We start from the raw sequence: 113,729 nt of genomic DNA on the forward strand, positions 1-113,729 counted from the left end.
GATCGGCGCGGAGGTCGAGAGCTGGCCGGCGCTTGTCGCCGCGCCCGACGCCTGCCTGCACCTTTATGGCAAGGCGGAAAGCCGGCCGGGCCGCAAAATGGGCCATGTCAACCGACTGCGCCCCTTGCGCGCCTGATCGGCACGCATCCCGCTCTTCCGACAACAAGCTCACCCCGCGCCCATCGGCGCGGGGCCCGATCCGTCACACCAGGCCCAGACGCTCGCGCCAGGCAAAGCGCCACATCAGCGCCACCGACACGCTGGCAAGGCCCGCCGCCAGGCCCCACCAGATTCCGACGCCGCCGAAACCGCCGGGAAAGGCGAGGCCATAGGCAAGGCCCATGCCGACGCCCCAGTAGCCGAGGATCGCCAGCACCATCGGCACCTTGGTATCCGACAGCCCGCGCAGAACGCAGCCGCCCACCACCTGCACCCCGTCGAACAGCTGGAACACTGCCGCGACCAGCAGGAAGGTAATGCCAATGGCCATCACCTCGTCGGCCTGCGGATTGTCCAGATCGAGAAAAAGCCGCACCAGCATTTCCGGGAAGGACCAGAAGACCAGGGCACCGCAGAACATGAACAGCATCGCGCCGAACAGCGCGACCCAGCCGGCGCGCCCGACCGCCGCCCGATCGCGGTGGCCTGCGGCCAGACCGACGCGAATCATGCCGGCCTGACCAAGCCCGAGCGGCACCATGAAGGTGATCGAGGCGAGTTGCGCGGCGATACCATGCGCCGCCAGCGGCAAGGTGCCGATCCAGCCCATCATCACCGAGGCGCCGGAAAACAGGGCGACCTCCACAAGCAGCGTCACCGCGACCGGCCACCCGAGCCGCAGGATTTCCAGCATCTTCGGCCAGTCGCTGCGCCAGATCCGGCCGAGAATCGCATAACGCCGCAGCTGCCTCTGTCGCAGGGTATAGATCACCAGCACCACCACGGTCAGCGACGCAGTGGCGACCGAGGCAATGCCGGCGCCGACCAGCTCCAGCCGGGGAAAGCCGAAATGACCGAAGATCAGCAAATAGTCGATCCCGGCATTCATCAGCGCCGCCGCCACTGTCGCCCACAGCACCACCTGCGCCTTTTCCATCACGGTGATGAAGTTGCGCAGCGCCATGGTCAGGAGCGAGGGCAGGATCGAGAACATCATCACTTGCATGTAGTCGCCCGCCAGCGCCGAGACTTCCCGATCCTGACCCAACACCAGCATGATATCCTCGGTGAACCACAACACGCACCAGCTTGGGATGGTGTAGAGGATCGCGAACCAGATCCCCATCCGCACGGCCCGTCGCACATCGCGCGGCCGGCGGTCGCCGCGCGCGGTCGCCGCAAGCGGGATCACCGCCTGAAGCACGCCCATGCCAAACAGCCAGATCAGGATAAACAGGTTGAACGCCAGCACGGCGGCCGCCAGCTCCGTCGCCCCGAGCCAGCCGATCATCAGGACGTCGGTGGTGTTGATGGCCATCTGCGCCACCTGGGCACCGGCAATCGGCAGACCAAGCATCAGGGTCGGACGAATATCGCTCCGCCACAAATCGGAAAGACTCAGCCCTCCGGGCGACGCGGGTGTCGACCAGGACATCTTCAAGCTCCAGAGATTGAGTTCGGCTTTGCCGTAAGAATGCGGAGCCGCAACCTGGCCCGGCACCGGATCGTCTCACCACAGGTAGTTGCTTCGAAGAAGCCTGTCCAGCCTGTTCCACGCGCCCCGCAATAGTCTCGGCGGACCGGTTTTCTTGGCTCGGCCTTGCGTTTTCCGGCGAAGGACGGTGGACAACAACGCCTGTGTCTGCTACCAACCAGCCCTACCGAGCGACGTGAAAGCGGCGAACCGTTCTTTTTGTTTGAGCGGATGCCATATGCGGATTGCGCTTCCTCGTGGAGTGCGACCCGGTTTCGCTTCCGAGTCAGTTAAGAATTTGGTCCTGCGCCGAGGGTGGCAACGCTCCGGCGCGAGAACGATGGGAAAAAACGCGTGCAGGTTCTGGTTCGCGACAACAATGTCGATCAGGCGCTGAAGGCGCTCAAGAAGAAAATGCAGCGCGAAGGCATCTTTCGCGAGATGAAGCTTCGCGGCCATTACGAAAAGCCGTCCGAGAAAAAGGCGCGCGAGAAGGCTGAGGCCGTTCGTCGTGCCCGCAAGCTGGCCCGCAAGCGCGCCCAGCGCGAAGGTCTGCTGCCGAGCAAGGCGCCGCGCCGCTAATTTGACGCCTGTCTTCGCGTCGGCAAGCCGATGCGACGCACGGACGCGAACAGCTCTGCCGGACGGCCATGCGTTTGACGTCTTTCGTCAAGACCGCCTTCAGACCCGACACGTGCCACTTCGGCGCTCGTGTCGCTGGAGCGTACCTGCGTGGCTTTCTCATCAGTGACGCCGTGGGTTAACGGGCCAGCCGGAAAACGGTCTGGTCCGTTTGCATTTGGCGCGCGATGCTGACACGGTTACGCTGATGCGGGCGGTTGCCTCCAGACGCGATGGCGACCTGATTTCATTCCGGTTTTCGCCACGGCCGGCGAAGACCACGTCATTCGTCTCGAAACGGATGACATGGGCGGGCCAGGTCCATCCGGCACCTCCCGCAAGGCAGGAACCGATGCTGGTTTGTCGACACCGACAGGCCGCCGGGAACAGGCTGGAAGGAGCACCGATGCGCGAGGCCAGATTGCGCTTTTCCGCCATGGCGGGTCCCCTCACCGCCGTCGCACTGCTGCTTGCCGGCTGTCAGAGCTCAGGGGTCTCCGGCGTCAAGATCGACCGCTCCGCCGGCTCGGCCGCCAATATCGAATCGCTCAATGCGGTGATCGACGCCAACCCGCGAGACGCAGCGGCCTACAACACCCGGGGCATCGCCTATGGCCGCGCTGGGCGCCTCGAAAAAGCCCTTTCCGATTTCGACACGGCACTGAAACTCTCGCCGGACTCCTATCAGTCCTATGCGAATCGGGCGCTGGTCTATCGCCGAATGGGCGATCTCAACAGGGCCATCGCCGACTACTCCGCCGCCCTGCGCATCAAGCCCGACTACGCCACCGCGCTGGTTGGCCGTGGCAATGCCTATCGACAGCAGAAACGCGACACGCTGGCACTGGCGGATTTTGACGCGGCGATTCGCGTCGATTCCGGCAATGCCCGGGCGTTTCACAATCGCGGCCTGATCTATCAGGCACAGGGACGGCACACCCAGGCGATCGAGGACTTCGCAACAGCAATCGGCCTCGACCCGAATGCAGCCGAGCCCTATATCGCCCGCGGCGTTTCCTATCTTGCGGTCAACGATCCGAAGGCCGCCTTCTCCGACCTGTCCGATGCGGTGAACCGCGACAAGCGCTCGGCCATGGCCTGGGCCAATCGCGGCGTCGCCCTCGAAGCGCTCGGCAAGCCCAATGACGCACGCCGCTCCTACAATCGCGCCCTCGGGATCGATCCTTCCAACGAGATCGCCCGCACCGGTATCGGCCGCTTGAACACGGGCACACCGCTCGGTGCCGCCGCCCGATAAGGTCGCGCATCTGACACACAGAACAATGCCGCGAGGCCGGTCGGGATCTCCAGAACCAGCTCTTCCGGCACGACCAACGAAAAACGCCGCGCCCCAGCCCGGGACGCGACGTTTTTTGTGTTACTCGCCGTCGCGGTGAACGGCAGCGCTTACTGGACGGTCAGCACCGGCAACAACACCACCGCAGGCCCTTCGAAGCGGTCCGCCTTCGGCGTCGCGGCAATGCGCGTGCCGAAGCGGTTGGCGAAGATCCGCCCACCTGGCGCCAGAAGCAGGCCGAGGCGCCGCTGGTTGGGGTGGGACAGCGCGGCGAAGGCACGGGTGCGGGTTGTCACCTCAGCGGACATCAGATGAGGCATCTCCCGATCCGGCAGCGCGGCGAATTTCGCCAGCGGGTCCTTGATCACCGGAGCCGGAACGCGGCCGGACAAGGATGCAGGGCGTGCGCCCGTTGCCGCGTCCATCGACGCCGCACGACGCGGCGGCACGGCGACCTTGCTGTCGGCAGGAGCCACAGCGCCTGCGGACGCTGCATAGGCAAGGGTGGCACCGGCAAGCCCGCTTTCCGGCTTGCGCGCCGGCGCGGTGGACCCGGTGACCGCGGCGATGGCGGAAACGCCATCCTGCGGCGGCGCCGGACGGGGAAGAGCGCCCGGGAAGGCCGACGCCATCTGGGCAGCAGCCGGCGCCGCTTCAGCCGAAGCGACCACCAGAGGACGGGCAGTCGGCGCAGGCAGTGCCGTATCGCCCCGCGCCAGCCGCTGTACCTGGGCTTCGAGCGTTCCCGGCTTCACCGTGCCATCGGTGGCGGCGGCAACGATGGCGGCAAATCCGTTTGGTTTGCTGGGCGGCACGACCTTGGCGACAATCACCGGATCGACCTCCGGCCGCGCTGCAGGTTCGGCCTTGGCCGGCGGAACCGCATCAGGTGCGGCAGCGCTGCGCACGCCCGGAGGTGCCTCGGAGGGCACCGGCGGCGGCGTGGCCGCCTCGGTGCGCGCAACCCGGGCAGCCGGACGCGGCGTCGCCGTATCCTTGGCGTCATCGCCGCCACCAAACAGGCGGGCGATCAGGCTCGGGCCACCGGAGCCGGACGCAGCAACCGGGGCCGGCCGCGAAATCGATCCGTTGCCGGAGGTGATATCCTGACCGGTGGTACGGATCCGCGCGCGAGTTCCGCTGGCGCTGGCAAGCACGGTCTTGCGCCGAGCGCCTCCGCCCTTGTGCCGGGCGAGCGCCTCCGCATAGCGCGGCATCTTCTTGCCATCGGTCGGAATGTGGATGGTATCGCCGCGCGGGAACACCTTGGCGAGCTGCCTGCGGGTCATGCGCGGCCAGTGGCGCACCGAACCGGTGTCCATATGCACAAACGGCGTGCGCGAGGTCGGATAATAGCCAACGCCGCCCACTTCCTTGCGCAGACCGATGGCCCTGAGCTTGGAGACATTGATCCCGGGAATGAAGAAATCCATGGCCCGGCCACGGGTATGCTGGCTCTTCTTGGCCACCCCGCGCGAACGGCGACGAAGCATGTTGTTGGTCGCCGGCGAGCGATACCCGGACACCACATGGATCGGCTTGCTGGTGCCGGCCTTCTGGTAGACCTCCCACACCAGGTCGAACAGCTTGGGGTCCATCTTGGTGATTTCATTCCGCCGCCAGTCGCGCAGGAAGCGGTTAAGCTCACGCAGACCGGAGGACACGTAGCGCCCGTTCTTCTTGAAGGTGATGGACACCCGTTCCTTGGTGTGGGTGTTGAACAGCTTCAGGGTTCGCGTTTCCGCCAACGCCTCGGACGGCGACAGGGAAACCAGCGCGCTGCTCGCAATCAAGCCAAGCATGGCGAACGCACATGCACTCGTTCGCACCCAGGAGAACCATGCCTCGAGCAATGTTCAGTCTCGCTTGTTTGCCGGCGGATACGCCGAACATCCGCCCCCCAATTGGACTGATGTAAGGCACCGAAGTTAAGAAGCCTTTACCGTATTCGGAAATGAGCGCAAATCGTGGCAATTACGCATCACAGCCACAAAAAAATGAATCTTCCACCTTTTCGCACTGATTTTTGTCGCCTTTTCCTGAGGCTGAACAGGGCGTTCCGGCACCGAAAGCACACGCCGGCCATGGTGCCACGCGGCATCGCACACGCCGGGCGCGCAGCTGGCTGCCCGGCTGCTGGAGACGGGGGAGAGACGACAAGAGACGGGCCACGGGGCAGACGTCAAAGGCGTCTCCGCCAGCGCCGCCGGGGCGGAGCCCAATTCCCCGGGACGCGGTTCCCGAAGCCCGCGTCAGCGATACATATCGTTGGAGCGGCGCTGGCGCAGCCGCTGCAATTCGGCCCGGCGGGTCCGCACATCCTTGTGCTCCACCTTCTTCGCCGCCGCCTTGGCCGGCGCGGCGCGGCGGGGGCTGCGCACCACAGGCGTAGCCACGGCAAAGCGCTGCCACTCCTGCCAGCCGTCGATCTTCAGTGCCTTGGTCAGCCGCGCATTGTGACCGTAGATGTCCGGCCGACGCTGCAGCCGCCCTTCCTCATCGACGAAAGCGGTGAAATAGGCCAGATGCACCGGCACCGCATGGGTGAGGTCGACCCGCCGTTCCTGACCGCCGACCATCTTCTTCAGCCGTGCCGCCGACCAGTTTTTATCCAGCTGCAGCAGAGCATCGGCGAAATCGAACGGATCCTTGACCCGCACGCAGCCATGCGAGAATGCCCGGCTCGAGCGCCCGAACAGGCGCTTGGACGGCGTATCGTGCAGGTAGACCGAATGCTTGTTCGGGAACATGAACTTGATCTGGCCGAGGGCATTGCCCCGGCCCGGCCGCTGACGAATGCGCACCGAGCGCAGATTGCCGCCGGCCCAGTCGACCGAGGCCGGGTTCACCACCCGCCCGCCGGCGAGCACCTCATAGTTCCGACCGCCCAGGTAGCCGTTCGGATTGGCCTGAATCGACGGCAACATCTCCTGCGAGACGATGGAAAAGGGCACGTTCCAGTACGGGTTGACGATGACATGATCCATCACGTCGGAAAACACCGGCGTCTGGTTGGACGGCTTGCCGACGACGATCCGCGTCTCGTAGACCTTGTTGCCGTCACGGTAGAGCCGCGCCTGAAACTCCGGAATGTTCACGAAGATGTGGAAGGCGCCGAGGTCGCGCGGCATCCAGCGCCACCGCTCCATATTGGCGATTACATCGGACACGGCCATGCCGTCATCGGCGACCGCGTTGAGCGCCAGCAGCGTGCGCGAGCCGACAATCCCGTCAGCATGCAAGCCATTGTCCCGCTGGAAGGTGAGCACCGCCTCCTTGAGCGCCTCGTCAAACAGCTCAGCCTCGCCCCCCTCGGCCACCGCAACGCCAAGCCGCTGGCGGAGCGCGGCAACGCGCGGGCCCGAGGCGCCCGGCTTCAAGGCCTTGCCGGCGGGAACGACAACCGGGCGATCCTCTTCCGCTTTCGGCTGGCGCAACAGTGCCAATTGCTCGCGCAGCGCCTGAAACTGAGGATGCGGCGGGTTGAACCCATCCAGCACGGTCAGCGGATTGCTGGCCTCGGCCAGGCTCTGCAAGGCGGCGACGGGCTCAGGACGTTTCGGGCTCACGGTGATGTAGCGGGACAGATCGTTCGGTTTGACCCGCCCGGCTTGCGCCTCTTCCGCATAGGCCAAGAGCGCCGCCGACAGATGGGTCTCGAACCGGGCAACGGTCTGCGCATCGAGCTTGCCGGCCGTGCGCGCCAGCCCCGCAGGCAGCGCGTAATCGGCTGGCTCCAGACCATCGCGATCGGCCTGCCCAAGCCGGCCAATCAGACGGCGCGCGGCCAGGGAGGGAATGCCATCGGCGCTCCACACCGGCGCGTTCTCCCGCGCCGCGTAGAAATCTGCCACCGCCTGCCAGCGCCGGGCGGTCAGGTACGGCGCTGCGGCGACCGCCTCGGCGCGCGCCGTCTTGTCGCTCAGATAAGCGCCCAGCGCCTCGCCAAGAGGATCGGCGGGTGTGGCGATGGTCTCGTCGTCGGTCTCAGGCGCCGCGACGGCATCTTCCACCGGCAGTTGCGGCCCGATCATCGCCACCGCGCCTTCGCCATAAGCCACCGTCGCGGAAGAAACGCCGACAAGACCGGCAAGCAGGAGCGCGGTGAGCGGGCCGGTGGCAGCAATCGTTCGGGCGGGCATCTGGGCGGTCCTGTTCTCGGGTGCCATGTCGGCGGTCGTGTTCTGAAATTCAGACGTCGGGAAACACATCTGTCGCGCCAGCAAAGACCGACCGGACGCGCGCGAAAAGACGCCGCGAACCGGTGCACCCTGATGGCTGCCGGTAAACAAGCCCGCAGGCTCGCGCCATGGCAAGAGAGGAGAGCGCAGGAAGCGGCCTACTCGGCGGCCTCGGTATCGGGTGTTGCATCAAGGCCATAATCTTTCAACTTTCGGTAGAGAGTTGAACGGCCAATAGACAACCTTCGCGCGACTTCGGTCATCCGCCCGCCATAGTGGTCGATGGCCGTACGGATCATGTCCGCCTCGACCTCCTCCAGTGAGCGGATGTGGCCACTGTCGTTGAGAGAGCGCAAGAAGCCGAAGGGGGGCTGGTGCGGGTCCCCAGCCGACAGCGCTTCTCCGGCGGTTTGCGTCACCTCTACCGCCGCCTCGGGCGCCGTCGCCGAGGAAGAATCCGGCGTGGTGGCGAAGGCGACCGGATCGCCGGGCGCTTCGGATGCTACGGCGTCGGCGACCTGCCCCCGGCTCTCCGTCGCCTGCCCGGCCTCCGCTGGGGCCCGAGCAACTGCGGCCTGGATCTGGGGGAAGTCATCGGCGGTCAGGTGGCCGCCCTCACACAGCACCACCGCCCGGAACACCGCGTTTTCCAATTGCCGAATGTTGCCCGGCCACTGGTAGCGCTGCAGCATGGCAATGGCGTCCGGCGCGACGGCGGAAATCTGCGGACGTCCCTCTTCCGCCGCGAAACGGGCCAGGAAATGACGCACCAGATCGGGGATATCCTCGCGCCGGTCGCGCAGCGGCGGCAGCCACAGCGGAAAGACGTTCAGCCGATAATAAAGGTCCTCGCGGAAGGTGCCGTCCTTGACCAGATCGATCAGCCGGCGATTGGTGGCAGAGATCAGCCGGAAATCGACCTTGACCGGGCGACGCGCGCCGATCGGGTCGATTTCCCCTTCCTGCAAAGCCCGCAGCAGCTTGACCTGGATTTCCAGCGGCAGCTCGCCCACCTCATCGAGGAACAGGGTGCCGCCATGGGCCTCCTGAAACTTGCCGACGTGCTTTTCGACGGCGCCGGTGAAGGCGCCCTTTTCGTGGCCGAACAGGATCGATTCCACCAGATGTTCCGGGATCGCTCCGCAATTGACGGTGACGAAGGGCCGGGCCTTGCGCTCGCTCGACCCCTGAATGGCGCGAGCAATCAGCTCCTTGCCGACGCCCGATTCGCCCTCGATCAAGACCGGGATCTGCGAACCGGCGGCGCGGCGTCCAACCCGGATCACCCGCTCCATCGCCTCCGACCGGGTGATGATGTCATCGAAGCTGAAGGTGCCGCTGGACTGTTTGTGGATGCGGGTGATCTCGCCTTCCAGCGCCGACATCTTCAGGAAGGTCTGGATCGACACATTGAGCCGTTCCGGCGCCACCGGCTTGACGACGAAATCCTGCGCGCCGGCGCGGATCGCGTTGACCGCCGCATCGATGCCCGCATGCGCCGTCTGCACGATGATCGGGATTGCCGATTTCATCTCCCGCAGCCGGGCGATCACCCCCATGCCGTCCAGTTCCGGCATGACAAGATCCAAGACGAGAAGGTCGATATCCGCCCCTTCCGGACCGGTCAGGATCGCCAGCGCCTCGGCCCCGTTTTCCGCCAGCCGCACGCGAAAGCCGAACTTCTTCAGCGTCGCTTCCAGCAAGCGCCGCTGAACCGGATCGTCATCGGCAACGAGTATCCGTCCGCTGATCGGGGTCATGCGCGCCCTGCGCCTCCATGTCGGCCCGTTTGCCGGGTCTTCCACTTGGGGAATGTACCAATTCGGGGCAGATTACCCCGGGCGCGGTAAACAAAACGTCCACCGCGCGTCCGGCGCGGCGGATTGCCCATTGCCGAAGGACGACCTACGACAATATGCAAGAAGGGATGCGCCGACGCGCCGCCCGGCCTGAGACGACCGCAACGGAGACGAGATGACCCCGACGAGCCTTTCCGCCGCCATGACCGGACACCGCGCCCCTGTGGCTGACGCCGCGACGGCGAGCGACGAAACCCTCGGCCCGCTGCCGGTCTGGAACCTCGGCGACCTCTATCCCGCCCATGACGCACCGGAGGTCACCGCCGATCTGGAAAAGGCGGAACGTGAGGCCGCCGCCTTCGCCGCCCGCTATCAGGGCAAGCTGGCGAAGATTGCAGGCCGTTCCGGCGGAGAACTGGCTGCCGCGATCCGTGAGATGGAAGCCCTTGACGATCTGATGGGCCGCCTCGCCTCCTTCGCCGGCCTGTTCTACGCCGGCGACACCACCGATCCGGTGCGGCAGAAGTTCTATGGCGACATTCAGGACAAGCTGACCACCGCCAGCACCCATGTGCTGTTCTTCACCCTGGAGCTGAACCGCATCGACGATGCGGTGCTCGACGCAGCCCTTGCCGACCCTGACCTTGCCCATTATCGCCCCTGGCTGTCGGACATCCGCAAGGAGCGACCGCACCAACTGGAAGACCGGGTGGAACAGCTCTTCCACGAGAAGGCCGGCACCGGCGCGGGCGCCTGGAACCGGCTGTTCGACGAGACCATGGCCGGGCTCCGCTTCACCGTCGACGACAAGGAACTGCCGCTCGAACCGACCCTCAACCTGATGCAGGACCCGGACAGCGCCACCCGCGAGAAGGCGGCCAAGGCCCTTGGCAAGACCTTCCGCGCCAACCTGCCGGTGTTCACCCTGATCACCAACACGCTGGCCAAGGACAAGGAGATTTCCGACCGCTGGCGCGGCTTCGAGGACATCGCCGATGCCCGACATCTGGCCAACCGGGTGGAACGGGATGTGGTCGATGCGCTGGTCGCCGCCGTGCAGGAGGCCTATCCGCGCCTCTCCCACCGCTACTACGCCATGAAGGCGCGCTGGTTCGGCAAGGACGTGATCGACTATTGGGACCGCAACGCCCCGCTGCCGGATGCGGACACCCGGCGCATCCCCTGGGACGAGGCACGCAGCACCGTGCTCGGCGCCTACCGGCGGTTCTCGCCGCAGATGGCCGAGATCGCCGGCCGGTTCTTCGACGAAGGCTGGATCGACGCACCGGCGCGCGCCGGCAAGGCGCCCGGCGCCTTCGCCCATCCGACCGTGCCGAGCGCCCATCCTTACGTGCTGCTCAACTATCAGGGGCGCACCCGCGACGTGATGACCCTCGCCCATGAGCTGGGCCACGGGGTGCATCAGGTGCTGGCGGCGCCGAACGGCGCGCTGATGGCGCCGACCCCGCTCACCCTGGCCGAGACCGCCAGCGTCTTCGGCGAAATGCTGACCTTCAAGGACCTGCTCGCCGCCAGCGACGATACCAAGCGCCGGCGCATCCTGCTGGCCGGCAAGGTCGAGGACATGCTGAACACCGTTGTGCGGCAGATCGCCTTTTATGCGTTTGAGCGCAAGGTGCACACGGCGCGCCGCCGGGGCGAGCTGACCGGCGAGGAAATCTGCGAGCTGTGGATGTCGGTGCAGGCGGAGAGCCTTGGCCCGGCCATTCGCTTCGGCGAAGGCTACGAGACCTTCTGGACCTACATCCCGCATTTCATCCATTCGCCGTTCTACGTCTATGCCTATGCCTTCGGCGATTGCCTGGTGAATTCGCTCTACGCGGTCTACGAGGAGGCGGAAAGCGGGTTCCAGGACAAGTATTTCGCCCTGTTGTCCGCCGGCGGCACCAAGCACCATTCGGAGCTGCTCGCCCCCTTCGGGCTCGATGCCACCGACCCGGCGTTCTGGCGCAAGGGCCTGGCGGTGATCGAAGGCTTCATCGATGAACTGGAGGCCGCGCAAGCATGATTGATGCGCCCATGAGGGTGGCCCCACCCTTTGCGCATACCCCCTACGACGGATCGGCCCGGCCCTTCAGTGTCGGGCTGCTTCCGCTTGATCTGGCCGACTGGATCGAGCCGGACACGGACCTTGCCGCCCATCTGGCGGAAAAGGAGCGGCTGCTTCAGGGCGGCGCCGAGGCGCCTGTCCTGGTGGCCGAGGCGGACACACTCAAGGCCCGGCGGGAGGTTCTGAGCCTCCTGCTGGACCACCTGCCGGCAACCTTCCCGGAGCTTTATTGGCGTACTGGCGAGACGATCCGCATCCTGCCGATGGCGCGGGACTACCGGCTGGCGGACTGGCAGGACCGACCGCTGGAACTGGCCGCCCGGCTGGTGCAGGAGGATCTGGCGCTGATGCGGCGGAGCCCGCGCGGCTACCGCCTCGTCGCCGCAGCCCTGTGCTTCCCTTCTTCCTGGTCGCTGGCGGAGAAATTCGGCGGCACCATGCGCCAGATCCATGAGACGGTGCCCGGCTTCAACGACGGGCGGATGGGGCCGATGGTCGCCCGCATCTTCGACAATCTCGCCGTGGACCGCCCCTCCTGGCGGCTCAACTGGTCGCTCTACACCGGCCCGGCCCTGCACCGCCCCGTCGCCCGACGGCTTGACGATGCAGCGCTCGATGTCGCCCCGTCCAAGAGCGAAGGCATGGACACGGGCCTTCATGTACGGGTCGAGCGGCAGACCCTGCGCCGCCTGCCGGAAAGCGGCGACATTCTCTTCACCATCAAGGTCCATCACGACCCCGTCGCCGCCTTCGCCGCCCATCCGGACGGGGCACGGCTTGTCGCCGGCCTGCGCGCGCAATTGCTGGCGCTCGACACCGCGCAACTGGCCTACAAGGGCCTGGCGGAGCAGCGGGATCGCATCGCCGAACGGCTCGCCGCTCTCGGCCAGACAGGGACAGGACACCGCAGTGAACGACCGTGAACGCAACCGGATGACCGCCCGGGTCGGCCGCTACGCCCGGGTCGGCGCCAACATGGGCGGGATCGCCGCCCGCCTCGCCGGGGCGAAGGTCTTCGGCTACGACATCGACGACCGCAAGCAGGCCGCCGAACTGGCCGCCGCGCTCGGCGGGCTGAAGGGGCCGTTGATGAAGGTCGCCCAGTTGCTGTCAACCATCCCCGACGCGATCCCGCCCGAATACGCCACCGAGCTCGCCCAGCTTCAGGCCGATGCCCCGCCCATGGGCTGGGCCTTCGTCAAGCGGCGGATGATGGCCGAACTCGGCCCCGGCTGGCAGCAGCGTTTCGCCGCCTTCGAAAGGGCACCAGCGGCCGCCGCCTCCCTCGGCCAGGTGCACCGGGCCAACGCCCTGGATGGCGCACCGCTTGCCTGCAAGCTGCAGTATCCGGACATGGCCTCGGCGGTGGAGGCGGACCTGTCACAGCTCGCCGTGCTGTTTTCCGTCCACCGCCGAATGCAGCCGGCCATCGACACAAGGCAGATCGCCGAGGAGATCGGCGCCCGGGTACGCGAGGAACTGGACTACCGGCGCGAGGCCTGCCACATCGCCGCCTACCGCGAGATCCTCAAGGACGAGCCGCGCATCCGCGTGCCCCGGGTCGAACCGGACCTGTCCACCGGACGCCTGCTGACCATGTCCTGGCTGGAAGGCAGGCCGCTGCTCGATTTTCGCGACCATCCGCTGGCCGACCGCAACCGGCTGGCGGAGGTGATGTTCCACGCCTGGTGGCACCCGTTCAGCCATTTCGGCGTGATCCACGGCGATCCGCATCTGGGCAACTACACGGTGTTTGAGGAAGACGGCGCGCCGCAGGGCATCAACCTGCTCGACTACGGCTGCATCCGTATCTTCCCGCCAACCTTCGTCGCCGGCGTGATCGAGCTTTATCGCGGGCTTCTGGAGGAAGACGAGGCACGCACGGTCGCCGCCTACGAGAGCTGGGGCTTTCGCGGGCTGACCCGCGAGTTGATCGACACGCTCAACATCTGGGCAAGGTTCATCTATGGCCCGCTTCTGACCGACCGGGTCCGCTCCATCGCCGAAGGGGTCAGCCCGGCGCAGTATGGCCGCAAGGAAGCCTTCCGGGTGCACCAGGCGCTGAAGCGTCTCGGGCCGGTCACCGTGCCGCGCGAATTCGTCTTCATGGACCGGGCGGCCATCGGCCTTGGCGGGGTGTTCCTGCATCTGCGCGCGGAGTTGAACTTCTTCCGTCTGTTCAACGAGCAGATCGACAATTTCGACATGGCCACCGTTCAAAGCCGGCAACAAAACGTGCTGCGCACGGCCGGCATCGCCGATTGACGCTGCCGTCGCGGTTGCACTGCGGAATCAATTGTGCCTTGCTCGTGGTTGCAGTGCGAAGAGCGCGTTGCCGATAGTCTTCTGTCTGCTATAAAGGCACGAAACAATGATGACGAGCCACCAAGAGGAACACATGTCAGATCAGACCGCCCAGACGATGGACTATGCCGAACACGAGCGCACCTATGCCGGTTTCATCAATTTTTCGAAGGTCGGCACCATTGCCCTTCTGAATATTATGGTGTGCCTGGTGCTTTTCACCTTCGGTGGCACCGCCGGCAGCATTTTCGGAACCATCTTCGTGCTGGCCACCCTGGCCGCCGCAGCCGTTGGCCTTGCCATGGGCGATCGCGGCTGGATCCCCTCCGCCGGCGTTTTCGTTCTGACCGGCCTGATGGCCATCATTACAGCGAGCTGACGGGCTCCCCCACCTGTCAGCCAGACTTCCTACCCAGGCCAGACTTCCATCCCGGCCGGACTTCCATTCAGGCCAGACTTCCATATAGGGAGGACAGTATTGATGAAACTCGCAGTGCCCCGCGAGAGCGAGGCAGGAGAAACGCGCGTCGCCGCCACGCCCGACACCGTGAAACGGTTCGTCGCGCTTGGCTTTGATGTCGTCGTCGAAAAGGACGCCGGCACCCTGTCGCGCATTCCCGATGAGGAGTTCGTCGCGGCGGGCGCCTCGATCGCCGACACCGCCGAAGCTGCGCTGTCCAGCGCCGACGTGGTGCTGAAGGTCCGTCGCCCGAGCGAGACCGAGCTGGCCGCGATGAAGGCCGGCGCACTGGTTATCGCCAGCATGGACCCTTACGGCCATGAGGACGCGGTCGCGGCCATGGGCAAGGCCGGCGTTGCCGCCTTCGCCATGGAGTTCATGCCGCGCATCACCCGCGCCCAGGTAATGGACGTCCTGTCCTCCCAGGCGAACCTTGCCGGCTATCAGGCGGTGATCGACGGTGCGGCCGAATACGACCGCGCCCTGCCGATGATGATGACCGCCGCCGGCACCGTGCCCGCCGCGCGGGTGTTCGTCATGGGCGCCGGCGTCGCCGGTCTGCAGGCGATTGCCACCGCCCGCCGCCTCGGCGCCATCGTCACCGCCACCGACGTGCGGCCCGCCGCCAAGGAGCAGGTGGAATCGCTCGGCGCCAAGTTCATCGCGGTCGAGGATGACGAATTCCGTCAGGCCGAGACCGCCGGTGGCTACGCCAAGGAAATGTCCGACGCCTACAAGCAGAAGCAGGCCGAACTGGTGGCCGCGCATATCGCCAAGCAGGACATGGTCATCACCACGGCGCTGATTCCCGGACGTCCGGCCCCGCGCCTGATCTCCAAAGAGATGGTCGCCAGCATGCGCCCCGGCTCGGTGATCGTCGATCTGGCGGTGGAACGCGGCGGCAACGTGGAAGGCGCCGAACCCGGCAAGGTCGTCAAGCTCGGCGATGTGAAGATCGTCGGCCATCTCAACATGCCCGGCCGCATCGCCGCCTCCGCCTCCACGCTCTATGCGAAGAACCTTGCCACCTTCCTTGAGACCATGGTGGACAAGGAGACGAAGGCAATCGCGGTCGACTGGGAAGACGAGTTGGTCAAGGCCACCGTCCTCACCCGGGACGGCGCCGTGGTGCACCCGGCCTTCGCGCCGGCTGCGGAATAGGGGGGCCCCATGTCAGAACTCAGCGTCAATGAAGCGCTAGACCGCGCCCGCGCGGCCGCCGATGCTGCCGCCGATGCGGCGGCGAATGCGCAGGCCGCCGCCGATGCGGCACAAGGCTACGCCGACCAGCTTGCCGGCAACGCCGGCACATCGCTCGCCCATGCCGCCTCTGCGGCCACCGGCGGCGCGGTCGATCCGTTCGTCTTCCAGTTCACCATCTTCGTGCTGGCGATTTTCGTCGGTTATTACGTGGTGTGGTCGGTGACCCCGGCCCTGCACACGCCGCTGATGTCGGTCACCAACGCGATTTCCAGCGTGATCGTCGTCGGCGCGCTGCTCGCCGTCGGTGTCGATCTGGTCGCCGATGGCGCCAGCTTCGCGCGCGGCTTCGGCTTCCTTGCCCTGATCATGGCGAGCGTCAACATCTTTGGCGGCTTCCTGGTCACGCAACGAATGCTCGCCATGTACAAGAAAAAGCAGCGATAGGAGGCCGGACACATGCTTTCAGCCAATGTCACGGCCATCCTTTATGTGGTGTCGGCCGTTCTCTTCATCCTTGCCTTGCGCGGGCTCTCCAGCCCGGAAACCTCGCGCCAGGGCAACCTGTTCGGCATGATCGGCATGGCCATCGCCATCGTCACGACGCTGCTGGTGGCCGCACCCGGCGTCAGCGGTCTCCTGATGATCGTCGTCGGTCTGGCCATCGGTGGCAGCATCGGCGCGGTCACCGCCCGCCGGGTGCCGATGACCGCCATGCCGCAGCTGGTCGCCGCCTTCCACTCGCTGGTCGGCATGGCCGCCGTGATGGTCGCCGCCGGCGCTCTCTACGCGCCCCAGGCCTTCGGCATCGGCGCGGTCGGTGAGATCCACGGCGCCAGCCTGGTCGAGATGTCGCTTGGCGTGGCCATCGGCGCCATCACCTTCACCGGCTCGGTCATCGCCTTCGCCAAGCTCGACGGGCGCATGTCCGGCGCGCCGATCATGCTGCCGATGCGGCATGTCATCAACGGTGGCCTCGCCGCGCTGATCGTGCTGCTGATCGCCATTTTCGTGCAGACCGAAAGCCACACCGTCTTCTGGATGATCGTGGTGCTGTCGCTGGTGTTCGGCGGGCTGATCATCATCCCGATCGGCGGCGCCGACATGCCCGTCGTCGTCTCCATGCTCAACTCCTACTCGGGTTGGGCGGCGGCCGGCATCGGCTTCACCCTCGGCAACATGGCGCTGATCGTCGTCGGCGCGCTGGTCGGCTCCTCCGGTGCGATCCTGTCCTACATCATGTGCAAGGGCATGAACCGCTCCTTCATCTCGGTGATTCTCGGCGGCTTCGGCGGCGAGACGGCCAGCGCCGGCGGTGCCGGTGGCGGCGAGGAACGTCCGGTCAAGCAGGGTTCGGCCGAGGATGCGGCCTTCATCATGAAGAACGCCGGCAAGGTGATCATCGTTCCCGGCTATGGCATGGCGGTGGCTCAGGCCCAGCATGCGCTGCGCGAGTTGGGCGACATCCTCAAGGAAGAGGGTGTGGAGGTAAAATACGCCATCCATCCGGTCGCCGGCCGCATGCCCGGGCACATGAACGTACTCCTGGCCGAAGCCAACGTGCCCTACGACGAGGTGTTCGAACTGGAGGATATCAACTCCGAGTTCGCCCAGGCCGACGTCGTCTACGTCATCGGCGCCAACGACGTCACCAACCCGGCGGCGCGCGACGATCCGCAATCGCCGATCTACGGCATGCCGATCCTTGATGTCGACAAGGCCGGCACGGTGCTGTTCGTCAAGCGCGGCATGGGCTCCGGCTATGCCGGCATTCAGAACGAGCTGTTCTTCCTCGACAGGACGATGATGCTGTTCGGCGATGCCAAGAAGATGACCGAGGGCATCGTCAAGGCGATGTAACACCGGCTCCGGTCGAAGCCCGCGCGGCTTCGATCGTTTCACGACAAAAGGAAAACGCGGCGCGCCTTTCGGTACGCCGCGTTTTTCTTTTCATCGCTCCGCCGGCCCGCCCGCGCGAAGGCGCAAAGGGCCGCCGGGAGATTGATCAGGCGTCGTTGGCCGGTCCGGCCATGCCAAGCGCATGCATGTAAAGATCGAGGATCGCATCCTCTTCCTCACGCTCATGCGGCTGCTTCTTGCGCAGGGAAATCACCTTGCGCAGGATCTTGACGTCGAAGCCGTTGCCCTTGGCTTCGGCGTAGACGTCCTTGATGTCGTCGGCGATGACCTTCTTTTCTTCCTCAAGGCGCTCGATACGCTCCACAAAGGCGCGAAGCTGATCGCCGGCGACACCACCAGGTTCAGACATGCGGTTTCGTCTCCTTAGGGGTTAGTGACAGGTTGGGTATTCGGGTGCGCCTCAATGCGCGCAAATCATGCCGGTTTCAAGAGCCCGGCACGAATTTCCATGACTGACAGAGCCAGGATCGGCGAGGGGCTCACTCGTGCGTGTGGCTGGTCTTGAACGCAGCCACCTGCTCCGGTGTCGCCTCGGTCTGGTACCGCGCCTTCCATTCGGCATAGGGCATGCCATAGACGATTTCGCGGGCAGCCTCCTTGTCGAGCGCAACGCCCTTTTCCTGCGCCGCGTCAAGATACCAGTTCGACAGGCAATTGCGGCAGAAGCCGGCCAGATTCATCATGTCGATGTTCTGCACGTCGGTCCGCTGCCGCAGATGCGCGACCAGCCGTCGAAAGGCCGCAGCCTCCAGTTCCGTGCGCGTTGCCGCATCCATGGACGTCTCCTCAGACTTCGTCATTTCGTCTCTCCCGTATCAAGGCCCGGCCTATCAAGTCAGGCAAGGCCCGACCTGTGGGCACGCATCGCCCCTTTGCCAGAGTGCGCCATCAGGCGGCACAGCGCGAACCGTACTGGCGGATCTGAAACAGCTCCGGCTGCTCCGCCAGCATCTGCTTGAGATGCGGCACCAGCCGGGCGCTCCAGTCGGCCACCCCCTCGGCGTCACCGATCAGGTCCTGGCGCACTTCCAACAGCGCATGGGCAAGACCGCGCGCCGTGCCATGCCGATAAAGGCAATCGTTGCGCAAGGCCCCGTCATAGGGCTCGTTGTCGCCCACCACCAGACCGGCCTCCGCGCGCAAGGTTTCCAGCAGCGGCACCGCGAAACGCGGATCGCTGTCCCAAAGGATGCCCGCGTGCCAGGGGCGCGGGTTCCCGCGCCACACCGGCGTGTAGCTGTGGATCGAGAGAATCGCCGGCGGATGGCCTGCGGCGATGCTCGCGTCGATCCGCGCCGCGACCGTCTCGTGATACGGCCGGTGATAGGCGCTGATTCGCGCCGCCCGCTCGGCGGCGTCATGATCGGCATTGCCCGGCACCACCGCCCCGTCGGACAGGCGCATCACCAGCGTGGGGTCGTCCTCGCCCCGATTGGGATCGATCAGCAGCCGGGAATAGGTGGTCAGCACTGCCGGCGCGCCAAGGGCCGCCGCAAGCTGCAGGGTCAGATCGCGCACGCCGATGTCATAGGCGATATGCCGCTGAAGCTGCTCCGGCGGCAGGCCGAGGGTGCCATAGGCGGACGGCAGGGCATTGCTGGCATGATCGCACAAGAGCAACAGACCGCAGGCCGGATCCCCGTCGATGATCTCGAAGGGCGACTGGTCGGGATGCGGTGCGGCGGAACGGACAGGAAACATCGTCAAGGGGCCACGCAGGAGAGAAAACGGGAGGAGCCGGCCCCATGGATCAAGGCAGGCCGGCGCGGCGCACCATATCCGCCCCCGACGGCTCGCCGCAACCGCCATCGCCGCCGGCCTGGCAGAGCGGACCGCCTTTGCATTTTGCCACGCGCCATGGCACAACCTGGACCCTATTGTATGATTTTTACTTTCTCGCGCCAGGCAACCCAATGTTCTCCACCACTCCCGTCGCCTCGGGTCCCGACCGCCGCCTTCTGGTTGCCCTGGCCGCGCTGCTCGGCGGCGCGATCGCCATGGGCATTTCGCCGGTGTTCGTGCGCCATGCCGAGGTCGGCCCCTTCACCAGCGCCTTCTGGCGGGTGGCGCTGGCCCTGCCGCTGCTCGGCCTGTGGGCGCGGCTGGAAGCCCCGCGCGGCGGCAAATCGCCGCCCTGGAACCGGGCCACCGTGATCGCCGGCGCCGTGTTCGCCGGAGACCTCGTCTTCTGGCACCTGTCGATCATGAACACGACGATTGCCAACGCGACCTTCTTCGCGACCCTCGCCCCGGTGTGGGTCATGCTCGCCTCCCGCACCCTGATCAACGAGCCGGTCACCCGCGCCATGCTGGGTGGCCTTTGTTGCTGCCTGGTCGGCGCGGGGCTGCTGCTCGGCACAAGCCTCGCTCACGCGCCGCAGCGCCTCGACGGCGATCTCTACGGGCTGCTCGCTTCCCTGTTCTTCGGCGCCTACTTCCTTGCCATCCGCTTTGCCCGGCGCGGGGAGGCCGGGCTCGGCGCCGGCCTCCTCGTCTTCCGCAGCTCGCTGGTCACTTGCGCGGCGCTGTTCGTTGTCGCGGTGTTGCTGGAAGACATGCTTCTGCCCTTCACCTGGACGGGCGTTGCCGCCCTGCTGGCGATTTCCCTGTTCAGCCATGTTTGTGGCCAGGGCCTGCTCGCCTTCGCCCTCGGCGCCCTGCCCGCCGGCTTTTCCGCCCTCGTCATCTTTCTGGAGGCCGTGACCGCCGCCATCGCCGGCTATCTGCTCCTGGGCGAGGCGCTGACGCCGATGCAGCTTGCCGGCGGCGCGGTGATCCTCGCCGGGATCTATATCGCCCGCCCCCGCCGCCAGGACGGGTAGCCTTTGAGCGACATCAACAAGGACTGAACATGACAGCAACCGGAAGCCCAGACGCAACCATCCGCGCCCATCTCGCCGCCCTGTTTCAGGCGGCGGTCGATGCCGCACGCGCCGAAACAGCCCTGCCGGAGCACCTGCCGGCACCGGCGCCAGGCGGGCGCATCCTCCTGCTCGGCGCCGGCAAGGCCGCCGGGGCGATGGCTGAGGTGGCGGAGCGGGTCTACCGGGAGCGCGACGGGCTCGGCCCGGACCGGCTCCTTGGGCTTTGCGTCACCCGCCATGGCTATGGCCGCCCGACCCGCTGGATCGAAACCATCGAGGCCGGCCATCCGGTGCCCGATCAGGCGGGCGTTGAGGCCAGTGCCCGCACGCTGGACCTTGCCGCAACCGCCGGCCCGCGCGACCATATCGTCGTGCTGTTGTCCGGCGGCGGATCGGCCAATTGGGCCGCACCTGTCGCCGGGGTCACCCTCGCCGACAAGCAGGCGCTGACCCGAGCGCTGCTGTCCTCCGGCGCCACCATCGACGAGATCAACACCGTGCGGCGCCATCTGTCGCGCATCAAGGGCGGGCGCCTTGCCGCTGCCCGCGGAGCAGGCGCCGCGCTCACCACCCTGGCGATTTCCGACGTGCCGCGTGACGATCCCGCCGCGATTGCCTCCGGTCCGACCGTCGCCGATCCGACAACGCTGGAGGATGGCCGGGCCATCGTCGCCCGCCATGCGCCGGACGCACCGGACAGCATTCGCCGCGCCCTTGCAAACCCGGCGAACGAGACGCCCAAGCCCGGCGACCCGGTGTTCGATGGCACCGACTACCAGATCATCGCCCGGCCCGCGCTCTCGCTGGCCGCGGCCGCCGAGACCGCCCGGTCCCTGGGCTACGCGCCGATCATGCTGGGTGACAGTCTTGAGGGCGAAGCACGGGACGTGGCCGCCGAGCATGCCCGCCAGGCGCTGCAACTTGCGCGCGACGGCACCCGCGCCGTCCTGTTGTCCGGCGGTGAGTTGACCGTGACCCTTCGCGGCGACGGGCGCGGCGGCCCCAACCAGGAATATGCGCTCGCTCTGGCACTGGCGCTTGAGGGCCACCCAGCGATCTCCGCCGTTGCCGGCGACACGGACGGAACCGATGGCGGATCCGGCGCGGCCAGCGACCCGGCCGGTGCCTTCATCGACCCGACCACACTTGGCCGCGCTGCAAGACTGGGTCATGATGCCGCCGTATTTCTGGCCAGAAACGATAGTACCGGTTTTTTCAACGCACTGGGCGACCTCCTTCGCCCCGGTCCAACCCATACCAACGTCAACGACTTCAGGGCTGTCATCATTGACAAGGCCGAGAGGTCTCAGCCATAAGGTGGCACTCTAGGTCGTGGCACGAGTAATCGAATGAACGCACTAGCCGAGAGCCAAAGGCACTCCACGACAGTCAGGTCCGCAGTCCGGACCTGGGCCCCCTCCATGTCGGCTCTACTGCTGGCTGTTGCCGCAACGACCTTCACCGCACAACCTGCCCGGGCCGAGCTGCGCCTGTGCAACAAGACGGAAAGCCAGGTTGGCGTCGCCATCGGCTACCGCGAAGACACCGAGTGGGTGACGGAGGGCTGGTGGAACCTGCCCGCCAACTCCTGTGAGACGCTGGTCACCGGCGCGCTCGTGTCACGCTACTATTACATCTACGCCGTCGACTACGATCAGTTCGGCGAGTGGGGCGGACGTGCCTTCATGTGCACCCGCGAAAAGGAATTCACCATCAACGGGATCGAGGATTGTGTCGCGCGCGGCTTCGAACGCACCGGCTTTTTCGAGATCGACACTGGCGAACAGAGCAGCTGGACGGTCCAGCTGACGGAGCCGGTACAAGGGGGAACGGGCGGACGATGAAGCGTGACAGACGGGTCAAGATTGTAGCAACGCTAGGCCCCTCCTCCTCGGACCCCGAGACCATCAGAAAACTCTTTCAGGCCGGCGCGGATGTCTTCCGCATCAACATGAGCCACGCGGACCATGCCCGGCTGAACACGCTGGTCGACACCATCCGCACGGTGGAGGCCGGCGCCAACCGGCCAATCGCGATTCTCGCCGATCTGCAGGGGCCGAAGCTGCGTGTCGGCACCTTCGAGAGCGAAGCGGTCGTTCTGGAAAACGACGCGACCTTCATCCTCGACAGCGATCCCACCCCGGGCAACGTCAACCGCGTGAACCTGCCGCACCGGGAAATCCTTGAAGCGCTGGAGCCCGGCCACCGGCTACTGCTGGACGATGGCAAGATCCGCCTGCGGGTGGTCGAGTGCATTGCCACCCGCGCGACCACCGTGGTGGAGGTTGGCGGCCGTCTGTCCAACCGCAAGGGCGTCAGCGTCCCTGACACAGAAATCCCGGTGGGCGCCCTGACGCCCAAGGATCACAAGGATCTGGAAGCGGCGCTGGAGGCCAAGGTCGACTGGATCGCCCTGTCCTTCATTCAGCGCCCGGACGATCTGGCCGAGGTGCGCAAGGTCACGCGCGGCCGCGCCGGGATTCTCGCCAAGATCGAAAAGCCGCAGGCGATCGAGCGCCTCGGCGAGATCATCGACCTGTCCGACGCGCTGATGGTCGCCCGTGGCGATCTCGGCGTGGAAATGCCGCTGGAACAGGTGCCGGGCCTGCAAAAGCAGATCGTGCGCGCCTGCCGCCGGGCCGGCAAGCCGGTGGTGGTCGCCACCCAGATGCTGGAATCGATGATTACCTCGCCGGTGCCGACCCGCGCGGAAGTCTCCGATGTGGCGACGGCGGTGTTCGAGGGCGCCGATGCGGTGATGCTCTCGGCCGAATCGGCCGCTGGCGAGTTTCCGCTTGAGGCAGTCAGCACCATGGACCGCATCGCCCGCCAGGTCGAGCGTGACCCCAACTACCGCTCAATTATCCACGGCCAGCGGCAGGAGCCGGAGGCGACCGGCGCCGACGCGATTTCCGCCGCCGCGCGGCAGATCGCCGAAACCCTGAATCTGGCCGCCGTGGTCTGTTACACCACCTCCGGCGCAACGGGCCTGCGCGCCTCGCGTGAGCGCCCGACCGTGCCGGTCATCGTCATCTCGCCGGTGACCGCCACCGCTCGCCGTCTGTCTCTGGCCTGGGGACTGCATTGCGTCGTCAGCGACGACGCCCGAGACGAAAGCGACATGGTGGACCGCGCCTGCCGTATTTCCTTCCAGGAAGGCATTGCCAAACCCGGCCAGCGCATCATCACCACCGCGGGCGTGCCCTTCGGCACTCCGGGGTCGACCAACATGCTGCGCATTTCGTTTGTCGGCAGCGACGGGCGCGGCGGTCTCTGAACCGCCTCGCCGCTCCCCTTGCCCGACCATTCGCAAAACACAGGCAGACGCCCGCGCCTTACGTCTCGGTACCGGCGGTTCGCGCCCCGAGCTCCTTGACCGCCTTGCGCGCGTTCTCGCTCGCCGGATGGATTCGCAAGACCTCTTCGAAGGCCGCCAGCGCGTCCCGCTCCCGCCCGATACGGCGCAAGATGATACCGAGCCCCGACATCGCCCCCCAGTGGCGCGGTTCAAGCGCCAGAACGCGCTCGATATCCACCAGGGACCGGCCGAAGTCCTCACGCAGGTAAAGCACAGTCGCCCGGCGGTTCCAGCCCTCGGCAAACTCCGGCGCCAACCGCACCACCATGTCCATCAGATCAAGGGCGAGAGCATAGTCCCGAGCCTTCATGGCAGCCCCGGCTCGCGCCATCAGCAGATCGACGGTGGCGCTGCCCGAGTGCAGCCACAGGATCTGGATGCGGGCGATCACCGGCTTGGCCTTCTCGGCCGTGCCGGCATCCGCCAGGCGCGCGAACAGCGCCGTCAGTTCATCGGCTGTATCGAGAGGCGTGGGGATCGCCGGCCCAGGCTCGTCGGGCGGCTCTGCATCGGTGGTCGGCACGTCAAGGTCGTCCACCGAGGGCGGCACCACATCATCGGGCAGGGCCTCGGGCGGCAGAACGCCGGGCGTGTCCGCTTGCGCCTGCGCTGGCCACGCTTCCACAGCCAAGGCCTTGCTGCCCGCCGGCGCAAGAGAGCCGGCCAGTGCGAGAGCGCAGGGAATGAGAAACGCAAAAAACGACCGCATACCGGCAATATGGCTTGCCGTACACGGTCGTCAATAGCAATGGCGCGGAAGAAGATCCGGGAAGCTCAGCCCTGACGGGCTTTGAACCGCGGAGCCTTCTTGTTGATGATGTAGACACGGCCCTTGCGACGAACCATGCGGTTGTCACGATGACGGCCCATCAGCGCCTTGAGCGAATTCTTGATCTTCATGTCTTTCGTCTCCGACACCGGAGCCACGACGACGGCGGCATCCTGGAAAAAACAAACGGGCGCCAGAGGCGCCCAGACCAACCTGCCTGGAACCTTAGAAGGGTCCCATGCAGAAACGTCGATCCGATCCGATTATCCGAAGCCGCCGGCCACGCCTGACAAAAGCGTATGGCTGCTCCCGATCCGCTGGCCCAACATCCTCGCGCTTGCGCTGCGTCGCCATCCTTGGATGACGGGGTTGGTCCTGCGGTCTGCCGCCCTGCCCCGAAGAGCAGATCTGGCGAAAGATGGTGGGCGTGACAGGGATTGAACCTGTGACCCCTACGATGTCAACGTAGTGCTCTCCCGCTGAGCTACACGCCCGAATTTCACTGGTAGCGACGCGATCAGCGCCGTGAAGTCCGGTTACCGCGCCGCCAGAAGCACCGCAGTGGCAAGCGATATAGCGGGCTTCGATTGACCGTGCAAGCCCCCTTGCAAAACTTCTTCACAGCCCGCGCAAACAGTGGAAAACATATTGCCGGATCAGGGGCGATCCGGCGGGTGCGTTTCAGGCGGCGAGCATCCGCTCCACCTCGTGCACCAGATCCTTCAGGTGGAAGGGCTTGGACAGGACCTTGGCATCCTTCGGCGCCTGCGAATCCGGATTGAGCGCAACCGCGGCGAATCCGGTGATGAACATCACCTTCAGGTCCGGATCGAGCTGCGTTGCCCGGCGGGCCAGTTCGATTCCATCCATTTCCGGCATGACGATATCCGTCAGGAGCAGTGAGAACGGCTCCTCGCGCAGCCGCTCATAGGCGCTCTTGCCGTTGTCGAAGGAAACGACATCGTATCCCGCCTTCTGTAGCGCCTTCGCCAGAAAGCGCCGCATGTCATTGTCATCTTCCGCCAGTAGGATCCGTGTCATCCGTCTTGTCCGTCTCGCTGTCGGCGCCCGGAGCGGAGCCGGCTGGCGGACCGCCGCCGCCTCACCGCCCGTCCCGTTTTGGCACATTGCGTCCCCGTTATAAGGTCGCGCGCCGGTAAATATCCAGTGAAAGGCACCCCGATCGCCGCCATTCGTCCCCGGCCACCGGGCGTCTTTGTGGACATTAGGGCCCAGACTCATAAATGAGCTCGAAATGGTTTGAGGCGGATTGCTTCTGATCAAGGAGCGGAAGCACCGGAAATGCTGTTCATTTTCAAGCCTTTCGCGACGCATGAGCAGGCGCAATCCGGTCAAATCCTTCAGGACATGGAGATGGCTTCACCCTGCATCGTCAGTGCGTTTGACCGGGCAACAAGCCCGCTCCGCACGCCCTTCCTCGCGAGGCTTTGCCATTTCCCATGCCATGTCAGCCTCATTTATGGGTCTGGACCCTAACCGCGATTCGGGCGCAAATATAACCATACGAGAAGCGCAGGCTTCGAAGAGAACGAGGAATACGCGCATGCAGGTGGTCACGGGTTTCAGCAATACCGATGCCTTCGACCTGCTCAGGCCTGCCCAACAGTGCGTTCCCTTTGTCTTCAACTCCCCTCATTCGGGCCGCGACTACCCGGACGCCTTCCTGCGCGCCTCGCGCCTCGACACCCGCGCCATTCGCCGGTCGGAGGATGCGTTTGTCGATGAATTGTTTGAACCGGTTCTCTCATTGGGCGCACCGCTCCTGCGCGCCCGCTTCCCTCGCGCCTATCTCGACGTCAACCGGGAGCCCTACGAGCTTGACCCCAAGATGTACGAGGATCGGCTGCCGTCCTACGCCAACTGCCGCTCGATCCGTGTCGCCGGCGGTCTCGGCACCATTGCCCGGGTCGTTGGCGAGGCGCAGGAAATCTACCGCGAACGCCTCACCGTGCAGGAAGCGCTCCTGCGTATCGAAACGCTCTACAAGCCCTACCATCGCACCTTGCGGCGGATCCTGGCCCAGACCCATGTGGATTTCGGCTACGCCATTCTGGTCGACTGCCACTCCATGCCCTCGGCGGTGCGCAGTTCCGACGGCGGCGCACGTCCCGACTTCATCCTCGGGGATCGGTATGGCACCAGCTGCGCGCCCTTGCTGATCGAGGCGGCAACCCGGATCCTGCGCGACATGGGCTACAGCGTCAGCCGCAACAAGCCCTATGCCGGCGGCTTCATCACCGAGCATTACGGCCGGCCAGCCAAGGGGCTGCACGCCCTGCAGATCGAGATCAACCGGGCGCTCTACATGGATGAGACCAGAACGGAGCGCAACGCGGGCTTTGCCGAACTGGCCAGCAATCTCGGGCAGTTCGCCAGCGAGCTTGTCGCCATTTCCGACGGCGCCCTCGCCGCCGAAGCGCTTGCGGCCGAATAGCCCGACAGGCGCCTTCGCCCTCCCCCTCCTCAGAAATCGTGGCGACGCCAAGAAAAAAGGGCCGCGCTCTTGCGAGGCGGCCCGAGTCTAGGGAGGAAACGCCCAAGAAGGGCGGCGCGATCTGGCATCGCCATATCGCACTGCAATATATTTCTCGTGCAGCGCACAAAAGTCAAGACCCAACGACCGAAACCAAGAAAGAATCGCGCCATCGCCGCAAATTTCATCAATACTGTCAACGATATGCCTCTTTTGACGGCACCTTCACATGTGCTTCTGCACCACATTGCGGCGCAGCAAGACCAGGATGCATGCGGGAAAGGCACATCGGCCGCGTGACAGGCGCCCGCCAACCCCCTAAACAGCAGGTCCGAACCGCTTCCACCGGCCCCTACCGGGCCGGCGACCCCGAACCGGGAGTAGATTGTCCAATGTCGAGCACCGAAGAGCTGGCCAGCTTCGCGGATCGCCTGTGCGAGGCCTCCGCCCGGGCCATTCTCCCCCATTTCCGTGCCGAGCTTGCCGTCGAAAACAAGCTGTCGCAGGGCTTTGATCCGGTGACCGTCGCCGACCGGGCCGGCGAAAGCGCCATTCGCGCACTGATCGAGGAGCGTTTTCCCGATCACGGCATTCTTGGCGAAGAGCATGGCAATGTCCGTCTCGGTGCCGATCAGGTCTGGGTGCTCGACCCCATCGACGGCACCCGTGCCTTCATCTGCGGCCTGCCGACCTGGGGCACCCTGATCGGCCTGAAGCAGGGCGGGCGGCCGAGCTTTGGCGTGATGGACCAGCCGTTCGTGCGCGAACGCTTCTACGGCGACGGCACCACCGCCTGGCGCGTCTCCCATGGCGAGCGCCATCCGCTGAAATGCCGGCCCTGCGCCCGGCTGGACGACGCCATCATGTGCACCACCCATCCGGGCCTGTTCAGCGACAGCGAGGCGAGCGTCGTCAATGCAATCGAGGACCGGGTACGCACCACCCGTTTTGGCACCGATTGCTACGGCTATGGCATGGTGGCTGCCGGTCAGGTCGATCTGGTGATCGAAACCGGCCTGCAAGCCTATGACATCGTTGCCCTTGCGCCGATCGTCGAAGGCGCCGGCGGCGTCGTCACCACCTGGACTGGCGGATCGCCTGCGGATGGCGGACAGATCGTCGCCAGCGGCGACAAGCGGCTGCACGACGAGGTTCTCGGGCTGCTGGCGCGGGTCGCTGCCTGACCGGTTCCGCTCACACCTCGTCGTCAACGAAGGCCGAGAAGGCCGCGAGAAACTGGTCGCGATACAGATCGGCTTCCATCAGGAGCTCGTGCCGGGCGCCCGGGACCTCAAGATACTGCACCGAACGCGCCTGCCGGGCGAACCGCTCGGCCGCGGGGGTCGACACGATACGATCCTGTCCGGCGGAGACGATCAGCACCGGCAGGGCCATGCCCGGCGCAAAGCCGGGCGCAAAAAACCGCTTCATGGCGCGGCAGGCGGCTGCCAGCCAGTCGATGGTCGGCGCTCCGATTTCCAGATCCGGCGCCGCAGCGAGCACAGCTTCGTTGCGCTCGAACCGCCGCCGGTCGGATGTCAGCGGATTGGTCTCGAACCGCATGTTCAGCTTCGGCCCGCCGCCTGGAACATAGGCCGCACCAAAGCCGACCGACGACAGGAAGGCCGCCAGCGGACAGGCAAGCCCCTGTGGCAGCCCGACCTTGCCGAGCCCGATCAGCGGCGCGCTGAGCACCGCCCGCTCGAACCGGGTGCGCAGCCGCCGCGCGCCGTAAAGAAGCACCGCCCCGCCGGTGGAGTGGGCCAGCGCATAATGCGGCCCGGGCATCGAGGCGAGCGTGACCTTGGTCAGCACCGCATCCAGATCGAGCAGGAAGTCGGAGAAGTCATCCACGTGGCCGCGCCGGGGATTGCGCAAGACCCGCGCCGAACCGCCCTGGCCACGCCAGTCGAAGGCAACCACGGCGAAACCGCGCGCGCGGAGATCCCGCACCGTCTCAAAGTATTTTTCGATGAATTCGGCCCGCCCCTGCAGCAGGGTCACAGTGCCCCTCAGCGGACCGTTCGTGGGCATCCAGCGCGCATGGCGCAGGAGCAGACCGTCGCTTGTCTCGCAAGCGCCGCACTGGCCCCCTTCAGGGATTGGATTGTCCGGAAGGTCGACGAGCTTCATGGAAAAGCGGCACCGGTCCGTTGCAAATGCCGTGCGAAACCGGCCTGCCTTCCCTCATACAGGACGCACCGGCAGCGCTCAAGTGCGCGGCAGGCCGGACGCCCCCGGGGATCGGTGCCGGGACCGGACGCAGCGCGCCCGGCCAATCCGTCCACCCGGTGGCGCTCACCGGTGGCGATCACCAGCGGCGGCGCGCCCGGCTCCGATCCAGCACCCGCCCGGAATAGGCATCGACCACCAGCCGCACCGGCTTTCCGCGCCAGCCCCGGGCCCGCACCACATAGACATCGCCGCGCGGACGGATGCGGCGAATACCATAGTACCCCTTGCGGTTGAGACGACGGGCGATCTGGCGCGGGCGGAGCCGTTCCAGACGATAGCCGCGGTGCCACCCGCGTCCACGCCACCCGGCCAGTTGCACCGTGGCCTCGGCGGCAACAGGCGCCGGTGCCTTGGCGCGAATATCGAGTGCCTGAGCGGAAGGGGCGGCGACCAGCAGGCTGAAGGTCGCGGCGGTGAGAAGTGCTTTCATCATGATCCGGTCTCCCGTGTTGGGGCGCTGTCGCCCGATCGACTGAGGCCAGATTGCCAGCCACGGCGTGAACCGGATCGGAAGGCACCGTTCAGCGGGCGTTCATGTTTCGCCGCACCTGCCAGCGCCCCGAAAAGCAGCCTTCACCTCCCCCTCTTGATTCCGTTTTCATCGCTCCCCATCTCTTGGTCACGGGCGCCACTATCGGGTCCGTGGAGACGTTTTCCGCACGTTCTGCCAGACCGGAGGACACGCGGGAACGAGAGCATCAACCGTCGCTCACTGAAAGAGGACAATGTCATGCGTCATCTTGATTTCACCCCGCTTTACCGTTCCACCGTCGGCTTCGACCGGCTGTTCTCGTTGCTGGATGCCAATACCCAGGACGCCCCGAGCTATCCGCCGTACAACATCGAGCGGACCGGGGAAAACACCTACCGCATCACCATGGCGGTCGCCGGCTTCGGCGAGGCCGATCTGTCGATCGAGGCGAAGGAACATGTGCTGACCGTCAAGGGTGAGCGCGCCGCCGATACCGAGACCGGCGAGGTGCTGTATCGCGGCATCGCCGCACGTGCCTTCGAGCGCCGCTTCCAGTTGGCCGACTTCGTCGAGGTTCGCGGTGCCAGCATGGAAAACGGCCTGCTGCACATCGACCTTGCCCGCGAAATCCCCGAAGCGATGAAGCCGCGCAAGATCGACATCCGTACCGGCGCGGACAGCGCGCCGCAGATCGAAAGCTCGGTCAACTGACCGCAAGGCGCCTCAGCGCTATCTCTCATCCAGGCATGATGAAGCCGGCCGGGTTCTCCCGGCCGGTTTTCCTTTTCCGGCAGACCCGCCAACAGCGAACGCGCCCGCGCACCATCCCGGATGGCACGGGCAAGACCGCTATCACCGCAACGAAAAAACATTCCAGTCTGTCGGGTCACGCCTGCGGGCCGGACCGCAGGGACCGGCCCGATAGGCTCACAGATGGGACAGGAAGCTGTCCACCTCTGCATCGCCAGTGCGGAAGCAGGTCACCAGCCGCACCATGGCCTCGTCCGGCCCGCAGCCGTCCTTCGACCATTCATAGAACCGGCCGCCCGCCGCCTGCAGGCGCGCGATCTGCTCCTTGGAGAGAATGGCGAACACCTCATTCGCCTCCGGCTCCCAGGCCAGACGGGCGGAACCACTGGCGGCGATCCCCTTGGCAAGACGCGCCGCAGCCCCGTTGGCATGGCGGGCAAGATCGAGCCAGTGACCGTCGGCCAGATAGCCATCGAATTGCGCGGCCACGAACCGCGACTTGGAAAAGACATGGCCGGCGCGCGCCCGGTGCTCCACCAGATCCCGGAGCTTTTCCGGCCGGAACACGACCAGCGCTTCGGCGCACCAGCAACCGTTCTTGGTCCCGCCGAAGGACAAGACGTCGATGCCGGCCTTCCAGGTCATTTCCGCCGGCGTCACCCCCAGATGGACCAGCGCATTGGCAAAACGCGCCCCATCCATATGGCACAGCATGTCCCGCTGCCGGGCGGTGGCGGTCAAGGCGGCGATGTCCTCGGGTCGGTACACCGTGCCGCATTCGCTGGCCTGGGTCAGGCTGAGCGCCACCGTGCGCCCGAGCCGGCTGCCTTCCGGACACGCCGCCAGCTTCGCGCCGAGGTCCTGCGCCGTGATCTTGCCCTGCCGCGCGGCCACCGGCATCAGCTTCATGCCATGGCTGTAGAACTCCGCCGCGCCCCATTCGTCGCAATGAAGATGCGCCACATCACTGCAGAACACCAGCCCTCCGGGCCGGCTGCAGGCGGCCATGGCCAGCGCATTGGCCGCCGTGCCCGTTGCCGTGAACAGCACCTCCACATCGATCTCGAAGACCTCGCGAAACCGCGCCGTTACCGCCTCGGTCACCGCATCCGCGCCATAGGCGGGTGCCATTCCCTCATTGTGTCGGGAAAGCGCATCCATCACCGGCTGCGAGGCTCCCGCCCAGTTATCGCTTGAGAACTCCATGTCTCCGTCTACGCCAGCGTTTCCGACCTTGGCAAGCCCCCGGACAGAATGTTGCAAAAGCCCCCTCCGAAGTGTCCGATTGTGACAATCCACCGTCGTTGCACGCAAGAAATAGTGCAACGGGACGCGGAAACGCTCTTGCCCCCCGCCTGGAAATCTGGCATGGTTCGCCCGCCAAATTAGGACAGGAATACTGCCCTATCTGGCCGGGAGTCATTTAATGATGATTCCACATCGACGCCGCACCGGAGTATCTTGCGCTCACCCGGGCGCAGAGAACCAACCTCCGGCGCATTGAAGCGACAAGCTTCAGCCGCTCCTGGCCGATCCAGGATCGCGGCAGGGAACCGCCGACGGGAGCAACGGCGGCGCGGCGGATATCAGGATCGGCCGCTCTCAGGACGAGAGCAACAGGACGAGCCTTCGGCGGGACACATCCCGCCGCGAGCAGGCGGACCGGCTGAGCAGGACCGCACCATATATGTCAGCGTCAGGGCCGCGGCCCGTTCGCCGGACGAGCCGCGCCTTTCGAGAAAAGGCCCGACCCGAACGGGAGAGGACCCGCCGGACGCCAGGGGTGAGAAAGAGGGCAGACATGACCAAGACCGATGCGATGACCGGGGCCCACGGCCTCGTGGCCCCACAGATTGCGGCCACTGCCCGCACCTCGAAACCGACCACGACAACAGCCACGTCGGCCGGCCGGGCACGCGCCGCTGCGGAAGGCCTATACCAGCCAGGCCGCGAGCATGACGCCTGCGGCGTCGGCTTCATTGCCCATCTGAAAGGCAAGGCATCGCATCAGATCGTCGCCGACGGTCTGCAGATCCTGGAGAACCTCACCCACCGGGGCGCGGTCGGCGCCGATCCGCTGATGGGCGACGGTGCCGGCATGCTGGTGCAGATCCCGCACGCCTTCTTCGCCGAGGAAGCGAAGGGGCTTGGGTTCGAGCTTCCCGAAGCCGGAGGCTACGGTGTCGGCTTCCTGTTCCTGCCGCAGGATCCGGCCTTGCGCGCCACCTGCGAGGAGATCATCGAGCGAGTGATCGCCGCCGAGGGTCAGGACTGTCTCGGCTGGCGCGATGTGCCGGTCGACAACTCCTCCCTGTCCAAGGCGCCGGACATCGTCGCCACCGAGCCCTACTCCCGCCAGGTGTTCATCGGCTGCCGCGGCTGCGAAACCCAGGACGAGTTCGAGCGTCGCCTGTTCGTGCTGCGCAAGGTGATCTCCAACACCGTGCGCGCCGAGACCAACGCGGTCGACAACGGCTTTTACATCGTCTCCCTGTCGAGCCGGACGCTGGTTTACAAGGGCATGTTCCTCGCCAACCAGCTCGGCGCCTATTACGCCGACCTGAAGGACGAACGCTTCGCCTCGGCGCTGGCGCTGGTACACCAGCGGTTCTCCACCAACACCTTCCCGTCCTGGGATCTGGCACATCCCTACCGGATGGTCGCCCATAACGGCGAGATCAACACCCTGCGCGGCAACGTCAACTGGATGGCCGCCCGCCAGGCGTCGGTCTCCTCGCCGCTGTTCGGCGACGATATTTCCAAGCTCTGGCCGATCTCCTACGAGGGCCAGTCGGACACCGCCTGTTTCGACAACGCGCTCGAATTCCTGGTCGAGGGCGGCTACTCGCTCGCCCATGCGGCGATGATGCTGATCCCGGAAGCCTGGGCCGGCAATCCGCTGATGGATGAGAACCTGCGCGCCTTCTACGAATACCATGCGGCCCTGATGGAGCCGTGGGACGGACCGGCGGCTGTCGCCTTCACCGATGGCCGGCAGATCGGCGCGACGCTCGACCGCAACGGCCTGCGCCCGGCCCGCTACATCGTCACCGACGACGACATGGTGATCATGGCCTCCGAGGTCGGCGTCCTGCCGGTGCCGGAGGAAAAGATCGTCCGCAAATGGCGTCTGCAGCCGGGCAAGATGCTGCTGATCGACCTGGAAAAGGGCTGCATCATCTCCGACGAGGAGATCAAGCGGATGCTGTCCACCGCCAATCCCTACAAGGACTGGCTGCACCGCTCGCAGATCGTTCTGGAAGAGATGCCGCAGGTGCGCGGACGTGCGCCGGTGGCCGCCGAAACCCTGCTCGACCGCCAGCAGGCCTTCGGCTACACCCAGGAGGACATCAAGCTGCTGATGCAGCCGATGGCAACCATCGGCCAGGAAGCCATCGGCTCGATGGGCACCGATACGCCCATCTCCGCGCTCTCCGACAAGCCGAAGCTGCTCTACACCTACTTCAAGCAGAACTTCGCCCAGGTCACCAACCCGCCGATCGACCCGATCCGCGAGGAACTGGTGATGAGCCTGGTGTCCTTCATCGGACCGCGGCCGAACCTCTTCGATCTCAAGGGACTGTCCACCTCGCGCCGGCTGGAGGTGCGCCAGCCGATCCTGACCAACGACGATCTGGAGAAGATCCGCGCCATCGGCGACATCGCCGACAACCAGTTCTCGGCCAAGACGCTGGACATCACCTATGATGCGGTGCATGGCGCGGACGGGATGCGCGAGGCGCTCGACAACCTGTGCGCCAGCGCGGAACGGGCGGTCACCAACGGCTACAACATCATCATCCTGTCCGACCGGCTGGTCAGCCGCGGCCGGATTCCGATCCCGGCCCTGCTGGCCACCGCCGCCGTCCACCGTCACCTGATCCGCAAGGGCCTTCGCACCTCGGTCGGCCTGGTGGTGGAGACCGGCGAGGCGCGCGAGGTGCATCATTTCTGCGTGCTGGCCGGCTATGGCGCGGAGGCGATCAACCCGTATCTCGCCTTCGAAACCCTGCTGGCGCTGCATGCCGATCTCGACTTCCCCGAGGAGGTCGATGCGGACGAGGTGGTGCATCGCTACATCAAGTCGATCGACAAGGGCATTCTCAAGGTCATGTCCAAGATGGGCATCTCGACCTACCAGTCCTACTGCGGCGCGCAGATCTTCGACGCGGTCGGCCTGTCGAGCGACTTCGTCAACGAGTATTTCTTCGGCACGGCGACGACCATCGAGGGCATTGGCCTCGCCGAGGTCGCCAACGAGACCACCAGCCGTCATGGCACCGCCTTCGCCGATGTGCCGGTGCTGCGCCGGTCCCTGGAGGTTGGCGGCGAGTACAACTACCGGGTTCGCGGCGAAAGCCACCTGTGGACCCCGGACAATGTCGCCTCGCTGCAACACGCGGTGCGCGGCAACCTGCCGGACAAGTACCGTGAGTTCGCCCGCGAGACCAATGAGGTCAACGGCCGCTTCACCATTCGCGGCCAGTTCCGCATCAAATCCGCCGAGGAAGCCGGCCTGACGCCGATCCCGCTGGAGGAGGTCGAAAGCGCGGTGGAGATCGTCAAGCGCTTCTCCACCGGCGCCATGTCCTTCGGCTCGATTTCCCGCGAGGCGCATTCCACCCTCGCGATCGCCATGAACCAGATCGGAGGCAAGTCGAACACCGGCGAGGGCGGCGAGGAACCGGAACGCTACAAGCCGCTGCCCGACGGTTCCGGCAACCCGATGCGCTCGGCCATCAAGCAGGTCGCCTCGGGCCGCTTCGGCGTGACCACCGAGTATCTGGTCAATGCCGACATGATCCAGATCAAGGTCGCGCAAGGGGCCAAGCCCGGCGAGGGCGGCCAGCTGCCCGGCCACAAGGTCGACGCGGTCATCGCCAAGGTGCGTCACTCGACGCAAGGGGTTGGCCTGATCTCCCCGCCGCCGCACCACGATATCTATTCGATCGAGGATCTGGCCCAGCTCATCTACGATCTGAAGAACGTCAATCCGGTGGCCGACATCTCGGTCAAGCTGGTGTCCGAGGTCGGTGTCGGCACGGTTGCCGCCGGCGTTGCCAAGGCCCGCGCCGATCACATCACCGTCTCCGGCTACGATGGCGGCACAGGCGCTTCGCCGCTCACCTCGATCAAGCACGCCGGCAGCCCCTGGGAAATGGGCCTTGCCGAAACCCAACAGACCCTGGTGCTGAACGGCCTGCGCTCGCGCGTCGCCCTGCAGGTCGACGGCGGTCTGAAGACCGGCCGCGATGTCATCGTCGGCGCCCTGCTCGGCGCCGATGAGTTCGGCTTCTCCACCGCGCCGCTGATCGCCGCCGGCTGTATCATGATGCGCAAGTGCCACCTCAACACCTGTCCGGTCGGCATCGCCACCCAGGATCCGGTGCTGCGCAAGCGCTTCAAGGGCGCGCCGGAGCATGTGGTCAACTACTTCTTCTTCGTCGCCGAGGAAGTGCGCGAGATGATGGCGGCCATGGGCATCGCCCGGTTCGACGATCTGGTCGGTCGTACCGACCTGCTCGACCGCGGCCAGATGATCGACCACTGGAAGGCGCGCGGGCTCGACTTCTCCCGCATCTTCCACATGCCCGAGGCGGCGCCGGAGGCGCGCCGCTGGACCGAGCTTCAGCAGCATCCGATCGATGACATTCTCGACCGTCGCCTGATTGCCGCCGCCGCGCCCGCGCTGGAGCGCAAGGAGAAGGTGATCATCAAGGAGACGATCATGAACGTCGACCGTTCGGCCGGCGCCATGCTCTCCGGCGAGGTCGCCAAGCGCTACGGTCACAAGGGCCTGAAGCCGGGCACCATCGCCATCAACCTGACCGGCACCGCCGGACAGGCCTTCGGCGCCTTCCTGACCCGTGGTATCACCGTGACGCTCCAGGGCGACGCCAACGACTATGTCGGCAAGGGTCTGGCCGGCGGTCAGCTGATCATCCGGCCCGACCCGGCCTGTGCCGCCGATCCCGATCATTCGATCATCGCCGGCAACACCGTGCTCTACGGCGCCACCGAGGGCGAATGCTACATTCGCGGTATCGCCGGCGAACGCTTCGCGGTGCGCAACTCCGGCGCCATCGCGGTGGTCGAGGGCGTCGGCGACCATGGCTGCGAATACATGACCGGCGGCGTTGTCGTCGTGCTTGGCTGGACCGGCCGCAACTTCGCCGCCGGCATGTCGGGCGGTGTCGCCTATGTGCTCGATGAGGACGGCTCGTTCCGCAGCCGCTGCAATCTGGCCATGGTCGACATCGAACCGGTTCCGGAAGAGGACGATCTTCTGGAGAAGCTCCACCATCACGGCGGCGACATCGAGCACAAGGGCCGCGTCGACCTGACCGCCGACATGACCCGCCATGATGACGAACGCCTGCGCCAGCTCATCACCAACCATGCCGCGCACACGGATTCGGCCTGGGCCCGCGAGATCCTCGACAACTGGGATACGTTCCGGCCGAAATTCGTCAAGGTGATGCCGGTGGAATACCGCCGGGCGCTGAAGGAAATGGAAGAAAAGCGCCTCGGTCTGGTGGCGGCCGAGTAAGGGGGACGAGAGCAATGGGAAAAGTCACCGGATTCCTGGAAATCGACCGGCAGGAACAGAAGTACCAGCCGGCCTCCGACCGGATTCGCCACTTCAAGGAGTTCACGCTCCCGCTGGAGGACAAGGAAGTCGAGCGCCAGGCGGCCCGCTGCATGGATTGCGGCATTCCGTATTGCCATGGACCGGTCGGCTGCCCGGTCAACAACCAGATCCCCGACTGGAACGATCTGGTCTACAACGGCGACTGGGAAGAGGCCGCACGCAACCTGCATTCGACCAACAACTTCCCCGAGTTCACCGGCCGCATCTGCCCCGCCCCGTGCGAGGAGGCCTGCACGCTCAACCTTGAGGATGTGCCGGTCGCCATCAAGACGGTGGAACAGGCGATTGCCGACAAGGCCTTCGCCGAGGGCTGGATCAAGCCGGAACCGGCGCTGACCAAGACTGGCAAGACCGTCGCCATCGTCGGCGCGGGTCCGGCCGGACTGGCCGCCGCCCAGCAACTCGCCCGTGCCGGCCATACGGTGCATGTCTATGAGCGCGAGCCCAAGGCCGGCGGCCTGCTGCGCTACGGCATTCCCGATTTCAAGATGGAAAAGCACTACATCGACCGCCGGGTCGCGCAGATGGAGGCCGAGGGCGTTTCGTTCCACTACGGAGCGGATGTGGGCGTCTCGATCACCGTCGACGAGCTCAAGGAACGCCACGACGCGGTGCTGCTCACCTGCGGCGCCGAGCGGCCGCGCGATCCGGAACTGCCAGGCATGGACCTGGCCGGCTGCATGTACGCCATGCCGTTCCTGATCCAGCAGAACCGCCGGATCGGCGGCGAGGATGTGTCCGCCGAGGCCCCCTACTGGGCCGGCGGCAAGCATGTGGTGGTGATCGGCGGCGGCGATACCGCGTCCGACTGCGTCGGCACCTCGTTCCGGCAAGGCGCCCTGTCGGTAACCCAGCTCGACATCCGCCAGCGTCCGCCGGAGCGCGAGGACAAGCTCAACGTCTGGCCCTATTGGCCGACCAAGATGCGCACCTCCTCCAGCCAGGCGGAAGGCGCGGAGCGCGAGTTTGCCGCCGCGACCCTCGGCATCATCGGCGAGGACGGCCATGTGACCGGCGTCAAATGCGCCCGGGTGGACGAAAAGCGCGTGCCGATTCCGGGAACGGAATTCGTCCTGCGCGCCGAACTGGTGCTGATCGCCATCGGCTTCGCCGGACCGCTGGAAGGCACCTACCTGCAGGAGCTTGGCGACAGCCTCGCCCGCGATGCCCGCACCAATGTGCGCGCCAACACCGAGGACTACCAGACGAGCATCGAGGGCGTGTTTGCCGCCGGCGACGTGCGCCGGGGACAGTCTCTGGTGGTCTGGGCAATCCGCGAAGGCCGTCAGGCGGCACGCGCCATCGATATCAGCCTGACGGGCTCGTCCAACCTGCCCCGCTGACCCGCAGCGCTGCAGACGGTCAGGACCAGACAAACGAAAACGGGCGCCGGCGACAATCGCCGGCGCCCGTTTTCGTTCCTGAGCGTCTTTTGCCCTGGCAGAGCCAACGAGGCGGGAAGCGGCGTCAGGCTGCCGCCTGCTCCTCGCAGCTATCGCGAATGCTTGAGAGAAAACCACCGACCTGATCGTGCAGGGCCGATGACAGGTCCGCCAGCTCATTGGTCGCGCTGCGAATCTGGTCGGTCGCGGAACGGGTGCCCGCGCTGGCCGTGCCGAGTGCGTCCATGCTGGCGGCGACACTGTTGGTGTTCTGGGTCGCAAAATCGACGCTTTGCGAAATCTCGCCGGTGGCCGCCATCTGTTTCTGCACGGCGGTGAGAATGGTCTCGGAAATCGCGCTGATCCGCTCCACGGTTCCGGCGATTGAGCGGATGGCCCCGACCGCCTGCTCGGAGACCTGCTGCACTGCCTCCACCTGCCGGGTGATGTCCCCGGTGGCCTTCGACGTCTGGCTGGCAAGCTCCTTGACCTCATTGGCGACGACCGCGAAGCCCCGCCCCATCTCGCCCGCCCGGGCCGCCTCGATGGTGGCATTGAGCGCCAGAAGGTTGGTCTGGTCGGCGATCTGCGCGATCAGCTCGACCACCTCGCCAATCGCCCGGCCGCTGTCGGCCAGCCGGCCGACGATGGCATCGGTCGTGCGGCTTTCCTCGACGGCCGTGCGGGCCATCTGCGCCGCATCTTCCATTTCCCGGCCGATCGACAGGATGGATTGCGACATCTCTTCCGCCGCCTCGACCGCGGTGGCCACCGAACTGCTGGCCTGCTGTGAGGATTCGGACGCATCGCCAACCGCCTGGACCGCCTCGCCAACGACGCCATCCAGATCCTGGGAGAACCCACCGATCCGTCCAGCGGCCTCGCCCAGGCGCCCGACCACTCCAACCACGGAGCGTTCGAAGTCATCGGCCACCCGGCGCAGGGTTTCCGCCCGCTCCCGGGCCATCCGGTCCTGCTGCTCCATCGCCTGATGCGCATCATGTTCGGCCTTTGCCGCGAGCGCCACCCGGACATCGAGCACCGAGCGGGCGATCTCGCCGATCTCGTCGCCGCGCTTCGCCCCGGCGATCTCCACGTTGAAATCTCCTTCGGACAGGGACTTCAACCCGTCCTGCAAGGCGCCGAGCGGTCGCTTGACCCCAAGAGCCAGCACGAAAGCCATGGCAAGAAAGCCAAGGCCAACCGGCATACAGACCAGCGCAATTTCCACCATCTGCCCGAGAATGAGCGTGTCGAGCTTGTCACTCGCCTCGGGGCCGAGGAAATGGGCGGCCTGCGCCGGATCGCTCAGCGCTTCGTTCAGCGATCGGCGGAACACATAAAGGGCATAGCCGGTTCCCGACAGCATGATGAGAGCGGCGGTGCCGACCATCAGCAGGAAACGTCCCAGGATCGTCAGGGACCAGGGCGCGCGGCGCATTGTCTGCATGAAATCAACCTCGGATTTGACACACCGAGACTATGGAAAGAAAAAAATGAAAAAAGCTGAAATACTCTCGCTAGGGAAAGCCCTAACGTCAATTTTCACAGCCCTCCGACCGCCGGGACCGGCATGGCGTGCCGCAGCGTGTAGCCTATGGCACCATCCGGAAATCATCGACCCGCCCCGCAGGCCCTGAGAGCGGCACCCCTTGTACGATCAGTTGGTATTGCGGCGTGTCGACGACCGGCGCGTTGCCCTCATCCCCACCGGCAAGGTCGGTTTCCGGAGCGGTCGTACGCCCGGTGAGAACGATGAAGTTCGGATCGTCCTCCACACCGTCGAAGGCGAACGCTCCGGACGAGCCGAGGATCCGGGCGATTTCCTTTTCCGCGAAGAACGCCACCTTCTGCTTGCCGGGCCAGGTAAAGCCGACCCCATCGGCGGAGCGGAGCCGACGGCGTTTGCCGGCCACATCCGGACCGAAGGAGGTGAAGCCGCCGTTTTCGTCCAGAAACACGTCCCAGATATCCGCATAGATGCCATTGGCGGCATCGACGCTGGCTTTCGCCACATCGTTGATATGCCCAAAATCGGCCCGTTTCGCCTGCCCCTTGGGCGGCGGCAGGCCGATCCAGACCATCGGCGTGCGCCGGTCGCGCGCTGCGCGCAACAGCTTGTCGACACGCCGCGCGTAAAGCGCGTCCCAAGCGGCGGTGCGAAAGGCGGCAACCCCGTTGGCGGTCTCGATGTCCCGGCGATCGAGCGAACCGATCAGCACGACCACCACCGCGATCTCCCGGCCCTGAACAACGGCACGCAGCCGGTCGGCAAGCGCGTCCGCCCCCTCCCCGGCAAGGCCCGCCCGCTTGATCACCAGCTTGTCGACACGCACCGACGGGGTTTCCGCGTAGGTCGCCACCAGCCCTTCGGCCAGTTCCCCCGCCAAGGCATCGCCCATCACCAGAACCGTGCGGGCATCCTGCTCCTTCGGCACCTCGACGATGACTGGCCGCACCGGTTCCGTCCGCCGGGGCCGTAGCCGCTGTTGCGGCGGCTGTTCGCGAAGAACGGGGCGGCGTGGCCGCTCCCGCTCCAACCCGAAGAGACGAAACAGCGGCTTGAGCGGATGAAACCCGCGCACCGTCTTGCCGCCGACCACCGGCCCCTTGCTCTGGGCCAGCACGTCGCCGTTGCTGCCCGCAATGCCGCCGGCGGCCAGAAGCACCACCAGCAGCATCATGGTCACCAGACGCATCACGGACACGGCCCGACGGGCCGGGACGTTCCTGATCCGCAAGCAGGAGGGCACAAGAGGTTTCAACATGCGCCGATCATACAGCCGCCGCCCGCCGGCGTCCAAGCCTTCAGCCGCCAGCGCGCACCCGCTCCAGCAGACGGACGGACGGATAGCCATCGGGAACGAGCCCGGCCGAACGCTGGAAGGCGCGAATTCCCTTCCGCGTGGCCGGACCGACCCGGCCATCGGCCTTGCCTACATTGAACCCGCGCCGATTGAGCTGCGCCTGCAACTCCTTGGTCTGCGGCCGCGACAGCGGCAGGGCATCGCGCGGCCAGGTCTGGATGAACGGATCGCCGCCGCGAATACGGTCCGCCAGGTGGCCCACGGCCAGCGCATAAGCGGTCGCGTTATTGTAGCGCTTGATGACATAGAAGTTGCGCAGCATCAGGAAGGCCGGTCCGCCGGCCCCTGCCGGCAACACCAGAACCGCGTCGTCGGAGGGTCGCGGGAATGCTCGCCCGCCCGGACGCTGCACGCCCGCCCGGCTCCAGGCCGCCAGCGTCTTCTCCGCATCGACATTGCCATAGTCGAAGCCGCGCGGCAGCACCACCTCATAGCCCCAGGTGTAGCCGCTGCGCCAACCGTGCCGCTTCAGGTAATTGGCCGTCGAGGCTAGGGCATCGGGGATGTTCGACCAGATATCGTTGCGCCCGTCCCGGTCGTAATCGACTGCATATTGTTTCCAGCTCGACGGCATGAACTGGGTATGCCCCATCGCACCGGCCCAGGACCCTTCCATGCGCGAGGGATCCACATGGCCATCGTCCAGGATCTTCAGGGCGGTAATCAGCTCCTTGCTCCAGAACCGCTGACGCCTTGGCGCCGCATAGGCCAGCGTTGCCAGGGCGCGCACCACGTAATGCTTGCCCATGAACGAGCCATAATTGGTCTCCATGCCCCAGATCGCTACCACCGCCTCGCGGTCGACGCCGTAGCGGCGCTCGATCTCGTCGAGCTCGCGCGAATAGGTGCGCAGCATCTCGCGCCCCTTCTCCACCCGCGTCTCCGACACCGCGCTGTCAAGGTAGTCCCAGATCGGTTTGACGAATTCCGACTGCTTGTTCATCAGACGGATCGTATCCGGATCCGGCGTCACCCCTTCGAAAGCCCGCCGATAGGTGGTCCGGCCGATCCCGGCGGCCCGGGCCTGCGGCCAGAAATTCTCCACCCAGCGGTTGAACGCCGTATCGGCCATCGCCGGAGCGCTGCCCTGCGACACCAGCCCCAGGCACAGGCCGGCAACCGCGACCCAGCCGCCGGCCCTCCGCCGCAGGGGCGCACGGGTCGAAGCACACGAACGCCGCGCGGGCGTGACGGAAAAAGACGAGAAACCCATTCCCACTCCCCAAACTCAGGATGAAACCGGAACCGTTTGACGGCTCCGAGCGGTGGCCAGTTGGCGATCCGCGTCTAGCAGATGGCGTTCAATGACGAAAACGCAATCCGGCCTCGATGGCATTTGAACTGTATCCGGACCCTGGCGTGGTCGAGATGAAGCGGCGGAACGTGTAGCGCGCCTGCAGCGCCACCTTGGAGGTAAAGGCCCAGGTGAGCGCCGTGGTCGCCCGCGCCTCCTTCTCCTTCAGCATGATCCCCGTATAGTCGCGCAGCGAATACCCCACGCCCACCTCGCCGCTGAGCGCGTCGGAGAAGCCGTGGGCGATCCGCAGATCCGTCGAATAGATGACCGACCCCGGTGTGCCGCTGATGGTTGAAGGCGCAAAATTCGTCCCCAGCAAGGCGGTCACCGTGGTCAATCGCGTCGGCGACCAGATCAGGGATCCATCAACGGTCAGCCCCTGCAGCACCTTCAGCCGCGGATCGTCAAGATGCTCCGCCCGCCAGCCGGCGCTGAGATCACCGCTCCACTTCGACCCGCCATTGAAGGTGAAGCCCGCGCGCAGACCATAGCCAACCGAGTTCCGGTCGGCGCATTGGGTCGGATCGGAGCATTGCTCGAAATACCGGCGCTTGAAGCCACTCCCCTCGACAAAGGGCTGGAAGCGCGCGCCGGTCTGCCCGTCGATACGCAAGGCGGCGGTAAACAGCGCATTGTCCCGGTTACCCTCCGAGGCGCTGCCGTCCCGGCCGGTGTAGTGGGTGGAATCCACCCGCCCGCTGAGCACGGCCCCGATCAGCCCGAGCGAGCGCCTCAAGGCGACACCCGTACCGAACTCATGCACGTCCTGACCGGTACCGCTCGATTCCGCGCTCCCCCGGTCTTCCAGCGACAGCCCGTAGCGGGCGTCGAGATCGACCTGGGTGCGCTCGCTGAGGTCGAGCTGCAGAAGTGCATCCGTGGTGATGTTCGGGTCGTCATCCACCGCATCATCGCCGTAGCCGATGTAACTGCCGCGAAAGTTGACCCCGAGACTGTGCCGCGACCAGTTGGATTCCAGCCGCAAGGTGGGCGCGACGATATAGGAAGGGCCGGGCGTGCCGTTTGCGTCATTGGCCCGGTTGTCGGTCCAGCCGATGCCGACCGCCAGCTCCGGGTAAAGCAGGAACGAGCCCAGGCGAATGCCGCTCGGCTGATCGCGCAAGGTATCGCCGGCATAGACCGTATCGTCGAGAACCGCCCGGTTCCCCGCCGGCGTGCGCCGCTGCACCGCCCGGACCCGCTCGGCGAAGGGCTGGATCGGACGCTGCCTGTCCACGGTGGCCAGTGCCTCGACCTCTTCGCCCGCATCCACACCGCGCAAGCCGCCCACGGCAAGACCGGCCGTCTCGCCGGCGCCATCGACCGCGTCCACGCCCTCCTCCGGTTCCGCTCCGGGGGCCGGCAGAACCACACCAAAGCCACCACGCAGATCCGCCTCCTGCGCACGCACAGGCATCAGCATGGCGAGACAGGCAAATGAGGAAATGACGAGAGTGCCGTAGCGGAGCATCACCGAACCATGTGCATCGGCCGGCGACACCGACCCAATTTGCAAATGATCATCGGCTGTTAAGGTTAACGGTTCGTTGCTTGAAGACAGTGCGCCCCGCACCGATCCACCGCATGGCCCGGGGCATGGCCACTTGCCTGCGCGACAAGTTCTCCCTTGCCGCGTTGTTTCCACCCGGTTAAGCAGTCCCCATCAAGGACCCAAGGACGAAACCATGACGGCAACAGCGAAGATCGACCGGCCGGAAGCGCAGGATGACGCCCGCCCGCTCGCATCTGCCCTGCGGACCATCCGGACCGAAATCGACGGCCTGGAAGCCTTGCATGAAGCGCTTGGAAACGGATTGGGAACGCCCTTCGCCACTGCGGTGCGCACCATTGCCGGCGCCAAGGGGCGGGTGATCGTCACCGGCGTTGGCAAGAGCGGCCATGTTGGCGCCAAGATCGCCGCGACCCTCGCCTCGACCGGAACGCCGGCCTCCTTCGTCCACGCCACCGAGGCCGCGCATGGCGATCTGGGCATGATCACCGATGCGGATGTGGTGCTGGCCCTGTCGTGGTCCGGCGAGACACAGGAACTGGCGAGTATCATCGGCTACACACGCCGCTTCTCCGTGCCCCTCGTTGCCATCACCTCCCGCGCCGACAGCGCCCTTGGCAGCGCCGCCGACATTCTGCTGCAACTGCCCAAGGTGGAAGAAGCCTGCCCGCATGGGCTTGCGCCCACCTCCTCCACGATCCTGCAGATGGCGACCGGAGATGCCCTGGCGATTGCCCTTCTGGAGGGCCGCGGCTTCACCGCTCAGGATTTCCGCGTCTACCACCCCGGCGGCCGTCTTGGCGCCAGCCTGCAGCATGCCCGCGACATCATGCACGGGCAGGATGCCTTGCCGCTGACCACCCCGGAAACCTCCATGGGCGAGGCCATCGTCCTGATTACCCAGAAGGGGTTCGGCGTGCTTGGCGTCGTCGATGCGGACGGACGGCTGATCGGCATCATCACCGATGGCGACCTGCGCCGCCATCTCAGCCCGGACTTCCTCGACAAGACCGTCGGCGATGTGATGACCCGCTCACCGAAATCCGTTGCGCCCAACATGCTGCTCGCCTCGACGATGGAGTTCCTCAACAGCCAATCGATCACCTCGGTCTTCGTGGTTGAGGACGGGATGCCGGTCGGCATCCTGCATCTGCACGACCTGCTCCGCCATGGCGTCGCCTGACTCCGCTGATCGGCCAGACCGGTATTTAACCGCGCATTTACCCTGAGAAACGTATTCCAGAACCACGTTCATCGTGAACGGCGGCTTAGGGAAAGATTAGCCATGTGCGGCCTATGATCCTTCCCGGAAGTCATGCGGGCTACCAGCTCCGGAGCGTGGTGGGAAATGGATCTCAGTTCAATCATCGGCATTGTCGCCGCCTTTGCAGTGGTTACCATCGCCATCCTGCTCGGCGGAAATATCGCCCAGTTCATTGATCTGCCCTCAATCCTGATCGTCCTCGGCGGCGGCTTCGCGGCAACGCTGGTTCGGTTCCCCCTTGCCGGCATCGGCAGCGCATTCATTGTCGGCAGCAAGGCCGCCTTCACCCACAAGAAGGTCAATCCCCGCGACCTGATCGAAGACATCACCAGCCTTGCCGACACCGTGCGCAAGTCCGGTCCGCTCGGGCTGGAAAATGTCGAGGTCTCCGACGCCAGTCTTGCCAAGGGCATTCAGTATATTGCCGATGGCTATGAGGGCGCCTTCATCAAGGACGCGATGGAGCGGGAACGGGATCTTTATCTGGAGCGCCTTCAGGAAGGAAAGAAGGTGTTCAAGGCCCTGGGCGAGTCCGCGCCCGCCTTCGGCATGATCGGAACCCTTGTCGGCCTGGTGCAGATGCTGGCGACCATGGACGACCCATCCACCATCGGTCCGTCCATGGCCATCGCCCTCTTGACCACGCTCTATGGCGCGCTCGTCGCCAACGTCATTTGCCTGCCGATCGTCGACAAGCTCGATTCCAAGTTCGACATCGAGGAGGTGAACCAGACACTGGTGATCGACGGGGTGATGCAAATTCGTGAGAACAAGAGCCCGGCGCTGATCCGCGACATGCTGATCGCCTATGTCCCGGAGAAGGCCCGCGCCGAATTCGCGGAAGCGGCATGAGTTCCAACGCCGGCGCGGAGGCCTGACCCATGGCACGGAAAAAAGCAGAAGGCGGTGGCGCCCCGGCCTGGCTGGTCACCTTTGCCGACCTGATGTCCCTGCTCGTCTGCTTCTTCGTGCTGATCATTTCCTTTTCGATCCAGGACAAGCAGAAGCTGCAGGTTGTCGCCGGTTCCATGCGCGACGCCTTTGGCGTCAAGGAAGTCTCCAAGCGCACCGGCATTATCGAAGTCGAAGGCATCCCGATCCGCGACTACATGAAGGACATTACCCAGGTTCCGGAAGAGCTCGATTCGGATTTCGCCAAGGACCGTCATGAGAACCGGCGCAAGCAGGGACCGGAGGCGAACACCCATGACGTCAAGGAGGCCGATATCGAGCATCCGCGTCAGTTCGCAACCGCTGCCGCCTCCCTGCGCCAGGCCTGGCAGGAATTGCCCGACATCACCGAGATCTCGTCAAACATCCTGCTTGAAGAAACCGAGGAAGGGCTGAACATCACCCTGGTCGACCAGGATGGCCGGTCAATGTTCCCCGAAGGCTCCAAATATCCCTACGAAATCACCCGGCGGCTGCTGGCCAAGATGGCGCCGGTGGTTGCCCGGATGCCCAACCGCATCCAGATCACCGGACACACCACGTCTGGCCGGACCAGCGTCAATCCCGGCTACACGGCGTGGGAGCTCTCCGCCGACCGCGCCAATGCGGCGCGGCAGATCCTTGCCGAATACGGCATTCCGAGCGATCGCTTCTTCGGCGTGGTCGGCAAGGCGGACACCGAACCGCTGTTTCCGAACGATCCGTTCCTGGCCGCCAACCGGCGGATCGGCATCCTGCTGATGGCGGAAGATCCGCCGCTGCCGCTCGGCCACAATCCCTGACCGCCATCCGCAAGCACATCATCTGACCAGGGCGCTACGCCCGAGATCGCCCGTGCGAGAGGCTGGCCGCCCAGCCCCACGCCGCTCCGGTCTGGTCCGGCTGACGCCGTCCGGAGCTATTTTCCGTCAACCGGGCGAACGATCAACTGCGCCCCCTCAACCCTGACGACGTGCACCCGGGTTCCCTCAGAACAATCCGGCCCGGCGACACGCCAGAACCCGTCATCCACCTGAATTCGTCCGTTTCCGTCCACAATCGGCTCGTGCAGAATGAATTCGCGCCCGACCAGCCGGTCGCCGCGTCGGTTGAGGTGAGGCTCATCCGTGTCGGCCTCGGACCGACGCATCAACGCCCGCCCGGCAAACAGGCACACCAGCGACACCACCACGAACAGCACCAGCGACACCTGCCAGGCCATATCGATGAACAGCGCAAGCGTGCCGACGATCAACGCCGCCAGCCCGAACCAGAGAAAGAAGGTTCCCGGCGCCAGCACCTCGAGCGCGAGCAGGATCAATCCGAGGATCCACCAGGACCAGGGTCCAAGCTCGAAGACGATCCGTTCAACGATGCTCACGCGTTGTTGCCTCCCTCGCGCCCGCCAGTCGCCGGGACCGAACCGCCGCGCGACCGGCCACGGCCATCCTCGGCAAACGCATCTTTCGCAATCTCCGCGATGCCGGCCAGCGATCCGAGAACGGAAGTGGTCTCGGTCGGCAGGATCATAAGCTTCTGGTTCGGCGATTTGGCGAAAGCGCCCAAAGCCTCGACATATTTGTTGGCCACGAAATAGTTGATCGCCTGCATGTCGCCGGCGGCAATCGCCTCGCTGACCATTTGTGTGGCCCTGGCTTCGGCCTCCGCCGCGCGTTCGCGCGCCTCAGCGTCGCGGAAGGCCGCTTCCTTCCGCCCTTCCGCCTCCAGGATCAGCGACTGCTTCTCGCCTTCCGCCTGCAGAATCTCAGATTGGCGCTTGCCTTCCGCCTCAAGGATCGAGGCGCGCTTCTCGCGTTCCGCCTTCATCTGGCGTCCCATGGCATCGACCAGGTCGCGCGGCGGATTGATGTCCTTGATCTCGATCCGCGTCATCTTCAGGCCCCAGGGCGAGGCGGCCGCATCCACCACCTGCAACAGCCGGGCGTTGATCTCGTCCCGGTTGGACAGAAGCTCATCGAGATCCATCGACCCCATCACCGACCGAATGTTGGTCATGGTCAGGTTGAGGATGGCGTTTTCCAGACCGGACACTTCATAGGCGGCGCGGGCCGCGTCGAGCACCTGATAGAAGGTGACGCCATCGGCGGTCACGGTGGCGTTGTCCTTGGTGATCACCTCCTGGGAGGGAACGTCGAGGACCTGTTCCATCATGTTGATCTTGTGACCGATGCGGTCGACGAAGGGCACGATGAAGTTCAGCCCCGGCGTCAGCGTCTTGCGATAGCGCCCGAACCGCTCGACCGTGTGATTGTAGCCTTGGGGCACCGTCTTGACGCCCGCAAGGACGACAAGAACCGCCAGCACGAACAGACCGATGACAAAAAGGTCAAACCCGACAATGCCCTCAAGCATGAGCGCCAATCCTTTTCTCGCATGCCTTGTGGCGCGCCGGCCCGTTCATCACAGGCTCGGGTCGGGAGCACAGACCCCTCAGGGTTCCGACCGTCCGGGCGCCATCCTTGCAAGGAGTTGTAACCGCTTCGCCGCGTTCCGCAAGCGTTGAGGATGCCGCCGGGGCCGCATCCTCCCCAATGTCAGACCCAGCCGGACAGTTCGCGCTCGACAATGGTGCGCAGCACCCGCATTCCCTCCTCGCTGTCGTTCAGACAGGGAATATGGGCGAATTTCTCGCCGCCGTTTTCGTGAAAGATTTCCCCCGCTTCCCCGGCGATTTCCTCCAGCGTCTCCAGGCAATCGGCCACGAAGCCCGGATTGAGGACGGCAATCCGCTTCATCCCCTCCCTGGCGAGGCTCTCCACGGTCTTGTCCGTGTAAGGTTGCAGCCATTCCTCCGGACCGAACCGGGACTGAAAGGTGATCCGCAGCTTGTCCGGCGACCAGCCGAGCCGCTCGCGCAGGAGCCGCGTCGTCTTCTGGCAATGGCAATGATACGGGTCGCCCTTGCGGAAATAGGACTGCGGAATGCCGTGGAACGAAGCCAGCACCGTTTCCGGCTCGAAGTCGAGCCCGGCAAGCTCGGTCTCGATCGAGGTGGCCAGCGCGTCGATATAAACCGGATCGTCATGGTAGGGCGGAACCGTGCGCAGCGCCGGTTGCCAGCGCAGCTTGGTCAGTTCCTTGAACACCACGTCATTGACGGTCGCCGTCGTCGAGGCGGAATATTGCGGATAGAGCGGAAACACCAGCAGGCGCTCGCATCCTTGCGCCCGCAGGTGGTCAAGCCGGGAGGGGATCGACGGGTTGCCATAGCGCATCGCCCAGTCGACGATGATGCGCTCATCCGCGTCGGCCAGATCGGCGGCCAGTTTGTCCGACTGGCTGCGGGTGATCGTGCGAAGCGGAGATTCGTCGCGCTCTGTGTTCCAGATTTCCTCATACGCCTTGCCGGATTTCTTCGGCCGGGTGTTGAGGACGATGCCATAGAGGATCGGATACCACAGCGCCTTCGGCCATTCGATGACCCGCTTGTCGGTCAGGAACTCGCGCAAGTACCGGCGCATCGACCAGAAGTCCGTGCCGTCCGGCGTGCCAAGGTTGACCAGCAATACGCCGATCCGACCCGCCTTCACCGGCGGATGGTCGCCCGGCAGCCGTATCTGGCGCATCTCGTGAGCCCGCTCTTTTTCCTGCGCCTGTTCTGCGATGACCGTCATGCTGTCCCTTCGGCTCCCGATTCTGCGTCCGTCTCATGTGGCTGTGACATAAGGCATTGGCCGCACCGAACAACCTGCATCATGCCGGAAACACCACCATGCGGCAAAATCGCCGGTCTCGGTGGTTCACCTGCGCGATCGGTCAGATCCGGCACCCAGCCCCATGGCCTGTCCGCCTCAGGGCTTTACGCGATAGGTCCCGTTTCGGATCGTCGCCCGAGGCAACACCGCCGCAAGTTATCGTCTTTAGGAAACGTGCAAGGACGCAGGATCAGTCCGTACTGTAGCGCTCGGCGACCTTGAACCAGAACTCGACAATGGTGTTGAGCACCGTGCTCATACCGACAAGGCTGTCGGCCTTGGTCACCACCGCGTTCGCCCCGGCCGCATAGGCCCGGCGAATGGTGATTGCATCATCGGCGGTGGTGAAAACGCACACAGGGATGGCATTCAGGGTCGGGTGGGCGCGAAGCTTGGTGAGAAACTCGGTACCACTCATGATCGGCAGGTTGAGGTCGAGCAGGATGAGATCCGGGGCGGGCTCGCCGGCCAGCGCGGCCTTGTCGAGCAACTCCAGCGCTTCCACCCCGTTTTCCACGGTCGAGATCGTCACCGGAACCGTTGAGGATTCAAGCGCTTTCTCAATGATGCGCACATCATCCGGGTCGTCCTCGACCAGAAGGATCGCCGCACCGCTCATCGCGTTTTCAGTCCCGTGCATCCGCCGGATCCATATCCGTGAAGTCGTGGTTACCGAACTATGAATAGGACGAGAGCCAACGCGGGCGCAACACGAACGCCCGCGTTTTTATCCATCGTCGGAAATAACATTACCCCTTTATGAACAATCTATCATGAATCGTAATTGCGCTCGTCTGAAATAATCTTGCCATCATTGGGCAAACTGCCCGGTGCCACCAGCTCGACCGCGCCGCCCAGTTTGGTGATCTCGCGCAGGCTTGTGGACAAGGCCGCTCCCAGGTCCGCCGGCACGTCGCCAGCCACCTCATAGGCAAGCCGCATCACATCCCGATCCTGCTCCCGCTCCACGATCAGCCGTGCCCGCGCCACCTCCGGGTGCCGGGCGAGAACCGCGGCCACCTGCTTCGGATCGACGAACATGCCCTTGACCTTGGTGCGCTGATCGGCGCGCCCCATCCAGCCTTTCAGGCGCATGTTGGTGCGCCCGCACGAAGAGCGACCGGAGACCACCGCCGAAAGGTCCCCGGTGCCAAACCGGATCAACGGATAGGACCGGCTGAAACAGGTCACCACCAGTTCGCCCACCTCCCCTTCGGGCACGGGGCAATCCGTTCCCGGACGCACGATCTCGGCGATCATGTTCTCGCTGACGATCAATCCCTCATCGGCCATGCTCTCATAGGCAATGACGCCAAGATCGGCCGTCGCATAGGCCTGCAAAACCGAAACGCCCCGGCTCTCGTACTCCGCCCTGAGGCTGGGAAACAGCGCCCCACCCGAGACCAGCGCCTTGCGGATCGAAGACGCATCCCGGCCGGTCTCCGCCGCCTTGTCGAGCAGCACCTTGAGAAAGTCCGGGGTGCCGGTGTAGCCAACGGGACGCAAGGCCTCCAGCGCATCGAGCTGGGCCTCGGTGTTGCCGGCACCGGCCGGAAACACCGTGCAGCCGAGCGCCCGGGCACCAAGGTCGAGGATAAAGCCGCCCGGCGTCAACTGATAGGACAGGGCGTTGTGGACCACATCCCCGGGCCGGAACCCGGCCGCGAACAGTGCACGAGCGCAGCTCCAGGGATCCGTTCCCTCTCCTTGCGGCTCCCAGACCGGCCCCGGTGACATGAAGATGCGGCCGAACGCGGATGGGTCACCGGCAGCAAACCCACCGAACGGCGGATTTTGCACCTGCGCAGCCATCAATTCCGGTTTGCGCAGCACCGGCAGGGCCGCCAGCGCTTCCCGGCTGGACACCGCCTCCGCGTCGATCCCCGCCAGATGCGCCGCCCACCCGGGTGCGTTGTCCTTGGCGTAAGCAATCTGCGCGGGCAAACGGGCAAACAGATCCGCTTCCCGCGCATCGGGATCCTGGATTTCGAGCTGATCGAAGTGCTCTGCGCTCATGGCTTACCCCTCGCCCGGCCGGGCGTTGCGCCGCCTTTCGGCAACGTCAGTGTCATTCCTGTCGAATCCTTGTCGGAGCGTGTCGCGGCGGACAGCGCACCGTGCCTGGCGGCTCAGGCCAGCCAGCGTTTCCGTCGCTTGTAGTGCTTGACGTTTCGGAAGGATTTGCGCCCTTCGCCGCCGACACCCAGATAGAATTCCTTAACGTCCTCGTTCTCGCGCAGCGCCTTGGCGGCACCGTCGAGCACGATGCGCCCCGACTCCATGATGTAGCCATACGTGGCGTAGCGCAGGGCGACATTGGTGTTCTGCTCCGCAAGCAGGAAGGAAACGCCCTCCTTCTCGTTGAGCTCCTTGACGATCTCGAAGATCTCCTCGACGAGCTGAGGAGCAAGACCCATGGAGGGTTCGTCCAAGAGGATCATGCTCGGTCGGCTCATCAGCGCCCGGCCGATGGCGCACATCTGCTGCTCGCCGCCGGAAGTGTAGCCCGCCTGGCTGCCGCGCCGCTCGCGCAGCCGCGGGAAGTAATCGTAGACCATCTCCAAATCGGCCTTGACCGCCGCCCCGCCATCCTTGCGGGTATAGGCGCCAGTCAGAAGGTTTTCCTCGATGGTCAAATGGCCGAAGCAATGCCGGCCCTCCATCACCTGGATGCAGCCGCGCCGCACCAGGTCGTTCGGCGACAAGGCCTCGACCCGCTCATCCTTGAAGACGATCGTGCCCTTGGTAACATCGCCGCGCTCGGCCTGCAGAAGGTTCGACACGGCCTTCAAGGTCGTGGTCTTGCCGGCGCCGTTGGCGCCCAAAAGGGCAACGATGCCGCCTTCCGGCACGGTCAGCGAAACGCCCTTCAGCACCAGAATTACGTGGTTGTAGATCACCTCGATGTTGTTCACAGCGAGGATGGTCGAAGCGGACGTCTCGGTCTGCCGTGCATTGGCGTCCATGTCAGTCTTCCGGCGCTAGCGTTGGGCGGGCCGGCCCGGGCGGATACGGCGCGGGCCGGCGGAGCTAGGACCGGTCCGCAGTCTGTCCGCGGACCGGGGTCTTTTCGTGCGATGCCGGCTCAGTTGGCCGGGCAGGCATCGTCACGCGTCGGCCACGGGGCATTCGACGTCGCGTAGTCCTTGGAGGCCTGCATCAGGATCGGCGTGACCTCTTCGGTCAGCGGCGAGAACCAGTCGGTCGCCGAGGTCCACTTCTCGCCGTCCCATTCCTGAATGAACAGCGGGTGGTGACCGGAGTGATTGGAGCAGGTGATCTCGATCGGCGCGATCATGCCCTTCAGGCCGATGGCCTCCAGACGTGCCTCGTCGATCTTGAGGTTCTCCAGACCAAGGCGCATGTCCTCGGCGTTGATCACCTTCTTGCCCGTCATCTCCTGGGCGGTGCGGATCGCTTCGACCATGTAGAGGGCATTCACGACGCCCCGGTTGTAGAGATTCTCGCCGATCGTATCTGCCGGGGTGTGCGAGTTGCCCGCATCCACAACCAGCTTCTTGATGTCCTGCAGGGCCGGATAGTCGGCACCGACATTGTTGAAGCTGACGGACTTGTAGCCCTTGGCGCCCGCGCCACCGGCCCGTGCGTCCTCGTCGCCACCGGCCCACCACACGCCGATGAACTTCGACATGTCGAAACGGTTCTTCACCGCTTCCTTGATGGCGGTCGGGTTCATGGCCCCCCAGCCCCACATCACGACATAGTCGGGACGGTCGCGGCGGATGGACAGCCACTGCGAGGACTGGTTCTGCATCTCCTTGCCCGCAACCGGGTACTGCAGCACCTCGAAGCCGTACTTCTGGGCGAGGTTGTCAAGCAGCGGAATCGGCTCGCGGCCGTAGCCAGCGTCAAGGAAGATGTAGCCGATCTTCTTGCCCTTGAGGCCTTCCATGCCCCCTTCCTGTTCGCCGATATACTTGATGATCGCCGACAGGCCGTCCCAATACGTGTCCGGCGGATTGAATACCCAGGGGAAGGTGTTGCCGTCGGCCGCCGCGGACAGGCCATAGGCCATCGACAGGACCGGGATCTTGTCGACCGACGATTTCGGGATCACCTGCAGGGTGATGCCGGTCGACCACGGATTGAAGACCAGCGTGTTCTTCGCCTTGGCCTGCTCGTAGCACTCCACGCCCTTCTGCGTGTCGTAGCCGGTCTCGCACTCGTCGAAGTCGATCTTGACTCCGTTCACGCCGCCGTCGCGCGCGTTGATCATCGCCAGGTAGTCGGACATGCCGTTGGCGATGTGGATGCCCGACCCGGCATACGGGCCGGTCCGGTAGGTCGGCAGCTGGATGTAGACGGAATCCTCGGCGATGGCCGGAGCGACGAAGGACGCCGCCAAGCCCATCAGGACCGATCCCGCCAGGAGAGTTTTCATTCGCATGTTTTTCTTTCCTCCCGTTCGTGCCCCTTGCGGAGCCTTCCTCCCATTCGTGCCCCTTGTGGGGGCCTTGCCAACGGAGTCTCGCCAGTTGGACCGGGTCCGGCTTGCACCCCGGTGGCATCTGAGGGTCGCCCCTCCCTGCGGATCCTCCCTGATCACGCGTAAGGGAACGGCCAGACCCTGAGTTTCTCCTTGCCGATCGCCCACAGCCGGGCCAGCCCGTGCGGTTCGACGATCAGGAAGAAGATGATGAGCGCGCCGATGACCATCTGCGCGACCTGGAACACGGTCTCGGCGGCGATATCGACACCAAGAGCCGGCAGGCCGACGCGCATCAGGATCGGCAGGATCCAGATGAACGCCGCGCCGAAGAACGATCCCACCAGCGAGCCGAGGCCGCCGATGATCGCCATGAACAACACCTGGAACGACAGGGTGATCGAGAACACCGCGGGCTCCGCGGCGCCAAGATAGAAGAACACGAACATCGCGCCGGCGACGCCGCATACATAGGACGACACCGCAAAAGCCGAGAGTTTGGCCACCAGCGGGCGCACGCCCATCAGTTCGGCGGCGATGTCCATGTCACGGATCATCATCCACTGCCGGCCGATGCGGCCACGGATCAGGTTCTTGATGAGCAGGGTCATCACCACGACGATGGCCAGCACCACGTAGTAGCGGGAGATGCCGCCGGCCGCCGGGCCGGTGACCAGCGTGCCGAAGAACTCTCGCCCCGGCACCTCGATCGCGCCGGAAGCATTGTAGTTGTAAAGCCACGAGATGCGGATGAAGCACCACTCGAGGAAGAACTGCGCGGCGAGCGTCGTCACCGCAAGGTACAGACCCTTGATGCGCAGCGACGGCAGGCCGAAGACCACGCCCGCCGCCGCAGCGAAGACCCCCGACAGCAGGATGTGGACGATGACGTTCACCTCCGGGAAGATCGTCACCAGCTTGTAGCAGCTGTAGGCGCCCACCCCCATGAAGGCGCCGGTGCCGAGCGAAAGCTGGCCGGCATAGCCCGTCAGGATGTTGAGGCCGATCGTGGCGAGCGCCAGGATCAGAAAGGGAATGGCGATGGCCGAGAGCATGAACTCGCTCGCCACCAGCGGCAGCAGGAGGGCGAGGACGAGGATGACCCCGATCCCGATGCGATCCTGGCGGATCGGGAAGATCTGCTGGTCGGCAGCATAGGTGGTCTTGTACTGGCCGGCTTCACGATAGAACATGGCTGGCTCCTCAAATCCGCTCGATGATCTTTTCGCCGAACAAGCCCTGCGGACGGAACAGCAGGAAGACCAGCGCGATGACATAGGCAAGCCAGCTTTCGATGCCGCCTCCCACGAGGCCACCCCAGTAGATCTCGCCGACCTTCTCGCCGATGCCGATGATCAACCCGCCGATGATGGCGCCGGGGATGGAGGTGAACCCGCCAAGGATCAGCACCGGCAGCGCCTTCAGCGCCACGATCTCCAGGGCGAACGACACGTCCGACCGCGCGCCCCACATGATGCCAGTGGCCAGCGCGACGATGCCGGCGGCGAACCAGACAATCGCCCAGATCTGATTGAGCGAGATGCCCACCGACAGGGCCGCGGTGTGGTCGTCGGCCACCGCGCGCAGGGCGCGGCCAATACGGGTGCGGTTGAAGAAGACCGCGAGGCCGCCGACCATCAGCAGCGCGATGACCGCAGCGGCGATATCGATATGCTGGAGGATCACCAGTCCGCGCTCGCCCATTTCGAAGGCCGTCGAGCCGGTCGGCAGGCCGAGCTCGGATGTGATCATCTGCTTCGGCTCGCCGCCGAAGATCACTTCGCCGAGGCCGATCAGGAAATAGGTCATGCCGATGGTGGCCATCAGCAGGATGATGTCCGGCTGGCCGACCAGCGGCCGCATCACGAACTTTTCGATGCACACGGCGAGGATCGCCATGATGCCGATCGCCAGGATCAGCGCCAGCCAGGCCGGCACCCCCTTCTGGTGCAGGCCCACCAGCGACAGGCCAGCGAACACGACCATGATGCCTTGCGCGAAATTGAAGACGCCCGAGGCCTTGTAGATCAGCACGAAACCGAGGGCGATCAGGGCGTAGAGCACGCCGGCGACGAAGCCTTCCCAGACCACCTGGATCAGGAAGTCCGGTGCATCGACCATCTGCACGAAGGGGTCGATGAGGATGTTGTAGAGCATGTCCATTAGTGCGAGACCCCGAGATACGCGTCGATCACATCCTGGTTCGCCTGCACCTCCTCCGGAGGTCCGTCGGCGATCTTGCGCCCGTAGTCGAGCACCACCACCCTGTCGGACAGATCCATCACCACGCCCATGTCATGTTCGATCAGCGCGATGGTGGTGCCGAACTGCTGGTTGACGTCGAGGATGAAGCGGCTCATGTCCTCCTTCTCCTCAAGGTTCATGCCCGCCATCGGCTCGTCGAGCAAAAGCAGCTCCGGCTCCATCGCCAGCGCCCGGGCCAGCTCCACCCGCTTTTGCAGGCCATAGGGCAACCGCCCGACCGGCGTCTTGCGGATCGCCTGGATCTCCAGGAAATCGATGATCTCCTCGACCTTGCGGCGATGTTCGATTTCCTCGCGCAGCGCCGGTCCGACGCGCAGGCATTGCCACAGGAAACCGGAATGCATCTTCAGCCCGCGCCCGGTCATGATGTTGTCCAGCGTCGTCATCCCCTTGAACAGGGCGACATTCTGGAAGGTGCGGGCAATGCCGTGGCTCGCCGCCTCATAGGGCTTCATCTTGCGCCGCACCTTGCCGCGCCAGGTGATCGTCCCTTCCTGCGGGTGATAGAAGCCGTTGATCACGTTGAGCATCGACGTCTTGCCGGCACCGTTCGGGCCAATAATCGCCCGCACTTCTCCCTTGATGATGTCGAAGGAGATGTTGGTGATCGCCCTTACGCCGCCAAAGGACAGCGAAACGCTGTCGATGCGCAGCAGCACCTCTCCCGGCGCCGTCTCCCCGTCGGGCTGCATTCCCGCCGGTTTTACCAGAACGTTCATTCCGCCGCCTCCTGCAAGCCACCACCGGACGTCGGATGGATCGTCATGTCGCGAATCTCCACATCCGCCTCGATCGCGCCCTTACGGCCGTCCTCGAAGGTGACTTCGGTCCGCACATGCTTGCGGGCGGAGCCGTCGTAGAGCGCCTCGATCAACGGGGCATAGCGCTCGGCGATAAAGGAGCGGCGGACCTTCTGGGTGCGCGTCAGCTCGCCGTCATCCGCATCCAGCTCCTTGTGCAGGATCAGGAAACGCTTGATCTGCGCCCCGGCCATCATCGGCTCGGAAGCAAGGTCCCGGTTCACCTGATCCACATGGTCCTGGATCATGTTGTAGACGTCCGGATGGGCGGCCAGTTCCTGATAGGAGGCATAATTGACGTTGTTGCGCTCGGCCCAGGAGCCCACCGCCGTGAGGTCGATGTTGACGAACACGCCGCAGAAGTCGCGCCCGTCGCCAAAGGCCACCGCCTCCTTGACGTTGGGAAAGAACTTCAGCTTGTTCTCGATGTATTTCGGCGCGAACAGCGCCCCATCGGTCAGCTTTCCCACATCCTTGGCGCGGTCGATGATCTTCAGATGGCCATTTTCGGCGATGTAGCCGGCATCGCCGGTCAACACCCAACCATCCTCGGTCTTGGTGGCGCGCGTCGCCTCATCGTTCTTGTAGTAGCCGACGAACACGCCCGGCGAGCGATAGAGCACCTCGCCATTGTCGGCGATCTTCAGCTCCACATCCGGCGCCGGCGTGCCCACCGTGTCGCCGAAGATCTGGCCGTCCGGCTGCATGGTGATGTAGACGCTGGCCTCGGTCTGACCGTAGAGCTGCTTGAGATTGAGCCCGAGCGAGCGATAGAAGCGGAAGATCTCCGGACCAATCGCCTCGCCGGCGGTATAGCCGACCTTCAGCCGGGTGAAGCCCATCTGGTTCTTCAGCGGCCCGTAGACCATGATCTCGCCGAGCGCGTAGGCCAGCCGGTCGCGGAAGCCGACGGCCTCACCGTTGAGTATGCGCTCGCCCACCCGGCGCGCCAGCGCCATGAAGCTGTCGAACATCTTCTTCTTGAGGGTGCCCGCATCTTCCATCCGCACCATGATGTGCGTCAGCATTCCCTCAAACACCCGCGGCGGCGCGAAGAAATAGGTCGGCGCGATCTCCTGCCGGTCGGATAGAACGGTCTCCAGGCTTTCCGGACAATTGACGCAATAGCCGGCGATGTAGGACTGGGCGATCGAAAAGACATAGTCGCCGATCCAGGCCAACGGCAGATAGGCCAGCGTCTCTTCATGCTCGTCGAGCCCGTCGAACGCATTGCCGTTGCGCGCGGAAATCACCAGGTTGTCGAAGGAGAGCATCACCCCCTTCGGCCGTCCGGTGGTCCCGGAGGTGTAGAGGATCATCGCAAGGTCGCTGCCCTTGGCCGCCTGGATGCCCTCGCGCCAGGCCGCCTCAAGCGACGCGTCCGCCGCCATCGCCGCCCGCCCTGCCTCTTGCAGCGCTTCGAAACTGTGCAGCCGCGTGTGGTCGTAGTCTCTCAGACCGCGCGGGTCGTCATAGACGACCTGCTCCAGCTTTGGCAGCGCGTCGGCCGTGGACAGGATCTTGTCGACCTGCTCCTGATCCTCGACGCAGGCGAAACGCACCTCCGCGTGTTCCAGCACATAGGCCATCTCCTCGGCGACCGAGTCCGCGTAGAGCGGAACCGGCATGCCGCCGAGCGACTGCGCGGCAACCATGGACCAGTACATGCGCGGACGATTGCCACCGATGATCGCGATCTTGTCACCGGCGGAAAACCCGATGCCGCGAAGACCGAGAGCAAAGGCACGGATTTCCTCAAGGGCCTCCGCCCATGTCCATGCCTGCCAGATTCCGAGATCCTTCTCGCGAATGGCCGGGCGGTCCGCGAAGACCCTGGCATTGCGCAAAAGGAATTTCGGAAAGGTGTCCTCGTCGAGGCGCTCGACGACGGGCGACCCTGCCATAGCGTTTCTTCCCTTCTGGACGCCCCGGTTGTCCGGGGTCGCGTTTTCAAGCGTGCCGATATTATCACATCCTGAACCGTCCAACCTCTTCTCTCTTCTTGGAGACTTACCCGAGACTGACGCAGGTGCGCGCTCAACTGCAACGCTATTCGCCGCACGTTGCGCCAGTATGTGCCAATTGCAACGAATTGTGTCAGCCTCCCTGTCCTGGTAGGTCAGCGGCCACGCATCGCCCTCCGCCGGCCCGCCCTTTCGCTTTTTCTTCGACACGGGCGCTTCTTTGCCTAAACTCAGTTCATGCTGACCGGAGATCTTTACCGCGACCGCCTCGACCTGTTGCAGGCCGCGCTCGACCATATCAACCAGGGGTTTTCCGTCTTCGACGCGGACCTGCGCCTGGTGGCCTGGAACAGACGCCTGTTCGAGCTGCTGGAGTTCCCCTGGCATCTGGCCAAGCGCGGCACTCATCTGGCCGAGTTCCTGCGCGTCAATGCCGCGCGCGGCGAATATGGCGACAGCGACGTGGAGGTGCTGGTCGCCCGAAGGGTGGAGCGGGCGCGGCTGTTCGAGCCGCACACCTTCGAGCGCAAGCGGCCCGACGGGCAGGTGGTGCTGGTCACCGGCGCGCCGCTGCCGGCCGGCGGCTTCGTCACCACCTACACCGATGTCACCCGCGACCGGCAACAGCAGGCGACGCTGGAACGCACCGTCGCCGAGCGCACCCGGCAGCTGCGCCAAAGCGAGGACTGGCTACGGCTGGTCACCGACAGCGTTCCGGCGCTGATCGCCTATATCGGCCCGGGGCCGGTCTATCGCTTCGCCAACCGGCGCTATGCCAAATGGTTCGATCACACGGTGGAATCGATTGTCGGACGACCCGCCGAGGAGGTTATCGGCCCCGAGCTCTACCCGCAGATCGTCCCGCATATCGACCGGGCCTTCGAAGGCGAGGCCGTGTCCTACGAGTATTCACGCACCCGCAAGGACGGCCGGCTGGTGCACATGCGCTCCACGCTTATTCCGGACCGGACCCTCGACGGGCGCACGCTCGGCTGTTTCGTCCTGTCCCTTGACGCCACCGACCAGAAACGCAGCGAGGTCGCCCTTGCCGAGGCCCGGCGCATGGAAGCGGTCGGACAGCTGACCGGCGGCGTTGCCCACGATTTCAACAATCTCCTGACCATCATCATCGGCAACGTTCTGAGCCTCAAGCGCAAGGTGGAAGCGCCGGCCATGCCGGACCTTGCCGCCCATCTCGACCCGATCCTGCAGGCGGCCCAGCGCGGCACCGACCTGACCCGGCGCCTCCTGGCCTTCGCCCGCGGCGACACCCCCGATGCCAAACCCGTTCATCTGGCCGCCCTGCTGAGCAACATCGAACGGCTGGTCGCCGGCTCCCTGCCGGCCTCCATCGCCCTCACCATCACCAGCCAGGCGCCGGCGCTGATCGCCCGGATCGATCCATCGGAAGCGGAAAACGCCCTCGTCAACCTGATCTTCAACGCCCGGGATGCCATGCCGCACGGCGGCAGTCTGACCGTCACCCTCGACGAGGCCTGCCTGGAGACCGCCGAGGCCGAAGCCATCGGCATCGCGCCGGGCACTTATGCGCGGATCCTGGTTGCCGATACCGGTCACGGCATGAGCGAGGAGGTGCGCCGGCAGGCCTTCGATCCGTTCTTTTCCACCAAGACCTTCGGCACCGGCAGCGGCCTCGGCCTTCCCACCGTCTATTGCTTCGCCCGCCGGGCCAGCGGCGGCATCACCATCGACAGTCAGCCGGACAAGGGCGCGCGCATCTGCCTGTGGCTGCCCGTCCATCACGCCATTCCCGCCGATGATGCGGATACGGGCGACATGCCCATGCCCGCCGGCCAGGGTGAACTGATCCTTCTGGTCGATGACGATACCGATGTCGCCAATGTGGTGCGCGATCAGCTTTGCGCCCTCGGCTACACCGTGCTCGTCACCAATGAGGCGAAAGACGCAGTTGACCTGATTGCCTCCGTCCCCGACATTCGAGCGGTCCTGAGCGATGTCGTCATGCCGGGTCAGATGAACGGAATGGATCTCGTTGCCGCGATCCGCCGTGCCCGCCCCGACCTGCCGACCGCGCTCATGACCGGCTACCGACGCGGGCCGGGGCAGGAGGGTGTGCCAACGGACTGCGCGGCTGGGGACTGTCCGGTTCTGGCCAAGCCCTTCACCATCTGCGCCCTTGCACAGACCATGAGCGAGATCCTTGCCTCATGACCCATCCCGACCCGATCCGCGACAGGGAGGCCGTGGCGCCCGAGGACGCCCTGATCCATATCGTCGAGGATGAAGCCGCCATTCGCGACCTGCTGACGCAAACGCTGGCGACCTACCGGTTCAACACCGAGGAATTCGCCACCGCAGATGCCTTTCTTCTGGCGTTGGAAGACCGTGCCCCCGCCGCCGTGATCCTCGACCTCGGCCTGCCCGACATGGATGGCATGGAGGTGATCAACCGCATCCGCGCCCATGCGCCGGTGCCGATTCTTGTCCTGTCGGCCCGGGCCCATGCCTCCGACCGGATCATGGGGCTGGAATTTGGCGCGGATGATTATGTGGTCAAGCCGTTCGATCCGCGCGAGATCGTTGCCCGGATCCGCTCCCTGCTGCGCCGGGCAGCGCCCGAGCCCGCCCCCAGCGCACCGAGCTGCGAAATCGCCCGGTTTTCCGGCTGGAGCTTCGAGCCGGGATCACATCGGCTGGTGGGCCCTGACGGAACCGAGACCTTCCTGTCCACCAGCGAGACGACCCTTCTGACCGCCCTGCTGCGCGCGCCCAAACGGGTGCTCAGCCGCGACTATCTGCTGGAGCATGGCGGACGCGACGACGCGCTCGACCGGGCCATCGACGTGCGCATTTCCCGCATTCGCAAGAAGCTGACCCGGCCCGGCGGCCAGTCGCTGATCCGCACCGTCTACGGCTCCGGCTACATGCTGACGACCCAGGTAGACTGGGGCGGCTGACCGCCGTCAGCCGCCGCCCGCGCGCTATTCCGCCGCCTGCTGCGATGCCTCGGTCCCGGCCCGCCAGGCTGCCAGCAACTCCGGGAGCCGCGCCTCCGCCCGTTCCGCCGCCTCCGCCCGCACCGGTCCGAAGCCGCGGATGGTCTCCGGCCAGGCCAGCAGCGCGGTGGCCGCACCGATCCGCTCCGCATCGAGCGTTGCCGCCACATCGTCGACAATCGCCTCGAACCGATCGCGCAACCGCCGTTCCATCCGCCGCTCTTCCGTTCGGCCGAACGGATCGAACACCCCACCGCGCAGACGCTTCATCCGCGCCAGAAGACCGAACACCGGCATGACCCAAGGACCGAACCGGCGCTTGGCCGGACGCCCCGTGCGCGGATCGGTGCCGCTGAGAAGCGGCGGCGCCAGGTGGAACTCCAGCCGGCCATGGCTTTCGAAGGTATCCTCCAGTTGCCGGCGGAAGGCACTGCCGGAATAAAGCCGGGCCACCTCGTATTCATCCTTGATCGCCATCAGCCGGAACAATTCGCGGGCGCCGGTGCGCACCAACACCTCCCCGTCTGTGCCGAACGGTTCCGCCCGCGCTTTCAGCGCCGCGATCCGCCGCGCGAAGCGATCCGCATAGGCCTTGTCCTGATACTCGGCGAGAAACCGGCTGCGCCGGGCGATCATTTCATCAAGGCTTTCCGACAGGCGGTGATGCTCAGGCACCGCCTCACCGGTCCGCACCGCCTGAGCGAGCGCCTCGCGATCGACGGCGGCCACCCGCCCCCAGGCGAAGGCGGCAAGGTTCATCTCCACCGAAACCCGGTTGAGCCGAATGGCATCCTCGATCGCTTCACGGGTGAGCGGGATCGCTCCCATCTGCCAGCCGTAGCCAAGCAGGAACATGTTGGCGGCGATCGCATCGCCGAACAGTTTGGTCGCCTGTTCGGTCGCGTCGATGAAGCGGCTGCGGCCGGCGCCCGTTGCCTGCTCGATGGCCGCGACCAACTGCCGGCCCGGCAGGCTGAAATCCGGATTGCGGGTAAAATCGCCTGGCAGGGTCTCATGGGTGTTGACGACGGCTGTGGTCGCCCCTTCGCGCATCGCCGTCAGCACCTTGGCCGAGCCGGCGACAACGATGTCGCAGGCCAGCACCAGATCGGCCCCGCCGGTGCCGACCCGGATCGCCGAGATATCCTCCGGGCGTGGCGCCAGCTTCAGGTGACTGGTCACCGCCCCGCCCTTTTGCGCCAAACCGGCCATGTCGATGATGCCGCAGCCGAGCCCGTCGAGATGCGCCGCCATGCCGAGCACCGCGCCGACGGTGACAACACCAGTGCCGCCAACGCCGGTGATCAGGATCGAATGCACCCGGTCAAGCGGCGCGATTTCCGGCTCCGGCACGGCGGGCGCCGCCGGCGCGCTGACCGCCCGGCCCTTCAGCACCCCGCCGCGCACGCTGACGAAGGAGGGGCAGAACCCCTTCACGCAGGAAAAGTCCTTGTTGCAGGAAGACTGGTCGATGGTCCGCTTGCGGCCCCATTCGGTTTCCACCGGCTGCACCGCGACGCAGTTTGACTGGACGCCGCAATCGCCGCAGCCCTCGCACACCAGGTCGTTGATCAGGATCCGCTCATCGGGATCGGGGAAGAGCCCGCGCTTGCGCCGCCGGCGCTTTTCCGCCGCACAGGTCTGATCATAGATCAACACGGTCAACCCCGGCTCGCGCGCCAGCTCCCGCTCCACCTCCAGCAACTCGTCGCGATGATGGATCGACATGGCCGCCGGCCAATTGGTCGCGGGCGGATACTTGCCCGGTTCATCGGTGACGAGAACCACGCGCCGCGCGCCCTCCGCCGCCACCTGCCGGGCGATCTGGTCGACCGTCAGCCCGCCATCATGGGCCTGGCCGCCGGTCATCGCCACCGCGTCGTTGTAAAGGATCTTGTAGGTGATATTGACGCCGGCGGCCTTAGCCGCGCGGATCGCCAGCGCGCCGGAATGGTTGTAGGTGCCATCGCCAAGGTTCTGGAACACATGGCCGGTGCGGGAAAACGGCGCCTCGCCGATCCAGTTGCCCCCTTCGCCGCCCATCTGGGTGTAGCCCTCGGTCCGCCGGTCCATCCACTGCACCATGTAGTGGCAGCCGATCCCCGCATAGGCGCGGCTTCCCTCCGGAACATGGGTGGAGGAATTGTGCGGACAGCCGGCACAGAAATACGGGCTGCGCACGGCAACATCTCCGGTCCGCCGCAGCCGCTCGCTGCGCGCCTCCAGATCGGCGATCCGGGCGGCGAGCCGTTCCTGCGGCCGGCGGGCCTGCAGCCGCCGGCCGATCTCCAACGCGATCTGCATCGGCTCCAGCGCGCCCGGCGCGCGAAACAGGATCGCCCCGGTCTCGTCGGTCTTGCCCAGCACCTGCGGCGCATCCGCCGTGCGATAGAGGAGTTCCTTGATCTGCGGTTCGATCAGGGCCCGTTTTTCCTCCACCACGATCAGGAGTTCCAGCCCCCCGGCGAAGGCCCGCAGCCGATCCGCATCGAGCGGCCAGGGACAGCCCACCTTGTAGAACGCCAGCCCGAGGTCCGCCGCCGTCACCTCGTCGATACCCAGAAGATCCAGCGCCTCGACCACATCGAGATAGCTCTTGCCGGTGGAAACGATGCCGATCCTGGGCGTCCGTCCGCCCGACAGCACCACCCGGTCGAGCGCATTGGCGGCGATGAAGGCGCGCGCCGCCGGCAGCTTGACTTCGTGCAGCCGGGCCTCCTGCGCCAGCGGATGATCGCTCGGGCGCACATGCACCCCGCCCGGCGGAAACGGAAACTCCGGCAGGATCGGCCGCACCCGGTCCAGACGCCCGTCGATCGAGGCGGTGGATTCCACATTGTCCTTGACCAGTTTCAGCCCGGCCCAGAGCCCGGCATAGCGCGACAAGGCCCAGCCATAGAGGCCGAAATCGAGGATCTCCTGCGCACCCGCCGGATTGAGGATCGGCATCATCGCATCGACAAGGGCGAATTCGGACTGATGCGCCGTGGTCGAGCTTTCGCAGGTGTGATCATCGCCCATCAGCGCCAGCACACCGCCATGGCGCGACGTACCGGCCAGATTGGCATGTCGGAACGCATCGCCCGACCGGTCGACGCCCGGCCCCTTGCCGTACCAGATGCCGAACACCCCGTCGAAGCGCCCCTCGCCGCGCATCTCCGCCTGCTGGGTTCCCCACACCGCCGTCGCCGCCAGATCCTCGTTGATCGCCGGCGAGAACACCACATCGGCCGGCGCCAGCACCTTGGCCGCCCGCTGGAACTGCTGGTCGAGCGCACCGAGCGGCGACCCGCGATAGCCGGTCACATAGCCGGCGGTGTTGAGCCCGGCCGCGCGGTCGCGCGCCTTTTGCATCAGGACCAGGCGGATCAGCGCCTGGGTGCCGGACAGGAAGATCCGATCCTTGCCAAGATCGTATTTGTCATCGAGCGAAACCCGATTGCGCATGGTCAACTGTCTCCTCCCGGCGGAACGCGACCCGGAGACGGGCAAGGACCTTCCCCCTGCCCGCGCCATCGAAAGCGCCGCTTCCGCCACTATCGGCCTTGCCGTGATTCCTTCGCAGTATATCCGGATCGGTGCTCGTTGCATCGCGCAGCTTCCAGAGACAAAAAACCGTATTTTCTCGCTAAAATTGCGGAGTTTTCGCTCTGCCTTGCTTTTGCAGAAGCCGCAAAGCTGCTAATCAGACAGCGCCCGGCGACGGGCGGACGGGAGAAACGGCGACACAGCCGGCCCCGTTTTTTACGGGAGGGAAAGAGGGCCGATCATGACATATCCACATGCACCGCGCGCCGCGCGCGGCAGGGGCTAAAGCGATGCGTGCGCTCGCCGCCATCGTCCGGATCATCAGCGGTCTCAACACCCTGATCGGCAACATCTTCTCATGGCTGTCGCTGGCCATTGTCGCCGTGTGTTTCACGGTGGTGGTCCAGCGTTACGTCTTTTCCAGCAGTTTCGTCTGGATGCAGGATCTCTACATCTGGCTGAATGGTGCCATGTTCACCGCGGTCGCCGGCTTCGCCCTGCTGCGCAACGATCATGTGCGGGTCGATATTTTCTACCGGCCCGCAAGCGTGCGGCGAAAGGCGGTGGTCGACCTGATCGGCGTCGTCCTGTTCCTGCTGCCCTTCACCTGGATCGTCTTCTACTACGCCTGGAGCTTCGTCAGCCGGTCGTGGCGGCTGACCGAGGCCTCCGCCAATGTGGGCGGAATGCCCGGGCTTTTCATTCTCAAGACCTTCATTCTCGGCTTTGCGGTGCTGGTCGCGCTGCAGGGTATCGCGATGGCGCTGCGCTCGATCCTGGTGCTGACCGGCAATGAGACCCTGTTGCCCGAGGCCCTGCGCTACGACGCGAAAACGGCTGTCAAACCGGAGGCAAGCGCCTGATGGATCCTGTCCTTGTCGGCGAGCTCCTGTCGGGGCTCATGTTTTTCGGTATCATCGGCTTCCTCCTTCTTGGCTTTCCTGTTGCCTTCACCCTGGCCGGCGTCTCGCTGATGTTCGGGCTGGTCGGCATGTGGTTCGGGGTGTTCGATCCGTCGAATTTTGGCTCTCTCGCCAACCGCTACATCGGCTACATGACCAACGAGGTGCTGGTCGCCGTGCCGCTGTTCATCTTCATGGGCGTGATGCTGGAACGCTCGAAGATCGCCGAGCAGCTGCTGCTGACCATGGGCAAGCTGTTCGGCAACATGCGTGGTGGCCTGGGCATGTCGGTGATCATCGTCGGCGCGCTGCTGGCCGCCTCCACCGGCGTTGTCGGTGCCACGGTGGTGACCATGGGCCTGATCTCGCTGCCGGCGATGCTGCGGGCCAACTATGACCCGAGGCTCGCCTCCGGCGTCATCTGCGCCTCCGGCACCCTTGGCCAGATCATTCCGCCCTCGACCGTGCTGATCTTCATGGGCGACATGCTGTCGGGCATCAATTCCCAGGTGCAGATGGCCAAGGGCAACTTCGCCCCGGTGCCGGTCTCGGTCGGTGACCTGTTCGCCGGCGCCCTGCTGCCCGGGTTGCTGCTGGTCGGCCTTTATCTCGGCTGGACCGCGCTCAAGGCGATCTTCGAGCCGGCCTCCTGCCCGGCAACCCCGGTTCCGCCGGAGGAAAAGAAGGACCTCCTGCGCGAGGTTGCCGTGGCGCTGGTGCCACCGCTGATGCTCATTCTGGCGGTGCTGGGCTCGATCCTCGGCGGCATTGCCACGCCGACCGAGGCGGCCTCCGTCGGCGCGGTCGGCGCCATGGTGCTGGCCGGCCTGCGCTGGCGCCTGTCCTTTTCGGTGCTGCGCGAGACCGCCATCGCCTCGGCCTCCATCACCTGCATGGTGTTCATCATCCTGTTCGGCGCCTCGGTGTTCTCCATCGTCTTCCGGCTGATGGGCGGCGACAATCTGGTGCATGAGTTCCTGTCCAACCTGCCGGGCGGCACGCTCGCCGCCGTGGCGGTGGTGATGTTCATCATGTTCCTGCTGGGGTTCATTCTCGACACGTTCGAGATCATCTTCATCGTCATCCCGATCACCGCGCCGATCCTGCTGGCACTGGATGTGGACCCCGTCTGGCTCGGCATTCTGGTCGGCGTGAACCTGCAGACCAGCTTCCTGACCCCGCCCTTCGGCTTCGCCCTGTTCTACCTGCGCGGGGTGGCGCCCAACAGCGTGTCGACGGCGATGATCTACAAGGGCGTTCTGCCCTTCGTGCTGCTGCAGATGCTGGCCATCGCCATCATGTTCATGTTCCCGCAGATCGCCACCTGGCTGCCGAAGGCGCTCTACAACTGACGGGCACCGGACAAGGTCGGCAAACGCCGGCCCGCCTCATGCAACATCCCGTCGTTCAGACAACAAAAAACCCCGGCCTTTCGGCCGGGGCTTTCCGTTTCCAGCGTGGGTCGCGCCGGATCAGATCTTGAAGTACTTCTTGCGCGCCTCGATGAAGGCGCCGTCGGTTCCTTCGGTGCGGGTGCGCAGGATGTTCAGCGCCTCGATGAAGCTTTCCGTCGTCTTCTTGGTCAGCGCATCATCGGAATCGCGCAAGCCCCCGAGGATCTCCTCGGCCGCCTTGGCGCCCGCCTCCATGATGTCGGCCGGGAACTCGCGCACGATCACGCCATGCTCGTCGACCAGCGTCTTCAGCGCGCGCGGGTCATTGGCATAGAAGTCCGAAGCGACCTGATCGTATTCCGCCTGGCAGACATCGCGGACGATTGCCTGCAGGTCGGTCGGCAGCGCCTGGTACTTGGCCTTGTCGACCACCAGTTCGGTGGCCAGGCCCGGCTCCACGAAGCTCGGGAAGTAGTAGTTCTTGGCCACCTGGTAGAAGCCCAGCGCCAGATCGTTGTACGGTCCGACGAACTCGGCCGCGTCCAGCGTGCCCGACTGCAGCGCCTGGAAGATCTCGCCAGCGGCCATGTTGGTGACGGTGGCGCCGAGCTTCTCCCACACCCGGCCACCAAGACCCGGGGTCCGGAAGCGCAGGCCCTTGACCGAATCGAGACCGGTCAGCTCCTCGCGGAACCAGCCACCCGCCTGGGTCCCGGTGTCGCCGGACAGGAAGCCCTGCACGCCGAACTGATCGTAGATCTCGTCCCAGACCTGCTGGCCGCCCATGTAGCGCACCCAGGCGGTGAGCTCGCGCGAGGTCATGCCATAGGGAACGCCGGTGAAGAAGGCCAGCGCCGGGCTCTTGTTCTGCCAGTAGTAGGCGGCGCCATGGCTCATCTCGGCGGAACCGTCGATCACCGCGTCGAGCGACTGCAGCGGCGGCACCAGTTCGCCAGCGGAATAGACCTGGATGGTCAGCCGGCCGCCGGAAGCGGCGGTGATGCGGTCGGCCAGACGCTGCGCTCCAACGCCAAGCCCGGGGAAATTCTTCGGCCAGGTCGTGACCATGCGCCAGGTCTGGTTGCCCTGGGCGATGGCCGGCGCGGCAAGCGCGCTCGCTCCGGCACCAGCGCCGACGAGCCCGGCCTTCTTGATAAATGAACGGCGATCCATACGTCCCCTCCCGGAAGTGTTTTCAAACGTTTGCCGGAGCTCTGACGATTGCCCGGCACAACCAAGCGCCATCTTTCGAAACGGCACCTTGACTGTGATATAAAACGCATGTGGATCGCATAGACAAGGGCGACCATGAGGAAGTAGGACAGAATTCAGGATACTATCCGAAAGTTGTATTCCCGATTCCGGCCCGACAGGAGCTCTCATGCGCAAACCGGTCGTTCTCGTCAGTGCGGACGTCAAGCCCATTGAGGGCTTCGACTGGCACGCCGCGATTTCCAGCTATCTCGATGCCCTCGTGCATGGCGCCGATGCCATGCCCGTTCTGTTGCCGGCGCTGGGTCCCGCGCTTGATCTCGACAGCCTGCTCGACCGGGTCGACGGCGTGCTTCTCACCGGCTCACGCTCCAACGTGCATCCGTCGCTTTACGGCGGCGATGCCCATGAGCGCAACGGCCCCTTCGACACGCGGCGCGATGCCACCACCCTGCCGCTGATTCGCCGGGCGCTGGCGCGACACCTGCCGCTGTTCGCCATCTGCCGGGGCTTGCAGGAGCTCAATGTCGCGCTCGGCGGCACCCTGGTATCGGAGGTGCAGGACATCGACGGGCGGCGGGATCACCGCGCGCCAGAAAGCGACAGCATGGACGAACGCTTCGCCCTTGCCCATCACGTCGACATCGTTCCCGGCGGCCGGCTTGCCGCGGTTCTGGGCGATGCCCGGGTGGAGGTGAACTCCCTGCACCGGCAGGCGATCGGCGCATTGGCGCCGGGCCTGACCATTGAAGCGCAGGCAGAAGACAGCACCATCGAGGCGGTTTCCGTCGATGCCCATCCCGGCTTCGCGCTGGCAACCCAATGGCATCCGGAATACTGGGTCGGCAGCGACAGCGCCTCGGCACGGCTGTTCGCTGCCTTCGGCGAGGCGGCCCGGGCGCAGATGACCGCCACGGCGCGCAGCGCGGCCTGAAAACCGCCAGGGAGAGGATGGCGAAACGCGGAGTTTTGCAACATCGGACGTCGCCGATGAATTGATGACCATCGCCTTTTGCCCGCTTCGAGTCGCACGGGAGGTGCGCAGCGGGCAAAAGGGGCGCGCAGTTTTGGGGAGGAAACCATATGGCGCATGATCACGGGCCGGGACAGGACGGCGAGAGCCATGATGGGCATTCGCACGAGGGATCGCATCTCTCCGAAACGGAACTGCGCGTGCGTGCACTGGAATCGATCCTGATCGAAAAAGGCTATGTCGATCCGCAGGCGCTCGACCGGTTCATCGAGACCTATGAAACCAAGGTCGGTCCGCACAATGGCGCGCATGTGGTCGCCAAGGCGTGGCGCGAACCGGAGTTCCGCGACTGGCTGCGCCGGGATGCCACGGCGGCGATCCACGCGCTCGGCTATATCGGTCGGCAGGGCGAACACATGGTCGCGGTCGAGAACACCCCCGAACAGCACAACATGATCGTCTGCACCCTGTGCTCCTGCTACCCGTGGCCGGTGCTCGGCCTGCCGCCGGTCTGGTACAAATCCGCGCCCTACCGGGCCAAGGTGGTGCGCGACCCGCACGGTGTCCTAGCCGATTTCGGGGTCACCCTGCCGGAAAAGACCCGCATCCGGGTCTGGGATTCCACCGCTGAAGTCCGCTACCTGGTGGTGCCGATGCGGCCCGCGGGCACCGAGGGCTGGAGCGAACAGGAGCTGGCCCGGCTGGTCACCCGCGACAGCATGATCGGCACCGGGCTTGCCCTTCCCCCGCAACAGGCTGCGGAGACGGGGCGATGAACGGCGCCCAGGACCTTGGCGGCATGATGGGCTTCGGCCCCATCACACCCGAACCGGTCAAGCCGGTGTTCCACGCGCCGTGGGAAAAGCGTGCCTTCGCCATCACCCTGGCCATGGGTGCGACCGGCGAATGGAACATCGACATGTCGCGCTTCGCACGCGAAAGCATGCCCCCGGCGCGCTACCTCGCCTCCAGCTACTACGAGATCTGGCTCGCCGGACTGGAGACCTTGCTCGCCGAGCGCGATCTGGTCCGGCCGGAGGAAATCGCCGCCGGCCGCAGCCTGCGCCAGAGCCGGCCGGTCAAGCGCGTGCTTGCGGCAGACGAGGTCGACGCAGCCCTTGCCAAGGGCGGGCCGGTCGACCGGCCGGCCACCGCACCGGCCCGGTTCAGCGTTGGCGACAAGGTGCGCGCGAAGATCATGCATCCGGAGGGGCACACCCGCATTCCCCGCTACTGCCGGGGCCAGACCGGCATCATCGAGACGATCCACGGCTGCCACGTCTTTCCCGACGACAGCGCCGCCGGCCGGGGTGAAAACCCGACCTGGCTCTACGGCGTCGCCTTTGACGGGCGCGCCATCTGGGGCGCGGATGCCGCCGAAGACCTCAGCCTGAGAATTGATCTATGGGAGCCTTATCTTGACCCGCTCTGAGACCTCCGCCGCCGAACAGGTTGCCGCGCTCTTCTCCCAGATGCCGAAGAAGGGCACGGAGCCGGTGTTTCGCGAACCCTGGGAGGCGCGCGCCTTCGCCATGGCGCTCGCCCTGCACGAGAAGGGGCTATTCACCTGGTCGCAATGGGCGGAGGTGCTTTCCGCCGAGATCCGCGCCGCCCAGGCCGCCGGCGACCCCGATTGCGGCGACAGCTATTACCGGCACTGGCTGCGGGCCTTGGAGAAGATGGTCACCGGCCACCAGGTCACCTCGGCGAGCGGGATGGAAGCCCGCCGTCTTGCCTGGCAACGGGCAGCGGAGGCGACACCGCATGGCGAACCGATCGAACTGGGGCGCGATGGGGCCCCCGTTCCCCCCGCCTAGCAACCCTCGCCGCCGGCCAGGCGGCGCGGCCTTGTGTTTACGCATAGCTATATGCAACCCAAGCGCTTTTATTCAGAGAAAATACCCTTCATAATTGATTGATGACACATGATCGCCCGCTCGCCGGGATCCTTTTCATGCTCGGGTTCTGCTTCCTGGCACCGCTTGGCGACGGCATCGCCAAGATCCTTGGAGACACGATCCCGCTCGCGCTCCTGCTGCTTGTCCGCTTCGCCATCCAGACCGGGCTGTTGCTGCCGTTCGCCCTGATCAGCGGCAAGCCATTGCCCCTGTCCGGGCGCCTGCTGCAACTGACCTTCCTGCGCACCCTGCTGCAGATCCTCGGCATTGGCGCCATGTTCCTGTCCTTGCGGTACTTGCCGCTGGCCGATGCCATCGCCATTGCCTTCATCATGCCGTTCCTGCTGCTTCTGCTGGGGCGCTTCGTGCTTGGCGAGCAGGTCGGTCCGCACCGGATCGCCGCCTGCCTCATTGGCTTCATCGGCACGCTTCTGGTGATCCAGCCGAATTACGATGCGGTGGGCGCCCCGGCGCTGTTGCCACTGCTGGTGGCCGTGGTGTTCGCTCTTTACATGCTGGTGACCCGCGGCGTGGCCAAGATCGCCGATCCGATCGGCCTGCAGGCGGTCAGTGGTGCGATGGCCACCGTTCTGCTTGCCATCGCCCTTTTGTTCACCCGCGACAGCGAGGTCGCCACGCTGCGGCTGATGCTCCCGGACATGCGCGAGGCGTTGCTGCTTCTCGGCCTCGGCATTCTGGGCACCCTCGCCCATCTGATGATGACGTGGTCGCTGCGCCTGGCACCGGCCGCCACGTTGGCGCCGATGCAGTATCTGGAAATTCCCTTCGCCACGCTGATCGGCTGGGCGATCTTCCGCGACCTGCCCGATGGCACTGCCGCCTTCGGCATCGCCCTGACGATCGCCGCCGGACTTTATGTCATTCACCGGGAGCAGGCCGCCGCACGCGGGATGGTTCCAGAAACCTGAAGCCCCCTTCGTGGGCCGCCGGCGAGACGGGCCTATCCCCAGCCGACCGCCGCGACGAACAGCGTCAGCCCGATGGCGAAGACGAACAGCGCGCCGAAGCCTTCCACCGCCCGATGCAGGATCAGCGCCCGACGACCGTCGGTCAGCCGCATCGCCGCCCCCTTGGCCGTCACCGCCAGAATGGCCAGCACCGAGACGGTCATCCCCGTGCCGATTGCCATGGCAAAGGTCGCCGCCACGCCGGCCAATGCCAACCCTTGGGAAATGGCAAAGACCAGCACCACCAGCGCCCCGGTGCAGGGGCGCAGGCCCACCGCTAGGATCACCGACCAGGCGCGGGCCAGCGACATCTTGCCCTGAAGCAGGGCGGGCGGCGGTGCATGCACATGGCCGCAGCTGGAACAGACCTCGCCGGGCCCATGGTCATGATCGTGATGGGCATGATCCCCATGGTGATGATGGTGATGACCGTCATGACCGTGGTGGGAATGATCGTGATCATGGTGGTCATGGGCGACCACCGCCTGGGCACCGAGCGCGGCGGCGCGGCGCGGGCCGAACATCGGCCGCAGGATCTTGCGCCAGACGAGGAACGCCCCGAGCAGCATCACCGCCAGATAGGAGCCGATTTCAAACCAGCGTGTCGTCTCGGTGATGGCAATCGACGTCATCTTCAGAAGAACCGAGGCCACTCCGATCACCGCCACCGCCGTCACCGCCTGGGCCAGGGCCGAGGCGAAGGACAGCAGCACGCCGCGTTTCAGGGTTTCCTCATTGGCCAACACATAGGAGGAGATGATCGCCTTGCCATGTCCGGGCCCGGCCGCGTGAAAAACGCCATAGGCAAAGGACAGGGCCATCAGCCACCAACCGGCGGTGCCATCGGCCTGCATCTCCTTCAGCGCGCCGGTGAGCGCGGCATAAAACGCGCTCTGCTTCATCGCCACCCAGGCGAAAAACCCGGCGAACGGCCCGGACGGCGTCAGCGTCTGCTCCGGCAGACCAACGCCGAAGGGCGATGGCGCGGCCACGGCGGCGGTGACGCCGACGCAGACCAGAGCGGCTGCCGCCAGGAGGGAGAAGGCCTTGCGCATGGTCATGCTCCTGCTTGCACTCCTACTTGCACCCGACACTTGCCGAGTTGGACAGGGTTTCGGTGACCTGCATCAGATCCGGAGAAAGCTCGCGCTCCGTCGCCGGGATCTGCGACAGCGCCATTGCCGTGCCTTCATCGAGTTTCGGCGGCGGGGTGAAGGTCAGCGTACAGGTCGCCGGCGCATCCACCATCGAGAACGGCGTGTCGGGGGTCATCTCGAAGGCAACGAAATAGGTCGGATCAAAGACGTCAAGGGTCAGAGAGGAGGCATCGGTGATCATCTCCTGCTTGAGCGGCAAGGTGTAGAACAGGGTCAGGCGTCCCCCGTAGAAATCCAGCCAGTATTCCACCGGATCGCCAAAGGCGACCTCATCCTCGCCCTTGTAGAGGAAGGTGAAGAAATCATACTCGGCAAGGGATTCCACATTGATCTGCGCCAGTGGCTGCAGCTCCTCGCGCGACAGTGTGCCGTCCCCGTCCGCATCGAGCCCCTGCACGGCGAACGCGGTGAACGCCTCGTCGAACCGCCAGACATGGCGCACCGCCGAAAGCCGACCCGCCTCGTCGAACACGATCTCCGCGCGGGCCTCCACGAACACATGCGGATGGGCCAGCGCCTGTGTCCCAGGCACCAGGAGCGCCAACAGGGCGACGATCACCCGGGCAAAATCAAACCTCATCGACAGCCAAGCCTCCAATGTGCGAATCCACGCAATCATCCATGGTTCTCGCACCTCCGGTTTGTCCCGGCAATTCACGGCAACAGCATGGCGAAGCGACACGGTATCGCATGCAAAATCATGAATAGGGAAGAATTTCGTCAAATCCATCGCTTTGAGTAGATTTACTCCTACATCTCCAGTGAATCCCGGCAGAAAAGAGCGATATTCCACCATATCGGAGGCATATTACCCTTCATAAAATGCATCGACCGCCCGGCCAGTCGTCTCCACTACGGCCAGGTGGTACGACCGCGCTCTGGAGGAAACAGTCATGAACGCTCCGCTGTCGCGCCGGCCAACGCAAAGCGCGCCGGTTTCCCTGTTCGATCATCCCGACTTCGACAGTCATGAACAGGTGATGCACGGTTTTGACGCGGCCACCGGCCTGCGCACCGTCATCGCCATTCACGACACCCGGCTCGGGCCCGCGCTCGGCGGCTGCCGCATGTGGGCCTATGCCAATGACGCCGAGGCGGAAACCGATGCCCTGCGCCTGTCGCGCGGCATGACCTACAAGAACGCCCTCGCCGGTCTCGATCTGGGCGGCGGCAAGGCGGTGATCATCGGCGACGCGCGCACCCAGAAAACGCCGGAGCTGCTGCGCGCCTTCGGCCGCCATGTCGACCGTCTCGGCGGCCGCTACATCACCGCCGAGGATGTGGGCATGACCTGCGCGGACATGGACATCATCGCCACCCAGACCGCCCATGTGCGTGGCACCTCGGCCAACGGCCTCGGCGACCCCTCGCCCTATACCGCGCTTGGCGTCTTCACCGGCATCAAGGCGGCGCTCGCCCATCGCTTCGGATCCGACGACCTGACGGCACGCACGGTCTGTGTCCAGGGGCTCGGCCATGTGGGCATGATGGTTGCCCGCAACCTGCATGAGGCTGGCGCCAAGCTGCTGGTCGCCGACATCCACACGCCCTCGGTGGAGAAGGCCGTGTCGGAATTTTCCGCCACCGCCGTTGCCGCCGACCGCGCCCATGCCGCTGTCGCCGACGTCTTTGCCCCTTGCGCGCTTGGCGCCGGTCTCAACGACGCCACCATTCCCGAGCTCGGCGCCCCGATCGTCGCCGGCGCCGCCAACAACCAGCTTGCCGAAGCCCGCCATGGCACCATGCTGCGCGAGCGCGGCGTCCTCTACGCCCCCGACTATGCCATCAACGCCGGTGGCGCGATCTCCATTGCCCTCGCCCGCCCCGGCGGTGACGACAGCGCCGCACGCGACAAGACACTCGCCATCGGAACCACCCTTCTGGATATCTTCCAACGCGCGGATGCGCTCGATCTGTCGACCCAGGAGGTGGCCGACCAGATAGCCCGGGAACGTCTGGACGGACGCTGAGGCGCGCCTTCACGAGGCGGCGGGGCGGTTCGGGCCACCGCCTCAGCAGATCTCGCCGCGCTTGCGCTTGGCGGCGAACCAGTCTGAGAGAAAATCGACGAAGGCCCGCACCTTGCCCGACAGATGGCGCCGGTGCGGGTAGACGACATGGATCGCCTGGCCATCGTGCTGGTGGTCATGCAGCACCTCCACGAGATCGCCCGCCACCATGTCCCGGTGCACGAACAGATGCGGTGTGCGCAAGAACCCAAGGCCGCGCAGCGCCGCCGCTCGCGCCGCCTGGGCGCTGTTGACCTCGACCCGGCCGGAGACCGCCACGCTGATCCGGCCCGCCTCTCCCTTGAACTGCCAGTTGTTGCGGAACCGGTAGTTGCTGTCGATGATGCAAGGAAGCTCCGCCAGATCCTGCGGCTGGGAAGGCGTGCCATAGCGTTCGATCACCGCCGGCGTGGCGCAGATCACCCCGCGAAACGGTGCCAGCTTGCGGGCGATCAGGCTGGAATCGGTCAATTCGCTCACCCGGATCGCCACGTCGAAGCCTTCCTCGACCAGATCGACGAACCGGTCCTCCAGCCGCAGATCAACCGAGATATCCGGCTCGGCGACCAGAAAGTCCATCACCGCCTGATTGATGAAATCATCGCCCATGGAGCGCGGCGCACTGATCCTGAGCTTGCCCCGCGCCGCCTGATGGGTGTTCTGGACCGACGCCTTGAGATCGTCGATCCGGGTGAGGATATCGCTCGCCTCCTTGTAGAAGGCATGGCCGACCTCGGTCATCGAGATCTGCCGGGTGGTCCGGTTGAGCAGCCGGGCCCCCAGCTCGTCCTCCAGTTCGCCGACATATTTCGACACCAGCGCCTTGGAGCGACCGAGTTCGCGCGCGGCGGCGGAAAACCCGCCCGCATCGACCACCTTCAGGAAACAGCGCATCCTGCTCAGCGTATCCACGAATGCCTCTCCCCGATCATGGCCCGTCGCCGGCGCGCCCGCCGGCCATTCAGCCGTTCAGCGAGATCAACCCGGCCTCGCCCTCCTCGGTGCCGAACACCAGCCGCGCGCCGACGCTATCCCAAGCGAGGGTGCTGATGCCGCTGCGGCCCGGTCGGCGCAACAAGACCTCCTGCTGATCGGCGAACCGCACCGCCAGCACCATGCCGTCCTGATAACCGATGGCAATCACCTCCTCGCTCGGATGACAGGCGACCTGTGTCACGAGCTGATCGGAACGGGTGCCGAGCTGCAAGGGCTGCTGCCCCATCGGTCCGGTCTTGCCAAAAAACGGCCAGAGGATCGCCGCGTTGGCACCGGAGGTGGCGAGATAGCGTCCGCGTGCCGACCAGTCGACGGATTTCACCTTGCCCGGATAGCCGGTCATGCGCATGTCCTGACCATCCGACAGACGCCAGCCATGCAGGGCGTTTTCCGGCATGGTGGTGACCACGTATTTGCCATCCGGCGAGAACAGGACGCGGGCATGCGCCCCCTTCCAGGCAAGCTCCTGCGCCGGCGCCTGGGTGTTCACCCAATGCAGGGTGACCCCGTCGTAGCGCGCCACCGCCAGTCGCAAGCCCTTCGGTGCGAAGGCCAGCCCGCCAACCGCCCGCGCGGCCGAGAAATCGCGCAACTCGCCCGAGGACAGCCGCACATGGGCGTTTCGCCCGGAGGCGAACCCCACCGCGCCTTGCGGGCCGGCGGCGACGATGTCGATCCACTTGCGCGGCAGTTCGGCCAGGGTTTCGACAGGGCCATCGGTGGCGGTGCGCCGCACCAGGCCATCGTCGCCGCCGGTGATCAGCGCCGCGCCGTCCTGGCTGCGGCAAGCGGCCAGCAAACCGCCCTGATGCACCTCGACGGAGCGCTCCGCTCCGTCCGGGAAGAGACGCACCGTGCCATCGCCAAGGGCAAAGGCCGGCGTTTGCCCGAGAAAACCGGCGGCAACGACGAAGCCGCCGAACTCATAAGGAGCCAGTGTCAACATCCCCGCTCAGGCCTCGCACGCCTTGAAGCCGGTCTCCAGCGCGGCGAAATCGAGATCCCGGCCGATCACCACCAACCGGCTTTCGCGCGCCTCATCCGCCTTCCAGTCGCGCTGATGATCCCCTTCCAGGATCATGTGCACCCCTTGCACCACATAGCGCTGCGGATCGTCGCGGAAGGCCATGATGCCCTTCAGCCGCAGAATGTTCGGCCCCTGCACCTGGCTGACATTGCCGATCCACTGGAAGAACACCTGCGGGTCGAGTTCGCCGGCGGTGATCGACACGCTCTTCACCGCATGAGGCGCGTCATGCGCATGATCGTGATCGTGATCATGGTCATGATGGTGGTGCCCGTGGTCATGATCGTGCCCGTGATCGTGATCGCAGTCCGGGCCGCATTCATGCGCGTGTTCGGCCGGCTCCAGGAAATGCGGGTCGAGCGACAGCACCCGGTCCAGATCGAACGCGCCCCGGTTCAGCACCGCGTCAAGCGCGATGGAGCAGCGTTCGGTCCGGTGCAGCCGGGCATAAGGGTTGATCGACTGGATCCGCGCCTCCACCGCCGCAAGCTCGGCGGCGGTGACCAGATCGGTCTTGTTGAGCAGCACCACATCGGCGAAGGCAATCTGGTCCTCCGCCTCCGCCGTGTCGGCAAGGCGCTGCAGCACGTGCCGGCAATCGACCACCGCGACCACCGCATCGAGCTTGGCCTTGTCGCGCACATCGTCATCCATGAAGAACGTCTGCGCCACCGGCGCCGGATCGGCAACGCCGGTGGTTTCCACCACGATGGCGTCAAAGCTGCCCTTGCGCTTCATCAGGTTCTCGACGGTGCGGATCAGGTCGCCGCGCACGGTGCAGCAGATGCAGCCGTTGTTCATCTCGAAGATTTCCTCGTCGGATTCCACGAGGAGATCGTTGTCGATGCCGATTTCGCCGAATTCATTGACGATCACCGCATAGCGGGTGCCGTGATTCTCGCTGAGAATGCGGTTGAGCAAGGTGGTCTTGCCGGCACCGAGATAGCCGGTCAGCACCGTTACGGGGATTTTACCGTCGTTTGCAGTCGTCATCGAACCTGAAGCCTTTTCGGTCAGCCGGGGCCGGCGCCGGTTCAAGACGAACCGCACCGGGAAGATATCTTGTGCCGCACTATAGCGTTTTGCCAGCCCTGGCAAAGGGGCGCGCCGGGCCGGGGATCTACAGCAGGAAGGGATAGCCCCCTTCATGCCGCAGCAGGGCGATCTTGGTGTCCGTCCCGCCGTCACCCGAATAGCCGCCAAGACCATTGGCCGACAACACCCGGTGGCAGGGAATGATGATCGGGATGGGGTTTGCGCCGCAGGCGCGGCCCACCGGCTGTCCGTAGCTGCCAAGCTCCCGGGCGATCTCGCCATAGCTGCGGGTCTCACCATAGGGGATCGCCAGCATGGCCGCGTGCACCTGTTGCTGGAACGCACCGCCCGCCGGCGCCAGCGGCAGGTCGAACTCCCTCAGCGTGCCGGCGAAATAGCGCTCCAGCTGCGATAGCGCCGCCTCCAGCAGCGGCGAGGACCTGCCCTCCCCGGTCCGCTCCCAACCAAGCCGGACGATGGCCCCGTCCCGTGCCTCGACTTCCAGCAAACCGACCGATGTCTCAAGATGGGCAACTGGCATGGCATCCTCGTTCCGCCGCCGGGCGCGGTCAGCATAGGCCCCATCCGGACGGCCTGTCGATTGCCAGGCGCTTTCCTTCCGCTCTTCGGCACCGTAACAAGGGGCAAACAAGCGCACAGCGCGAAAAGCCGCCAAGGGAGGAGAACGGATGCTCACAACCATCGAAGGGTTCGACAGGATTGGCGAGGAAAACGCCTTCGCCGTGCTGGCCCGGGCGACCCGGCTTGCCGATGAGGGCCGCGACATCATCAATCTCGGCATCGGTCAGCCCGATTTCCGCACCCCCGAACACATCGTCGAGGCCGCCATCAAGGCGCTGCGCGACGGCCATCACGGCTATACGCCAGCCACCGGCATCCTGCCGCTGCGCGAGGCGGTGGCCGCCGATATCGCCCGGCGCACCGGCGCCGAGGCATCGCCCGAGAACGTCATGATCGTACCCGGCGGCAAGGTCACCATGTTCATGGCAATCCTGATGTTCGGGGCCCCAGGCGTCGATATCCTCTACCCCGACCCGGGTTTTCCCATCTACCGCTCGATGATCGAGTTCACCGGCGCCCGGCCCGTGCCGGTGCCGATCCGCGAGAGCAACGACTTTACCTTTTCCGCAGAGGAAACCCTTGAACTGCTGACACCGCAAACCCGGCTGCTGATCCTCAATTCGCCGGCCAACCCGACCGGCGGCGTCACCCCGCGCGCCGAGATCGAAAAGCTCGTCGCCGGCCTTGCGGACAGGCCGGACATCGCCATTCTCTCCGATGAGATCTACGGTCAGATGACCTATGACGGGGCGGAACACTGCTCGCTGATGGGCTTTGAGGCCCTGCGCGACCGGCTGATCCTGCTCGATGGCTGGTCCAAGACCTATGCCATGACCGGCTGGCGCCTGGGCTACGCGGTCTGGCCGGAGCAGTTGATCGACAAGGCGCGCAAGCTGGCGGTCAATGCCTGGTCCTGCGTCAACGCCCCGGCGCAATTCGCCGGGCTGGCGGCGCTGACCGGACCGCAGGACGCGGTCCGTGACATGATGCGCGAATTCGATATGCGGCGGAAGCTGGTGGTCGAGGGGCTGAACGCCCTGCCCGGGGTCAGCGCCCGTACACCGATGGGCGCGTTCTACGCCTTCCCGAACATTTCAGCGACCGGCTGGCAGGCAAAGCCCCTGGCCAGCGCCCTTTTGGAGGAAGCCGGCGTGGCGGTGATCGGCGGCCCGGATTTCGGCACGCTCGGCGAGGGGTATATCCGCCTCTCCTACGCCAATTCAGCGGAGAACATCGCCCGGGCGCTCACGCGGATGAAGCTGTTTCTTGAAGAGCCCCAGGGCACTGCGGCCGCCACCGGCCGATAGCTGGCACCAGCCACGAGGAGGAGGCCGGCTCTGGCCGGCCGGCCTGTGACGAACGTCCTGAAGATCCGCGTCAGCGCACGGTCGGGATCAGCGCGGAGACGGCGACGGTGGTCTCCGGGATCAGCGTCAGGAACACGCCCGACGGCTCGACCGAGACAAGCCCCTCGCTTTCACCCACATCGAAGGCCGCGAGCATTGCGCCCGTGTCATCGACAAGGGCAAGGCCGCCCTCGCGCATCGCCGTCCAGCCGGCAACCGCCGCAGCCCCGGAAAACAGCACCCGGCAGTCGTCCGCCCGTGCGGAGAAAACTCCGGCAGGACCGGCTGCGGCCGGCCGTGCGCCCAGAACCAGCGTACAATTGGCGCCGGACACCTCGTCGACCAGTTGCCAGTTGCCGGACACCGTGCGCGCCAGCGGCTCCGCCCCGGTGATACCGGTTCCGAAGAACAACAGCGCGAACAGCGCCCAGGACACCAAGACGCCGATCTGATTGAACTGCTTGCCCATGATCTCGCTCCTTGCTCGGCCGGCGATCTGCCGGCACATGGGAGCCTGGCGGCCCGGCTTCCGGTCGAAGGGCGCGCGGGCTTTCATCGCCGCACGCCACCAGAAGTCATCAGAATTGGCCACCTGCCTGCACGCAGTATGCGAGAAGGGCGTTAACGCATCGTTAAGGATAAAAATTCGTTAAGACGGCCCTGTAACAGTTACAGGCGTCTGCGGTACTGGGGTCTCCGGCACTGGGGTCAGGGGGCGTCCATCCGCGAACCAACTCGTCAGATTGTCGACCACCAGTTGCCCCATCCCGTCGCGGGTGTGTTGCGAGGCCGACCCGACATGCGGCAGCAGCACCACATTCTCCATGCCGATCAGGGCCTCAGGCACCATCGGTTCATGCTCGAACACATCGAGCCCGGCAGCCAGGATCGTCCCTGCCTTCAGCGCCTCGATCAGCGCCGCCTCGTCGATCACCGTGCCCCGGCCGATGTTGATGACAATCCCCTCCGGGCCAAGCGCCTTGAGGATCTTGGCATCGATCAGATGCCGGGTTTCCGCCCCGCCCGGCGCCACCACCATCAACGTGTCGCAGGCGGCCGCCAGCCCCTCCAGCGTCTCGAAATAGGGATAGGCCACATCCTCCTGCCGGCGGCGGCCGTGATACATGACCTTCAGGCCGAAGGCCTCGGCCCGCCGGGCGATCGCCTTGCCGATCCGGCCAAGGCCGAGGATGCCGAGCGTGCGCCCACGCAAGGTGGTCCGGGTCAGCGGATAGGCCCCGTCCCGTGCCCAGCGTCCGGCCCGCAGCCACCGTTCCGAGGCGGACAACTCCCGCGCGGTCATCAAGAGAAGACCCAGTGCGGTATCGGCCACCTCCTCTGTCAACACATCCGGCGTGTTGGTGACGACAATGCCGCGCTCGGCGCAACAGGCAACGTCAACGGAATCGTAGCCGACGCCGAAATTGGCGACGATCTCCAGCGCAGGCAGCCGCTGCAGCAGCTCCGGGCCGACCGGCGCATGGGCCCCGGAGGCGACACCGCGCACCCGCGACAAGGCCTCATCACTGGCATCGGAGCCCGACACCAAGGTGAACCGCTCCCGCAGCTGCCGCTCCACCACCGCCGGCATGCGGCCCACCATCAGGATTTCCACCGCCGACATCACGCCATCTCCCTCACTGTCCATCTTGTCCGCAGTCTCCCATGCCCCTCAGCTCGCCCCTGTCACTCCGGCCCAATCACTCCGGCCTGTCCCCTGTCGTCAGGGGCGGCGGCGAGCTTTCCCGGACCCTCAGTTCCGGCGCGATCAGCAGCCGCGCCGCGCCCACCTTCTCCCCGGCGATCTGCCGCAGGATCAGATCCGCCGCCCGGCGTCCGATCTCGTCCGGGCAGTTCCACACGGAGGTCAGCGCCGGCGTGCGGGTTGCGGCCCCGTCCGTGTCGTCATAGCCGACAATCGCCATGTCCCGTCCCGGCTCGACGCCGGCCCGGCGCAGCGCCGAGAGCATGCCGAGCGCCAACAGGTCGTTGAAGCCGAACACCGCCGTGGGCCGGGGCCGGGCGGCCAGCAGGCGCGGCACCGCATCGCGGCCATCGGACTGGGTCATCAGTTCCGGCAGGTCCAGCTGTGCCGCAGGGTCGATCCCTGCCGCCTCCAGCGCCTGCCGCCAGCCGAGATTGCGGTCGCGACCGGCAGAGCTTTGCCGCCGCCCGCCGACCATGGCGATATGGCGATGGCCACGGGCAATCAGGTGTTCGGTCAGAGCCCGGGCACCGGCCACATCGTCACCGCGCACCACCGGCACCTCGGCACCTTCCACATCGCGGCAGATCAGCGTCACCGGAATGCCGGACCGGGCGATGGCGTTGATTTCCTCCGCCGTGGTTCCGACCGAGGCGCACAGCACCAGCCCGTCGATCCGGTGCTGCAACAGGCTGTCGACGAAATTGCGCTGGCGGGTCGCATCGTCCCGGTGATTGCAGATCAAAACCACCTGATGTTCCCGCTCCAGTTCGTCTTCCAGGGCGCGGAACACCTCGGCGAAATAGGGGTTGAGAATATCGTGGACGGCGATGCCGATCATGTTGGACCGCGCCGTGCGCAGCGCCGCCGCCGACCGGTTGTAGATGTAACCGACCTCGATGGCGTGGCGCTTGATCCGCTTGCGCGTCTCCCCCGCGACCAGCGGCGAATCCCGCAAGGCCAGCGACACGGTCGCGGTCGAGACATCGAGCTCGGCGGCCAGATCGCCAAGGGTCAGCCGACGCGCGCGCCGCTTGCGGTCCGCCTCCCGGGCGGTCCCTTCAGACATCGGCGGTGTCTTCCTGCTCACGCTGCGACCTCTCGCTGACAACACCTGAACGGTCGCGTCGAACAGCGGCTGGAACAGGCGCCGCCCACCATACCGCCCCCGATCTGGACTGGCGACCGTTTCATGTCTCCGTCCGCCCGGCGCTGGCCGCATCCGGATCCGTGCCACCCACCCGGCGTTCGCGATAGAGAATGTAGAGGCCGGAGGCAATCACCACCGAGGCCCCGACCACCGTCCAGGCACCGGGCACATCGGCAAAGATCAGGTAGCCTAGCGCGACCATCCACAGGATCTGGACATACATGAACGGGGCCAGCACCGGCGCCGGCGCCACCACATGCGCGCGGATCAGGGCGAAATGACCGATCCCGCCCCAGGCACCGGTCGACAGCAGCAACAGCCAGGTCGTCAGATCCGGCGGCGCCACCCAGACGTCGACAGCGACTGGCGTGATCGCAAGGCTCGCCACCACGGCGGAGATCAGCAGCATCCCCACCGGCGAATCGGTTTGCGCCAGCATCCGTGTGGTCAGAGCGTAAAGCGCGTAGCAGACCATCGAACAGACCGACAGCAGCGCCGCCCAATGCATCCCGCCAAAGCCGGGGCGGGTCACGATCAGGACGCCAATGAAGCCGACGATGATCGCCAGCCAGCGCCTGAGCCCCGCCCATTCATTGAGCAGCGGCCCGGCCAGCGCCGTGACAACGAAGGGGGCGGCGAACATGATCGAGATGGTTTCCGCCAATTGCAGATAGCGGACGGCGAAAAAGTTGAACACCGTGGTGCCGAGCAGCAAGAGCGAGCGCAGGATCTGCAATCCCCATCGCCGGCTGTGCAGCACCTGTGGTGTGCGCCAGATGCGGAACAACAGCACCGCATAGACCACATGGGTGGCGAACCGGGTCCAGACGATCTGCTCCGCCGGCAAGGTCGCCCCGAGGTACTTGGCCGTCGCGTCGAGCACCGAGAAACAGAAGAAGGCAAAGGAAATCAGCGCAATCCCGAGCAGACGCTCGCGCACTTCCGGCGATCCCGCCGCAGCATCACGGCGAAAGAAACGGGTACTCATGGCAGATCACCATCTTGGCGGGGCTGGGCCGGACGACCCGGGAGGCAGGCTGCCAGTGTCAGACAGCATGTGTCCGGAGCGCGACCGCGCGCGAATATCCCCTCTTACCCTTTTCCGGCGGGAAAGTCGCTTGCCGTCATCAAACTGATCGGCAAAGCCTTTATGGGCGCAAGTTTGAACAGATCCGCGAGAGTGACCATCAGATGACCGGAAGCCCCGAGATGCAACACGCCGGCAAGGCCGAGGCCCTCGGCCCGTTGGCGCGGCGGGCGCTGCGCATCGGTCTTCTGTCTTTCGGCGGCCCCGCCGCGCAGATTGCCCTGTTGCACCGGGAATATGTGGCCGACGGCAAGGCCGTCTCGGAAGAGCGTTTCCTGAACGCGCTCAATGTCTGCATGATCCTGCCCGGTCCCGAAGCGCAGCAGCTCGCCACCTATTGCGGCTGGATCGTCGCCGGCACGCGCGGCGCCATCATCTCCGGCCTGTTGTTCATCCTGCCCGGCGCCCTGGCCATGCTGGCCCTGTCCGCGCTCTACGTCACTCATGGCGAAACCCCGGTGGTGGAGAGCCTGTTTTTCGGCATCAAAGCCGGCGTTCTCGCCATCGTCCTGCAAGCGCTCCTGCGCCTCGCGGGCCGCGCCCTCACCACCGCCAGTGCCTCAGGAATCGCGCTTTGCGCTTTCCTCGCCCTTTACTTCTTCGCCCTGCCGTTTCCGCTGGTGATCGCCGCCGCCGCGCTGGCCGGCACCCTGTTCGGTCGCGGCCGCCGCCGGTCCGCGCCCGCTGCTCCGCAAGAAAGTCCACCGGCGAGCCGGGCGCCCGGCTGGCGACGGACCGCAGCCCGGCTGGCGATCGGTATCGGCCTCTGGAGCGCCCCCGCAGGTCTCGTCCTGATGGCCCTGCCGGAGCATATCCTGCTCGACATCGCCGGCTTCTTCTCGCTGATGGCGGTGGTCAGTTTCGGCGGCGCCTATGCGCTGCTCAGCTACATGGCCCAGGTGGCGGTCGAAACCCATGGCTGGCTCACCGCCGGACAAATGCTCGACGGTCTCGGCCTTGCCGAAACCACGCCGGGTCCGCTGATTCTCGTGACCCAGTTCGTCGGCTTTCTCGGCGGCTATGGTCAGCCGGCGCCGTTCCCGCCGGCCATCGGCGGCCTCCTCGGCGCGATGATGACCACCTGGGTCACCTTCGCCCCCAGCTTTCTGGCGATCCTCGTCGGCGCCCCTTACATGGAACGGCTGCGCAGCATCGCCTGGCTGTCGGATGCCCTGTCCGGCATCACCGCCGCGGTGGTCGGCACCATCCTCAACCTGTCCCTGTGGTTCGCGATCAACGTGCTCTTCACGCAAACCACCCGCATCGACAGCGGATGGCTCGACACATCCCTGCCCGTTCCCGCCAGCCTCGACCCGTTGGCCGCAGTGCTGGCACTGCTCGCCGGAGTGCTCTTGTTCGTGCTGAAACGCGGTGTCGCGGAAGTGGTCATCCTTGCCGCACTGGCCGGCATCGCCGCCCGTGCCGCCGGCCTCGGCTAGATCTTCAGGTAAGTGACAACCGCAAGACAAGGGAAAGAAGGCCCGGCGTCCCCTCCAGGCCCCGTACGTCGCGAACACCCCCGCGTCTCAACTGGCGACGGGGGGCTCTTCCAGATCCTCGATCTCCGGGTCCTCGCCAACGCGCGCGCCCAGATTGCGCTCCACCTGCCGCAAGAGCTTGCGCAGCTTCTTGCGGTCCTTGTCATCGAGCCCGACCAGTGCTTCCCGCTCCAGCCGTTTCCAGGACTTGTCGATGATCTCGACCCGTGCCCGTCCCTCCTCGGTGAGGAACACCCGGGAGAGCCGCCCGTCGGTCTCGGAGGCGGCCCGGCGCAACAACCCTTGCGCCGACAGCCGGGTCACCATCTTGGTCACCGTCGGCGGCTGAACGCAGAGAACCGCCGCGAGCTGGCTCATGGTCTGCCCGTCATTGTCGGACAGAATCTTGAGAACCGCTTCCTGCCCCGGATGCAAGCCGATCCGGGCGAGGTGGGTGCCGGCGCGCGAACGATGGGCCTTGGCGGTTTGCGCCAGACGAAACGTCACGCTTTTCTTGTAATTGAACGCCATGGTGCACTTTCTAATGCCGGCAAATGAACCCTTTGTGACATTGCCACCGGACGACGCGACGTCCGCGAAAGCGCCTGATCGCCGGATGCGACAAGTGTGCCCTGTTCATTCTTGCGAGGCAAAACACTTTCCGGAGATGCCGGCTCATTTTCCCCTACGGCCCGCGCGCCGCTAGAGCTTTTCCAGCTGTCGTTCGACGGCTTTCAAGAAACGAACCCGGCTATCCTGCGTCGAGCTGTCCATGTTGTAGTGCGCCAGATAGCGCGTCTTGCAGCGCGGCGCGCACAGGGCGCGAATACCGCGCAGGATGGTCCTGCGGCCGGGCTGCCCCATCAGCCAGGACACCAGCCACGACGCCCCGCAGGTGGTGACCACCGCGATCTTGCGGATGTGCTGCATGCGCGGCTGCATGCCGCGTGCGGCAGTCGGGATATCGAAGGTGACATGCGGCACCCAGACCCGGTCGAGATACCCTTTCAGCATCGCCGGCAGGCCGAACCACCAGGTCGGATAGACGAACACCAGCGCCTCGGCCCAGAGGATGTCCTCCACATGGCGCGCCACCGGCGTGCGGTTGACCTCCTCGTCGTGATACCGCCGCCATTCCGGCTCCGACATCACCGGGTCGAAGCCCTCGCGGTAGAGGTCTGTGACGCGCAACTCATGCCCGCCGCGCTCCAGCGCCCCCCGCGCCGCCGCGCACAGCGCCGCGCCATAGCTTTCCCCGCATGGATGGCAATGGATCAGCAGAACCCGCATCAAGACGTCCTCGTCGCACCCCGGAGGCCGCCCGGGCGGGCGCCCCTCTCCCGCGCCGGCTGCAGGCCCCCGCTCGCCCCCGGCAAAACGCTCGCCGACCTACCGGGCCAGGCCGGGAAACAGGTACGTCTGGTCGCTGCTGAAATCGAAATCAGGATTTTCCCAGGCAATCATCTTGCCCGGATTGAGCAGCCCCTTCGGATCGGCCTCTTTCTTGAAGGCCAATTGCACCGCATCGGTCTGCTTCATGCCGCCCTCTTCCAGCGTGTAGCAGTGCGGGTTGAACACCGGACAGCCCCGGTCCTCGTGGATGCGGATGATCTCCTCAAGCCTGTCCTCGGAGGAATACCGGATGATCGGCAGGCCGAAACAGGTGTTGCGGCCATCGAAGCGCACGAATTCCAGATGCGCAGGCGCCTCGTCGCCAAGCAGCTCGGCCAGATGCACCGCCTTTTCCACATGGTCGGGGAACGGGTAGAGCACCTGCAGATAGGTGAGGGTCGGGTCGACCCGCAGACCGCGCAAGGTGGTGTGGTTCCACGCCAGCTCATACACCGGCGGCAGCCCCTGTTTGTCCTCATCGCTGGCGAGGTCCGAACGATAGAGGATCTCCACGCCGCCAAACCGGCTGGCGAAGGCTGAAAACGCATCCATCGCGAAAGGCGCCACCATCAGCGCGCAAACCGACTGATCCCGGCGGATGAACTTCTGATGCCGGAGGAAATAGTCATGCGGCACCGGCGCGGCGATCGGCGCGATCTCCTTCAGCAACAGCCCGTCCTGATTGGCAAGCGCGTCAGCGAAACGGGCCGCCTCGGCGAAACTGTCGAAACCGGTCAGCACATCGACCCAGTCATAGGCCGCGGTCAGCGGCATTGTCACCTCGGTGATCACCCCGTTGGTACCATAGGCATGGCTGACCTTGTGCAGATCCGCGCCGGACAGCTCCAGAATGCGCGGCTCCGCCTCCATCGTCACCACCCGCAACCGCAGGATATTGCCGAAATCGCGCAAGCCGCCCCAGTTGATCGAACCGACACCGCCGGACCCGCCGGCGACGAAACCACCGATGGTCGCGGTCCGATAGGTCGAAGGATGCAGACGCAATTCCTGACCGCTCGGCCGGGCCGCATCGTCGATCGTCGACATGATCGCCCCGGCCTCGGCCCGCACCACACCGGTGGAGACCTCCAGCACCTTGTTCATGTCCGCCAGATTGAGCACCACACCGCCGGACAGCGGCATGGCCTGACCGTAGTTGCCGGTGCCGGCCCCACGGGTCGTCACCGGAACATCATGGGCGTAGCAGGCACGCAGCACCCGTATCACCTCCGCCTCGCTCGTCACGGTCACGACGATATCGGCGCACACCTCGTCGAGCTGCCGCTTCAGCACCGGCGAGTACCAAAAGAAATCGCGGCTCTTCTGTCGGACGATCTGCGGATTGTCTTCGATCGCCAGACCTTCAAGGTCCGCCTTCAGCGCGGCAAGATCATTCATCACAAACGCTCCATCAGATCATCGAGTTCACGATAGTCGGGCAAGGCCCGCTCGATGGCCCGCCCGCCGCGCAGCACCGTGCGCGGCCCGCTGGGCCTGGCGACCAGTTCATTCCAGTTGCGCGCCCGGAACACCACAAGATCGGCCCGCCCGCCCGGGTCGAGACGGCCCTGGGAGGCATCGCCGAGCATCCACGCCGGCGCCTGCGTGACCACATCGATCCAGTCCCCCACCGGATGATCGAGATGGAGGATGCGGGTCGCTTGGGAAAACAGTTCCACCATGTCGAGATCGCCATAGGCATAGAACGGATCGCGGGTATTATCGGAGGCAACAGCCACCGGAATGCCCCGCGCCTTCATCTCATGCAGCAGGGTGACACCGCGCCAGCGCGGCGTACGCCCGGCCTTCCGGTCCATAAGATACATATTGCACATCGGCAGGCTGACAACGCCGAGACCGGCGCGCGCAACCAGATCCAGCGTTCTGTCGACCTCATCGGCGTCCTGCCGCGCCAGTGAACAGCAATGACCGCAGACAATGCGTCCCTCGAACCGGTTGCGCAGCGCCGCTTCAGCGATCAGCCGCAGTGACCGCGCGCCCGGATCCCCCGTCTCGTCCACATGGAAATCGAGGTCCAGCCCGCGCTCCGCCGCAGCCTGGAACAGGCTGTCCAGATGCCCCTCCAACCCATCGATCATGTAGGTCACGGCCCCGAGCACACCGCCCGCCTCCGCCACCCGGTCGGCGATGCGCGGCAGGAAGCCAGGCGTGTTCAGAAGATCCACCCCATAAAGCGCCGCCCCCTGCAACTCGATGCGGTCGGCCCAGTCCCGGCGCAGCTCGCGAAACACCGGCCAGGTGATCTCGTCCTGCGGCGACACGCTGTCGATATGGGTGCGGATCATCACCGTGCCATGAGCATGGGCGCAGCGCAGCGCGAACTCCATCCGGCGGCGCAGATCCTCCGCCGACCAATGGGCGGCCCGGTCCGTGGCGACGGCGGCGAGCGCCCCGTCAAAGGTGCCGTCCGGATTGGGCTTGCGCGGCCAGATGTGCCCCTTGTCGAGATGGGTGTGCATGTCGATGAACCCGGGCAGTACGAGTCCGCCGTCGAGTTCGCTTTCCGGCAGCCCCTGGCCGCGCAGGACACCGCAGGGCGACACCGCCGCGATCCCACCATTCTCGATCAGGATATCCGCCCGCCCGAGACCATCGCCCACATGGTCCAGCCCGCCGGCGGTCAAGGCGCCGGGCAGGGTCGCGTTGACGAGCAGGTAGCGTTCCTGCTCAGGCGGAGAAATTGCTTCAGCCATCACGTTTCACCGCACTTTCATGCCAATTGCGCAGCAGGAGATGGGTCACCAGGCTCAACACGGCGAAGATAATGATACCGGTCAGCGAGATCAGCAGGATCGCGGCGAACATGCGCGGAATGTTGAGCCGGTAGCTGGCCTCCAGGATCTTGAAAGCGAGGCCGGAGCCGACCCCGCCGGTGCCGGCGACGAACTCGGCGACGATCGCGCCGATCAGCGACAGGCCGCCGGCGATCCTCAGCCCGCCGAGAAAATAGGGCAGCGCCGCCGGCAGCCGCAGATAGCGCAGGGTCTGCCAGCGGGTCGCGCCGTAGAGCTGGAACAGGTTGCGCAGATTGTGATCGGCGGAATTCAGCCCCAATGTGGTGTTCGACAGGATCGGGAAGAAGGCGACGATCCAGGCGCAGATCAACAGCCCGATGATCTTCGAGGGCACATAGATGAAGATCAGCGGCGCGATGACGATCACCGGTGTCACCTGCAGGATCACCGCATAGGGAAAGAACGACATCTCCACCCATTTCGACTGGGCGAACAGGACCGCGAGGCCAACGCCGCCGATGGTGGCGACCACCAGCGCGCCGAGGGTGATCTGCAACGTGACCAGCAACGCCGGCCAGAGCAGCGGCCAGTCGCGCACCAGCGCATCGACGACCCGGTCCGGACCGGGCAGGATGTAATGCGGCACCTTGTAGGCCACCACGTACCATTGCCACAGGGCGATGGTCGCGGCCATCACCACCACCGGCAACAGCCACCGCGCCCACCGTTCGATCCTTGCGCGGCGGGCCTTGCGGCGTTCGGCGACATCGAGCCCGGGCGCCTGCCCGGACAGGCCTGTCAGATCGGCACTGCTCACTCTGCCCTCTCCTCTTCGTTCAAGGTCGCGTGCAGCGCCTCCGACGCCTGCCGGCAATAGTCGCTGTAAAGATGCGAGGTGCGAAACTCCTCGGTCCGCGGATAGGGCGCGTCGACGGCAAGATCCGCCACCACCCGCCCCGGCCGGGCCGCCATGACGACGATCCGGCTCGACAGGTAGACACTCTCAAACACCGAATGGGTGACGAAGATCACCGTCCAGCCGAGGGTTTCCCAAAGCCGCAGGATGTCGTTGTTGAGCTTGAACCGGGTGATCTCGTCGAGCGCGGCGAAAGGCTCGTCCATCAGCAGCAGCTTGGGCCGGGTCACCCGCGCCCGGGCAATCGACACCCGCATCTTCATACCGCCCGACAATTCGCGCGGATAGCTGTCGGCGAAACCGGCAAGCCCAACCATTTCGAGGGCGTCCATCACCTCGTCGCGCGCGACCGCCACCGAGCGCCCCTTCAGCCGCAGCGGCAGATGCACATTGGCAAAGACGGTGGCCCAGGGCATCAGCGTCGGCTCCTGAAAGACGAAGCCGAGCTCATGATCGCCCTGCCCCGGCGCCTCGCCCGGCCAGACGATCCGCCCGTTGGTCGGGCTCGACAGGCCGGCGATGAGGCGCAGCGCCGTCGACTTGCCGCAGCCCGAGGGACCGAGCAGGCTGACGAACTCTCCCGCGCCGATGTCCAGAGACAGGTTCTTCAGCGCAACCGTTGCGTTGGAGAAACTCTTGGTGATGCCCTGAAGGGAAACGATCGGCTGGGTTTCGGCCGGCGGCCGCGAGGCCATGCCGCGCGGCGCGCCGTCACTGGATGCCACACTCACGCCGGCATCCCCATCTGTTGCTGTGTCATGTCGGATCGATTGCCTGGAGTTGCGGGATCACTTGCCGGTGAGTTTCTTCTTCAGATCGAGCCCGACCCCCTTGTTGACGAATTCCAGCGTGTAGGTCGAGGTAATGTCGAGCCCCTCCTCGATGACCCCGGCCCGCACCATCTTGGCGTAGAAATCGGCATTACGGCCATCGGTCATGGCGCCGATGCCAAGCGTCAGGCTGTCGCCGGAATCGACGATCCCGTATTCCTTCATCCGCTCGACGGAAAAGGCGATCTGCTCCGCCGTCATCTCCGGGTTGGCTTCCTGGATCAGCTTGTTGGCGGCGGAGTTGTCACCGTAAAGGTAAGTGTACCAGCCAAGCGCCGAGCCATCGACGAAGCATTGCACCACGTCCTTCCGGGTCTCCACGGTCGAGGCCATGGTCTCGATGGTCGTGGCATAGGTGCTGAAGCCTTGGTCGGCGATCAGAAAGACATCCGGCATGAACCCGCCCGCCTGCTGGATGGCATAGGGCTCCGCCGTCGCATAGCCCTGCTGGCCGGCGGTCGGATCGGCGAGGAAGGGCGCCGGATTGAACGTGTAGGGCCGGCGCTGCTCCACGGTGAAGCCGAACTCGGAGATCATCCACTGGTAGTAGGAGGCAAAGCCATTGTCGCCGATCAACAGCGGCGCCTTGCCGACCAGCGCCTCCCAGCTCGGATATTTGCCCGGATGGGTGAGGATCACCTGCGGTTCCTTCTGGAACAGCGCGCTGACCACCACCACCGGGATGTCCTCGCGCTTGGCGTAGAACACCTGCAGCATGTTGCCGCCCATATGGAAATCCAGCTTGCCGGCCAAGAGCAGCGCCCGATTGTTGACCTGCGGTCCGCCGGGAACGATCGTGACATCGAGACCGCAGGCCGCATAGGTGCCGTCCGCCACCGCCTGATAGAACCCGCCATGCTCGGCCTGGGCGAGCCAGTTGGTGCCGAAACTGACCTTCTCCAGCGCCTGGGCGCCGCTCGTCCCGCCAAGACCGGCCAAGGCGGCGAACACCGCCGCAACGGTCGCCTTTCGCCCGATTTCCAACATCCTGTGCATGTCGCTGTCCGCCTCCGATTATCCCCGTGCCGCCCGTGATCGTCCTCACGTCGCAGTCTCTTGCCGCTCCCGCGCGCCAATAGGCACGACGGGTCCGTAAGGGAGCCCCCGGCACTTGTTTCACTTTCCGGTATCAGCAAGTCACGTGCCAGTCGCGCGGAAGATCCCATGCCTTCCACGCGCGCCCAAGAGCCTGACCAGACCGTGTATTTTTCCTCCCCCTCGCGCTTTCCTCAAAGGAACCCTACCCCAGCTTTGTCGCACAAAAAAGCGGCAACCACGGCACAAGACGCAGTCAGCGCTTTCCCTCCCCGCCAGGTCTTGCGGACGATGGCGTTTCCCGCTGGAATGGTGCCCTTTGAAAGACCTTCCGCAAATGGAGCTGCCATGACCAAGGCCTTGACGCCCACCAGCATCCGCGCGCCCTTCGCCTGCTACAGCCACGGCATCGAGGTCCCATCCGGAGCCCGGCTCGTGCTGTGCTCCGGACAGCTCGGCATCGCCGCCGACGATCATGTTCCCGCCGATGTGGAAGGTCAGACCCGCCTGTGTTTTGAAAACATCGGCGCGATCCTCAAGGAGGCGGGCCTGGGCTATGACAACATCGTGCGCATCAATGCCTTCGTCACCGGGCGCGAACACCTGCCCGGCTACATGAAGGTCCGTGATGGCTTCATCGGCGCGCCGCCGCCGGCCTCCACGCTGATGATCGTCTCCGGCTTCGCCCGGCCGGAATTCCTGGTCGAGGTCGAGGTCATCGCCGCCGGATGACCGACGTGCGACCGCGCACGCAGCCATTGCGGCGACGGCCGGGCCTCTGCTAGATTTTTCGCGGCGGATCAGCCGGAGGGCAGTTGCCGTTCCAGACCACCGCCGGACCCCACTTCGATTTCCCTGTGCGGAACTCGGGCGGCCAGGTTCCTCACCGAAGGCCGCTATCCAAGCCTGCAGGTCGACCCGACAACAGGAAGGATATCCATGCGCCAATGGATCAAGGACCCGCTCGCCATTCTTGCCCCGGAGGCTGAAGGCGGCGTCGTCATCGAGGACGGCCGCATCGCCGAATGTGTCGCCGCCGGGCAGCAGCCATCGCAGCCGGTCGACAGCACCTTCGATGCCTCCCGCCACGTGGTGATCCCGGGGTTGATCAACACCCATCACCACTTCTTCCAGACCCTGACCCGCGCCCATCCCGCCGCCATCAACAAGGAGCTGTTTCCCTGGCTGACCGCGCTCTACCCGATCTGGGCGCGCAACGTCACGCCGGAGACCTTCCGCATGGGCACGCGGCTCGCCCTGACAGAACTGATGATGTCCGGCTGCACCGCCGCCTCCGACCATCACTATCTGTTTCCCGCCGGCCTTGAGGACGCCATCGACATCCAGGTGGAGGAGGCCACCCGGCTCGGCATCCGCATGACCGTCACCCGCGGCTCGATGAACCTCAGCCAGAAGGACGGCGGTCTGCCGCCCGATACGGTGGTGCAGGACGAGGACACCATCCTCGCCGATTGCGAGCGGGTGCTGGCGCGCTACCATGACCGGTCCGAAGGCGCCCGCATCCAGGTGGCACTCGCCCCTTGCGCACCCTTCACCGTGACCAAGCGGCTGATGCGCGAGAGCGTCGCCCTGGCCGAGCGGTTCGACTGCCGCCTGCACACCCATCTCGGCGAGACCATCGACGAGGACGACTACTGCCTGCACCACTTCCAGTGCCGTCCGGTCGATTATCTGGAGGAATGCGGCTGGCTCAACGACCGGGTCTGGCTCGCCCATGGCATTCATTTCAATGATGACGAGGTGAAACGGCTGGGCCATGCCTGTGTCGGCGTCTGCCACTGCCCGACCTCCAATATGACGCTGGCGTCCGGCCAGTGCCGCACCAAGGAGCTGGAGGCGGCCGGCTGCCCCGTCGGCCTTGGCGTCGACGGCTCGGCCTCCAATGACAATTCCAACCTGATGGAGAGCCTGCGCCACGCCCTGATGCTGAACCGGCTGACCTATGACGCGGCCAGCGTCACCCATCACGACACCTACCGCTGGGCGACGGAGGGCTCCGCCCGCTGCCTCGGACGGGAGGACATCGGCGCCATCAAGCCCGGCCGGCAGGCGGATCTTGCGTTCTATACCCTGGACGAGCTGCGCTTTTCCGGCGCCGGCGATCCGCTCGCCGCCCTTGTCCTGTGCGGTGCGCACACCGCCGACCGGGTGATGATCGGCGGCGACTGGACGGTGAAGGACGGACGTCCGGTGTACATCGATATCGACCGGCTGCGGGCCGAGCATGGGGCGGCCGCGCGCCGGTTCCTGGAGAGCTTCTGACCGAGCCCGGCGCGTCCGGCCCTGCCGGATCTCAGGCCCTGTCGCTGCGCAGCGACGGGGCCAGCACCGACACCATCAAGGCCATCATCGCCAGGAAGACGAACCCGGCGGAGAGCGACAGCCCCTCGGCAATGGCGCCAACCAGCGGCGGGCCGAGCAACAGGCTGCCGTAGCCAAGCGTGGACACACTGGCGAGGCCCGCCCCCGGCGAGATCACCGGATCGCTCGCCGCGCGGGAATAGACCAGCGGTGCCAAGGGCGCCATGCCGGCCCCGGTCAGGGCAAATCCGGCCCAGGCCACCACCACATTCGGCGCCAGCACCACCGTCAGGATGCCGCTCGCGGCCACGGCCCCGCCGACCCGGGCCACATTGCTCGGGCCGAACCGCACCACCAGCCGGTCCCCGGCAAAGCGGAAGGTCACCATGAAGATGGAAAAGAAGGTGAAGCCCAGCGCCGCATAGGCCTCACCGGCCTTCAGCACATCGACCAGGAAGATCGCCCCCCAGTCGGCAATCGCCCCCTCGCCGATCATGGCGCAGAAACCGAGCATGCCGACGAGGATCAGGCTGCCGCGTGGAAGGGCGATCAACGGACTTTTCTGACCGCGCCCGGTGATGCCCTGCCAGGGGATCGCCGACAGCCACAGCGCCGGAATGGCGGTCAACAGCGCAAACAGCGAGAAATGGGTGGCCACGGAAAGGCCGTTGTGAATCGCCAGCGCGCCAACGCCCGCGCCACATCCGGCACCAACGCTCCACATGGCGTGGAACGACACCATGATCGACCGGCCCCGCGCGCGCTCGACCTCCGCGCCGAAGGCGTTCATCGCCACATCCATGCCGCCGTGACAGGCACCGAGGAAGAACAGCAGCGGTGCCAGATGCCAGGGCTCGGAGGCCAGCGCGACCATCGCCAGCGCCGGACCATGAGCAATCGCGACCAGCCGCGAGGTGCGCGCCGCGCCGATCTCATCCGCCAGCCGGCCGGCGAGCGGAAACGACAGGATCGCCCCAAGCGCCATGCACAAGAGGTAAAGCCCCAGCTCGCCCTCTCCCAGATCGAGCGTCGCCCGGACACTCGGCACCCGCGAGGCCCAGGAGCCGAACAGGGCGCCATTGAAAAAGAAAAGCGCCGAAACGGCGACACGCGGTGTTCTGACAAGCATGCTGAAAAATCCGGATGAGCAAAGACGGGCAGGACAAATGCAGCGTCCCCCGAATACCCTGTCCGGCGCGGCGAGGAAATGCATCTGCCGCGAAAATTCAAACGATTTAGTGTGCAAGAGCCGCTTCCCGGCGCTGCGCGTGATGCGGAATGCGCTATGGTTTGCGCCGGCCGGCGCGCACGCTCCGGCCACAGCATGCTCCGACCCGCAACAATGAGGCAGCCATGTCCGATCTCCCCCGCAGGTTCTGGCACGAGATGACGGCATTCGATTTCGCCGAAGCCGACACCTCCGACTGGATCGCGATCCTCCCGGTCGCCGCCATCGAACAGCACGGCCCGCACCTGCCGGTCTTCACCGACACCTGCATCGCCGAAGGCCAGATTTCACGGGTGTTGGAGTTGCTGCCGGACGATCTGCCGGCCACCTTCCTGCCCGTTCAGGCGGTCGGCAAGTCGAACGAACATATTTCCTCGCCCGGCAGCCTGACGCTGTCCTGGGACACCGCCACCCGCGCCTGGACCGAGATCGGCGAAAGCGTCTTTCGCGCCGGCATCCGCAAGATGGTGCTGATCACCTCCCACGGCGGCAATGTGCCGATCAGCGACATCGTCGCCCGGGAATTGCGGGTCAAGCATGACATGCTGGTCACCGCCACCGGCTGGTCCCGCTTCGGGCAGCCCGAGGGGCTGTTTCCGCCGAAGGAATTCACCTACGGCATCCACGGCGGCGACATCGAGACCTCATTGATGCTGTATCTGCGCCCCGACCTCGTCAAGATGGACAAGGCGCGCGACTTTGCCTCGACCCAGCTCGACTTCATCGAGGAGTTCAAGCATCTGCGCGGTCATGGGCCGGCTCAGTTCGGCTGGAAGGCGCAGGACCTCAACCCGGCGGGCGTCGTCGGCAATGCCGCCAATGCCAGCGCCGCGAAGGGACAGGCCTCGCTCGACCATGCCGCGCGCGGCTTCGTCGAGCTGCTGCAGGACATCCACGCCTTCGATCTTGAGCGTCTCTGGCGTCCCTGACGTTCGTCTTCCTGGAACGGCCGCCCCCACTCCCCCTCGAGCGCTGCGGGGGCGGATCGCGTTTTCACGCGCACACAGTCGCCCACTCTTCCCGGTTGAACCCGACCAGCCAGCGCCCGTCCGCATCCAGCACCGGCCGCTTGATCAAAGAGGGGTTCGCCACCAGCACGGCGATTGCCGAGGCCGCATCGGTCACGCCGGCGCGTGTCTCTTCCGGCAGCTTGCGCCAAGTGGTACCGCGCCGGTTGACGAGCGCCTCCCAGCCCAACTCCTGCACGAAACGCGCAAGCAAATCAGCGTCCACACCGGCTTTCCGGTAGTCATGAAACACATGATCGACACCATTTTCTGCTAGGAATGCACGTGCCTTCTTCATGGTATCGCAGTTGGAGATCCCGTAGATCGTGACAGTCATCGTCTCTCTCTGAATGTCGGAACGTTTGTGGCATTTGACCGTGCCCCACCGCTTGCGCACATCATAGGGACGACAACACAAGGCGAATGGCAATGGTCGAAACGCGTGGAACCACAGGTACGGCAAGCTCCGCCGCGTTTCGGCAGCGCCTGCGTCTGGCAAGCGGCCTGACCCTCCTGACCTTCGCCTTCACCCATTTCCTCAATCACATGCTCGGGCTCTGGTCGCTTGAGGCGATGGAGGCCGGGCGCGAGCTGTTCCTGACCGTCTGGCGCAACCCACTGGGCGAGATCCTGCTCCTGACCGCCATTCTCACCCATGTCGCCCTTGCCCTGTGGAAGACCGCGCGGCGGCGCACCTGGCGCATGCCGGTCTGGCAATGGATCCAGTTGCTGCTCGGTCTCGCCATTCCCTATCTGCTGATTCCGCATGTGATCGGCACCGCCGGGCTCGCCGCCCGCTTCGGCTACGCCGACAGCTACCGCAATGTGCTGACGATCCTCTGGCCCGGTTTGCTCATCAACCAGACCACCTTGATGCTGCTGGTCTGGACCCATGGCATGATCGGTCTGCATTTCTGGCTCCGCCTCAGCAAGGTCTACCGGCGCTGGTTCCCTTGGCTCTTGGCCGTGGCGGTGCTGGTGCCGGTGCTCGCCTCCCTCGGCTGGATTGGCGCGGCCCGGCGGCTGGCCCTTGTGGACCAGGTCCCCTTCCCCCTCACCGGGGAGATGATCACCTGGTCCGATCCGCTGATCCTCTTTCTGCAACGGGGATTTTTCGGTCTGCTGGCCTTGGTCGTGGCCGCCATTCTGGTGCGGACCATCCGTCGCCGCTTCGCCGAGACCATCACCATCACATACCCGGGCGGTCGGACCCTCAGGGTCGTTCCGGGGCCGACACTCCTGGAAGTCAGCCGCATGAACGGCATCGCCCATGCCGATGTCTGCGGCGGACGGGCGCGCTGCTCCACCTGCCGCACCCGTATTCTGGCCGGCGGTGACAGCCTGCCGCCGCCCTCCACCCAGGAAGCGCAGGTGCTGGCGCGGATCGGCGCCGATGACACCGTGCGGCTCGCCTGCCAGATTCGGCCCACCGCACCGCTCAAGGTGCAGCCGCTGGTGCCCGCGCGCGGCGCGCCCCGACGCGCCGTCACCTCCGGCGATGCCTACCACTGGGGCGTTGAGCAGCCAGCCGCGATCCTCTTCGTCGATCTGCGCAATTTCACCGGCATGACCGAAAGCCGCCTGTCCTATGACGTGGTGTTCCTGCTCAACCGCTACCTTGGCGAGACCGCCCGGGCCATCGAGGCCTGCGGCGGCTATGTGGACAAGTTCATCGGCGATGGGGTGATGGCGATCTTCGGCATGACCGACGGCATCCAGTCAGGGTGCCGTAATGCTCTCGCCGCCACCAATGCCATCGCCGAAAACCTGGAACATCTGAACGTGGAGCTGGCCAGCCAGCTCGACACGCCCTTGCAAATCGGCATGGGCCTTCATGCCGGGCAGGTGATCCTGGGCCGGATCGGCGCGGCCGATGGCGGCAACCAGGGGGCCGGCACCCGCATCACCGCGCTCGGCGACGTGGTCAATATCGCCAGCCGGCTGGAAGCCGCCACCAAGGAGCTCGGCCAGACGCTGGTTGTCTCGCGGCAGGTCCTGCGAACCGCCGGATATACCTGCGACGCGGCCCAGGAAACGGAAATCGAGGTGCGCGGCCGCAGTCACCCGATGACCGTCTATGCCTTGACCCCGCCCACGCCGCTGCGCGACGCTCTTGCCAGCCCGACGGAACATGCGGCGGAATGAATGAAACCTCGCAGTGGCAGCCAAGCTTGGACCGCCCCCATGAAATGAGCTGCATATGGCGCAGGGTCGGCGATGGGCCGCCAGGAAGGACGCGAAAACGGGCTTTCTGCCCGGTTGTGCCGGGTGACGTAGCAGACCGAACTGGCGCAACTCGCCGCCGATCAACCATTTCTGGAAAATATGATTCGCGCCTCTCTCGCAAATAGACGAAAGCACGCTGGACGCGTGGTTTCAGGCTTGATTAGATGCGAGAAGACGGATTGCAAAAATGGTTAACACCACTCAGGACCGACTGGCGAAAGATCAGCACGACGCAATCCGCATGAAAAAACAAAAGAAAAAATGAGGGGAACATGCGCATCATCGGACAACTGGTCCTTGCCGGGACGATAGCCTCGGCAGCCTGTACGACAGCTTCCGCCGAGACATTGAAATACGCCTTTCAAGGCACCCTGAACCAACTCGATCCCTATACCCTGAACGAAACCTTCACGCTCGGCTCCCATGGCAATGTCTATGAAGGGCTGACCCGCCGGGCACCGGACCTCACCATCGAACCGGCCCTTGCCGAACAGTGGGAGATCATCGAACCGAACCGCTGGCGCTTTTATCTGCGCAAGGGCGTGAAGTTCCACAACGGCAACGATTTCAATGCCGATGACGTGGTATTCTCCGCGGCGCGCGTCCGCTCGGAAGGCTCCGACCTGACCTCGCGCATCGATCCGGATGTGAAGGTGGAGAAGGTCGACGATTACACGGTCGATTTCATCCTGCCCAGTCCGAACCCGATCCTTCACTACTCCTGGGACACCTGGTTCATCATGGACAAGGAGTGGACTGAGGCCAATAACGCGGTCAAGGTCACCTCCGCCTCGGACACCACACCGAACTACGCCTCGCTCCATGCCAACGGCACCGGCCCATTCACGGTCGTCAGCCACGAGGCCGGCGTCAGGACCGTCTACGCGCGCTATGACGACTGGTGGGACACCGCGATCCACAATCTCGATACGGTCGAATTCACGCCGATCGCCTCGGACGCGACCCGCATCGCCGCGCTTCTGTCTGGCGATCTCGACATGGTCTACCCCGTGCCGGTTCAGGACATCAAACGGGTTGAGAGCAACGAAGCCACCCGGGCCCTGACCGGCCCGGAGCTGCGCACCGTCTTTCTCGGCTTCGACCAGCGCCGCGACGAGTTGCTACATTCGACGGTGAAGGGCAAGAACCCGTTCAAGGATGTGCGAGTGCGCAAGGCCTTCTACCAGGCGCTCAATCTCGACGCGATCCGCGACAAGATCATGCGCGGCCTGTCGACACCGTCGGCGCTGATGATCTCGCCTTTCCTGTTCTCCCGGGCGGGGGAATTCGAACGCCTGCCCTATGACCCGAAGGCGGCGAAGGCGCTTCTCGTCGAAGCCGGCTATCCCGATGGCTTCGGCGTCAGCCTCGACTGCCCGAACGACCGCTACGTCAACGATGAGGCGATCTGCCAGGCGGTCGCCGCCTTCCTCGCCCGCATCGGCATCAAGGTCGATCTCAACGCCCAGCCGAAGGCCCAGTATTTCGCCAAGGTGCTGGCCTCGGGCGGCTATGACACCTCGTTCTATCTGCTCGGCTGGACCCCGGCGTCCTTCGACAGCTCGAACGTGCTCGCCGACCTGCATGGCTGCCGCGACGACAAGGGCACCGGCGGGCCGTTCAATCTCGGCGGCTACTGCAATCCGGAGGTCGATGCCCTCACCGCGCGGATCTTCGCCGAGAACGATCCGGAGGCGCGCGATCAGCTGATCGTCGATGCCTATCGCCTCACCCTGGACGATGTGGCCTATATTCCGCTGCACCAGCAGGGGCTGGCCTGGGGCGTTTCCAACCGGGTCGAGCTACGGCAGCGGGCGGACAACCAGTTCCACTTCCGCTGGGTGGTCAAGAAATAGCGGCAACGGGATCTCCGGCGGGCCGCACCCCATCCTCGCGGCCCGCCGGACCTTTTCAGGCTTCCCAATCGTCGAGGCTCCATGCTTGCCTTCACCATCCGCCGTCTGCTTCAGGCCATCGGCGTCATGCTGGTCGTCGCCCTGATCTCCTTCACCCTGTTTCGCTATGTCGGCGATCCGGTCAACCAGATGGTCGGCCTGGACACCTCGCTGGAGCAGCGCGAGGCCCTGCGCGAACAACTGGGACTGAACGACCCGGTTCTGGTCCAGTTCGCCCGCTTCGTCACCCGCGCGGCGCAACTGGACTTCGGCACCTCCTACCAGTTCCGCCAGCCGGTGGTGGACCTGATCGGCCGGCGCCTGCCGGCAACCCTGGAGCTGTCGCTGGTCTCCGCGCTGCTGGCCCTGCTCTGCGGCATTCCCATGGGCGTCTACACCGGGCTCAACCGCGACAGCCTGCTGTCCAAGCTGTTTCTCTCCATTTCGCTGCTCGGCATATCGCTGCCGACCTTCTTCATCGGCATCCTGCTGATCTTCCTGTTCTCCGTGACCCTGCAATGGCTGCCGAGCTTCGGCCGCGGCGAGGTGGTGGATTTCGGCTGGTGGAGCACCGGGCTTCTGACCGTCAGCGGCCTCAAGGCGCTGATCCTGCCCTCGATCACCCTCGGGCTGTTCCAGATGACGCTGATCATGCGGCTGGTGCGCTCGGAAATGCTTGAAGTGATCCGCACCGACTACATCAAGTTCGCCCGCGCCCGGGGCCTCAGCCAGCGCAGCATCCATTTCCGGCACGCCCTGAAGAACACGCTGGTGCCGGTGATCACCATCACCGGCCTGCAACTGGGCTCGATCATCGCCTTCGCGATCATCACCGAGACCGTGTTCCAGTGGCCCGGCATGGGCCTGTTGTTCCTGCAATCGGTGCAGAATGTCGATATCCCGGTGATGGCTGCGTACCTGATGCTGATCGCCTTCCTGTTCGTCGTCATCAACCTGATTGTCGACCTGCTCTATTTCGTCGTCGACCCGCGCTTGCGGGTCGAGCGCGCGTCCCATTGAGGAGCCAGCCGATGTCCCCGATCAGCGACGATCTCGCCATGGAACGCCGCGGCCTCGCCTTCCGCCTGCGCCAGAGCGACATGCTGCATTCCTTCCTGCGGTCGAAGATCGCGATGCTCTCCGCGCTCATCACTCTTGCCGCCATCATCGGCGCGACCTTCGCTCCCTGGCTTGCCCCGCATGATCCGTTCGATCTCGCCAGCCTGTCGATCCTCGATTCGCAACTGCCGCCGCTCGGCATGGAGGGCGCCGATCCGCGCTATCTGCTGGGCACCGACGATCAGGGACGCGATGTCTTCTCCGGCATTCTCTATGGCGCGCGCATCTCCCTTGCGGTCGGGTTCGTCTCGGTGCTGCTGGCGGCGGTGGTCGGCGTCCTGCTCGGCCTTGTCGCCGGCTATGTCGGCGGGCGCACCGATGCCATCATCATGCGCATCGCCGAGGTGCAGCTCACCTTCCCGGCAATCCTGATCGCGCTTCTGATCGACGGTGTCGCCCGCGCCGTCTTCGGCAATCTCGACCGGGAACGGTACGCATTCTGGATCCTGGTGCTCTCCATCGCCCTGTCCTTCTGGGTGCAGTTCGCCCGCACCGTGCGCGGCTCGACGCTGGTGGAGCGCAACAAGGAGTACGTTCAGGCCGCCCGGCTGATCGGCATTCCGCCCTTCCTGATCATGATCCGGCATGTGTTGCCCAACGTCATCGGCCCGGTTCTGGTGATCGCGACCATCAGCCTTGGCCTTGCCATCATCACCGAGGCGACGCTTTCCTTCCTCGGTGTCGGCATCCCGCCGACCCAGCCCTCGCTCGGCACCCTGGTGCGGATCGGCAACGACTTTCTGTTTTCCGGCGAATGGTGGATCGCCATGTTCCCGGGCTTCGCCCTGGCCATCCTGGTGCTTGCGGTCAATTTGCTGGGCGACTGGCTGCGCGATGCGCTGAACCCCAAGCTGCGGTAGGGCCTGCACGATGACACAGATCCCCCTGCTTTCGGTTAAAAACCTCCGGGTCGAATTTCCCACCCGTCACGGGGTACTGACCGCCATCGACGGCATTTCCTTTTCCTTGCGCGAAGGCGAGGTATTGGGCGTGGTCGGCGAATCCGGTGCCGGAAAATCGCTTACCGGCGCGGCGGTGATCGGCCTGCTGGAGCCGCCCGGACGGATCGCCGGCGGCGAGATCCGCCTCAAGGGCGAGCGGATCGACACCCTGTCGCCGGCGGCCCTGCGCCGGGTGCGCGGCAAGCGCATCGGCATGGTGTTTCAGGATCCGCTGACCAGCCTCAATCCGCTGTTCACCATCGGCGACCAGATCATCGAAACGATCATGACCCATCTGCCGGTCTCGGAAGTTGAGGCGCGCAAGCGGGCCATCGCCCTGCTGGAGGAGGTGGGCATTCCCGCCGCCGCCCAGCGCCTGTCCGCCTATCCGCATCAGTTCTCCGGCGGCATGCGCCAGCGTGTGGTGATCGCCCTGGCGCTCTGCGCCGAACCGGAGCTGGTGATCGCCGACGAGCCGACCACCGCGCTCGATGTGTCCGTGCAGGCGCAGATCATTCACCTGTTGCAGCGCATCTGCCGCGATCACCGCACGGCGGTAATGCTGATCACCCACGACATGGGCGTGATCGCCGAGACCGCCGACCGGGTGGCGGTGATGTATTCGGGGCGCATTGCCGAGATCGGCCCGGTGCGGCATGTGATCGCCAAGCCGCGCCATCCCTATACGGTCGGCCTGATGGGGGCGATCCCCACCCTGAGCGGCGACCAGCAGCGCCTGACGCAGATCCCCGGCGCCATGCCCCGTCTCGATGCGATTCCCGACGGCTGCGCCTTCAACCCGCGCTGCGCCCGGGCCTTCGACCGCTGCCGGCAGGAACGGCCCAACCTGATGCCCGCCGGTGAAGGCGAGGCCGCCTGCTGGCTGGTGGATCCGGCCGAAGGAACGACCGGCGAAGGAGAGACCGCATGAGCGCGCCGCAGCCACAGCCGGTGGTCGAGGTGCGCGGCCTCGGGCGTACCTTCGACGTCTCCCGCCCTTGGCTCAACCGGGTGCTGGAACGCCAGCCGAAGGCCTTTCTCAAGGCCGCCCAGGACATCACCTTCGCCATCGACAAGGGGGAAACCTTCGCGCTTGTCGGCGAATCCGGCTCCGGCAAATCGACGGTCGCCAAGCTGGTGGTCGGGCTTCTGGAGGCCAGCGCCGGAGAGGTCCGCATCGACGGCATCGACATGCGCCGGCAAACGCCCTCCAGCGCCGCCATGCGCGATTTGCGCCGGCGTATCCAGATGATCTTTCAGGACCCTTATGCCAGTCTCAATCCGCGCTGGCGGGTGGACCGGATCATCGCCGAACCGATCCGCGCCTTTGGGCTGGAGCACTCGCGGCAGGCCATCGCCGCCCGCGTCGGCGAGTTGCTCGAGCTTGTGCGCCTGCATCCGCGCGATGGGCAGAAATATCCGCACGAGTTTTCCGGCGGCCAGCGCCAGCGCATCTGCATCGCCCGCGCACTGGCCTCCCGGCCGGAGTTTCTCGTCTGCGACGAACCGACCTCGGCGCTGGATGTCTCGGTGCAGGCGCAGATCCTCAACCTGATGCGCGACCTTCAGGACGAGTTCGGCCTCACCTACCTGTTCATCAGCCACGACCTGGCCGTGGTCCGGCACATGGCCCGGCGCATCGGTGTGATGTATCTCGGCCGTCTGGTGGAGATCGCGGCCAGCGGCGATCTGTTCGCCCGCCCGCAGCACCCCTATACGCGGATGCTGATGGAGGCCATTCCCGACCTCACCATGTCCGGCCGGCCACGGCGCGCCGTCGAAGGCGAGATCCCCAATCCGATCAGCCCGCCCTCTGGCTGCACCTTCCATCCGCGCTGCCCGCTGGCCAACGACCGCTGCCGGCGCGAGATGCCGCGGCTCGGCCGCGCGAACGCAGGCAGCAGTACCGTTGCTTGCCATGCGGTCGAGGAGGGGCGTGCCGACGCCGGCCCGTGACCCCATGCCGCTGGCGTTCTGCCGCCCGCGATCACGACAGGGGCTTGACCCTCCAGTGACTGGAATGCCTATACGCAAGGCAACGCATCGCCGTGCCCGCCGCCCGGGCTCCGACCTCCCCGACATTCGGCCGGCGCGAGGAACGGCACTCAAGGAGTTTTCCGATGTCCCAGATGGGTCTTCAGATTAAGCAGGACAGCACCGACCCCGCCCGCGTGGCGGTGCAGCTTGAGGTCACCGGCATGACCTGCGCCGCCTGCGCCGCCCGGATCGAAAAGGTTCTTACCCGCGCCCCCGGCGTCATGCGCGCCGTCGTCAACCTGCCGATGGAAACCGCACTGGTGGAGACCGACGGCAGCGCCGGACCGGACGCCCTGATCCGCCTGGTGGAAGGGGCCGGCTTCGGCGCCGAGGAGCGTGCCAGCGACGCCAGCAGCGAGCGCGCCCGGCAGGAACAGGCGGACGCGGCGGCCCGCGCGGAGGAGCGGCGCACCTTCACCCTTCTGGTCTTCTCCACCCTGTTGACCCTGCCACTGGTCGCCGGAATGGTGACCGCCCCCTTCGGCCTCAACCTGATGCCGCCGGCCATGGTGCAGATGGGACTGGCGACCATCATCCAGATCGTCGTCGGGCGCCGGTTTTACGTGGGCGCGGCGCGCGCGCTTGCCGGCGGCGGCGCCAACATGGATGTACTGGTGGTGCTTGGCACCACCGCTGCCTATCTCTACAGCGCCATCCTGACCCTGCGCGCCTGGCCCGAGAACCCGGGACATCTCTACTTCGAGGCCTCGGCGGTCATCCTGACGCTGATTCTGTTCGGCAAGCTGCTGGAGACCCGGGCCAAGCGCACCACCACCGCCGCCATTCGCGCCCTGACCGAGCTGCGGCCGGACACTGCCCATCGCCTGACCGAGAGCGGCGCCATCGAGACCGTGCCGGTGGATGCGCTCTTTCCCGGCGACCGGGTCCTCGTCAAGCCGGGCGAGCGCATGCCCGTCGATGGCCGGGTGCTGGAAGGGGGCAGCGATCTCGACGAATCGCTGGTCACCGGCGAAAGCCTGCCGGTCGCCAAGACCGTCGGCGATGAGGTGATCGGCGGCACCATCAACGGCTCCGGCGCCCTGACGGTGGAGACCACCGCGCTGGGGGCCGACAGCAAGCTTTCCGCCATCATCCGACTGGTCGAGGCCGCCCAGAGCAGCAAGGCGCCGGTGCAGAAGCTGGTCGACAAGGTGTCCTCGATCTTCGTGCCAATCGTCGTCCTCGTTGCAATCGCCACATTCGCCGGCTGGTGGCTGACCGGCGCGGAGCTGGACGCGGCCATCGGTGCCACCGTCGCCGTGCTGGTCATTGCCTGCCCCTGCGCCCTTGGCCTGGCCACCCCCACCGCCCTCGTCGCCGGAACGGGCGCCGCCGCCCGCGCCGGCATCCTGATCCGCGACATCGAGGCGCTGGAGATCGCCCACAAGGTCGACACCGTGGTGTTCGACAAGACCGGAACGCTCACCGAAGGCCGTCCGGCGGTGACCGACATCCGTGCCTTCGACCGCAACGACGACCGGCTGTTGCGCATTGCCGCCTCGGCCCAGTTGCCGAGCGAGCACCCGCTGGGCCGGGCGATGATCGAGGCGGCCGAGGAACGCGGCCTGCAGCTGTCCCGGCCGAGCGATTTCCGCGCCGTTCCCGGCCAGGGCATCATCGCCGAGATTGCCGGCGAAACCGTGCTGATCGGCAACAGCCGCCTGTTGCAGGCCCATGACGTCGACCGTTTCATGGCCGACCAGATCGCCCGCAGCTTTGCCGCCGAGGCCAAGACCTGCGCCACCGTTGCCATTGCCGGCCATGCGGTTGGGGTGATCGCGCTTGCCGACACGGTGCGCGCGGAAACACCTGCCGGGCTGGCGCGGCTGGCCGAGCTTAATGTCGCCCCGGTGATGCTGACCGGCGACACCGAGGCGGTGGCCCGCACCGTTGCCGAGGAACTGGGCATTGAGAAGGTGATTGCCGGGGTGCCACCGGAGGGCAAGGCGGAAACCGTCACCGGGCTGGTGGAGGAAGGCCGGACCGTCGCCATGGTCGGCGACGGGGTCAATGACGCCCCGGCCCTGGCCGCCGCCAGCGTCGGCATCGCCATGGGCTCCGGCTCGGAAGTGGCGCTGGAGACCGCCGGCATCACCTTGATGCGGCCGCGCCCGGACCTTGTCGCCGATGCCATCGGCGTCTCCCGGGCAACGGTGCGCAAGATCCGGCAGAACCTGTTCTGGGCCTTTGCCTACAACGTGGTCGGCATTCCACTCGCCGCCCTTGGCCTGTTGACCCCGGCGCTTGCCGGGGCGGCCATGGCCCTGTCCTCGGTTTCCGTCGTCACCAACGCCGCCCTGCTGCGGCGCTGGCGGGCAAAGGCGCAATAGCCCGCGCAGGAGCGGGCGCCGGATCGCGAACGACCGGCGCCCGTCGCGGATATCAACTCGGCGCGCTGCCGTAGAGCACCGCCGTCACCTCGCCGTTTTGGTAGTCGTAGACATAGAGTGCCAGATCGCTGCTGGCGGTCGAGCCGGACAAGATCAACGCCGAATAGGCCTGACCGACGGAATAGTCGCGAATGGCCCAGACCGGCGCATTGCGCCGATCGTAGAGCACCAGATTGCCGTCATCCTGCATCACCAGCCGGCCCGGGGCATTGAAGGCGCCGCTCATCGCCCGCCAGAGCTGGTTGCCGGATGCATCCTGAAGGACCGGACCGAGATCGGGATCATTGAGAAGGGTGGCGCTGCCGTCGAAAGCCGAAATCGACTGACCTGGCGCCAGGAAGCCGAGCCCCCGGCAATCGAGCCGGTTGACATCCATCATTTCGCCGGCGATCGGCGTGCGCATCATGTCCTCGATCATCGCCTGCGACCAGCCCCGGCTCTCGTAGTCGCGCAGCGCCAGCAGATAGAGCAGCTTGGCCTGGGTGGCCGGTCCCTGCATGTCGTAATTGCCGATACAGCCGCAATCGGACAGCCAGGAGCCAGAGGCATAGGCTGTGGAGTTGACGATGCCGGCGATCACCTGGGTGCCGGCAACGATCACCATGCCGGCGTCATGCGCGCTCTTCAGCACCTTGTAGACCGCCCCGCTCTCCGGATCGTCCGGGTCGCCGGAGGGGAAATTGCCCTCGCCGTAACCTTGCAGGAACAAGCCTCCCACCTTGCCGTCGCCGGCAAGCGCGCCTTGCAGCATGCTGGCCAGCGCACTGGTGGCAGGCGAGGCGCCGGTGTCGTATTGCGCCGGGAAGGCGAGGAAATTCAGTACATCCGCATCGTCGATATGCGCGGCCACGTAGGACGTCTGATCCTGCAGGCGGGCAAGCGCATCCGGGTCATCGAGCGCCAGCGAGGACTGGAATGGTCCCGGCGGGAACTGGCGATTGTCCAGATAGACCTCGATGCCGGTCAGATCGACGATCGGATGGTTCGGCGAGGTGAAGGCATTGAAATGCGAGGCATTGGTCTTCAGCGTCCGATTGCCCAGCATCAGCCGGTCGTCGAAGAACAGGCCGACAGCCGGCAGCCCGGTACGCATGGCATCGATGGCGCCAAGCACATTGCGCAAGGCATCGGTGTTGTAGAGGATCGACAGCGCATCCTGCGGCGTCGCCCGGTAAAACAGCGGCAATTGCGAGCCGGTGACCACCACCGGCTTGGACAGGATCGCATTGGCATAGCCATCCGCGCCCAGCCCGGTCAGCAGGAAGGACAGCGCCGAGGCGGTCCAGGCCATGGTGTCGGTGCCATGCAGAACCAGGAAGGCATCATGGCCTGAATACAGCGTAGTATCGCCCGGCTCGCCGATCAGCCGTGCGGCGATGGTGCACCAATCCGCCGGTTGCAGGTTGGTGCTGTCCAGCGTCGGATCGAGATAGTCGTAGCTGATCTGCGCATCGGGATATTTCTGCAAGATGGTCGGCCCCACCAGCTGATCGAAGGCCTGGCAGAAATCCGCACCCGACAGGGGTGCAAGCGGACTGTCCACCGAACCGATGGTGCCGCCGGTATAAAGAACACGGATCGCAAAGGACATGCGGGGCCTCCCGTAGGGTCAGATGGCGAGAACAAAACTTTCACGTGCCGCACCGCCAATATACTCGCATATATTGCATTGGCGCCAGTCCATGCTACTCTTGATTGATCCTTCCGCAAGCCATCGAGAGATCACCATGAGCCTGCATCCCAAGTTTTCCGGCATGGTCAACCCGGATGACAAACGTCTGAGTGTCGTCCTGGATCAGACCCATGTGATCGCCCCCCAGAGCGTTCCGGTGGTCGACAAGGCGACGGGGCAAACCCGCTACGTTCAGAAATACGGGGACACGGTCGAGAACACCGGCGCGACCGTCTACGCCCCGCCGACCGACTGCGGCGGCGCTTTCATGTCCGCCCGGTTCCAGCCGAACAACAATTGCTACAATTACAGTTGCGACATCGCCACCAATTCCTTCGCGCAACCCGGGCGGGCCAGCGGCATCTTCCTGGACTTTCCGCCCACCGGCGAGGCGGTCGTCGACGGAGCCAAGGCCGACGGCCTGCAATGGCTCGGCACCGACTACCCGGTCAACTGGCTGAAGGTCGGCAACGGCCACCCGGTCGCCTTGCTGATCTCCCCGGACGACACCAGCCTCGGCTGGCCCGGCGATTACCACTGGGTTCGCTACGACCAGACCGGCGGCGCCTGGTCGCAAAAGGACGGCGGCGATCAGGTCACGAATTTTGACTTCTCGGGCAACCCGATTACCGATCCGGCCACCGCCAACTGGACCGTCAACCAGGGGCCGACCAGCCAGTCGGCCGGCGCCGACGTCATTGTCACCTATGATTTCTACGGCTATCTGATCGTACCGCACAACCGCGTGACGATCCTCTAGGGTCCAGCCGCCGATCTTGCGACCCCGCCCCTCCCATGCCAAGCCTGTGCTGGAAAATCCGAGAAGAGGCGGAAGGGAACTTGACGATTACGTAAGCGTCATGTTTTCTGCCTCTGCAGATCACCGGGCCTGAAGCGCCCGGACAAGGGAGACAAAGACATGACGATTGCCGAACTCACCGACACCGTCCGTGGCAAGGTCGCCGGCGGCGGCATTGACGAGAGCGTGAAATTCGACTGCGGCGACGACGGCGTCATCCTCGTCAAGGGCAGCGAGGTCAGCAACGACGATGCCGATGCCGATTGCACCATCGGCATCTCCAAGGACAACCTGGCCAAGCTGCTGGCCGGCGACCTCAACCCGACCACCGCCTTCATGACCGGCAAGATCAAGGTCAGCGGCGACATGAGCATCGCCATGAAGCTGGGCAGCATCGTCTGACACTACCACTCTGCGGGCGGCCGCGTTTCAGCGCGGGCGCTCGCCCACGTAGCGGGCACGCGGGCGGATCTGCTCCGGTCGCTGATATTGCTCCAGCGCATGGGCGATCCACCCGACCAGCCGCCCAGCGCAGAACATCGACATGCCGGCATATTCCGGCAAGCCCAGCACCCTTCGCAGCGCCGCCAGCGCAAAATCGATATTCGGCGCCTGCCCGAACAGCCGGGTGGCCGTATCGGTCAGCTTCGGCAGCAGCGGCACCAGCGGATGCTCCAACCCGGCGGTGACGATCTTGCGCAAAAGGACGGCGGCACGCGGATCGGGCACCGTGTAGATCGAATGGCCGAACCCGGGCAGGTCCTCGCCGCGATAGAGCCGCTCCTGCATCAGGCTGTCGATATCCGCCTCGCTCTCGATCCGGTCCAGCCACCCTTCCACCCGCTCGCTCGACGCCCCATGCCGGGCACCGGAAAAGGCACCGAGCCCGGCGCCCAGCGCCGCATGCAATGGCGCCCGCGTCGAGGCGGCGCAACGCACAGCAAAGGCCGAGGTGTTGAACTCATGGTCCGCCGACAGCACCAAGGCCGCCCGGATCAACTCCGCCCCCGGCCCCGGCGCCACGCCCCAGCCGCTGGCCAGTTGCAGATGCACCGGCTCGGTTGAAGGCGCGCGATTGAGCAGCGCCGCCACGCCGACCCGGACCAATGCCGCGCCCTTTTGCTCCAGCACCGGGCGCGACACCCCATAGGCGGAGGGATCGACCATCGGCCAGGCCGCCAGCACGGTCATCACCCGCTCCAACGGCCGCAACCCCGCCGGTGGGACCAGCGGCAGATCCGGCGCCGGCCGGGCAAAGGGATCGGTGGCGCAATCCCACAACAGCGTGGCGATCCGCTCCAGCGAAGCGGTTTCCGCCAGAGCCACCGCCGCATGCCCCCGGTAGATCGGCCCGGCCTCGTCGATCAGCGTCAGCGCACTTTCCAGCACCGGCCCGCCGGGCCCGGACCCGCCGCCATCGGCCTCACCGCCCTCACGCCGGTCGCGCAGCAGCCGCACGTCCTCCGCATGGTAGCGGCGTGAGCGCCCCGGCCCGGCAACCGAGCGGATCAACCCCCGACTGACATAGGCGTAGAGCGTCGCCTGGCGAATGCCCAGTTCATTGGCCGCCTCCGGAGCGGAAAGGTAGACAGGTGTATCCATAGATTGATTTTATTTATCAATATTGACGATATCAACCCCCACCCTGAATGATCGCCCCCATGCCATGCAACCAGACAGGAAGGGGATCCCCATGACCATTCAGACGCCAGAGCTCAGGGGTGCCGGTGACCGTTCCGGTCACGGAGGCTCAGCCACTGCCACGCCGGTCACTCTTGCCGCCCCCGGCCTTGAGGGCATTGCCGTCGCCGAAACCGTGTTGAGCCATGTGGACGGAGCAAACGGACGGCTGTTGCTGCGCGGCCATGAGCTGCGCGACATCGCGGGTACCATGTCCTTCGAGGCGGCAATTGCCCTGCTCTGGGCGGACTTCCTGCCGGAGAGCGACCTTGCCCGCCTGACGGACCTGTTCGCCGCCGCGCGCGAGCGCGCCAGCGTCGCCCTCCCGGCCATGTGTGCCGCCCCCACGGGGCTCAGGGTCTATGAGCGCATGCGGCTCGGCCTTGCCGCCCTGCCTCTGGCAAGTGATCTGCATCCGGCCATTGTCATCGCCGGGGCGCAGCCGCTGCTCCTGGCTGCCGCCGCCCGCCTTGCCGCCGGTGACCTGCTCCCCTGAGATGTTCCCGATTTTGGGTTAGCCTGTTCCTCAACGAAGGA

98 protein-coding genes and 1 tRNA gene (1 of these 99 running past the window's edge) are annotated in these 113,729 nt (G+C 65.5%); 47 read left to right on the forward strand and 52 right to left on the reverse strand.

Features of this window, described 5'->3' with window-relative positions; translation table 11 throughout:
• On the forward strand, nt 1-136 hold the end of the coding sequence (locus tag IEV83_RS17640) for a 5-(carboxyamino)imidazole ribonucleotide synthase (protein ID WP_181760522.1). 974 nt of this gene lie to the left of the window's left edge; the window shows 136 of its 1,110 coding nt (coding positions 975-1,110); its start codon lies beyond the left edge, outside the window; it ends in the stop codon at nt 134-136.
• Between the two features lie 66 nt (nt 137-202).
• On the opposite strand, the gene IEV83_RS17645 is transcribed toward IEV83_RS17640, so the two are convergent.
• Nucleotides 203-1,594, reverse strand: coding sequence for an MATE family efflux transporter (locus IEV83_RS17645; protein ID WP_181760523.1), 1,392 nt, complete (start codon nt 1,592-1,594; stop codon nt 203-205).
• Between the two features lie 393 nt (nt 1,595-1,987).
• On the opposite strand from IEV83_RS17645, the gene rpsU reads away from it, so the two are divergent.
• Nucleotides 1,988-2,215, forward strand: coding sequence for a 30S ribosomal protein S21 (gene rpsU / locus IEV83_RS17650; RefSeq protein WP_029059436.1), 228 nt, complete (start codon nt 1,988-1,990; stop codon nt 2,213-2,215).
• A 445-nt stretch (nt 2,216-2,660) separates the two neighbouring features.
• On the forward strand, nt 2,661-3,512 hold the full coding sequence (locus IEV83_RS17655; protein WP_181760524.1) for a tetratricopeptide repeat protein: 852 nt from the start codon (nt 2,661-2,663) through the stop codon (nt 3,510-3,512).
• Between the two features lie 149 nt (nt 3,513-3,661).
• Here IEV83_RS17655 and mepK read toward each other — a convergent pair whose 3' ends face one another.
• From mepK to IEV83_RS17670, 3 genes are all read right to left on the reverse strand, one after another.
• Nucleotides 3,662-5,353 carry a peptidoglycan L,D-endopeptidase MepK gene (gene mepK / locus IEV83_RS20380; protein ID WP_181760525.1) on the reverse strand — a complete coding sequence of 564 codons (1,692 nt, stop codon included), beginning with the start codon at nt 5,351-5,353 and terminating at the stop codon, nt 3,662-3,664.
• Between the two features lie 450 nt (nt 5,354-5,803).
• Complete coding sequence (locus tag IEV83_RS17665; protein ID WP_181760526.1) at nt 5,804-7,693, reverse strand: L,D-transpeptidase family protein; 1,890 nt, start codon at nt 7,691-7,693, stop codon at nt 5,804-5,806.
• A 197-nt stretch (nt 7,694-7,890) separates the two neighbouring features.
• Nucleotides 7,891-9,492, reverse strand: a complete 1,602-nt coding sequence (locus IEV83_RS17670) for a sigma-54-dependent transcriptional regulator (RefSeq protein ID WP_181760527.1) — start codon at nt 9,490-9,492, stop codon at nt 7,891-7,893.
• Between the two features lie 241 nt (nt 9,493-9,733).
• On the opposite strand from IEV83_RS17670, the gene IEV83_RS17675 reads away from it, so the two are divergent.
• The 7 genes from IEV83_RS17675 to IEV83_RS17700 all read left to right on the forward strand — a co-directional run bounded on the left by IEV83_RS17675 (nt 9,734) and on the right by IEV83_RS17700 (nt 17,426).
• A complete protein-coding gene (locus IEV83_RS17675) occupies nt 9,734-11,560 on the forward strand; it encodes a M3 family oligoendopeptidase (RefSeq protein ID WP_181760610.1) in 1,827 nt (608 codons plus the stop codon).
• Between the two features lie 11 nt (nt 11,561-11,571).
• Complete coding sequence (locus IEV83_RS20295; RefSeq protein WP_244628232.1) at nt 11,572-12,525, forward strand: heme-dependent oxidative N-demethylase family protein; 954 nt, start codon at nt 11,572-11,574, stop codon at nt 12,523-12,525.
• Nucleotides 12,526-12,535: 10 nt separating this feature from the next.
• Nucleotides 12,536-13,867 carry an ABC1 kinase family protein gene (locus tag IEV83_RS17680; RefSeq protein WP_244628237.1) on the forward strand — a complete coding sequence of 444 codons (1,332 nt, stop codon included), beginning with the start codon at nt 12,536-12,538 and terminating at the stop codon, nt 13,865-13,867.
• Nucleotides 13,868-14,000: 133 nt separating this feature from the next.
• Entirely contained in the window at nt 14,001-14,285 is a 285-nt protein-coding gene (locus IEV83_RS17685) for an aa3-type cytochrome c oxidase subunit IV (protein ID WP_181760529.1), read from the forward strand.
• Nucleotides 14,286-14,387: 102 nt separating this feature from the next.
• Nucleotides 14,388-15,527: a Re/Si-specific NAD(P)(+) transhydrogenase subunit alpha gene (locus IEV83_RS17690; RefSeq protein ID WP_181760530.1), complete on the forward strand. Its 1,140-nt coding sequence runs from the start codon at nt 14,388-14,390 to the stop codon at nt 15,525-15,527.
• A 9-nt stretch (nt 15,528-15,536) separates the two neighbouring features.
• Nucleotides 15,537-16,013, forward strand: a complete 477-nt coding sequence (locus IEV83_RS17695; RefSeq protein WP_181760531.1) for a proton-translocating transhydrogenase family protein — start codon at nt 15,537-15,539, stop codon at nt 16,011-16,013.
• 12 nt (nt 16,014-16,025) lie between these two features.
• Complete coding sequence (locus IEV83_RS17700; protein ID WP_181760532.1) at nt 16,026-17,426, forward strand: NAD(P)(+) transhydrogenase (Re/Si-specific) subunit beta; 1,401 nt, start codon at nt 16,026-16,028, stop codon at nt 17,424-17,426.
• A gap of 145 nt (nt 17,427-17,571) precedes the next feature.
• Here IEV83_RS17700 and IEV83_RS17705 read toward each other — a convergent pair whose 3' ends face one another.
• From IEV83_RS17705 to IEV83_RS17715, 3 genes are all read right to left on the reverse strand, one after another.
• Nucleotides 17,572-17,835 carry a DUF2312 domain-containing protein gene (locus IEV83_RS17705; RefSeq protein ID WP_181760533.1) on the reverse strand — a complete coding sequence of 88 codons (264 nt, stop codon included), beginning with the start codon at nt 17,833-17,835 and terminating at the stop codon, nt 17,572-17,574.
• Between the two features lie 130 nt (nt 17,836-17,965).
• On the reverse strand, nt 17,966-18,262 hold the full coding sequence (locus tag IEV83_RS17710; protein WP_181760611.1) for a DUF1244 domain-containing protein: 297 nt from the start codon (nt 18,260-18,262) through the stop codon (nt 17,966-17,968).
• A 112-nt stretch (nt 18,263-18,374) separates the two neighbouring features.
• Nucleotides 18,375-19,187, reverse strand: a complete 813-nt coding sequence (locus IEV83_RS17715) for an N-formylglutamate amidohydrolase (protein WP_181760534.1) — start codon at nt 19,185-19,187, stop codon at nt 18,375-18,377.
• A 212-nt stretch (nt 19,188-19,399) separates the two neighbouring features.
• On the opposite strand from IEV83_RS17715, the gene IEV83_RS17720 reads away from it, so the two are divergent.
• From IEV83_RS17720 to pyk, 4 genes are all read left to right on the forward strand, one after another.
• Nucleotides 19,400-20,308, forward strand: a complete 909-nt coding sequence (locus IEV83_RS17720; protein WP_181760535.1) for a DMT family transporter — start codon at nt 19,400-19,402, stop codon at nt 20,306-20,308.
• A gap of 29 nt (nt 20,309-20,337) precedes the next feature.
• A complete protein-coding gene (locus IEV83_RS17725) occupies nt 20,338-21,666 on the forward strand; it encodes a glycerate kinase type-2 family protein (protein WP_181760536.1) in 1,329 nt (442 codons plus the stop codon).
• Nucleotides 21,667-21,771: 105 nt separating this feature from the next.
• On the forward strand, nt 21,772-22,194 hold the full coding sequence (locus IEV83_RS17730; RefSeq protein ID WP_181760537.1) for a DUF1036 domain-containing protein: 423 nt from the start codon (nt 21,772-21,774) through the stop codon (nt 22,192-22,194).
• Nucleotides 22,191-23,627: a pyruvate kinase gene (gene pyk, locus IEV83_RS17735; protein ID WP_181760538.1), complete on the forward strand. Its 1,437-nt coding sequence runs from the start codon at nt 22,191-22,193 to the stop codon at nt 23,625-23,627. Before IEV83_RS17730 ends, pyk begins: the two co-directional genes overlap by 4 nt.
• Nucleotides 23,628-23,685: 58 nt before the next feature.
• Here the strand turns inward: pyk and IEV83_RS17740 are convergent, their stop codons facing one another.
• From IEV83_RS17740 to cpdR, 4 genes are all read right to left on the reverse strand, one after another.
• Nucleotides 23,686-24,333 (reverse strand): tetratricopeptide repeat protein, encoded by a 648-nt coding sequence (locus tag IEV83_RS17740; protein ID WP_244628238.1) that lies wholly within the window; start codon nt 24,331-24,333, stop codon nt 23,686-23,688.
• Nucleotides 24,334-24,482: 149 nt separating this feature from the next.
• Nucleotides 24,483-24,608: a type B 50S ribosomal protein L36 gene (gene ykgO / locus IEV83_RS17745; RefSeq protein ID WP_029059454.1), complete on the reverse strand. Its 126-nt coding sequence runs from the start codon at nt 24,606-24,608 to the stop codon at nt 24,483-24,485.
• 288 nt (nt 24,609-24,896) lie between these two features.
• Nucleotides 24,897-24,971, reverse strand: a tRNA-Val gene (locus tag IEV83_RS17750).
• A 187-nt stretch (nt 24,972-25,158) separates the two neighbouring features.
• The gene (gene cpdR / locus IEV83_RS17755; RefSeq protein ID WP_181760540.1) at nt 25,159-25,518 is read right to left on the reverse strand and encodes a cell cycle two-component system response regulator CpdR; all 360 of its coding nucleotides are present in this window, start codon (nt 25,516-25,518) and stop codon (nt 25,159-25,161) included.
• A 523-nt stretch (nt 25,519-26,041) separates the two neighbouring features.
• On the opposite strand from cpdR, the gene IEV83_RS17760 reads away from it, so the two are divergent.
• On the forward strand, nt 26,042-26,932 hold the full coding sequence (locus IEV83_RS17760; RefSeq protein ID WP_181760541.1) for an N-formylglutamate amidohydrolase: 891 nt from the start codon (nt 26,042-26,044) through the stop codon (nt 26,930-26,932).
• Between the two features lie 431 nt (nt 26,933-27,363).
• Complete coding sequence (hisN, locus tag IEV83_RS17765) at nt 27,364-28,155, forward strand: histidinol-phosphatase (protein WP_181760542.1); 792 nt, start codon at nt 27,364-27,366, stop codon at nt 28,153-28,155.
• 10 nt (nt 28,156-28,165) lie between these two features.
• Here the strand turns inward: hisN and IEV83_RS17770 are convergent, their stop codons facing one another.
• Nucleotides 28,166-28,975, reverse strand: a complete 810-nt coding sequence (locus IEV83_RS17770; protein ID WP_308683744.1) for an alpha/beta fold hydrolase — start codon at nt 28,973-28,975, stop codon at nt 28,166-28,168.
• Nucleotides 28,976-29,282: 307 nt separating this feature from the next.
• A complete protein-coding gene (locus tag IEV83_RS17775; RefSeq protein ID WP_181760544.1) occupies nt 29,283-29,639 on the reverse strand; it encodes a hypothetical protein in 357 nt (118 codons plus the stop codon).
• 297 nt (nt 29,640-29,936) lie between these two features.
• Here IEV83_RS17775 and IEV83_RS17780 point away from each other — a divergent pair, with 297 nt between their 5' ends.
• On the forward strand, nt 29,937-30,389 hold the full coding sequence (locus IEV83_RS17780) for an Hsp20 family protein (protein WP_181760545.1): 453 nt from the start codon (nt 29,937-29,939) through the stop codon (nt 30,387-30,389).
• Nucleotides 30,390-30,605: 216 nt separating this feature from the next.
• Here IEV83_RS17780 and IEV83_RS17785 read toward each other — a convergent pair whose 3' ends face one another.
• The gene (locus tag IEV83_RS17785) at nt 30,606-31,634 is read right to left on the reverse strand and encodes a threonine aldolase family protein (RefSeq protein ID WP_181760546.1); all 1,029 of its coding nucleotides are present in this window, start codon (nt 31,632-31,634) and stop codon (nt 30,606-30,608) included.
• A gap of 595 nt (nt 31,635-32,229) precedes the next feature.
• Between IEV83_RS17785 and gltB the strand changes: the two genes are divergently transcribed.
• Complete coding sequence (gene gltB / locus IEV83_RS17790; protein ID WP_181760547.1) at nt 32,230-36,978, forward strand: glutamate synthase large subunit; 4,749 nt, start codon at nt 32,230-32,232, stop codon at nt 36,976-36,978.
• Nucleotides 36,979-36,992: 14 nt separating this feature from the next.
• Nucleotides 36,993-38,423 carry a glutamate synthase subunit beta gene (locus IEV83_RS17795; protein WP_181760548.1) on the forward strand — a complete coding sequence of 477 codons (1,431 nt, stop codon included), beginning with the start codon at nt 36,993-36,995 and terminating at the stop codon, nt 38,421-38,423.
• A 124-nt stretch (nt 38,424-38,547) separates the two neighbouring features.
• Here the strand turns inward: IEV83_RS17795 and IEV83_RS17800 are convergent, their stop codons facing one another.
• From IEV83_RS17800 to IEV83_RS17815, 4 genes are all read right to left on the reverse strand, one after another.
• On the reverse strand, nt 38,548-39,912 hold the full coding sequence (locus IEV83_RS17800; protein WP_209003231.1) for a methyl-accepting chemotaxis protein: 1,365 nt from the start codon (nt 39,910-39,912) through the stop codon (nt 38,548-38,550).
• Between the two features lie 145 nt (nt 39,913-40,057).
• Nucleotides 40,058-41,161 carry an SGNH/GDSL hydrolase family protein gene (locus IEV83_RS17805; RefSeq protein ID WP_443096378.1) on the reverse strand — a complete coding sequence of 368 codons (1,104 nt, stop codon included), beginning with the start codon at nt 41,159-41,161 and terminating at the stop codon, nt 40,058-40,060.
• Nucleotides 41,162-41,270: 109 nt separating this feature from the next.
• The gene (locus IEV83_RS17810; protein ID WP_181760550.1) at nt 41,271-42,542 is read right to left on the reverse strand and encodes a lytic murein transglycosylase; all 1,272 of its coding nucleotides are present in this window, start codon (nt 42,540-42,542) and stop codon (nt 41,271-41,273) included.
• A gap of 88 nt (nt 42,543-42,630) precedes the next feature.
• Nucleotides 42,631-44,127, reverse strand: coding sequence for an outer membrane beta-barrel protein (locus IEV83_RS17815; RefSeq protein WP_181760551.1), 1,497 nt, complete (start codon nt 44,125-44,127; stop codon nt 42,631-42,633).
• Nucleotides 44,128-44,311: 184 nt separating this feature from the next.
• Here IEV83_RS17815 and IEV83_RS17820 point away from each other — a divergent pair, with 184 nt between their 5' ends.
• From IEV83_RS17820 to IEV83_RS17830, 3 genes are all read left to right on the forward strand, one after another.
• Complete coding sequence (locus IEV83_RS17820) at nt 44,312-45,319, forward strand: KpsF/GutQ family sugar-phosphate isomerase (RefSeq protein ID WP_181760552.1); 1,008 nt, start codon at nt 44,312-44,314, stop codon at nt 45,317-45,319.
• Between the two features lie 165 nt (nt 45,320-45,484).
• Nucleotides 45,485-46,252, forward strand: coding sequence for a motility protein A (locus IEV83_RS17825; protein ID WP_181760553.1), 768 nt, complete (start codon nt 45,485-45,487; stop codon nt 46,250-46,252).
• 29 nt (nt 46,253-46,281) lie between these two features.
• On the forward strand, nt 46,282-47,133 hold the full coding sequence (locus tag IEV83_RS17830; RefSeq protein WP_181760554.1) for a flagellar motor protein MotB: 852 nt from the start codon (nt 46,282-46,284) through the stop codon (nt 47,131-47,133).
• 116 nt (nt 47,134-47,249) lie between these two features.
• Here IEV83_RS17830 and IEV83_RS17835 read toward each other — a convergent pair whose 3' ends face one another.
• From IEV83_RS17835 to IEV83_RS17885, 11 genes are all read right to left on the reverse strand, one after another.
• Entirely contained in the window at nt 47,250-47,711 is a 462-nt protein-coding gene (locus IEV83_RS17835; RefSeq protein ID WP_371873492.1) for an NfeD family protein, read from the reverse strand.
• Nucleotides 47,708-48,703, reverse strand: coding sequence for an SPFH domain-containing protein (locus IEV83_RS17840; RefSeq protein WP_181760555.1), 996 nt, complete (start codon nt 48,701-48,703; stop codon nt 47,708-47,710). Before IEV83_RS17840 ends, IEV83_RS17835 begins: the two co-directional genes overlap by 4 nt.
• A gap of 182 nt (nt 48,704-48,885) precedes the next feature.
• Nucleotides 48,886-49,917 carry a ferrochelatase gene (gene hemH, locus IEV83_RS17845; RefSeq protein WP_209003240.1) on the reverse strand — a complete coding sequence of 344 codons (1,032 nt, stop codon included), beginning with the start codon at nt 49,915-49,917 and terminating at the stop codon, nt 48,886-48,888.
• Between the two features lie 319 nt (nt 49,918-50,236).
• Complete coding sequence (locus IEV83_RS17850) at nt 50,237-50,686, reverse strand: response regulator (RefSeq protein WP_181760557.1); 450 nt, start codon at nt 50,684-50,686, stop codon at nt 50,237-50,239.
• Nucleotides 50,687-50,817: 131 nt separating this feature from the next.
• Nucleotides 50,818-52,062: a phenylacetate--CoA ligase family protein gene (locus IEV83_RS17855; RefSeq protein ID WP_181760558.1), complete on the reverse strand. Its 1,245-nt coding sequence runs from the start codon at nt 52,060-52,062 to the stop codon at nt 50,818-50,820.
• A 113-nt stretch (nt 52,063-52,175) separates the two neighbouring features.
• Complete coding sequence (locus IEV83_RS17860) at nt 52,176-53,012, reverse strand: ABC transporter ATP-binding protein (protein ID WP_181760559.1); 837 nt, start codon at nt 53,010-53,012, stop codon at nt 52,176-52,178.
• A gap of 119 nt (nt 53,013-53,131) precedes the next feature.
• Nucleotides 53,132-54,454: an ABC transporter substrate-binding protein gene (locus tag IEV83_RS17865; protein WP_181760560.1), complete on the reverse strand. Its 1,323-nt coding sequence runs from the start codon at nt 54,452-54,454 to the stop codon at nt 53,132-53,134.
• A gap of 155 nt (nt 54,455-54,609) precedes the next feature.
• Nucleotides 54,610-55,686, reverse strand: coding sequence for a branched-chain amino acid ABC transporter permease (locus tag IEV83_RS17870; RefSeq protein WP_181760561.1), 1,077 nt, complete (start codon nt 55,684-55,686; stop codon nt 54,610-54,612).
• A gap of 10 nt (nt 55,687-55,696) precedes the next feature.
• A complete protein-coding gene (locus IEV83_RS17875; RefSeq protein WP_181760614.1) occupies nt 55,697-56,650 on the reverse strand; it encodes a branched-chain amino acid ABC transporter permease in 954 nt (317 codons plus the stop codon).
• Nucleotides 56,651-56,655: 5 nt separating this feature from the next.
• Complete coding sequence (locus IEV83_RS17880; RefSeq protein WP_181760562.1) at nt 56,656-57,477, reverse strand: ABC transporter ATP-binding protein; 822 nt, start codon at nt 57,475-57,477, stop codon at nt 56,656-56,658.
• A complete protein-coding gene (locus tag IEV83_RS17885; RefSeq protein WP_181760563.1) occupies nt 57,474-59,462 on the reverse strand; it encodes an AMP-dependent synthetase/ligase in 1,989 nt (662 codons plus the stop codon). The genes IEV83_RS17880 and IEV83_RS17885 overlap by 4 nt, the downstream gene beginning before the upstream one ends.
• A 297-nt stretch (nt 59,463-59,759) precedes the next feature.
• Between IEV83_RS17885 and IEV83_RS17890 the strand changes: the two genes are divergently transcribed.
• Both IEV83_RS17890 and IEV83_RS17895 read left to right on the forward strand, forming a co-directional pair.
• Nucleotides 59,760-61,715 carry a PAS-domain containing protein gene (locus IEV83_RS17890; protein WP_181760564.1) on the forward strand — a complete coding sequence of 652 codons (1,956 nt, stop codon included), beginning with the start codon at nt 59,760-59,762 and terminating at the stop codon, nt 61,713-61,715.
• Nucleotides 61,712-62,461: a response regulator transcription factor gene (locus IEV83_RS17895; RefSeq protein ID WP_181760565.1), complete on the forward strand. Its 750-nt coding sequence runs from the start codon at nt 61,712-61,714 to the stop codon at nt 62,459-62,461. Before IEV83_RS17890 ends, IEV83_RS17895 begins: the two co-directional genes overlap by 4 nt.
• A 24-nt stretch (nt 62,462-62,485) precedes the next feature.
• On the opposite strand, the gene IEV83_RS17900 is transcribed toward IEV83_RS17895, so the two are convergent.
• Entirely contained in the window at nt 62,486-65,947 is a 3,462-nt protein-coding gene (locus tag IEV83_RS17900) for an indolepyruvate ferredoxin oxidoreductase family protein (RefSeq protein WP_181760566.1), read from the reverse strand.
• Nucleotides 65,948-66,318: 371 nt separating this feature from the next.
• Between IEV83_RS17900 and IEV83_RS17905 the strand changes: the two genes are divergently transcribed.
• Both IEV83_RS17905 and IEV83_RS17910 read left to right on the forward strand, forming a co-directional pair.
• Nucleotides 66,319-66,891 (forward strand): TRAP transporter small permease subunit, encoded by a 573-nt coding sequence (locus tag IEV83_RS17905; protein ID WP_181760567.1) that lies wholly within the window; start codon nt 66,319-66,321, stop codon nt 66,889-66,891.
• The gene (locus IEV83_RS17910; RefSeq protein WP_181760568.1) at nt 66,891-68,282 is read left to right on the forward strand and encodes a TRAP transporter large permease; all 1,392 of its coding nucleotides are present in this window, start codon (nt 66,891-66,893) and stop codon (nt 68,280-68,282) included. The genes IEV83_RS17905 and IEV83_RS17910 overlap by 1 nt, the downstream gene beginning before the upstream one ends.
• A 120-nt stretch (nt 68,283-68,402) precedes the next feature.
• On the opposite strand, the gene IEV83_RS17915 is transcribed toward IEV83_RS17910, so the two are convergent.
• Nucleotides 68,403-69,497 carry a TRAP transporter substrate-binding protein gene (locus IEV83_RS17915; protein WP_181760569.1) on the reverse strand — a complete coding sequence of 365 codons (1,095 nt, stop codon included), beginning with the start codon at nt 69,495-69,497 and terminating at the stop codon, nt 68,403-68,405.
• 208 nt (nt 69,498-69,705) lie between these two features.
• Here IEV83_RS17915 and IEV83_RS17920 point away from each other — a divergent pair, with 208 nt between their 5' ends.
• From IEV83_RS17920 to IEV83_RS17940, 5 genes are all read left to right on the forward strand, one after another.
• The gene (locus IEV83_RS17920) at nt 69,706-70,470 is read left to right on the forward strand and encodes a gamma-glutamyl-gamma-aminobutyrate hydrolase family protein (RefSeq protein WP_181760570.1); all 765 of its coding nucleotides are present in this window, start codon (nt 69,706-69,708) and stop codon (nt 70,468-70,470) included.
• A 149-nt stretch (nt 70,471-70,619) separates the two neighbouring features.
• Entirely contained in the window at nt 70,620-71,285 is a 666-nt protein-coding gene (nthA, locus tag IEV83_RS17925; protein WP_181760571.1) for a nitrile hydratase subunit alpha, read from the forward strand.
• Complete coding sequence (gene nthB / locus IEV83_RS17930) at nt 71,282-71,941, forward strand: nitrile hydratase subunit beta (protein WP_181760572.1); 660 nt, start codon at nt 71,282-71,284, stop codon at nt 71,939-71,941. Before nthA ends, nthB begins: the two co-directional genes overlap by 4 nt.
• 40 nt (nt 71,942-71,981) lie before the next feature.
• The gene (locus tag IEV83_RS17935; RefSeq protein WP_181760615.1) at nt 71,982-72,326 is read left to right on the forward strand and encodes a nitrile hydratase accessory protein; all 345 of its coding nucleotides are present in this window, start codon (nt 71,982-71,984) and stop codon (nt 72,324-72,326) included.
• 101 nt (nt 72,327-72,427) lie between these two features.
• Nucleotides 72,428-73,336, forward strand: a complete 909-nt coding sequence (locus IEV83_RS17940) for a DMT family transporter (RefSeq protein WP_181760573.1) — start codon at nt 72,428-72,430, stop codon at nt 73,334-73,336.
• Nucleotides 73,337-73,368: 32 nt separating this feature from the next.
• Here the strand turns inward: IEV83_RS17940 and IEV83_RS17945 are convergent, their stop codons facing one another.
• Together IEV83_RS17945 and IEV83_RS17950 are read right to left on the reverse strand one after the other, a co-directional pair.
• Nucleotides 73,369-74,436: a nickel/cobalt transporter gene (locus IEV83_RS17945; protein WP_181760574.1), complete on the reverse strand. Its 1,068-nt coding sequence runs from the start codon at nt 74,434-74,436 to the stop codon at nt 73,369-73,371.
• 16 nt (nt 74,437-74,452) lie between these two features.
• Entirely contained in the window at nt 74,453-75,112 is a 660-nt protein-coding gene (locus tag IEV83_RS17950; protein WP_181760575.1) for a DUF1007 family protein, read from the reverse strand.
• Between the two features lie 313 nt (nt 75,113-75,425).
• Between IEV83_RS17950 and IEV83_RS17955 the strand changes: the two genes are divergently transcribed.
• Nucleotides 75,426-76,502, forward strand: a complete 1,077-nt coding sequence (locus tag IEV83_RS17955; protein WP_181760576.1) for a Leu/Phe/Val dehydrogenase — start codon at nt 75,426-75,428, stop codon at nt 76,500-76,502.
• Between the two features lie 42 nt (nt 76,503-76,544).
• Here IEV83_RS17955 and IEV83_RS17960 read toward each other — a convergent pair whose 3' ends face one another.
• The 4 genes from IEV83_RS17960 to IEV83_RS17975 all read right to left on the reverse strand — a co-directional run bounded on the left by IEV83_RS17960 (nt 76,545) and on the right by IEV83_RS17975 (nt 80,140).
• On the reverse strand, nt 76,545-77,453 hold the full coding sequence (locus IEV83_RS17960) for a LysR family transcriptional regulator (RefSeq protein WP_181760577.1): 909 nt from the start codon (nt 77,451-77,453) through the stop codon (nt 76,545-76,547).
• Between the two features lie 49 nt (nt 77,454-77,502).
• Nucleotides 77,503-78,483 carry a WD40 repeat domain-containing protein gene (locus IEV83_RS17965; protein WP_181760578.1) on the reverse strand — a complete coding sequence of 327 codons (981 nt, stop codon included), beginning with the start codon at nt 78,481-78,483 and terminating at the stop codon, nt 77,503-77,505.
• A 6-nt stretch (nt 78,484-78,489) separates the two neighbouring features.
• Nucleotides 78,490-79,557: a CobW family GTP-binding protein gene (locus tag IEV83_RS17970; protein WP_181760579.1), complete on the reverse strand. Its 1,068-nt coding sequence runs from the start codon at nt 79,555-79,557 to the stop codon at nt 78,490-78,492.
• A gap of 127 nt (nt 79,558-79,684) precedes the next feature.
• Complete coding sequence (locus tag IEV83_RS17975; RefSeq protein ID WP_181760580.1) at nt 79,685-80,140, reverse strand: methylated-DNA--[protein]-cysteine S-methyltransferase; 456 nt, start codon at nt 80,138-80,140, stop codon at nt 79,685-79,687.
• 148 nt (nt 80,141-80,288) lie between these two features.
• Between IEV83_RS17975 and IEV83_RS17980 the strand changes: the two genes are divergently transcribed.
• Entirely contained in the window at nt 80,289-81,488 is a 1,200-nt protein-coding gene (locus tag IEV83_RS17980; protein WP_181760581.1) for a pyridoxal phosphate-dependent aminotransferase, read from the forward strand.
• 70 nt (nt 81,489-81,558) lie between these two features.
• Here IEV83_RS17980 and IEV83_RS17985 read toward each other — a convergent pair whose 3' ends face one another.
• The 4 genes from IEV83_RS17985 to IEV83_RS18000 form a co-directional block, all read right to left on the reverse strand.
• Nucleotides 81,559-82,119, reverse strand: a complete 561-nt coding sequence (locus tag IEV83_RS17985) for an AprI/Inh family metalloprotease inhibitor (RefSeq protein ID WP_181760582.1) — start codon at nt 82,117-82,119, stop codon at nt 81,559-81,561.
• Nucleotides 82,120-82,176: 57 nt separating this feature from the next.
• Nucleotides 82,177-83,175, reverse strand: a complete 999-nt coding sequence (locus IEV83_RS17990) for a 2-hydroxyacid dehydrogenase (RefSeq protein ID WP_244628234.1) — start codon at nt 83,173-83,175, stop codon at nt 82,177-82,179.
• Nucleotides 83,176-83,227: 52 nt separating this feature from the next.
• Nucleotides 83,228-84,301 (reverse strand): LacI family DNA-binding transcriptional regulator, encoded by a 1,074-nt coding sequence (locus tag IEV83_RS17995; RefSeq protein WP_181760583.1) that lies wholly within the window; start codon nt 84,299-84,301, stop codon nt 83,228-83,230.
• Between the two features lie 121 nt (nt 84,302-84,422).
• The gene (locus IEV83_RS18000; RefSeq protein ID WP_181760584.1) at nt 84,423-85,370 is read right to left on the reverse strand and encodes a DMT family transporter; all 948 of its coding nucleotides are present in this window, start codon (nt 85,368-85,370) and stop codon (nt 84,423-84,425) included.
• 203 nt (nt 85,371-85,573) lie between these two features.
• Here IEV83_RS18000 and chrA point away from each other — a divergent pair, with 203 nt between their 5' ends.
• Entirely contained in the window at nt 85,574-86,908 is a 1,335-nt protein-coding gene (gene chrA, locus IEV83_RS18005) for a chromate efflux transporter (RefSeq protein WP_209003233.1), read from the forward strand.
• An 87-nt stretch (nt 86,909-86,995) separates the two neighbouring features.
• On the opposite strand, the gene IEV83_RS18010 is transcribed toward chrA, so the two are convergent.
• The 7 genes from IEV83_RS18010 to IEV83_RS18040 all read right to left on the reverse strand — a co-directional run bounded on the left by IEV83_RS18010 (nt 86,996) and on the right by IEV83_RS18040 (nt 93,837).
• Entirely contained in the window at nt 86,996-87,478 is a 483-nt protein-coding gene (locus tag IEV83_RS18010; RefSeq protein ID WP_181760585.1) for a MarR family winged helix-turn-helix transcriptional regulator, read from the reverse strand.
• A gap of 171 nt (nt 87,479-87,649) precedes the next feature.
• On the reverse strand, nt 87,650-88,237 hold the full coding sequence (locus IEV83_RS18015; protein ID WP_181760586.1) for an NAD(P)H-dependent oxidoreductase: 588 nt from the start codon (nt 88,235-88,237) through the stop codon (nt 87,650-87,652).
• A 99-nt stretch (nt 88,238-88,336) separates the two neighbouring features.
• Nucleotides 88,337-89,737, reverse strand: a complete 1,401-nt coding sequence (locus IEV83_RS18020) for an FAD-binding oxidoreductase (RefSeq protein WP_181760587.1) — start codon at nt 89,735-89,737, stop codon at nt 88,337-88,339.
• The gene (locus tag IEV83_RS18025; protein WP_181760588.1) at nt 89,737-91,053 is read right to left on the reverse strand and encodes a cytosine deaminase; all 1,317 of its coding nucleotides are present in this window, start codon (nt 91,051-91,053) and stop codon (nt 89,737-89,739) included. The genes IEV83_RS18020 and IEV83_RS18025 overlap by 1 nt, the downstream gene beginning before the upstream one ends.
• On the reverse strand, nt 91,046-91,897 hold the full coding sequence (locus tag IEV83_RS18030) for an ABC transporter permease (RefSeq protein ID WP_245153024.1): 852 nt from the start codon (nt 91,895-91,897) through the stop codon (nt 91,046-91,048). The genes IEV83_RS18025 and IEV83_RS18030 overlap by 8 nt, the downstream gene beginning before the upstream one ends.
• An 11-nt stretch (nt 91,898-91,908) precedes the next feature.
• Entirely contained in the window at nt 91,909-92,706 is a 798-nt protein-coding gene (locus tag IEV83_RS18035; RefSeq protein WP_181760619.1) for an ABC transporter ATP-binding protein, read from the reverse strand.
• Between the two features lie 93 nt (nt 92,707-92,799).
• Complete coding sequence (locus IEV83_RS18040; RefSeq protein ID WP_244628236.1) at nt 92,800-93,837, reverse strand: ABC transporter substrate-binding protein; 1,038 nt, start codon at nt 93,835-93,837, stop codon at nt 92,800-92,802.
• A gap of 387 nt (nt 93,838-94,224) precedes the next feature.
• Between IEV83_RS18040 and IEV83_RS18045 the strand changes: the two genes are divergently transcribed.
• On the forward strand, nt 94,225-94,608 hold the full coding sequence (locus tag IEV83_RS18045; protein WP_181760589.1) for a RidA family protein: 384 nt from the start codon (nt 94,225-94,227) through the stop codon (nt 94,606-94,608).
• Between the two features lie 207 nt (nt 94,609-94,815).
• On the forward strand, nt 94,816-96,159 hold the full coding sequence (locus tag IEV83_RS18050) for an 8-oxoguanine deaminase (protein ID WP_181760590.1): 1,344 nt from the start codon (nt 94,816-94,818) through the stop codon (nt 96,157-96,159).
• 31 nt (nt 96,160-96,190) lie between these two features.
• On the opposite strand, the gene IEV83_RS18055 is transcribed toward IEV83_RS18050, so the two are convergent.
• On the reverse strand, nt 96,191-97,327 hold the full coding sequence (locus IEV83_RS18055; protein ID WP_181760591.1) for an MFS transporter: 1,137 nt from the start codon (nt 97,325-97,327) through the stop codon (nt 96,191-96,193).
• A 224-nt stretch (nt 97,328-97,551) separates the two neighbouring features.
• Between IEV83_RS18055 and IEV83_RS18060 the strand changes: the two genes are divergently transcribed.
• Nucleotides 97,552-98,355, forward strand: a complete 804-nt coding sequence (locus IEV83_RS18060; RefSeq protein ID WP_181760592.1) for a creatininase family protein — start codon at nt 97,552-97,554, stop codon at nt 98,353-98,355.
• 64 nt (nt 98,356-98,419) lie between these two features.
• Here IEV83_RS18060 and IEV83_RS18065 read toward each other — a convergent pair whose 3' ends face one another.
• Nucleotides 98,420-98,770 carry an ArsC family reductase gene (locus IEV83_RS18065; protein WP_181760593.1) on the reverse strand — a complete coding sequence of 117 codons (351 nt, stop codon included), beginning with the start codon at nt 98,768-98,770 and terminating at the stop codon, nt 98,420-98,422.
• Nucleotides 98,771-98,862: 92 nt separating this feature from the next.
• Here IEV83_RS18065 and IEV83_RS18070 point away from each other — a divergent pair, with 92 nt between their 5' ends.
• From IEV83_RS18070 to IEV83_RS18100, 7 genes are all read left to right on the forward strand, one after another.
• On the forward strand, nt 98,863-100,578 hold the full coding sequence (locus tag IEV83_RS18070) for an adenylate/guanylate cyclase domain-containing protein (protein WP_209003234.1): 1,716 nt from the start codon (nt 98,863-98,865) through the stop codon (nt 100,576-100,578).
• Between the two features lie 353 nt (nt 100,579-100,931).
• Nucleotides 100,932-102,515, forward strand: a complete 1,584-nt coding sequence (locus IEV83_RS18075; protein ID WP_181760594.1) for an ABC transporter substrate-binding protein — start codon at nt 100,932-100,934, stop codon at nt 102,513-102,515.
• Nucleotides 102,516-102,596: 81 nt separating this feature from the next.
• On the forward strand, nt 102,597-103,574 hold the full coding sequence (locus tag IEV83_RS18080) for an ABC transporter permease (RefSeq protein WP_181760595.1): 978 nt from the start codon (nt 102,597-102,599) through the stop codon (nt 103,572-103,574).
• 11 nt (nt 103,575-103,585) lie between these two features.
• Nucleotides 103,586-104,533 carry an ABC transporter permease gene (locus IEV83_RS18085; RefSeq protein WP_181760596.1) on the forward strand — a complete coding sequence of 316 codons (948 nt, stop codon included), beginning with the start codon at nt 103,586-103,588 and terminating at the stop codon, nt 104,531-104,533.
• 10 nt (nt 104,534-104,543) lie between these two features.
• Nucleotides 104,544-105,545, forward strand: coding sequence for an ABC transporter ATP-binding protein (locus IEV83_RS18090; protein ID WP_181760597.1), 1,002 nt, complete (start codon nt 104,544-104,546; stop codon nt 105,543-105,545).
• Nucleotides 105,542-106,570 carry an ABC transporter ATP-binding protein gene (locus tag IEV83_RS18095; protein ID WP_181760598.1) on the forward strand — a complete coding sequence of 343 codons (1,029 nt, stop codon included), beginning with the start codon at nt 105,542-105,544 and terminating at the stop codon, nt 106,568-106,570. Before IEV83_RS18090 ends, IEV83_RS18095 begins: the two co-directional genes overlap by 4 nt.
• A gap of 164 nt (nt 106,571-106,734) precedes the next feature.
• The gene (locus IEV83_RS18100) at nt 106,735-108,981 is read left to right on the forward strand and encodes a heavy metal translocating P-type ATPase (RefSeq protein WP_209003235.1); all 2,247 of its coding nucleotides are present in this window, start codon (nt 106,735-106,737) and stop codon (nt 108,979-108,981) included.
• A 52-nt stretch (nt 108,982-109,033) separates the two neighbouring features.
• On the opposite strand, the gene IEV83_RS18105 is transcribed toward IEV83_RS18100, so the two are convergent.
• The gene (locus tag IEV83_RS18105; protein WP_181760600.1) at nt 109,034-110,632 is read right to left on the reverse strand and encodes an asparaginase domain-containing protein; all 1,599 of its coding nucleotides are present in this window, start codon (nt 110,630-110,632) and stop codon (nt 109,034-109,036) included.
• A 136-nt stretch (nt 110,633-110,768) separates the two neighbouring features.
• Between IEV83_RS18105 and IEV83_RS18110 the strand changes: the two genes are divergently transcribed.
• Complete coding sequence (locus tag IEV83_RS18110; RefSeq protein ID WP_181760601.1) at nt 110,769-111,473, forward strand: hypothetical protein; 705 nt, start codon at nt 110,769-110,771, stop codon at nt 111,471-111,473.
• Between the two features lie 159 nt (nt 111,474-111,632).
• The gene (locus IEV83_RS18115) at nt 111,633-111,914 is read left to right on the forward strand and encodes an SCP2 sterol-binding domain-containing protein (protein ID WP_181760602.1); all 282 of its coding nucleotides are present in this window, start codon (nt 111,633-111,635) and stop codon (nt 111,912-111,914) included.
• A 27-nt stretch (nt 111,915-111,941) separates the two neighbouring features.
• On the opposite strand, the gene IEV83_RS18120 is transcribed toward IEV83_RS18115, so the two are convergent.
• Nucleotides 111,942-113,114: a citrate synthase family protein gene (locus IEV83_RS18120; RefSeq protein WP_181760603.1), complete on the reverse strand. Its 1,173-nt coding sequence runs from the start codon at nt 113,112-113,114 to the stop codon at nt 111,942-111,944.
• A gap of 91 nt (nt 113,115-113,205) precedes the next feature.
• On the opposite strand from IEV83_RS18120, the gene IEV83_RS18125 reads away from it, so the two are divergent.
• Entirely contained in the window at nt 113,206-113,688 is a 483-nt protein-coding gene (locus IEV83_RS18125; RefSeq protein WP_181760604.1) for a citrate/2-methylcitrate synthase, read from the forward strand.
• The last annotated feature ends 41 nt before the right edge of the window (nt 113,689-113,729 follow it).

The organism is Stappia taiwanensis (assembly GCF_014635285.1).
In the GTDB taxonomy this organism is placed as follows: domain Bacteria; phylum Pseudomonadota; class Alphaproteobacteria; order Rhizobiales; family Stappiaceae; genus Stappia; species Stappia taiwanensis.

Bases quoted from the DNA above. Each gene is read 5' to 3' on its own strand.
- IEV83_RS17725 (WP_181760536.1), top strand. From the start codon at position 20,338: ATGACAGCAACCGGAAGCCCAGACGCAACCATCCGCGCCCATCTCGCC.
- IEV83_RS17675 (WP_181760610.1), top strand. From the start codon at position 9,734: ATGACCGGACACCGCGCCCCTGTGGCTGACGCCGCGACGGCGAGCGAC.
- IEV83_RS18095 (WP_181760598.1), top strand. From the start codon at position 105,542: ATGAGCGCGCCGCAGCCACAGCCGGTGGTCGAGGTGCGCGGCCTCGGG.
- IEV83_RS17910 (WP_181760568.1), top strand. From the start codon at position 66,891: ATGGATCCTGTCCTTGTCGGCGAGCTCCTGTCGGGGCTCATGTTTTTC.
- IEV83_RS17940 (WP_181760573.1), top strand. From the start codon at position 72,428: ATGACACATGATCGCCCGCTCGCCGGGATCCTTTTCATGCTCGGGTTC.
- IEV83_RS17870 (WP_181760561.1), bottom strand. From the start codon at position 55,686: ATGTTCTATCGTGAAGCCGGCCAGTACAAGACCACCTATGCTGCCGAC.
- IEV83_RS17730 (WP_181760537.1), top strand. From the start codon at position 21,772: ATGTCGGCTCTACTGCTGGCTGTTGCCGCAACGACCTTCACCGCACAA.
- IEV83_RS18035 (WP_181760619.1), bottom strand. From the start codon at position 92,706: ATGGCCTCGCGGCCGCCGGCCGAAACCCAGCCGATCGTTTCCCTTCAG.
- nthA (WP_181760571.1), top strand. From the start codon at position 70,620: ATGGCGCATGATCACGGGCCGGGACAGGACGGCGAGAGCCATGATGGG.
- IEV83_RS18080 (WP_181760595.1), top strand. From the start codon at position 102,597: ATGCTTGCCTTCACCATCCGCCGTCTGCTTCAGGCCATCGGCGTCATG.
- IEV83_RS18060 (WP_181760592.1), top strand. From the start codon at position 97,552: ATGTCCGATCTCCCCCGCAGGTTCTGGCACGAGATGACGGCATTCGAT.
- IEV83_RS18020 (WP_181760587.1), bottom strand. From the start codon at position 89,737: ATGAATGATCTTGCCGCGCTGAAGGCGGACCTTGAAGGTCTGGCGATC.
- IEV83_RS17715 (WP_181760534.1), bottom strand. From the start codon at position 19,187: ATGTTTCCTGTCCGTTCCGCCGCACCGCATCCCGACCAGTCGCCCTTC.
- IEV83_RS17995 (WP_181760583.1), bottom strand. From the start codon at position 84,301: ATGTCTGAAGGGACCGCCCGGGAGGCGGACCGCAAGCGGCGCGCGCGT.
- IEV83_RS17840 (WP_181760555.1), bottom strand. From the start codon at position 48,703: ATGCTTGAGGGCATTGTCGGGTTTGACCTTTTTGTCATCGGTCTGTTC.
- IEV83_RS18105 (WP_181760600.1), bottom strand. From the start codon at position 110,632: ATGTCCTTTGCGATCCGTGTTCTTTATACCGGCGGCACCATCGGTTCG.
- IEV83_RS17710 (WP_181760611.1), bottom strand. From the start codon at position 18,262: ATGGATGCGGCAACGCGCACGGAACTGGAGGCTGCGGCCTTTCGACGG.
- IEV83_RS17800 (WP_209003231.1), bottom strand. From the start codon at position 39,912: ATGCAGACAATGCGCCGCGCGCCCTGGTCCCTGACGATCCTGGGACGT.
- IEV83_RS18010 (WP_181760585.1), bottom strand. From the start codon at position 87,478: ATGGCGTTCAATTACAAGAAAAGCGTGACGTTTCGTCTGGCGCAAACC.
- IEV83_RS17685 (WP_181760529.1), top strand. From the start codon at position 14,001: ATGTCAGATCAGACCGCCCAGACGATGGACTATGCCGAACACGAGCGC.
- IEV83_RS17775 (WP_181760544.1), bottom strand. From the start codon at position 29,639: ATGATGAAAGCACTTCTCACCGCCGCGACCTTCAGCCTGCTGGTCGCC.
- IEV83_RS17920 (WP_181760570.1), top strand. From the start codon at position 69,706: ATGCGCAAACCGGTCGTTCTCGTCAGTGCGGACGTCAAGCCCATTGAG.
- IEV83_RS17980 (WP_181760581.1), top strand. From the start codon at position 80,289: ATGCTCACAACCATCGAAGGGTTCGACAGGATTGGCGAGGAAAACGCC.
- IEV83_RS17695 (WP_181760531.1), top strand. From the start codon at position 15,537: ATGTCAGAACTCAGCGTCAATGAAGCGCTAGACCGCGCCCGCGCGGCC.
- IEV83_RS17805 (WP_443096378.1), bottom strand. From the start codon at position 41,161: ATGCGTCTGGTGACCATGATGCTGCTGGTGGTGCTTCTGGCCGCCGGC.
- IEV83_RS18055 (WP_181760591.1), bottom strand. From the start codon at position 97,327: ATGCTTGTCAGAACACCGCGTGTCGCCGTTTCGGCGCTTTTCTTTTTC.
- IEV83_RS17965 (WP_181760578.1), bottom strand. From the start codon at position 78,483: ATGTTGACACTGGCTCCTTATGAGTTCGGCGGCTTCGTCGTTGCCGCC.
- IEV83_RS17875 (WP_181760614.1), bottom strand. From the start codon at position 56,650: ATGCTCTACAACATCCTCATCGACCCCTTCGTGCAGATGGTCGATGCA.
- IEV83_RS18115 (WP_181760602.1), top strand. From the start codon at position 111,633: ATGACGATTGCCGAACTCACCGACACCGTCCGTGGCAAGGTCGCCGGC.
- IEV83_RS17975 (WP_181760580.1), bottom strand. From the start codon at position 80,140: ATGCCAGTTGCCCATCTTGAGACATCGGTCGGTTTGCTGGAAGTCGAG.
- IEV83_RS18120 (WP_181760603.1), bottom strand. From the start codon at position 113,114: ATGGATACACCTGTCTACCTTTCCGCTCCGGAGGCGGCCAATGAACTG.
- IEV83_RS17935 (WP_181760615.1), top strand. From the start codon at position 71,982: ATGCCGAAGAAGGGCACGGAGCCGGTGTTTCGCGAACCCTGGGAGGCG.
- IEV83_RS17855 (WP_181760558.1), bottom strand. From the start codon at position 52,062: ATGAGCGCAGAGCACTTCGATCAGCTCGAAATCCAGGATCCCGATGCG.
- IEV83_RS17670 (WP_181760527.1), bottom strand. From the start codon at position 9,492: ATGACCCCGATCAGCGGACGGATACTCGTTGCCGATGACGATCCGGTT.
- IEV83_RS17860 (WP_181760559.1), bottom strand. From the start codon at position 53,012: ATGGACGCCAATGCACGGCAGACCGAGACGTCCGCTTCGACCATCCTC.
- IEV83_RS17885 (WP_181760563.1), bottom strand. From the start codon at position 59,462: ATGGCAGGGTCGCCCGTCGTCGAGCGCCTCGACGAGGACACCTTTCCG.
- IEV83_RS17865 (WP_181760560.1), bottom strand. From the start codon at position 54,454: ATGCGAATGAAAACTCTCCTGGCGGGATCGGTCCTGATGGGCTTGGCG.
- ykgO (WP_029059454.1), bottom strand. From the start codon at position 24,608: ATGAAGATCAAGAATTCGCTCAAGGCGCTGATGGGCCGTCATCGTGAC.
- IEV83_RS17955 (WP_181760576.1), top strand. From the start codon at position 75,426: ATGAACGCTCCGCTGTCGCGCCGGCCAACGCAAAGCGCGCCGGTTTCC.
- nthB (WP_181760572.1), top strand. From the start codon at position 71,282: ATGAACGGCGCCCAGGACCTTGGCGGCATGATGGGCTTCGGCCCCATC.
- IEV83_RS17970 (WP_181760579.1), bottom strand. From the start codon at position 79,557: ATGACGACTGCAAACGACGGTAAAATCCCCGTAACGGTGCTGACCGGC.
- IEV83_RS17705 (WP_181760533.1), bottom strand. From the start codon at position 17,835: ATGTCTGAACCTGGTGGTGTCGCCGGCGATCAGCTTCGCGCCTTTGTG.
- IEV83_RS17905 (WP_181760567.1), top strand. From the start codon at position 66,319: ATGCGTGCGCTCGCCGCCATCGTCCGGATCATCAGCGGTCTCAACACC.
- IEV83_RS17900 (WP_181760566.1), bottom strand. From the start codon at position 65,947: ATGCGCAATCGGGTTTCGCTCGATGACAAATACGATCTTGGCAAGGAT.
- IEV83_RS18085 (WP_181760596.1), top strand. From the start codon at position 103,586: ATGTCCCCGATCAGCGACGATCTCGCCATGGAACGCCGCGGCCTCGCC.
- IEV83_RS17700 (WP_181760532.1), top strand. From the start codon at position 16,026: ATGCTTTCAGCCAATGTCACGGCCATCCTTTATGTGGTGTCGGCCGTT.
- IEV83_RS17820 (WP_181760552.1), top strand. From the start codon at position 44,312: ATGACGGCAACAGCGAAGATCGACCGGCCGGAAGCGCAGGATGACGCC.
- IEV83_RS20295 (WP_244628232.1), top strand. From the start codon at position 11,572: ATGAGGGTGGCCCCACCCTTTGCGCATACCCCCTACGACGGATCGGCC.
- IEV83_RS17825 (WP_181760553.1), top strand. From the start codon at position 45,485: ATGGATCTCAGTTCAATCATCGGCATTGTCGCCGCCTTTGCAGTGGTT.
- IEV83_RS17950 (WP_181760575.1), bottom strand. From the start codon at position 75,112: ATGAGGTTTGATTTTGCCCGGGTGATCGTCGCCCTGTTGGCGCTCCTG.
- IEV83_RS18075 (WP_181760594.1), top strand. From the start codon at position 100,932: ATGCGCATCATCGGACAACTGGTCCTTGCCGGGACGATAGCCTCGGCA.
- IEV83_RS18065 (WP_181760593.1), bottom strand. From the start codon at position 98,770: ATGACTGTCACGATCTACGGGATCTCCAACTGCGATACCATGAAGAAG.
- mepK (WP_181760525.1), bottom strand. From the start codon at position 5,353: ATGCTTGGCTTGATTGCGAGCAGCGCGCTGGTTTCCCTGTCGCCGTCC.
- hisN (WP_181760542.1), top strand. From the start codon at position 27,364: ATGTCGAGCACCGAAGAGCTGGCCAGCTTCGCGGATCGCCTGTGCGAG.
- IEV83_RS17665 (WP_181760526.1), bottom strand. From the start codon at position 7,693: ATGCCCGCCCGAACGATTGCTGCCACCGGCCCGCTCACCGCGCTCCTG.
- IEV83_RS17880 (WP_181760562.1), bottom strand. From the start codon at position 57,477: ATGAACGTTCTGGTAAAACCGGCGGGAATGCAGCCCGACGGGGAGACG.
- hemH (WP_209003240.1), bottom strand. From the start codon at position 49,917: ATGCGCCAGATACGGCTGCCGGGCGACCATCCGCCGGTGAAGGCGGGT.
- IEV83_RS17810 (WP_181760550.1), bottom strand. From the start codon at position 42,542: ATGGGTTTCTCGTCTTTTTCCGTCACGCCCGCGCGGCGTTCGTGTGCT.
- IEV83_RS17890 (WP_181760564.1), top strand. From the start codon at position 59,760: ATGCTGACCGGAGATCTTTACCGCGACCGCCTCGACCTGTTGCAGGCC.
- IEV83_RS17850 (WP_181760557.1), bottom strand. From the start codon at position 50,686: ATGCACGGGACTGAAAACGCGATGAGCGGTGCGGCGATCCTTCTGGTC.
- IEV83_RS18000 (WP_181760584.1), bottom strand. From the start codon at position 85,370: ATGAGTACCCGTTTCTTTCGCCGTGATGCTGCGGCGGGATCGCCGGAA.
- IEV83_RS18015 (WP_181760586.1), bottom strand. From the start codon at position 88,237: ATGCGGGTTCTGCTGATCCATTGCCATCCATGCGGGGAAAGCTATGGC.
- cpdR (WP_181760540.1), bottom strand. From the start codon at position 25,518: ATGACACGGATCCTACTGGCGGAAGATGACAATGACATGCGGCGCTTT.
- IEV83_RS17990 (WP_244628234.1), bottom strand. From the start codon at position 83,175: ATGGACAGTGAGGGAGATGGCGTGATGTCGGCGGTGGAAATCCTGATG.
- IEV83_RS18090 (WP_181760597.1), top strand. From the start codon at position 104,544: ATGACACAGATCCCCCTGCTTTCGGTTAAAAACCTCCGGGTCGAATTT.
- IEV83_RS18100 (WP_209003235.1), top strand. From the start codon at position 106,735: ATGTCCCAGATGGGTCTTCAGATTAAGCAGGACAGCACCGACCCCGCC.
- IEV83_RS17760 (WP_181760541.1), top strand. From the start codon at position 26,042: ATGCAGGTGGTCACGGGTTTCAGCAATACCGATGCCTTCGACCTGCTC.
- IEV83_RS17795 (WP_181760548.1), top strand. From the start codon at position 36,993: ATGGGAAAAGTCACCGGATTCCTGGAAATCGACCGGCAGGAACAGAAG.
- IEV83_RS17690 (WP_181760530.1), top strand. From the start codon at position 14,388: ATGAAACTCGCAGTGCCCCGCGAGAGCGAGGCAGGAGAAACGCGCGTC.
- IEV83_RS17895 (WP_181760565.1), top strand. From the start codon at position 61,712: ATGACCCATCCCGACCCGATCCGCGACAGGGAGGCCGTGGCGCCCGAG.
- IEV83_RS17720 (WP_181760535.1), top strand. From the start codon at position 19,400: ATGTTCTCCACCACTCCCGTCGCCTCGGGTCCCGACCGCCGCCTTCTG.
- IEV83_RS17915 (WP_181760569.1), bottom strand. From the start codon at position 69,497: ATGGATCGCCGTTCATTTATCAAGAAGGCCGGGCTCGTCGGCGCTGGT.
- IEV83_RS18040 (WP_244628236.1), bottom strand. From the start codon at position 93,837: ATGCACAGGATGTTGGAAATCGGGCGAAAGGCGACCGTTGCGGCGGTG.
- gltB (WP_181760547.1), top strand. From the start codon at position 32,230: ATGACCAAGACCGATGCGATGACCGGGGCCCACGGCCTCGTGGCCCCA.
- pyk (WP_181760538.1), top strand. From the start codon at position 22,191: ATGAAGCGTGACAGACGGGTCAAGATTGTAGCAACGCTAGGCCCCTCC.
- IEV83_RS17655 (WP_181760524.1), top strand. From the start codon at position 2,661: ATGCGCGAGGCCAGATTGCGCTTTTCCGCCATGGCGGGTCCCCTCACC.
- IEV83_RS17830 (WP_181760554.1), top strand. From the start codon at position 46,282: ATGGCACGGAAAAAAGCAGAAGGCGGTGGCGCCCCGGCCTGGCTGGTC.
- IEV83_RS18070 (WP_209003234.1), top strand. From the start codon at position 98,863: ATGGTCGAAACGCGTGGAACCACAGGTACGGCAAGCTCCGCCGCGTTT.
- IEV83_RS17785 (WP_181760546.1), bottom strand. From the start codon at position 31,634: ATGGAGTTCTCAAGCGATAACTGGGCGGGAGCCTCGCAGCCGGTGATG.
- IEV83_RS18025 (WP_181760588.1), bottom strand. From the start codon at position 91,053: ATGGCTGAAGCAATTTCTCCGCCTGAGCAGGAACGCTACCTGCTCGTC.
- chrA (WP_209003233.1), top strand. From the start codon at position 85,574: ATGACCGGAAGCCCCGAGATGCAACACGCCGGCAAGGCCGAGGCCCTC.
- IEV83_RS17645 (WP_181760523.1), bottom strand. From the start codon at position 1,594: ATGTCCTGGTCGACACCCGCGTCGCCCGGAGGGCTGAGTCTTTCCGAT.
- IEV83_RS18110 (WP_181760601.1), top strand. From the start codon at position 110,769: ATGAGCCTGCATCCCAAGTTTTCCGGCATGGTCAACCCGGATGACAAA.
- IEV83_RS17945 (WP_181760574.1), bottom strand. From the start codon at position 74,436: ATGACCATGCGCAAGGCCTTCTCCCTCCTGGCGGCAGCCGCTCTGGTC.
- IEV83_RS18045 (WP_181760589.1), top strand. From the start codon at position 94,225: ATGACCAAGGCCTTGACGCCCACCAGCATCCGCGCGCCCTTCGCCTGC.
- IEV83_RS18050 (WP_181760590.1), top strand. From the start codon at position 94,816: ATGCGCCAATGGATCAAGGACCCGCTCGCCATTCTTGCCCCGGAGGCT.
- IEV83_RS18125 (WP_181760604.1), top strand. From the start codon at position 113,206: ATGACCATTCAGACGCCAGAGCTCAGGGGTGCCGGTGACCGTTCCGGT.
- IEV83_RS17780 (WP_181760545.1), top strand. From the start codon at position 29,937: ATGCGTCATCTTGATTTCACCCCGCTTTACCGTTCCACCGTCGGCTTC.
- IEV83_RS17680 (WP_244628237.1), top strand. From the start codon at position 12,536: ATGACCGCCCGGGTCGGCCGCTACGCCCGGGTCGGCGCCAACATGGGC.